Annotated in this window: 100 protein-coding genes and 1 pseudogene (1 of these 101 running past the window's edge); 52 read left to right on the top strand and 49 right to left on the bottom strand. The window is 67.9% G+C overall.

Annotated features, from left to right (window positions below; translation table 11 throughout):
• The 4 genes from radC to nadB all read left to right on the top strand — a co-directional run.
• Positions 1–650 carry the 3' portion of a DNA repair protein RadC gene (gene radC / locus QZM72_RS17135; protein WP_301738710.1) on the top strand. Its footprint begins 124 nt before the window's first position, so only the last 650 of its 774 coding nucleotides appear in the window; its start codon lies beyond the left edge, outside the window; its stop codon occupies positions 648–650.
• A 238-nt stretch (positions 651–888) separates the two neighbouring features.
• Positions 889–1122 carry a 50S ribosomal protein L28 gene (gene rpmB, locus QZM72_RS17140; protein WP_004186391.1) on the top strand — a complete coding sequence of 78 codons (234 nt, stop codon included), beginning with the start codon at positions 889–891 and terminating at the stop codon, positions 1120–1122.
• A gap of 17 nt (positions 1123–1139) precedes the next feature.
• A complete protein-coding gene (gene rpmG, locus QZM72_RS17145) occupies positions 1140–1307 on the top strand; it encodes a 50S ribosomal protein L33 (protein ID WP_006478046.1) in 168 nt (55 codons plus the stop codon).
• Positions 1308–1466: 159 nt separating this feature from the next.
• Positions 1467–3053 carry an L-aspartate oxidase gene (gene nadB / locus QZM72_RS17150; protein ID WP_089468241.1) on the top strand — a complete coding sequence of 529 codons (1587 nt, stop codon included), beginning with the start codon at positions 1467–1469 and terminating at the stop codon, positions 3051–3053.
• Positions 3054–3128: 75 nt separating this feature from the next.
• Here nadB and nadC read toward each other — a convergent pair whose 3' ends face one another.
• The 6 genes from nadC to purN all read right to left on the bottom strand — a co-directional run bounded on the left by nadC (position 3129) and on the right by purN (position 10160).
• The gene (gene nadC, locus QZM72_RS17155; RefSeq protein ID WP_089468242.1) at positions 3129–4010 is read right to left on the bottom strand and encodes a carboxylating nicotinate-nucleotide diphosphorylase; all 882 of its coding nucleotides are present in this window, start codon (positions 4008–4010) and stop codon (positions 3129–3131) included.
• On the bottom strand, positions 4007–5143 hold the full coding sequence (gene nadA / locus QZM72_RS17160) for a quinolinate synthase NadA (protein ID WP_301738711.1): 1137 nt from the start codon (positions 5141–5143) through the stop codon (positions 4007–4009). The genes nadC and nadA overlap by 4 nt, the downstream gene beginning before the upstream one ends.
• Positions 5144–5404: 261 nt before the next feature.
• A complete protein-coding gene (locus QZM72_RS17165; protein ID WP_089468243.1) occupies positions 5405–6601 on the bottom strand; it encodes an acyl-CoA desaturase in 1197 nt (398 codons plus the stop codon).
• A gap of 215 nt (positions 6602–6816) precedes the next feature.
• The gene (locus QZM72_RS17170; RefSeq protein ID WP_301738712.1) at positions 6817–8217 is read right to left on the bottom strand and encodes a mechanosensitive ion channel family protein; all 1401 of its coding nucleotides are present in this window, start codon (positions 8215–8217) and stop codon (positions 6817–6819) included.
• Positions 8218–8235: 18 nt separating this feature from the next.
• Positions 8236–9501 carry an RsmB/NOP family class I SAM-dependent RNA methyltransferase gene (locus tag QZM72_RS17175; protein ID WP_301738713.1) on the bottom strand — a complete coding sequence of 422 codons (1266 nt, stop codon included), beginning with the start codon at positions 9499–9501 and terminating at the stop codon, positions 8236–8238.
• Positions 9498–10160 (bottom strand): phosphoribosylglycinamide formyltransferase, encoded by a 663-nt coding sequence (gene purN / locus QZM72_RS17180; protein ID WP_301738714.1) that lies wholly within the window; start codon positions 10158–10160, stop codon positions 9498–9500. Before purN ends, QZM72_RS17175 begins: the two co-directional genes overlap by 4 nt.
• 122 nt (positions 10161–10282) lie before the next feature.
• On the opposite strand from purN, the gene QZM72_RS17185 reads away from it, so the two are divergent.
• The 5 genes from QZM72_RS17185 to dut all read left to right on the top strand — a co-directional run bounded on the left by QZM72_RS17185 (position 10283) and on the right by dut (position 16495).
• Positions 10283–11275 (top strand): bifunctional riboflavin kinase/FAD synthetase, encoded by a 993-nt coding sequence (locus tag QZM72_RS17185; protein ID WP_050017542.1) that lies wholly within the window; start codon positions 10283–10285, stop codon positions 11273–11275.
• A gap of 99 nt (positions 11276–11374) precedes the next feature.
• Positions 11375–14212, top strand: a complete 2838-nt coding sequence (gene ileS, locus QZM72_RS17190; RefSeq protein WP_301738715.1) for an isoleucine--tRNA ligase — start codon at positions 11375–11377, stop codon at positions 14210–14212.
• A gap of 2 nt (positions 14213–14214) precedes the next feature.
• Positions 14215–14715 carry a signal peptidase II gene (gene lspA, locus QZM72_RS17195; protein ID WP_089468247.1) on the top strand — a complete coding sequence of 167 codons (501 nt, stop codon included), beginning with the start codon at positions 14215–14217 and terminating at the stop codon, positions 14713–14715.
• A gap of 67 nt (positions 14716–14782) precedes the next feature.
• Entirely contained in the window at positions 14783–15994 is a 1212-nt protein-coding gene (coaBC, locus tag QZM72_RS17200; protein ID WP_301738716.1) for a bifunctional phosphopantothenoylcysteine decarboxylase/phosphopantothenate--cysteine ligase CoaBC, read from the top strand.
• 54 nt (positions 15995–16048) lie between these two features.
• Positions 16049–16495 (top strand): dUTP diphosphatase, encoded by a 447-nt coding sequence (dut, locus tag QZM72_RS17205; RefSeq protein WP_089468249.1) that lies wholly within the window; start codon positions 16049–16051, stop codon positions 16493–16495.
• Between the two features lie 301 nt (positions 16496–16796).
• Here the strand turns inward: dut and QZM72_RS17210 are convergent, their stop codons facing one another.
• The 3 genes from QZM72_RS17210 to clpS all read right to left on the bottom strand — a co-directional run bounded on the left by QZM72_RS17210 (position 16797) and on the right by clpS (position 20891).
• The gene (locus tag QZM72_RS17210) at positions 16797–18176 is read right to left on the bottom strand and encodes an amino acid permease (protein ID WP_301738717.1); all 1380 of its coding nucleotides are present in this window, start codon (positions 18174–18176) and stop codon (positions 16797–16799) included.
• Between the two features lie 103 nt (positions 18177–18279).
• On the bottom strand, positions 18280–20580 hold the full coding sequence (clpA, locus tag QZM72_RS17215; RefSeq protein WP_069620437.1) for an ATP-dependent Clp protease ATP-binding subunit ClpA: 2301 nt from the start codon (positions 20578–20580) through the stop codon (positions 18280–18282).
• Positions 20577–20891: an ATP-dependent Clp protease adapter ClpS gene (clpS, locus tag QZM72_RS17220; protein WP_006398529.1), complete on the bottom strand. Its 315-nt coding sequence runs from the start codon at positions 20889–20891 to the stop codon at positions 20577–20579. Before clpS ends, clpA begins: the two co-directional genes overlap by 4 nt.
• 544 nt (positions 20892–21435) lie before the next feature.
• On the opposite strand from clpS, the gene QZM72_RS17225 reads away from it, so the two are divergent.
• On the top strand, positions 21436–21639 hold the full coding sequence (locus tag QZM72_RS17225) for a cold-shock protein (protein WP_006478030.1): 204 nt from the start codon (positions 21436–21438) through the stop codon (positions 21637–21639).
• Positions 21640–21819: 180 nt separating this feature from the next.
• On the opposite strand, the gene QZM72_RS17230 is transcribed toward QZM72_RS17225, so the two are convergent.
• The gene (locus QZM72_RS17230; RefSeq protein WP_301738718.1) at positions 21820–23418 is read right to left on the bottom strand and encodes a multicopper oxidase family protein; all 1599 of its coding nucleotides are present in this window, start codon (positions 23416–23418) and stop codon (positions 21820–21822) included.
• A 587-nt stretch (positions 23419–24005) separates the two neighbouring features.
• Between QZM72_RS17230 and QZM72_RS17235 the strand changes: the two genes are divergently transcribed.
• Positions 24006–24230, top strand: coding sequence for a hypothetical protein (locus QZM72_RS17235; protein ID WP_089468251.1), 225 nt, complete (start codon positions 24006–24008; stop codon positions 24228–24230).
• 123 nt (positions 24231–24353) lie between these two features.
• Here QZM72_RS17235 and QZM72_RS17240 read toward each other — a convergent pair whose 3' ends face one another.
• Entirely contained in the window at positions 24354–26582 is a 2229-nt protein-coding gene (locus QZM72_RS17240) for an NADP-dependent isocitrate dehydrogenase (RefSeq protein WP_301738719.1), read from the bottom strand.
• 281 nt (positions 26583–26863) lie between these two features.
• Positions 26864–28120 carry an NADP-dependent isocitrate dehydrogenase gene (gene icd, locus QZM72_RS17245; protein WP_039368210.1) on the bottom strand — a complete coding sequence of 419 codons (1257 nt, stop codon included), beginning with the start codon at positions 28118–28120 and terminating at the stop codon, positions 26864–26866.
• 274 nt (positions 28121–28394) lie between these two features.
• Between icd and QZM72_RS17250 the strand changes: the two genes are divergently transcribed.
• The 6 genes and pseudogenes from QZM72_RS17250 to QZM72_RS35665 all read left to right on the top strand — a co-directional run.
• The gene (locus QZM72_RS17250) at positions 28395–28973 is read left to right on the top strand and encodes a pseudouridine synthase (protein WP_006490892.1); all 579 of its coding nucleotides are present in this window, start codon (positions 28395–28397) and stop codon (positions 28971–28973) included.
• A gap of 281 nt (positions 28974–29254) precedes the next feature.
• The gene (locus QZM72_RS17255) at positions 29255–29470 is read left to right on the top strand and encodes a hypothetical protein (RefSeq protein WP_011352970.1); all 216 of its coding nucleotides are present in this window, start codon (positions 29255–29257) and stop codon (positions 29468–29470) included.
• Between the two features lie 160 nt (positions 29471–29630).
• The gene (locus QZM72_RS17260; protein WP_089468253.1) at positions 29631–30131 is read left to right on the top strand and encodes a DUF192 domain-containing protein; all 501 of its coding nucleotides are present in this window, start codon (positions 29631–29633) and stop codon (positions 30129–30131) included.
• Between the two features lie 255 nt (positions 30132–30386).
• The gene (fusA, locus tag QZM72_RS17265; protein WP_301738720.1) at positions 30387–32498 is read left to right on the top strand and encodes an elongation factor G; all 2112 of its coding nucleotides are present in this window, start codon (positions 30387–30389) and stop codon (positions 32496–32498) included.
• Positions 32499–32665: 167 nt separating this feature from the next.
• On the top strand, positions 32666–33676 hold the full coding sequence (locus QZM72_RS17270) for a HoxN/HupN/NixA family nickel/cobalt transporter (RefSeq protein ID WP_179233425.1): 1011 nt from the start codon (positions 32666–32668) through the stop codon (positions 33674–33676).
• 690 nt (positions 33677–34366) lie between these two features.
• Positions 34367–34702 (top strand): annotated as a pseudogene (locus QZM72_RS35665) (hypothetical protein); the annotation flags it as partial.
• Here the strand turns inward: QZM72_RS35665 and QZM72_RS35670 are convergent.
• Positions 34672–35508, bottom strand: a complete 837-nt coding sequence (locus tag QZM72_RS35670; RefSeq protein WP_367620037.1) for a hypothetical protein — start codon at positions 35506–35508, stop codon at positions 34672–34674. The pseudogene QZM72_RS35665 and the gene QZM72_RS35670 overlap by 31 nt on opposite strands.
• Before the next feature lie 60 nt (positions 35509–35568).
• The gene (locus tag QZM72_RS17280) at positions 35569–36414 is read right to left on the bottom strand and encodes an aldo/keto reductase (RefSeq protein WP_301738721.1); all 846 of its coding nucleotides are present in this window, start codon (positions 36412–36414) and stop codon (positions 35569–35571) included.
• Positions 36415–36581: 167 nt separating this feature from the next.
• Here QZM72_RS17280 and QZM72_RS17285 point away from each other — a divergent pair, with 167 nt between their 5' ends.
• Positions 36582–37328, top strand: coding sequence for a GntR family transcriptional regulator (locus QZM72_RS17285; protein ID WP_006489667.1), 747 nt, complete (start codon positions 36582–36584; stop codon positions 37326–37328).
• Positions 37329–37349: 21 nt separating this feature from the next.
• Here the strand turns inward: QZM72_RS17285 and QZM72_RS17290 are convergent, their stop codons facing one another.
• A complete protein-coding gene (locus QZM72_RS17290; protein WP_301738722.1) occupies positions 37350–38741 on the bottom strand; it encodes a CoA transferase in 1392 nt (463 codons plus the stop codon).
• A 140-nt stretch (positions 38742–38881) separates the two neighbouring features.
• Here QZM72_RS17290 and QZM72_RS17295 point away from each other — a divergent pair, with 140 nt between their 5' ends.
• A complete protein-coding gene (locus QZM72_RS17295; protein WP_301738723.1) occupies positions 38882–40114 on the top strand; it encodes a citrate/2-methylcitrate synthase in 1233 nt (410 codons plus the stop codon).
• Here the strand turns inward: QZM72_RS17295 and QZM72_RS17300 are convergent.
• On the bottom strand, positions 40087–40410 hold the full coding sequence (locus tag QZM72_RS17300; RefSeq protein ID WP_089468281.1) for a DUF2917 domain-containing protein: 324 nt from the start codon (positions 40408–40410) through the stop codon (positions 40087–40089). The two genes, QZM72_RS17295 and QZM72_RS17300, sit on opposite strands and share 28 nt — an antisense overlap.
• Positions 40411–40652: 242 nt before the next feature.
• Between QZM72_RS17300 and mdtD the strand changes: the two genes are divergently transcribed.
• Together mdtD and QZM72_RS17310 are read left to right on the top strand one after the other, a co-directional pair.
• Entirely contained in the window at positions 40653–42089 is a 1437-nt protein-coding gene (gene mdtD, locus QZM72_RS17305) for a multidrug transporter subunit MdtD (protein ID WP_301738724.1), read from the top strand.
• Positions 42090–42257: 168 nt separating this feature from the next.
• Positions 42258–43532 (top strand): EAL domain-containing protein, encoded by a 1275-nt coding sequence (locus QZM72_RS17310; RefSeq protein WP_089468283.1) that lies wholly within the window; start codon positions 42258–42260, stop codon positions 43530–43532.
• 17 nt (positions 43533–43549) lie between these two features.
• On the opposite strand, the gene QZM72_RS17315 is transcribed toward QZM72_RS17310, so the two are convergent.
• Both QZM72_RS17315 and QZM72_RS17320 read right to left on the bottom strand, forming a co-directional pair.
• Positions 43550–44155, bottom strand: coding sequence for a bifunctional 2-polyprenyl-6-hydroxyphenol methylase/3-demethylubiquinol 3-O-methyltransferase UbiG (locus QZM72_RS17315; RefSeq protein WP_301738725.1), 606 nt, complete (start codon positions 44153–44155; stop codon positions 43550–43552).
• A gap of 95 nt (positions 44156–44250) precedes the next feature.
• Positions 44251–44775 carry a DUF962 domain-containing protein gene (locus QZM72_RS17320; RefSeq protein WP_301738726.1) on the bottom strand — a complete coding sequence of 175 codons (525 nt, stop codon included), beginning with the start codon at positions 44773–44775 and terminating at the stop codon, positions 44251–44253.
• Between the two features lie 81 nt (positions 44776–44856).
• Here QZM72_RS17320 and QZM72_RS17325 point away from each other — a divergent pair, with 81 nt between their 5' ends.
• The gene (locus QZM72_RS17325) at positions 44857–45564 is read left to right on the top strand and encodes a Crp/Fnr family transcriptional regulator (protein WP_301738727.1); all 708 of its coding nucleotides are present in this window, start codon (positions 44857–44859) and stop codon (positions 45562–45564) included.
• 106 nt (positions 45565–45670) lie between these two features.
• Complete coding sequence (gene chrA / locus QZM72_RS17330; protein ID WP_301738729.1) at positions 45671–46882, top strand: chromate efflux transporter; 1212 nt, start codon at positions 45671–45673, stop codon at positions 46880–46882.
• 102 nt (positions 46883–46984) lie between these two features.
• Here the strand turns inward: chrA and sodB are convergent, their stop codons facing one another.
• A complete protein-coding gene (gene sodB, locus QZM72_RS17335; protein WP_006489396.1) occupies positions 46985–47563 on the bottom strand; it encodes a superoxide dismutase [Fe] in 579 nt (192 codons plus the stop codon).
• A 227-nt stretch (positions 47564–47790) separates the two neighbouring features.
• Positions 47791–49173, bottom strand: coding sequence for an exodeoxyribonuclease VII large subunit (gene xseA / locus QZM72_RS17340; protein WP_089468288.1), 1383 nt, complete (start codon positions 49171–49173; stop codon positions 47791–47793).
• A gap of 449 nt (positions 49174–49622) precedes the next feature.
• Here xseA and lpxK point away from each other — a divergent pair, with 449 nt between their 5' ends.
• The 4 genes from lpxK to adk all read left to right on the top strand — a co-directional run bounded on the left by lpxK (position 49623) and on the right by adk (position 52621).
• Positions 49623–50651, top strand: a complete 1029-nt coding sequence (lpxK, locus tag QZM72_RS17345; protein WP_301738731.1) for a tetraacyldisaccharide 4'-kinase — start codon at positions 49623–49625, stop codon at positions 50649–50651.
• Positions 50632–50826: a Trm112 family protein gene (locus QZM72_RS17350; protein WP_006482216.1), complete on the top strand. Its 195-nt coding sequence runs from the start codon at positions 50632–50634 to the stop codon at positions 50824–50826. The genes lpxK and QZM72_RS17350 overlap by 20 nt, the downstream gene beginning before the upstream one ends.
• Before the next feature lie 132 nt (positions 50827–50958).
• Positions 50959–51750, top strand: coding sequence for a 3-deoxy-manno-octulosonate cytidylyltransferase (gene kdsB, locus QZM72_RS17355; protein WP_301738732.1), 792 nt, complete (start codon positions 50959–50961; stop codon positions 51748–51750).
• 208 nt (positions 51751–51958) lie between these two features.
• A complete protein-coding gene (gene adk / locus QZM72_RS17360) occupies positions 51959–52621 on the top strand; it encodes an adenylate kinase (RefSeq protein ID WP_006482212.1) in 663 nt (220 codons plus the stop codon).
• Positions 52622–52762: 141 nt separating this feature from the next.
• Here the strand turns inward: adk and QZM72_RS17365 are convergent, their stop codons facing one another.
• Both QZM72_RS17365 and murJ read right to left on the bottom strand, forming a co-directional pair.
• Positions 52763–53605 carry a SirB1 family protein gene (locus QZM72_RS17365; RefSeq protein WP_011546044.1) on the bottom strand — a complete coding sequence of 281 codons (843 nt, stop codon included), beginning with the start codon at positions 53603–53605 and terminating at the stop codon, positions 52763–52765.
• An 8-nt stretch (positions 53606–53613) separates the two neighbouring features.
• Positions 53614–55164, bottom strand: a complete 1551-nt coding sequence (gene murJ, locus QZM72_RS17370) for a murein biosynthesis integral membrane protein MurJ (RefSeq protein ID WP_089468292.1) — start codon at positions 55162–55164, stop codon at positions 53614–53616.
• A 305-nt stretch (positions 55165–55469) separates the two neighbouring features.
• On the opposite strand from murJ, the gene rpsT reads away from it, so the two are divergent.
• A complete protein-coding gene (gene rpsT / locus QZM72_RS17375; protein ID WP_006482211.1) occupies positions 55470–55742 on the top strand; it encodes a 30S ribosomal protein S20 in 273 nt (90 codons plus the stop codon).
• A 169-nt stretch (positions 55743–55911) separates the two neighbouring features.
• Here the strand turns inward: rpsT and QZM72_RS17380 are convergent, their stop codons facing one another.
• On the bottom strand, positions 55912–56232 hold the full coding sequence (locus tag QZM72_RS17380) for a DUF3579 domain-containing protein (protein WP_301738761.1): 321 nt from the start codon (positions 56230–56232) through the stop codon (positions 55912–55914).
• Between the two features lie 412 nt (positions 56233–56644).
• On the opposite strand from QZM72_RS17380, the gene argF reads away from it, so the two are divergent.
• Positions 56645–57574: an ornithine carbamoyltransferase gene (argF, locus tag QZM72_RS17385; RefSeq protein ID WP_006482207.1), complete on the top strand. Its 930-nt coding sequence runs from the start codon at positions 56645–56647 to the stop codon at positions 57572–57574.
• A gap of 85 nt (positions 57575–57659) precedes the next feature.
• Here the strand turns inward: argF and murB are convergent, their stop codons facing one another.
• Positions 57660–58709, bottom strand: coding sequence for a UDP-N-acetylmuramate dehydrogenase (gene murB, locus QZM72_RS17390; protein WP_301738733.1), 1050 nt, complete (start codon positions 58707–58709; stop codon positions 57660–57662).
• A 135-nt stretch (positions 58710–58844) separates the two neighbouring features.
• On the opposite strand from murB, the gene QZM72_RS17395 reads away from it, so the two are divergent.
• The gene (locus QZM72_RS17395) at positions 58845–59330 is read left to right on the top strand and encodes a YajQ family cyclic di-GMP-binding protein (RefSeq protein ID WP_006482217.1); all 486 of its coding nucleotides are present in this window, start codon (positions 58845–58847) and stop codon (positions 59328–59330) included.
• A gap of 79 nt (positions 59331–59409) precedes the next feature.
• Here the strand turns inward: QZM72_RS17395 and plsY are convergent, their stop codons facing one another.
• Entirely contained in the window at positions 59410–60051 is a 642-nt protein-coding gene (gene plsY, locus QZM72_RS17400; protein ID WP_089468294.1) for a glycerol-3-phosphate 1-O-acyltransferase PlsY, read from the bottom strand.
• A 115-nt stretch (positions 60052–60166) separates the two neighbouring features.
• On the bottom strand, positions 60167–60658 hold the full coding sequence (ybaK, locus tag QZM72_RS17405; RefSeq protein WP_301738734.1) for a Cys-tRNA(Pro) deacylase: 492 nt from the start codon (positions 60656–60658) through the stop codon (positions 60167–60169).
• 235 nt (positions 60659–60893) lie between these two features.
• Between ybaK and QZM72_RS17410 the strand changes: the two genes are divergently transcribed.
• Positions 60894–62456, top strand: coding sequence for a class I adenylate-forming enzyme family protein (locus QZM72_RS17410; protein WP_301738735.1), 1563 nt, complete (start codon positions 60894–60896; stop codon positions 62454–62456).
• Between the two features lie 75 nt (positions 62457–62531).
• Here QZM72_RS17410 and xerD read toward each other — a convergent pair whose 3' ends face one another.
• The 3 genes from xerD to queG all read right to left on the bottom strand — a co-directional run bounded on the left by xerD (position 62532) and on the right by queG (position 65256).
• Entirely contained in the window at positions 62532–63488 is a 957-nt protein-coding gene (gene xerD / locus QZM72_RS17415; protein WP_301738736.1) for a site-specific tyrosine recombinase XerD, read from the bottom strand.
• The gene (locus QZM72_RS17420) at positions 63485–63955 is read right to left on the bottom strand and encodes a methylated-DNA--[protein]-cysteine S-methyltransferase (RefSeq protein WP_089468298.1); all 471 of its coding nucleotides are present in this window, start codon (positions 63953–63955) and stop codon (positions 63485–63487) included. Before QZM72_RS17420 ends, xerD begins: the two co-directional genes overlap by 4 nt.
• A 65-nt stretch (positions 63956–64020) precedes the next feature.
• Positions 64021–65256: a tRNA epoxyqueuosine(34) reductase QueG gene (queG, locus tag QZM72_RS17425; protein WP_301738737.1), complete on the bottom strand. Its 1236-nt coding sequence runs from the start codon at positions 65254–65256 to the stop codon at positions 64021–64023.
• Between the two features lie 17 nt (positions 65257–65273).
• Here queG and tsaE point away from each other — a divergent pair, with 17 nt between their 5' ends.
• Both tsaE and QZM72_RS17435 read left to right on the top strand, forming a co-directional pair.
• Positions 65274–65825: a tRNA (adenosine(37)-N6)-threonylcarbamoyltransferase complex ATPase subunit type 1 TsaE gene (gene tsaE, locus QZM72_RS17430; protein ID WP_301738738.1), complete on the top strand. Its 552-nt coding sequence runs from the start codon at positions 65274–65276 to the stop codon at positions 65823–65825.
• A complete protein-coding gene (locus QZM72_RS17435) occupies positions 65807–67333 on the top strand; it encodes an N-acetylmuramoyl-L-alanine amidase (protein ID WP_089468301.1) in 1527 nt (508 codons plus the stop codon). Before tsaE ends, QZM72_RS17435 begins: the two co-directional genes overlap by 19 nt.
• 44 nt (positions 67334–67377) lie before the next feature.
• Here QZM72_RS17435 and QZM72_RS17440 read toward each other — a convergent pair whose 3' ends face one another.
• Positions 67378–68256 carry an EamA family transporter gene (locus QZM72_RS17440; RefSeq protein ID WP_301738763.1) on the bottom strand — a complete coding sequence of 293 codons (879 nt, stop codon included), beginning with the start codon at positions 68254–68256 and terminating at the stop codon, positions 67378–67380.
• Positions 68257–68522: 266 nt separating this feature from the next.
• Between QZM72_RS17440 and QZM72_RS17445 the strand changes: the two genes are divergently transcribed.
• Together QZM72_RS17445 and trxA are read left to right on the top strand one after the other, a co-directional pair.
• Positions 68523–69404 (top strand): pirin family protein, encoded by an 882-nt coding sequence (locus QZM72_RS17445; protein ID WP_089468303.1) that lies wholly within the window; start codon positions 68523–68525, stop codon positions 69402–69404.
• A 52-nt stretch (positions 69405–69456) separates the two neighbouring features.
• Positions 69457–70305, top strand: coding sequence for a thioredoxin (gene trxA / locus QZM72_RS17450; protein ID WP_011694383.1), 849 nt, complete (start codon positions 69457–69459; stop codon positions 70303–70305).
• Between the two features lie 233 nt (positions 70306–70538).
• On the opposite strand, the gene QZM72_RS17455 is transcribed toward trxA, so the two are convergent.
• On the bottom strand, positions 70539–71396 hold the full coding sequence (locus QZM72_RS17455; RefSeq protein ID WP_050017033.1) for a ThiF family adenylyltransferase: 858 nt from the start codon (positions 71394–71396) through the stop codon (positions 70539–70541).
• A gap of 129 nt (positions 71397–71525) precedes the next feature.
• Here QZM72_RS17455 and pdxH point away from each other — a divergent pair, with 129 nt between their 5' ends.
• The 3 genes from pdxH (at position 71526) to QZM72_RS17470 (ending at position 74844) form a co-directional block, all read left to right on the top strand.
• Positions 71526–72170 carry a pyridoxamine 5'-phosphate oxidase gene (gene pdxH, locus QZM72_RS17460; protein ID WP_301738739.1) on the top strand — a complete coding sequence of 215 codons (645 nt, stop codon included), beginning with the start codon at positions 71526–71528 and terminating at the stop codon, positions 72168–72170.
• A gap of 122 nt (positions 72171–72292) precedes the next feature.
• Complete coding sequence (locus QZM72_RS17465; RefSeq protein WP_089468306.1) at positions 72293–73513, top strand: cyclopropane-fatty-acyl-phospholipid synthase family protein; 1221 nt, start codon at positions 72293–72295, stop codon at positions 73511–73513.
• Between the two features lie 23 nt (positions 73514–73536).
• The gene (locus QZM72_RS17470) at positions 73537–74844 is read left to right on the top strand and encodes a DUF72 domain-containing protein (protein WP_301738740.1); all 1308 of its coding nucleotides are present in this window, start codon (positions 73537–73539) and stop codon (positions 74842–74844) included.
• Between the two features lie 22 nt (positions 74845–74866).
• Here the strand turns inward: QZM72_RS17470 and msrA are convergent, their stop codons facing one another.
• Positions 74867–75427, bottom strand: a complete 561-nt coding sequence (gene msrA, locus QZM72_RS17475) for a peptide-methionine (S)-S-oxide reductase MsrA (RefSeq protein ID WP_050017027.1) — start codon at positions 75425–75427, stop codon at positions 74867–74869.
• A 590-nt stretch (positions 75428–76017) separates the two neighbouring features.
• Here msrA and QZM72_RS17480 point away from each other — a divergent pair.
• The 3 genes from QZM72_RS17480 to QZM72_RS17490 all read left to right on the top strand — a co-directional run bounded on the left by QZM72_RS17480 (position 76018) and on the right by QZM72_RS17490 (position 78874).
• Positions 76018–77424, top strand: a complete 1407-nt coding sequence (locus QZM72_RS17480; protein WP_089468309.1) for a selenium-binding protein SBP56-related protein — start codon at positions 76018–76020, stop codon at positions 77422–77424.
• Entirely contained in the window at positions 77421–78086 is a 666-nt protein-coding gene (locus QZM72_RS17485; protein ID WP_301738741.1) for a hypothetical protein, read from the top strand. Before QZM72_RS17480 ends, QZM72_RS17485 begins: the two co-directional genes overlap by 4 nt.
• A gap of 275 nt (positions 78087–78361) precedes the next feature.
• On the top strand, positions 78362–78874 hold the full coding sequence (locus QZM72_RS17490) for a flavin reductase family protein (protein WP_089468311.1): 513 nt from the start codon (positions 78362–78364) through the stop codon (positions 78872–78874).
• Here the strand turns inward: QZM72_RS17490 and QZM72_RS17495 are convergent.
• The gene (locus QZM72_RS17495; RefSeq protein ID WP_006477992.1) at positions 78861–79361 is read right to left on the bottom strand and encodes an Lrp/AsnC family transcriptional regulator; all 501 of its coding nucleotides are present in this window, start codon (positions 79359–79361) and stop codon (positions 78861–78863) included. The two genes, QZM72_RS17490 and QZM72_RS17495, sit on opposite strands and share 14 nt — an antisense overlap.
• Before the next feature lie 130 nt (positions 79362–79491).
• On the opposite strand from QZM72_RS17495, the gene kynB reads away from it, so the two are divergent.
• From kynB to QZM72_RS17525, 6 genes are all read left to right on the top strand, one after another.
• Entirely contained in the window at positions 79492–80133 is a 642-nt protein-coding gene (gene kynB, locus QZM72_RS17500; RefSeq protein ID WP_301738742.1) for an arylformamidase, read from the top strand.
• Between the two features lie 31 nt (positions 80134–80164).
• Complete coding sequence (kynU, locus tag QZM72_RS17505) at positions 80165–81415, top strand: kynureninase (protein ID WP_089468785.1); 1251 nt, start codon at positions 80165–80167, stop codon at positions 81413–81415.
• Positions 81416–81505: 90 nt separating this feature from the next.
• Positions 81506–82441, top strand: coding sequence for a tryptophan 2,3-dioxygenase (gene kynA, locus QZM72_RS17510; RefSeq protein ID WP_089468313.1), 936 nt, complete (start codon positions 81506–81508; stop codon positions 82439–82441).
• A gap of 426 nt (positions 82442–82867) precedes the next feature.
• Positions 82868–84262, top strand: a complete 1395-nt coding sequence (gene dalD, locus QZM72_RS17515) for a D-arabinitol 4-dehydrogenase (protein WP_301738743.1) — start codon at positions 82868–82870, stop codon at positions 84260–84262.
• Between the two features lie 105 nt (positions 84263–84367).
• Positions 84368–85849, top strand: coding sequence for a xylulokinase (gene xylB / locus QZM72_RS17520; protein WP_301738744.1), 1482 nt, complete (start codon positions 84368–84370; stop codon positions 85847–85849).
• A gap of 121 nt (positions 85850–85970) precedes the next feature.
• Entirely contained in the window at positions 85971–86927 is a 957-nt protein-coding gene (locus tag QZM72_RS17525) for a sugar-binding transcriptional regulator (RefSeq protein ID WP_034174431.1), read from the top strand.
• A gap of 51 nt (positions 86928–86978) precedes the next feature.
• Here QZM72_RS17525 and QZM72_RS17530 read toward each other — a convergent pair whose 3' ends face one another.
• The 8 genes from QZM72_RS17530 to QZM72_RS17565 form a co-directional block, all read right to left on the bottom strand.
• Complete coding sequence (locus QZM72_RS17530) at positions 86979–88088, bottom strand: ABC transporter ATP-binding protein (RefSeq protein WP_301738745.1); 1110 nt, start codon at positions 88086–88088, stop codon at positions 86979–86981.
• 55 nt (positions 88089–88143) lie between these two features.
• Positions 88144–88872, bottom strand: coding sequence for an HAD family phosphatase (locus QZM72_RS17535; protein WP_301738746.1), 729 nt, complete (start codon positions 88870–88872; stop codon positions 88144–88146).
• Entirely contained in the window at positions 88869–89720 is an 852-nt protein-coding gene (locus QZM72_RS17540; RefSeq protein WP_089468318.1) for a carbohydrate ABC transporter permease, read from the bottom strand. Before QZM72_RS17540 ends, QZM72_RS17535 begins: the two co-directional genes overlap by 4 nt.
• Positions 89717–90670 (bottom strand): carbohydrate ABC transporter permease, encoded by a 954-nt coding sequence (locus tag QZM72_RS17545; RefSeq protein WP_089468319.1) that lies wholly within the window; start codon positions 90668–90670, stop codon positions 89717–89719. The genes QZM72_RS17540 and QZM72_RS17545 overlap by 4 nt, the downstream gene beginning before the upstream one ends.
• Before the next feature lie 119 nt (positions 90671–90789).
• Positions 90790–92115: a sugar ABC transporter substrate-binding protein gene (locus QZM72_RS17550; RefSeq protein WP_301738747.1), complete on the bottom strand. Its 1326-nt coding sequence runs from the start codon at positions 92113–92115 to the stop codon at positions 90790–90792.
• 71 nt (positions 92116–92186) lie between these two features.
• A complete protein-coding gene (locus QZM72_RS17555) occupies positions 92187–93551 on the bottom strand; it encodes a D-tagatose-bisphosphate aldolase, class II, non-catalytic subunit (protein WP_301738749.1) in 1365 nt (454 codons plus the stop codon).
• Entirely contained in the window at positions 93539–94495 is a 957-nt protein-coding gene (locus QZM72_RS17560; protein WP_301738750.1) for a sugar kinase, read from the bottom strand. The genes QZM72_RS17555 and QZM72_RS17560 overlap by 13 nt, the downstream gene beginning before the upstream one ends.
• A 78-nt stretch (positions 94496–94573) precedes the next feature.
• Positions 94574–95350, bottom strand: a complete 777-nt coding sequence (locus QZM72_RS17565; protein ID WP_301738751.1) for an L-iditol 2-dehydrogenase — start codon at positions 95348–95350, stop codon at positions 94574–94576.
• A gap of 330 nt (positions 95351–95680) precedes the next feature.
• On the opposite strand from QZM72_RS17565, the gene QZM72_RS17570 reads away from it, so the two are divergent.
• The 4 genes from QZM72_RS17570 to QZM72_RS17585 are packed head-to-tail and all read left to right on the top strand — an operon-like array spanning position 95681 to position 98783.
• Positions 95681–96142: a Fur family transcriptional regulator gene (locus QZM72_RS17570; protein WP_124456414.1), complete on the top strand. Its 462-nt coding sequence runs from the start codon at positions 95681–95683 to the stop codon at positions 96140–96142.
• A gap of 46 nt (positions 96143–96188) precedes the next feature.
• Positions 96189–97100, top strand: coding sequence for a metal ABC transporter solute-binding protein (locus QZM72_RS17575; RefSeq protein ID WP_089468324.1), 912 nt, complete (start codon positions 96189–96191; stop codon positions 97098–97100).
• A 17-nt stretch (positions 97101–97117) separates the two neighbouring features.
• Positions 97118–98008, top strand: a complete 891-nt coding sequence (locus QZM72_RS17580) for an ABC transporter ATP-binding protein (RefSeq protein ID WP_089468325.1) — start codon at positions 97118–97120, stop codon at positions 98006–98008.
• The gene (locus tag QZM72_RS17585; RefSeq protein ID WP_089468786.1) at positions 98001–98783 is read left to right on the top strand and encodes a metal ABC transporter permease; all 783 of its coding nucleotides are present in this window, start codon (positions 98001–98003) and stop codon (positions 98781–98783) included. The genes QZM72_RS17580 and QZM72_RS17585 overlap by 8 nt, the downstream gene beginning before the upstream one ends.
• 24 nt (positions 98784–98807) lie before the next feature.
• Here the strand turns inward: QZM72_RS17585 and QZM72_RS17590 are convergent, their stop codons facing one another.
• The 4 genes from QZM72_RS17590 to QZM72_RS17605 all read right to left on the bottom strand — a co-directional run bounded on the left by QZM72_RS17590 (position 98808) and on the right by QZM72_RS17605 (position 103411).
• Positions 98808–99494, bottom strand: a complete 687-nt coding sequence (locus tag QZM72_RS17590) for a hypothetical protein (protein WP_179233430.1) — start codon at positions 99492–99494, stop codon at positions 98808–98810.
• A 250-nt stretch (positions 99495–99744) separates the two neighbouring features.
• A complete protein-coding gene (gene fghA / locus QZM72_RS17595; protein ID WP_089468326.1) occupies positions 99745–100593 on the bottom strand; it encodes an S-formylglutathione hydrolase in 849 nt (282 codons plus the stop codon).
• A gap of 16 nt (positions 100594–100609) precedes the next feature.
• Positions 100610–101716, bottom strand: coding sequence for an S-(hydroxymethyl)glutathione dehydrogenase/class III alcohol dehydrogenase (locus QZM72_RS17600; protein WP_089468327.1), 1107 nt, complete (start codon positions 101714–101716; stop codon positions 100610–100612).
• Positions 101717–101929: 213 nt separating this feature from the next.
• Entirely contained in the window at positions 101930–103411 is a 1482-nt protein-coding gene (locus QZM72_RS17605; RefSeq protein WP_301738753.1) for a xylulokinase, read from the bottom strand.
• Positions 103412–103850: 439 nt separating this feature from the next.
• On the opposite strand from QZM72_RS17605, the gene QZM72_RS17610 reads away from it, so the two are divergent.
• On the top strand, positions 103851–105224 hold the full coding sequence (locus QZM72_RS17610; RefSeq protein WP_179233431.1) for a nucleobase:cation symporter-2 family protein: 1374 nt from the start codon (positions 103851–103853) through the stop codon (positions 105222–105224).
• A gap of 115 nt (positions 105225–105339) precedes the next feature.
• Here QZM72_RS17610 and QZM72_RS17615 read toward each other — a convergent pair whose 3' ends face one another.
• From QZM72_RS17615 to QZM72_RS17630, 4 genes are all read right to left on the bottom strand, one after another.
• On the bottom strand, positions 105340–105759 hold the full coding sequence (locus tag QZM72_RS17615) for a hypothetical protein (protein WP_144030100.1): 420 nt from the start codon (positions 105757–105759) through the stop codon (positions 105340–105342).
• Between the two features lie 57 nt (positions 105760–105816).
• Positions 105817–106341 (bottom strand): M35 family metallo-endopeptidase, encoded by a 525-nt coding sequence (locus QZM72_RS17620; protein WP_306427125.1) that lies wholly within the window; start codon positions 106339–106341, stop codon positions 105817–105819.
• Complete coding sequence (locus tag QZM72_RS17625; RefSeq protein ID WP_256979670.1) at positions 106223–106660, bottom strand: PAAR domain-containing protein; 438 nt, start codon at positions 106658–106660, stop codon at positions 106223–106225. The genes QZM72_RS17620 and QZM72_RS17625 overlap by 119 nt, the downstream gene beginning before the upstream one ends.
• A 465-nt stretch (positions 106661–107125) precedes the next feature.
• The coding region (locus tag QZM72_RS17630; protein WP_201320108.1) for a TolC family protein at positions 107126–107391 on the bottom strand (266 nt) is incomplete at its 5' end.

A 107391-nucleotide genomic window follows, 5' to 3' on the forward strand; every position in this document is an offset into this window, starting at 1 on the left:
CCGAGCGGCCGCGCGAACGGCTACTGGAGCGCGGGCCGGCCGCGCTGACCGACGACGAGCTGATCGCGCTGCTGCTCGGCACCGGCAAGCCCGGTCACGATGTGTTCGTCATCGCCCGCGAACTGATCGGTCAATACAAGTCGCTGCGCGGATTGCTCGAATCAGGCGCCGACGATTTCGAGGCGCACCCCGGCATCGGCCCCGCGCGCTCCGCGCGGCTGGTCGCGGTCACCGAGATCGCGCGGCGCATGCTGGAGGAGAAGGCCCGGGACGGCATGCAGATCGATTCGCCCGGCGCCGTCGAGGATTGCCTGCGAATGAAGATCGGCACGCTTCCGCACGAAGTGTTCGTCGCGGTCTACCTCGACGCTCGCAACCGCATGATCGACATGGAGGAAATCGCGCGCGGCTCGCTCACGCGCATGGCCGTCTACCCGCGCGAGATCGTGCGCCAGGCGATGAAACAGAACGCCGCGGCGCTGATCGTCGCGCACAATCATCCGTCGGGCGCGGTGCGGCCGAGCGCGGAAGACCGCCGCCTGACCCGCGTGCTGAAGGACGCGCTCGAGCTCGTCGACGTGCGGCTGCTCGATCACGTCGTGGTCGGCGTCAGCGATACTTTTTCGTTCGCACGGGCCGGTTGGCTGTAGACTGTGGCGCGGTGGCCCTTCCCCAGGGCGCCGCAACGGCGAAGCGAAATTAGGTTTGATTTTTCTGAACTTTTTCTGCTAGAATCGCCGTCTGTCTTTTTTCCAACCAGTTCTAGCCATCGAAGGGCCTTGTCTGTAAGGGCTACGGCGTTCTGAGTGCAGCCATGGATCACGTGGCGGTGCGATGGAACCTTCACCGGCGATCGAACCCCGAATTTAGCGTATTAGGAGTGCTCTCATGGCACGCGTATGCCAAGTAACTGGGAAAGCGCCGATGAGCGGCAACAACGTTTCCCACGCCAACAACAAGACGAAGCGCCGCTTCCTCCCGAACCTGCAAAACCGCCGGTTCTGGGTTGAGAGCGAAAACCGCTGGGTGCGTCTGCGCGTCTCGAACGCCGGTCTGCGCCTGATCGACAAGAACGGCATCGATTCCGTGCTCGCTGACCTGCGCGCACGCGGCGAAGCCTAAGCCCAAGGAGCAGAATCATGGCAAAAGGCGCCCGCGACAAGATCAAGCTTGAGTCGACCGCTGGTACGGGTCACTTCTACACGACCACGAAGAACAAGCGCAACATGCCGGAAAAGATGGCGATCAAGAAGTTCGATCCCGTCGTCCGCAAGCATGTGGAATACAAAGAAACCAAGATCAAGTAATCTCCGGTTTCTTCCAGCCTGACGGCGACCGAAAAGCCCCGCACTGCGGGGCTTTTTGTTTTGCCGCGCGCGCTCGCGCCCGACGCGGTATGCTCTCCCCTTTCCGCGGCGACGACCGACGGAACGCAAGATCAAAAAGCGTAACGATGGAGATGCAGCATGAAATTCGACGTGGCGATCGTCGGCAGCGGCCTGGCAGGGCTGTCGGTCGCACTCAACCTGGCCAGCACGCGACGTGTCGCGCTGATCGCGAAACGTTCGCTGATGGAGGGGGCGAGCGATCACGCGCAGGGCGGCATCGCGGCGGTCCTCGACTCGGCGGACAGCATCGAGAACCACGTCGACGACACGCTGGTCGCCGGTGGCGGCCTGTGCGATGAAGGCGCGACGCGCTACATCGTCGAGCACGGCCGCGAAGCCATCGAATGGCTGATCTCGCAAGGCGTGCCGTTCACGAAGGACGACGCGGCCGAACTCGGCTTTCACCTGACGCGCGAAGGCGGCCACAGCCACCGCCGGATCATCCATGCGGCCGATGCGACCGGCCATGCGGTGCTCGCGACGCTGTCGGCGCGCGCGCGCCAGCATCCGAACATCACGTTCTTCGAAAACCACCATGCGATCGACCTGATCACGTCGGACCGGCTCGGCCTGCCCGGCCGCCGCTGTCACGGCCTGTATGCGCTCGACGTCGACAACGACCGCACGATCACGATCGAGGCGCCGCATACGGTGCTCGCCACCGGCGGCGCCGGCAAGGTCTACCTGTACACGACGAACCCCGACACCGCGACCGGCGACGGCATCGCGATGGCATGGCGGGCCGGCTGCCGCGTGTCGAACATGGAATTCATCCAGTTCCACCCGACCTGCCTGTTCCATCCGTACGCGAAATCGTTCCTGATTTCGGAAGCCGTGCGCGGCGAAGGCGGCCTGCTGAAGCTGCCCGACGGCACGCGCTTCATGCCCGCGCACGATCCGCGCGCCGAGCTCGCGCCGCGCGACATCGTCGCGCGCGCGATCGACTTCGAGATCAAGAAGCGCGGGATCGACTGCGTGTATCTCGACATCAGCCATCAGCCGGAAGCGTTCCTGCGCGAACATTTCCCGACGATTCATGCGCGCTGCCTCGAATTCGGCATCGACATCGCGAAACAGCCGATCCCCGTCGTGCCGGCCGCGCACTATACGTGCGGCGGCGTCGTCACCGATCTCGCGGGGCGCACCGATCTCGCCGGCCTGTATGCGGTCGGCGAAACGTCGTACACGGGGCTGCACGGCGCGAACCGGCTCGCGAGCAACTCGCTGCTCGAATGCCTCGTGATCGGCCGCGCGGCGGCCGAAGCGATCGAAGCGGCCGGCTTCGACGCCCAAACGCCCACCGCACTGCCCGCATGGGACGAAAGCCGCGTGTCGGATGCGGACGAGGAAGTCGTCGTGGCCCACAACTGGGACGAACTCCGCCGCCTGATGTGGAACTACGTCGGCATCGTGCGCACCGACAAGCGTCTCGAGCGCGCGAAGCACCGGCTGTCGCTGCTGCGCGACGAGATCCACGAGTACTACGCGAATTTCCGCGTGACGCGGGATCTGCTCGAACTGCGCAACCTCGTCGACGTGGCCACGCTGATCGTGAAGAGCGCGCACTCGCGCCGCGAAAGCCGCGGGCTGCACTACAGCCGCGACTGGCCGCATACGCTGCCGAAGGCATTGCCGAGCGTGCTCACGCCGCGCGTGCGCCGCTGAGCGGCGCGCCTCCCAAGAAAAAAGCCGTTGGCGTGTGCGCGCCAACGGCTTTTTGTCTGATTAGACGACGTTCGGTCAGTCGACGATCCGCATCGAATAGTCGGTCGCCCGCACGTCCTTCGTCAGCGCGCCGATCGAGATGCGATCGACGCCCGTCTCCGCGAACGCGCGCACCGTATCGAAATTGACGCCGCCCGAGACCTCGAGCACGGCCTTGCCCGCCGTCACGCGCACCGCTTCGCGCATCATGTCGAGCGTGAAGTTGTCGAGCAGCACCGACTGCGCGCGATGCGCGAGCGCCGTGTCGAGCTGCGCGAGCGTCTCGACTTCGATCTGCACCGGCACGCCCGACTCCAGCGCGAACGCCGCGTCGAGCGCCTCGCCCACGCCGCCTGCCGCCGCGATGTGGTTCTCCTTGATCAGGATGCCGTCGTACAGTGCGAGACGCTGGTTCTCGCCGCCGCCCACGCGCACCGCGTACTTCTGCGCGAGCCGCAGTCCCGGCAGCGTCTTGCGCGTGTCGAGGATCTTCGCGCGCGTGCCCTCGACGCGATCGACGTAACGGCGCGTCGCGGTCGCGACCCCCGACAGCAACTGCAGGAAGTTCAGCCCGTTGCGCTCGGCCGTCAGCAGCGCGCGCGCCGGCCCTTCGAGTTCGCACACGGTCGAATCGGGCGCCATCCGGTCGCCTTCGCGATAGCGCCATTGCACGGCGATCGACGGATCGATCCGCGCGATCACGCCGTCGAACCACGGCACGCCGCACAGCACGGCCTCCTCGCGCACGATGATCCGCGCGCGGCGGTGCTCGCCGGCCGGCACGAGCCGCCCGGTCTGGTCGCCGGGGCCGACGTCTTCGGCGATCGCATCGGCCACGTTGCGCGCGATCGCTTCGTCGAAGGCCGCACCGTATTGGGCGCGGAGGGCTTCGAACAGCGGGGATACGGCGTTGCTCATGCCGCCCCCACGTTCGCGAACAGGGGCTGGTCGCGCTGCAGATCGCCGCTCGCCTGCACGCGCTTCTTGTGTGCAGCCGCGAATTCGAGCATCCGGTCGATCGGCAACCGCGCGCGCGCGCCGATCGCCGGGTCGACGAAGATCTCGTTGTGCCCGCGTTCGAGCGCGTCGGCGAGGTTCGCGAGGCCGTTCATCGCCATCCACGGGCAGTGCGCGCAGCTCTTGCAGGTCGCGCTGTTGCCGGCCGTCGGCGCGGCGATGAAGGTCTTGCCGGGTGCGGCAAGCTGCATCTTGTGCAGGATGCCGAGATCGGTCGCGACGATGAAGCGTTGCGCGTCGAACTTGACGGCCGCGTCGATCAGTTGCGTGGTCGAACCGACGACATCGGCCTGCGCCACGACGTTTTCCGGCGATTCGGGATGCACGAGCACCTTCGCGTCCGGATATTCGGCGCGCAGCAGGTCGAGCTCGATGCCCTTGAACTCATCGTGGACGAGGCACGAGCCCTGCCACAGCAGCATGTCCGCGCCGGTCTTTTTCTGGATATAGCTGCCCAGATGGCGGTCCGGCGCCCAGATGATCTTTTCGCCGCGTGCATGCAGGTCGGCGACGATCTCGAGGCCGATCGACGACGTGACCATCCAGTCCGCGCGCGCCTTCACGGCCGCGCTGGTGTTCGCGTAGACGACGACGGTACGGTCCGGATGCGCATCGCAGAACGCCGAGAATTCGTCGACCGGGCAGCCGAGGTCGAGCGAACAGGTCGCGTCGAGGTCGGGCATCAGGATCCGCTTGTTCGGGCTCAGGATCTTCGCGGTTTCGCCCATGAAGCGCACGCCGGCGACGACCAGCGTCTGCGCGTCGTGGTCGCGGCCGAAGCGGGCCATTTCGAGCGAATCGGCCACGCAGCCGCCCGTTTCGTCGGCCAGTTCCTGCAGTTCGGCATCCACGTAGTAGTGGGCGACCAGCACGGCCTTTTCACGGGCGAGCAACGCCTTGATGCGTGCCTTCAGCGCAGCGCGCTCGTCGGCGGACGGCGCGTCGGGCACCTTGGCCCATGCCTGTCCGACGCCGCACACGGTCCCTGCTGCGACGGGCCGGTCGTACTCGACGGGTTTGATCGTCGATTGCATCTCCATATCTCCTGTCGGCATGAGTAAGCGCTTCAGCGCTTACTCATGCCCCATGCTACGCGGTCGACCCAAGTTAGCGCTTCAGCGCTTACTTGGGTCCCATGCTTCGCGGTCGGCCGGAGTGAGCGCTTTAGCACTTACTCCGGCCCCAAGCCTCATACCAATCGCGGCGGCGCCGATCCGTCAAAAACCGGCGACCCAAATGAAAAAACCCCGCCAACGCGGGGTTTGTGACGTCCTGAGATTCTAATCGATTTCGAATCAGGCGTAGCGACGCAGGCGTGTCGCGAATTCCTGCAGCGCCTTGATGCCGCTTTGTTCTGCGCGATGGCACCAATCCTGCAATTGCGCGAGAAGCTGTTCGCGCGACGCGGTCGAACGATCCCAGATCGCGGCCAGATCCTGGCGCAGCTGGAAGTACGTATGCAGCTTCTGGCTGTTCGCGAAGATTTCCGGCAGCAACTTCTTCTGCGGCTCGTCGAGGCCGTCGGCGTCCTTGTGGAACCACTTGCGCGCGCCGCGCATCAGCTGGTACTTCTCGCTCGAACCGAGTTCCTTCAGGTGCGCGAGCTCCTGGCGGTACGCACGCTTCACGGCCTTGCCGTAGCGCGCCATCACTTCGTAGCGGTTCGACAGCACGGCCTGCAGCGTTTCCTGGTCGAGCACCGTCTTCGGCTTGTTCAGGCGCGGCGTGGGCGCGACCTTCTTCACCTTCGCGAGACCGAATGCCGACATGATGCGGATGTACATCCAGCCGATGTCGAATTCGTACCACTTGTTCGACAGCTTCGCCGACGTCGCGAACGTGTGGTGGTTGTTGTGCAGTTCCTCGCCGCCGATCACGATGCCCCACGGGAACAGGTTCGTGCTCGCGTCGGCCGAATTGAAGTTGCGATAGCCCCAGAAGTGACCGAAGCCGTTCACGACGCCCGCGGCCCAGAACGGAATCCAGACCATCTGCACGGCCCACACGGTGAGGCCGAGCACGCCGAACAGCGCGACGTCGATCACCATCATCATGCTGATGCCGAGAATCGGGTACTTCGAGTAGACGTTGCGCTCGAGCCAGTCGTTCGGCGTGCCGTGGCTGAACTTGCGCATCGTCTCTTCGTTCTTCGCTTCCGCGCGATACAGCTCGGCGCCCTCGAGGAACACCTTCCAGATACCGCGCGTCTGCGGGCTGTGCGGATCTTCCTCGGTCTCGCATTTCGCGTGGTGCTTGCGGTGAATCGCGGCCCACTGGCCGGTCAGCATGCCGGTGGTCATCCACAGCCAGAAGCGGAAGAAGTGGCTCGCGATCGGATGCAGCTCCAGCGCGCGGTGCGCCTGGCAGCGGTGCAGGTAGACGGTCACGCCGATGATCGTGACGTGCGTGACGGCGAGCGCGAACAACGCGACTTGCCACCACGAAAAACGCAGGAGCCCGTGGGAAAGAAAATCGAGCACAGAATTCAACAAGGCAGTTACCCGTGATGAGAGCGACGCCACGCTGGCGTCAGAAGAATGAAAGCATACCGCGTGTAGACCGGAATTTTACTTCAACCGTTCCAAGTCTTTGTAAAAAATGAATATTTTCTTGCCCTGACGCAATCCGCGCGGTCCATGTGCGGACTGGGTAGGGCTCGCGATCCGGTTTCGACCGCGGGATCGGTACGATTGACCGCCCGTGCCCGCTACGCCGTCGGCGCGTGCCCGTCCAACGCGTGCCCGTCCAGCGCACCGTTGGCTGCCGCCGGCTCGAGCCCGGCCGCCACGCCCGCCGCCGCGGGAAAGCCGTCCGGCAGCCCGACCACGCGCACTTCGCGCTGCGGGAACGGAATCGAAATCCCGTGCTCGCTGAACAGCCGCCAGATGTTGCGGTTCACGCTCGAGCGCACGCCCGACGTGCCTTTCGCCGCATCCTCGATCCAGAAGCCGAGCTCCAGATCGATCCCGTCGGCGCCGAAACTCACGAGGTACGCGGTCGGCGCCGGCTCGGCCAGCACGCGCGGCACGTCCTTCGCGGCGTCGGCGAGCAACGCGAGTGCCTGCTCGACGTCGCTCGTGTAAGCGACCTGCACCGCAACCTTCGCATAGCCGCGCGTCAGGTACGACGACTGGTTCTGCACGACGTCGGTGATCAGCTTCTCGTTCGGGATCAGCGTCTCGTTGCCGTCGAGGCCGCGCACGACCGTGTAGCGCGTGCGGATCTGCGTGACGACGCCCTGCAGCCCGCCGACGCTGATCGCATCGCCGAGCCGCAACGAGCGGTCGAGCAGGATGATGAAGCCCGACACGTAGTTGCTGGCGATCTTCTGCAGCCCGAAACCGAGGCCGACGCCCACCGCGCCGCCGAACACGCCGAGCACCGTCACGTCGATGCCGACGAGCGACAAGCCGATCAGGATCGCCGCGAACACGAGCAGCGCGCGCCCGACCCGCGACAGCACGACCTTCAGGTTCGCATCGAGCGTGCTCACGCGCGACAGGCGATCCTCGAGCACCGAGCCGAGCCACATCGCGACCATCAGCGTCACGCACACCCACAGCGCGCCGGAAATCACCGACAGCAGCGTGAGGTGCGCGGTCGCGACCCGGAACTGCACGCTGTCGAGCCAGCCGAGCACGTCGCGCTGGATGCCCAGCACCGTCATCACCATCGCGGCCCACACGACGGTCGACACGATCTTCTCGACGATCGACAGCCACGCGTGCGTATGGCCGTCGCGCGCGAACACGCGCCGCGCGAAGAAGAACAGCACGTAGATCAGCCCGATGCCGAACAGCGGCACGAGCGCGAGCGACAGCAGCGACGTCGACATGAACGGGTCGAACGCGAGCTGCGCGCCGCCGACGAACACGCTGCCGAACAGCGGAAACAGCGCACGTTTCAGGCTCTGCGCGCCCGCGCCCGGCGCGCGTCCGGCCGCCCGCCGGTGCGCATCGATCCGACCGTGCACGACGCGCGCGGCCACCCAGGCGAAGCACAGCGCCCCGACGAGGATCGCCGCCTGCCAGACCATCACAGGCTGGTGGAAATCGCGAATCACCGATGCCAGCCGGTGCGACAGCAGGCGGCTCTGCAGACTCTCCATCGTCCGTCCGGGCAGTCGTTACTGCGCGGCGCGGCGCTCGAGCACCGCGGCGAAGAAGCCGTCGGTCGCGTGGCGGTGCGGCCACAGCGACAGGTAATCGCCCGTCTCGAGTTCGATGCGCTGGTCGGCCAGCACCTGCTGCGCCGGCACCAGCACGAAGTCGGGATGATCGGCCAGGAACTGTTCGACGATGCGCTCGTTCTCGGCGTCGAGCACGCTGCAGGTCGCGTAGACGAGCCGGCCCCCCTTCTTCACGAGCCGCGCGGCGCTCGCGAGAATCGACGCCTGTTTCGGCGTCAGCTCGTCGATCGCCGTGCGCGTCTGGCGCCACTTCAGGTCCGGATTGCGGCGCAGCGTGCCGAGGCCGCTGCACGGCGCGTCGACCAGCACGCGGTCGATCTTGCCAGCGAGCCGCTTGATCTTCGCGTCGTGCTCGCTGTCGATCAGCACCGGGTTCACGTTCGACAGCCCGCTGCGCGCGAGGCGCGGCTTCAGCTTCGCGAGGCGCTTCTCGGAGATGTCGAACGCATAGAGACGCCCGGTCGAGCGCATCATCGCGCCGAGCGCGAGCGTCTTGCCGCCCGCGCCCGCGCAAAAATCGACGACCATCTCGCCGCGCCGCGGCGCGACCAGCGAGCACAGCAGCTGGCTGCCTTCGTCCTGCACCTCGATCGCGCCCTCCTCGAACAGCTTCAGGCGCGTCAGCGCCGGCTTGCCGACCACGCGCACGCCGAACGGCGCGAACGGCGTCGCGCCCGCGTCGATGCCGCTCACGCGCAGCGCCTCGATCACCTGGTCGCGGCTCGCCTTCTGCGCGTTGGCGCGCAGGTCGAGCGGCGCCGGGTAGTTCAGCGCGGCGGCGAGCTGCGCAAGCTCGTCGGCGTCGAAACGGGCCGACAGCGCCTGGTGAATCCAGTCGGGCAGGTTCGTGCGAATGCGCACCGGCAGGCTCGCCGGGTCGATCTTCGACACGTGCTCGAGCCACGCGGACTCGGTGTCGGACAGGAACGGCTTCAGCGCATTGCGCCCCATCGTCTGCATCAGGCCAAGCAGCGTGAGGCGCCGCGCGGGCGTGCCCGTGCCGCTCTCGGCCAGATGCGAAAACTCCATCTTCCGGCGCAGCACCGCGAACACGGCCTCGGCGATCACGCCGCGCTCGGCATGCCCGAGCTTCGGGTGCGCGCGGAAGAACCGGCTCGTCGTCGCGTCGGCGGGGCCGGCGAACTTCAGCACCTCGGCCAGCAAAGTCTCGGTCTGGCCGATCAGGAATCCGTGCAGCTTCATACGCCCTCACTCGTTTCGGTATGCGGTTGATCCGCGAAAATCCAGCGCGCCTCTTCGGGCGCCACCACTGCACGGCCGTGCTCGAGGCGCAGGCGCCCGTCGACGAACCAGCGCACCGCGCGCGGATACAACACGTGCTCGACCGTCAGCACGCGCCGCGCGAGCGCGGCCGCGTCGTCGCCGGCGCGCACCGGCACCGCGCCCTGCGCGACGATCGCGCCGCTGTCGAGCTCGGGAATGACGAAATGCACGCTCGCGCCATGCAGCGCGACGCCCGCATCCAGCGCCTGCTGATGCGTGTGGATGCCCTTGAAGCTCGGCAGCAGCGACGGATGGATGTTCAGCAGCCGGCCTTCGTATCGTCTGACGAATGCGGGCGTGAGGATGCGCATGAAGCCGGCAAGGATGACGAGATCGGGCGCGAAACGGTCGATCTCCGCGGCGAGCGCCGCGTCGAAGCTGTCGCGGCCGTCGAACGACCGGTGGTCGACCACCGCCGTCGCCACCCCGTGCGACGCGGCAAAAGCCAGCCCGGCCGCATCGGGCCGGTTGGCGATCACGGCGGCAATCTCGGCCGGCCAGCGTTCCTGCGCGCACGCGCGGACGATGGCCTCCATGTTGCTGCCGCGACCGGAAATCAGGATCACGAGTTTTTTCATCCGCGAATTTTACCATTCGCCCTCGCGATTCCCGCCTTCTCGGCCGTCGGGCCGCCCGAACGTTTATAATCTTCTGCTTTGCGGCATCCCACCGCCCATCCCCCGACGCTGCATCCGCTATCGTGAAAGTCTTCCGCGGCCTGCCCAACGCCGAGAGCCGCGCCCCGTGCGCGCTGACGATCGGCAACTTCGACGGTGTCCATCGCGGCCACCAGGCCCTGCTCGCGCGCGTGCGCGCGGCAGCGGACGCACGCGGCCTGCCCGTGTGCGTGATGACGTTCGAGCCGCACCCGCGCGAATTCTTCAACCCGGCCGGCGCGCCGCCGCGCATCGCGATGCTGCGCGACAAGCTGGAAGCGCTGCGCGACCACGGGGTCGACCGCGTCGTCGTCGAGCACTTCAACCACACCTTCGCGAGCCAGTCGCCGCAGGCGTTCGTCGAACGCACGCTGGTGAACGGGTTGCACGCGCGCTGGATGATGGTCGGCGACGATTTCTGCTACGGCGCGAAGCGCGCGGGCACCTTCGACACGCTGAAGGCGGCCGGCGAGCTGCACGGCTTCGAGGTCGAGCAGATGGGCACGGTGTCCGGCAGCGACGGCACGCGCATTTCCAGCTCCGGCGTGCGCGCGGCGCTCGCCGCGGGCGATCTCGACGCGGCCGCGCAGGCGCTCGGCCACGGCTACGCGATCAGCGGCCACGTCGCGCACGGGCTCAAGCTCGGCCGCGACCTCGGCTTCCCGACGCTGAACCTGCCGATCGCGCACAAGCGGCCGGCGCTCGCGGGCATCTTCGTCGTGCAGGTGCACGGCCTCGGCCCCGAGCCGCTGCCGGGCGTCGCGAGCCTCGGGCTGCGCCCGACCGTCGACGATTCGGGCCGCGTGCTGCTCGAAGTCCACCTGCTCGACTGGCACGGCGACGCGTACGGCAAGCTGATCCGCGTCGAATTCCTGAAGAAGCTGCGCGACGAGGCGAAGTTCGACGATCTCGAGGCGCTGTCGCGCGCGATCGCGCTGGACGTCGCGAATGCGCGCGCGTACTTCGTCGAACGCGACCGTGCGCCGGGTAGCCGCGCGACGGGCTTCGCGACGTCGGCCACCGACCGAATTAGCTGATCCGGACGGCGGCGCCTCGCCGCCCCCTCGCGCCGCCCTGTCGCGCGCCTACCCGATTCACGACGCCCGAGCGTCCCCGATTTAGATAGCGATCCCATCATGAGCAACAAGAAAGCCGATTCGAAACCGCAGGCCAAGTATCCGGTCAACCTGCTCGACACGCCGTTCCCGATGCGCGGCGACCTGCCCAAGCGCGAGCCGCAGTGGGTCAAGGAGTGGGAAGAGCGCGGCATCTACGAGAAGATCCGCGCGGCCAGCAAGGGCCGGCCGAAGTTCATCCTGCACGACGGCCCGCCGTATGCGAACGGCGACATCCACCTCGGCCACGCGGTCAACAAGATCCTGAAGGACATCGTCGTCAAGTCGCGCAACATGGCCGGCTTCGACGCGCCGTACGTGCCGGGCTGGGATTGCCACGGGATGCCGATCGAGATCCAGATCGAGAAGCAGTTCGGCAAGTCGCTGCCGGCGGCCGAAGTGATGAGCAAGGCGCGCGCGTACGCGACCGAGCAGATCGAGAAGCAGAAGGTCGGCTTCAAGCGCCTGGGCGTGCTCGGCGACTGGGCCAACCCGTACAAGACGATGAACTTCGTGAACGAGGCGGAAGAAATCCGCGCGCTCGGCAAGATCATCGAGAAGGGCTACGTGTATCGCGGGCTGAAGCCGGTCAACTGGTGCTTCGACTGCGGCTCGGCGCTCGCGGAAGCGGAAGTCGAGTACAAGGACCGCACCGACCCGACGATCGACGTGATGTTCGCATTCGCGGAACCGGAAAAGACCGCGCACGCGTTCGGCCTGCCGGCGCTGCCGCGCGCCGAGGGCGGCATCGTGATCTGGACCACCACGCCGTGGACGATTCCCGCCAACCAGGCGCTGAACCTCCATCCGGAGATCGTCTACGCGCTGGTCGACACCGAGCGCGGGCTGCTGATCATCGCGCAAGAGCGCGTCGAAGCGTGCATGGCCGACTTCAAGCTGACCGGCCGCGTCGTCGCGACCGCGCCCGGCGTGAAGCTCGCGAACCTGCGCTTCCACCACCCGCTCGCGTCGGCCCACCCCGGCTACCAGCGCACCGCGCCCGTCTACCTCGGCGACTACGTGACGACCGACACGGGTACCGGCGTCGTGCACTCGTCGCCTGCGTACGGTATCGAGGACTTCCAGTCGTGCAAGGCGCACGGGATGACCGATTCGGACATCATCAACCCGGTGATGGGCGACGGCCGCTATATCGAATCGCTGCCGCTGTTCGGCGGCCTGTCGATCTGGGACGCGAACCCGAAGGTCGTCGACGCGCTGAACGCAGCCGGCTCGCTGCTGCGCAGCGAGCACTACAAGCACAGCTACATGCACTGCTGGCGCCACAAGACGCCGATCATCTACCGCGCGACGTCGCAGTGGTTCGCCGGCATGGACGTGACGCCGCAAGACGGCGGCAAGACGCTGCGCGAAACCGCGCTCGAAGGCATCGACGCGACCGCGTTCTACCCGTCGTGGGGCAAGCAGCGCCTGTTCAGCATGATCGCGAACCGTCCCGACTGGACGCTGTCGCGCCAGCGCCAGTGGGGCGTGCCGATGGCGTTCTTCGTGCACAAGGAAACCGGCGAGCTGCACCCGCGCACGCTCGAGCTGCTCGAGGAAGTCGCGAAGCGCGTCGAGCAGTCGGGCATCGAGGCGTGGCAATCGCTCGACCCGCGCGAGCTGATCGGCGACGACGCGAACCTGTACGAGAAGAACCGCGACACGCTCGACGTGTGGTTCGACTCGGGCACGACGCACTGGCACGTGCTGCGCGGCTCGCACAAGGATCAGCTGCAGTTCCCGGCCGACCTGTACCTCGAGGGCTCGGACCAGCACCGCGGCTGGTTCCACTCGTCGCTGCTGACCGCATCGATGATCGACGGCCGCGCGCCGTACAAGGGCCTGCTCACGCACGGCTTCACGGTCGACGGCGAAGGCCGCAAGATGAGCAAGTCGCTCGGCAACGGCATCGACCCGCATGAAGTCGCGAACCGTCTCGGCGCGGAAATCATCCGCCTGTGGATCGCCTCGACCGACTACTCGGGCGAGCTCGCGATCTCCGAGGAAATCCTGAAGCGCGTGACCGAAGGCTATCGCCGCATCCGCAACACGCTGCGCTTCCTGCTCGCGAACCTGTCGGATTTCGATTTCGCGCAGCACGCGGTGCCGGTCGACGAATGGCTCGAGATCGACCGCTATGCGGTCGCGTTCTCGCAGCAACTGCAAACCGAACTGCTCGGCCACTACGAGAAGTACGAATTCCACCCGGTCGTCGCGAAGCTGCAGACGTACTGCTCGGAAGACCTCGGCGGCTTCTACCTCGACGTGCTGAAGGATCGCCTGTACACGAGCGCCGCCGATTCGCGCGCGCGCCGCTCCGCGCAAACCGCGCTGTATCACCTCACGCACGGCCTGCTGCGCGTGCTCGCGCCGTTCCTGTCGTTCACGGCGGAAGAAGCGTGGAAGGTGTTCCAGCCGGCGAGCGACACGATCTTCACGGAAACCTACTACGCGTATCCGGAAGTCGCCGGCTCGGCCGCGCTGATCGAGAAGTGGGCGCTGCTGCGCGACGTGCGCGGCAACGTGACGAAGGCGCTCGAGGAAGCGCGTACCGCGAACCGCATCGGTTCGTCGCTGCAGGCCGAAGTGGCCGTGCATGCGAGCGGCGCGCGCTACGACGCGCTCACGAGCCTCGGCGACGACCTGAAGTTCGTGCTGATCACGTCGGCGGCGACCGTCGTGAAGGTCGACGACGAAGCTCAGGAAAGCGTCGACGTGGCCGCGTCGAAGTACCAGAAGTGCGAACGCTGCTGGCACTACCGCGAAGATGTCGGCGCGCACGCCGATCATCCGACGCTGTGCGGCCGCTGCTTCTCGAACCTGTTTGAAAACGGCGAAATCCGGAGCGCTGCTTAAATATGGCGAAGACCCTGTCGAAACCGGCCAGCGGCGCGCTCGCGCCCTGGCTCGGCATTTCGCTGATCGTGATCCTGTTCGATCAGCTGTCGAAGATCGCGATCCTCAAGACGTTCGCGTATGGCGCGCAGCATGCGCTGACGTCGTTCTTCAACCTCGTGCTGGTGTACAACCGCGGCGCCGCGTTCGGCTTCCTGTCGACCGCGAGCGGCTGGCAGCGCTGGGCGTTCACCGCGCTCGGCATCGGCGCGACGCTCGTGATCTGCTTCCTGCTGAAGCGCCACGGCCATCAGCGGCTGTTCAGCGTGTCGCTCGCGCTGATCCTGGGCGGCGCGCTCGGCAACGTGATCGACCGGCTCGTCTACGGCCACGTGATCGACTTCCTCGATTTCCACGTCGGCGCGTGGCACTTCCCGGCGTTCAACCTCGCCGATTCCGCGATCACGGTCGGCGCGGTGCTGCTGATCTACGACGAGCTGCGGCGCGTGCGCGGCGCGCGCTGAGCGCGCATACTCCGTGTCGACGGCCGGCTTCGCGCCGGCCGTTCCGTTCGACCCCAGGAGGCCTGAGTTGGCACACGCAGAACTCGCAGGAAAACACCTCGTTCTCGGCCTGACGGGCGGCATCGCCTGCTACAAGATCGCCGAACTCACGCGGCTGCTCGTGAAGGCCGGCGCGACCGTGCAGGTCGCGATGACCGACGCCGCCACCCAGTTCATCACGCCCGTCACGATGCAGGCGCTGTCGGGCCGGCCCGTCTATACGAGCCAGTGGGACGCGCGCATCGACAACAACATGGCGCACATCGACCTGTCGCGCGAAGCCGACGCGATCGTGATCGCGCCCGCGTCGACGGATTTCCTCGCGAAGCTCGCGCACGGGTTCGCCGACGATCTGCTGTCGACGCTGTGTATCGCACGCGACTGCCCACTGCTCGTCGTCCCCGCGATGAACCGCCAGATGTGGCAGAACCCAGCCACGCAGCGCAATGCCGCGCAACTGCGCGCGGACGGCGTGTCGGTGCTCGGCCCCGATTCGGGCGCGCAGGCCTGCGGCGAAGTCGGCGACGGCCGCATGCTCGAGCCCGAGGCGATCTACGAAGCGATCGTCGCGCACTTCGCGCCGAAGGTGCTCGCGCACCGCCGCGTGCTGATCACGGCCGGGCCGACGTTCGAACCGCTCGACCCGGTGCGCGGCCTGACGAACCGCTCCAGCGGCAAGATGGGTTTCGCGCTCGCGCGCGCCGCGCAGCAGGCCGGCGCCGACGTGCACCTCGTCGCCGGGCCGGTCGCGCTCGACACGCCGTGGGGCGTGTACCGCCAGGACGTGCAGACCGCGCAGCAGATGTACGATGCGGTGATGCATGCGGTCGCCGATGCCGACATCTTCATCGCGGTGGCCGCGGTCGCCGACTGGCGCGTCGACCAGCCGGCCGAGCACAAGATGAAGAAGACGGCCGACCGCAAGATGCCGGCGCTCGCGTTCGTCGAGAACCCCGACATCCTCGCGTCGGTCGCGGCGCTGCCCGATGCGCCGTTCTGCGTCGGCTTCGCGGCCGAAAGCGGCGACCTCGACGTGCACGGCGACGAAAAGCGCAAGCGCAAGAACGTCCCGCTGCTCGTCGGCAACCTCGGCCCGCTGACGTTCGGCCGCGACGACAACGAAGTCGTGCTGTTCGAGGCCGCCGGCCTCACGCGCCTGCCGCGCGCGCCCAAGGAAGAACTCGCGCACACGCTCGTGGCCGAAATCGCGAAGCGCCTGCCCGACAACCGCCTGATCTGATCTCCGCGCGGCGGCGCTTGCCGCCGCGCCCTTCCCGACCGATTCGACGACCGCATGAAACTCGACCTGAAGATTCTCGACGCGCGCATGCGCGACTACCTGCCCGCCTACGCGACGACCGGTAGCGCCGGCCTCGACCTGCGCGCATGCCTCGACGCACCGGTTACGCTGCAGCCCGGCGCAACGACGCTGGTGCCGACGGGCCTCGCGATCCACCTCGCCGATCCCGGCTATGCGGCGCTGATCCTGCCGCGCTCGGGCCTCGGCCACAAGCACGGGATCGTGCTCGGCAACCTCGTCGGCCTGATCGACTCCGACTACCAGGGCCAGTTGATGGTCTCGACGTGGAACCGCGGCCAGACAGAGTTCGTGCTGAATCCGTTCGAACGCCTCGCGCAGCTCGTGATCGTGCCGGTCGTGCAGGCGCAGTTCAACATCGTCGACGAATTCACCGAGAGCGATCGCGGCGAAGGCGGGTTCGGCAGCACCGGCCGCCACTGAGCCGCGCAGAGCAAAAAAAAGCCCTTTTCCTTTTCACGCGCCGTCGCTTGCCGGCCGGTTGGACGGTCCTCGCATAGACGGCCATCGCGACCAGCACGCCGAACAACACGGCCCCGTCGCGCCGATCTTCATGATCCAGAACGCGAGCGTGATTTCGGGAAGTTTGTTCATTCGAAGCCTTTTTGCAGGAAACGGCGCGACGGTGCGGACCGGCGCGCGTTGCAGACAGGATCGAATGTGGTCGCCGCCCGCTTAACGGAACCTTAGCGACCGAAGAACGGCGCGGGCAGCGGCGCCGGCGTCAGCGCGCGTGCTGGTGCCGGTAATGCAGCGCGTAGGCGAGCGTCAGCAGCACGACGAACACGACGCCGACCACCATCGTCATCCGGAATTCGCGCGTGAAAGCGGTCGTCAGCAGGATCGCCGCGACGAGCCCCGCGCCGAGCAGGCTGCCGAACGGGTGCCCCCACATCCGGAACGCGAGCGCGGGGCCGCGATACCGCGAACGGAACCGCAGGTGCGTGACGAAGATCATCAGCCACGTGAACAGCGCGCCGAACATCGCGATCGCCATCATCACCGTGAACGCGGTATCGGGCGCGAGCGCGACCAGTACGGCCGCGACGGCAACGCCGCTCGTCGAGATCCACAGCGCCGCGCGCGGCACGCCGTTCGCGCCGAGCCGGCCGAACACCGCAGGCGCGAGGCGCGCGCGCGACAGGCTGAACATCATCCGCGTCGTCACGTAGAGCTGGCTGTTCATCGCCGACAGCGCCGCGATCAACAGCACGAAGTTGATCACGCCCGCCGCGTACGGCACGTGCGTCGCGGCCATCACCTTCACGAACGGGCTTTCGTCGGTGCCGGCCTGCGTCCACGGCACGATCGCGAGCATCAGCGCGAGCGTCAGCAGGTAGAACAGCACGAGCCGGAACACGGTCGAGCGGAATGCGCGCGTGACCGCGTGCTGCGGATCGCGCGCCTCGCCGGCCGCGATCGCGACCGCTTCGATGCTCATGTAGCTGAAGATCGCGACGATCACCGCGACCCAGGTGCCCCACGGGCCCTTCGGCATGAAGCCGCCGTGCGCGGTGTAGTTCGCAAAGCCGATGCCCGATGCGGCCGGCGCGGACCACACGAGCAACGCGCCGAGCACGATGAACACGACGATCGCCGCGATCTTCAGCAGCGAGAACGCGTATTCGACGGTGCCGTACAGCGTGACGCTCGCGAGGTTCACCGCGATCAGCAGCGCGGAGAAGCCGATCACCCAGTACCAGCCGGGCACGACCGGAAACCAGTACTTCATGAACACGGCGATCGCGCTGATTTCGGTGCCGATCGCGAATACAACGGCGAACCAGTACGCATAGCGCACGAGAAAACCCGCGAGCGGGCCGACGTAGTGCTCGGCATAGGCGCCGAACGAGCCGGCCGTGGGGTGCGCGACGGTCATTTCCGCGAGCACGCCCATCAGCAGCAGCGCGATCAGCGCACCGATCGCATACGAAACCAGCACGCTCGGGCCGGCGAGCCCGATCGCGAAACCGCTGCCGAGGAACAGCCCCGTGCCGATCGCGCCGCCGATCGCGATCATCGCCATCTGCCCCGACGTCAGCGCGTGGCGCAACCCTTGTTCGCGCGCGACGATATCGTCGAACGACCGTTGTTGTTCTGTCACTGCGTTACCACTCCCCTGCACCACCATCGCGCCGCCGGCGCCGAATAAAACGAAACGGCGCGGAGAACTTCCCGCGCCGTTCGCATGAACAACGAATTATCGCTTACTCGACTTCGACCGTCTCTTCGTTCGGCTTGTGCGGCGGATTCGCCAGCTTGTCGAACGACAACTGCACCTTGTCGCTTTCGTCGACGTCGACCGTCACGTGGCCGCCGTTCAGCAGCTTGCCGAACAGCAGCTCGTCGGCCAGCGCACGGCGGATCGTGTCCTGGATCAGCCGCTGCATCGGGCGCGCGCCCATCAGCGGGTCGAAGCCGTGCTTCGCGAGATGCTTGCGCAACGCGTCGGTGAAGAGCGCGTCGACCTTCTTCTCGTGCAGCTGTTCCTCGAGCTGGATCAGGAACTTGTCGACCACGCGCATGATGATTTCCTCATCGAGCGAGCGGAAGCTGATGATCGCATCCAGCCGATTGCGGAACTCCGGCGTGAACAGGCGCTTGATGTCGGTCATCTCGTCGCCGGTTTCGCGGCGCGTCGTGAAGCCGATCGTCGCCTTTTGCATCGACTCGGCGCCCGCGTTCGTCGTCATGATGATGATGACGTTGCGGAAGTCCGCCTTGCGGCCGTTGTTGTCCGTCAGCGTGCCGTGGTCCATCACCTGAAGCAGCACGTTGAAGATGTCCGGATGCGCCTTCTCGATTTCGTCGAGCAGCAGCACGCAATGCGGCTTCTTCGTGACGGCTTCGGTCAACAGGCCACCCTGGTCGAACCCGACGTAGCCCGGCGGCGCGCCGATCAGCCGGCTCACCGCGTGACGCTCCATGTATTCCGACATGTCGAAGCGGATCAGCTCGATGCCGAGCGTGAACGCGAGCTGGCGCGCCACTTCGGTCTTGCCGACGCCCGTCGGGCCGGAGAACAGGAACGCACCGATCGGCTTGTCCATCTTGCCGAGGCCCGCGCGCGCCATCTTGATCGAGGCCGCGAGCGCGTCGATCGCCGGATCCTGGCCGAACACGACGCTCTTGAGGTCTCGGTCCAGCGTCTGCAGCTTGCTGCGATCGTCCTGCGACACGCTTTGCGCCGGCACGCGCGCGATCTTCGAGATGATTTCCTCGATCTCGCCCTTGCCGATCGTCTTCTTCTGCTTCGACTTCGGCAGGATGCGCTGCGCGGCGCCCGCCTCGTCGATCACGTCGATCGCCTTGTCCGGCAGGTGGCGGTCGGTGATGAAGCGCGCCGACAACTCGGCCGCGGCCGACAGCGCACCCGACGAATACTTCACGCCGTGGTGCTCCTCGAAGCGCGACTTCAGCCCGCGCAGGATCGCGACCGTCTGCTCGACGCTCGGCTCCGTCACGTCGACCTTCTGGAAGCGCCGCGACAACGCCGCGTCCTTCTCGAAGATGCCGCGATATTCGGTGAACGTGGTCGCGCCGATGCACTTGAGCGTGCCCGACGACAACGCCGGCTTCAGCAGGTTCGACGCGTCGAGCGTGCCGCCGGACGCGGCGCCCGCGCCGATCAGCGTATGGATTTCGTCGATGAACAGGATCGCGTGCGGGCGCTCCTTGAGCTCCTTCAGCACCGTCTTCAGACGTTGCTCGAAATCGCCGCGATACTTGGTGCCCGCCAGCAGCGCGCCCATGTCGAGCGAGTACACCTGCGCGTTCGCGAGGATGTCCGGCACCTCGCCGCGCGTGATGCGATACGCGAGCCCTTCGGCGATCGCGGTCTTGCCGACGCCGGCTTCGCCGACGAGCAGCGGATTGTTCTTGCGGCGACGGCACAGCACCTGCACGACGCGCTCGACCTCGGGCTCGCGACCGATCAACGGATCGATGCGGCCGTCCTTCGCCATCTGGTTCAGGTTCTGCGTGAACTGCGCGAGCGGGGTTTCCTTCTGCGCATTCGCGTCTTCGCTTTCCGCATTCGCGTCGGTCGACTTCGCGGCTTCGCCGCTGTTCGTCTTCGCGATGCCGTGCGAAATGAAGTTCACCACGTCGAGGCGCGTGACGCCCTGCTGCTGCAGGTAGTACACGGCGTGCGAATCCTTCTCGCCGAAGATCGCGACCAGCACGTTCGCGCCGGTCACTTCCTTCTTGCCGTTCGACGTCGACTGGACGTGCATGATCGCGCGCTGGATCACGCGCTGGAAACCGAGCGTCGGCTGGGTATCGACATCGTCGGTGCCCGGGACGGTAGGTGTGTTGTCGTGGATGAAATTGCGCAGGTTCTGACGCAGATCCTCGATGTTTGCCGCGCACGCGCGCAACACCTCGGCCGCCGTCGGATTATCCAGCAGGGCCAGCAGCAGATGCTCGACCGTAATGAACTCATGGCGCGCCTGGCGTGCTTCCATGAACGCCATGTGCAGGCTGACTTCCAATTCCTGGGCAATCATGCTTCCTCCATCACGCACTGCAGCGGATGCCCTGCCTGCCGCGCATGGGTAACGACTTGCTCAACCTTGGTCGACGCGATGTCCCGCGTATAGACCCCACATACCCCTCGCCCTTCGCGATGGACCTTCAGCATGATCTGCGTGGCCGTCTCGCGATCCTTCTTGAAATACTCCTGGACCACCATCACGACGAACTCCATCGGCGTGAAGTCGTCGTTCAGCAGCACCACCTTGTACATCGAAGGCGGCTTGAGCTTCTGCTGCTTGCGTTCCAGGACGGTACTGTCCTGCTTGTCCGGGATAATCGCCATACACCCATTCTAAACAACTCGGACAGGCCCGCAATCCTGCCATTACCCGACCGACCGGCCGGCGCCCTCCCCGGTATCCCGGAACACACGACCGCCTTCGCGCCATATGAAAGCCGGCTGCGGTGCCGGCTTTCACGCATGGCGCGGAACACGAACCGTCTGGGGGATTCGCACCGGAACGTCGTGTCCGCATCCAGTATCCCACAAGCCGGGACGACTCGAACGCGTGTCACTCGAGCCTGGTATATGAGCCGATTATGCGGCTTTTCAAGCCCGCGCGCTTGGCCGCATGTTGCGAAGCAAAGCCGGAAAAACCCTGAAAATGGGTTCTTTACAACGACCCTCTAAACGTCTAAAAATTCCACTTGACACTCCAATAAAGAGCGCCAACAATCAAGCTGGCACTTTTTTCAATTTGCCGACTGGCGAAACGAAAGAGGCCGAGGTGAGCTTGTGAGGGGGGAACGACCGGATTTTGGTCGTTTAGCTTTTCGAGCGTGCTCGTGGTAAGTAGCAGCGACTGTGTGACAGGGGAAGTAGGAAAATGGCAACTGGTATCGTTAAGTGGTTCAACGACGCGAAGGGCTTCGGTTTCATCACTCCCGACGAGGGCGGTGAGGATCTGTTTGCGCACTTCTCGGCTATCACCATGAATGGCTTCAAGACGCTGAAGGAAGGCCAGAAGGTGAGCTTTGACGTCGTTCAAGGACCGAAGGGCAAGCAAGCGTCGAACATCCAGGCCGCATAAGGCATCGGATATCGGACGAAGAAACCCGGCGCACGGCGCCGGGTTTCTTTTTTTGAGGCCGGCCCATCGATAATCGATTGGCCGGCCTTTTCGTTCAATCCCGATAACTGAACACGCATTGTCTCGTCACGCATGCAGGTCGGATATCGAATCTGCACGTGAAACACATTCGCCGCTTCGTTACACGACCTTCAGCGTGCCCATCATGCCGAGATCCTCGTGTTCGAGAATGTGGCAGTGAAACATGCGCTCGCCGGGCATGTCTTGCGTGACCAGGATCGACACCGTTTCGCCGCTGCGCACGTTCACCGTATCCCGCCATGCGCGGAAAGGTTCGCTCGTGCGTGACCCACCCGACGCCCGCTCGATCACCTGGAACTGCGTGCCGTGCACGTGGAACGGGTGATCCATGTCCGTCGTATTGCGGATCTCCCAGCGCTCGACGTCGCCGCGGCGGCTCGTCAGGGTCGCGCGGTGCGGCGCGTAAGTGTCGCCGTTGATCGTGAAGCGCATGCCCGCCGGGCGGCCGTGCGCGCCGCCCTTCATCATCGCGTCCATGTCCATTTCCTCGCCGAACGCGACCGTCTTGTGCGCGACCGGTTCGCCCAGCGGCGGCACCGCGCGCAGCGTGGCAGGCAGCGCGCGGGCCTCGGCGGGCGCGAATGCCACATCGGCCAGCGCCAGCGCCGGATCGGGCGGCAGGCTGCCGTGGCCGTCGTCGTGCGACATCGCCATCTTGCGACGGTCGTACTCGGCTGCCTGCAGCACCGCGTGTGACGCACGGTCGCCGGCGCGCACCAGCAGTTCCGCGCGCTCGCCCGGCGCAATCAGCAGCGACGTCACGCGCCGCGGCGTGTCGAACAAGCCGCCGTCGGTGCCTGCATGCTCGAACACGCGACCGTCGTCGAACGCGATGCGCAGATAGCGTGCGCTGCACGCGTTCCACACCCGCCAGCGCTCGTCGCCGGCGATGTCGATACGCGGCCGGCGCGCGCCGTTGACGAGCACGAATTGACCTTCCCGACCGTTCATCCAGTCCATCATGTCGTTCGGCGCGATCGTGCCGTCGCGGGCAAGCTTCAGGTCCGACACGAACAGGTGGCGCTCGGGCCAGCCGGCAAGCGGATCGTCCGCGGCGCGCACGACGAACGGGCCGGCCAGCCCGCGGAACACCTGCTCGGCCGTCATCATGTGCGGATGCGGGTGGTACCAGTACGTGCCGGCGCTCCCCTTCGGCAGCGTGAAGCGATACACGCGCGACGCGCCGGGCGCGACCGGATCCGACGGGTTGCCGTCCTGGTCGGGCGGTACGGGCAGGCCGTGCCAGTGGATCGTCGACGGCTGCGGCAGCTTGTTCACGAACCGGATCTCGACCGTATCGCCCTCGCGCACGTCGATCAGCGGGCCGACGACCGGGCCTTGCGTGCCCGCGCCGAACTGCCAGAACGTCGTCGGCCGCGCGCCGCGCAGCAGCGGTCGCGCCACCGGTTGAGCGACCAGCGTCGCCCGGAACGTGCCGGGCTCGCGGCTTTCGTTCGCCAGCGTGCGCAACGTGGCGAGCGGCGCGCCGGCCGGCAGCGCGTCCGCGGCCGCGAGCGCGGCCGGCGCGGGCTTGCCGTGCTGCGCGTGCGCCGACATCCCCGACATGCTCGGCATGTCGTCCATCGAATCCATGCCGGCCATGCCGGCATGACCGGCATGCTGCGCCCACGCAGTGCGCGCGAACAGCGACGCGCTCGCGACGCCGATGGCGCGCGACAGGAAGGTTCTCCGTCTCATCAATCGATCCTCGTTATTCATGCAGTGCGCGCGACAGGCGCGGCGGTCGCGTCATCATAACCGCAGGGCCGGATCGAAAAACGCCATCGCCAAGCGGGCGGCGATACGCCGCAGCAAGCACGGCTACCGCGCCGGATACGGCGCCACGACGGCGATCGTCGCCCGGCGCTTCGGCGGCCACGGCCCCTCGGCTGCCGCCCCTTTCGCGCCTTCCGCTCGCGCACCGCGCTCGCCCCGCCGCATCGACGATCCGGAAATTCGCCGATTTTTCACGATGCGGAACAAGTCACTGCTTTATAAAAATTCGTGGTGCAGGGCACCAATTTCCCGTTTCGCGATGCCGAAAAACGTTCCGCCATACAAAACGATGAAAATAACTCATTGTTTTTAGTGGTTATTTTTTGTTTTGAGAAGCCGTTCTACATGCACCATCCGACCGGGTCGCGGACGTAGACTTTGTTCCATGCACTGACGCTTCGCCGCGACGCTCGATACGGAATCCGGCGCAAGCAATCAGTCGGGCCACAGCCGGCCAAGCCGGCAGGCGGCACAACAGAATCGCTGGTAATCAGAAAGGGAGAACGGAAATGAAGGGATTTCGCTTTGGTTCAGCGCTCGGGTCGTTCTACATCCTGCCGACAAACGGCGGCTGGGAAGCGACGTTCGGCAACGCTTCGCTCGGCGCGTTCTCGTGCCCGGAAGTCGCGGCCGATCGCATCTCCCGCGGCGACTGCGCGCAGCCTTCCGAACTGGACACGGCCACGCTCGAAGTGCCGGACGAAATCGCCGAATGGGAAATCGTTCACGTCTGAATGGCACATCTGCAACGACAAACGCCCCGGGCGACCGGGGCGTTTTTCTTGTGTGCCGGGCGGCGAATGGTTCGCTCCGCCGCGCCGGCCCGTGCACGGGCTCGCGCGATCGCGCGGCCGGCGTCAGGCGACCGCGTCGACGATGCCGTTCAGCGTCGCGCTCGGGCGCATCGCCTGGCTCGTCAGGTCGACGTTCGGACGGTAGTAGCCGCCGATCGCCTGCGGCTTGCCTTGCGCGGCCGCCAGTTCTTCCAGGATGCGCGCTTCGTTCTCGGACAGCGCCTTCGCCACGCCTTCGAACTGCGCCTTCAGCGCGGCGTCCTCGGTCTGCTCGGCGAGCGCCTGCGCCCAGTACAGGCACAGGTAGAAGTGGCTGCCGCGGTTGTCGAGGCCGCCGACCTTGCGCGCCGGCGACTTGTTCTCGTCCAGGAACTTGCCGGTCGCCTGGTCGAGCGTCTTCGCGAGCACGAGCGCCTTCGGGTTCTGGTACGCGTTGCCCAGATGTTCGAGCGACGCGGCCAGTGCGAGGAATTCGCCGAGCGAATCCCAGCGCAGGAAGCCTTCCTCGACGAACTGCTGCACGTGCTTCGGCGCGGAGCCGCCCGCACCCGTTTCGAACATCCCGCCGCCGGCCATCAGCGGCACGATCGACAGCATCTTCGCGCTGGTGCCCAGTTCCATGATCGGGAACAGGTCGGTCAGGTAGTCGCGCAGCACGTTGCCCGTGACCGAGATCGTGTCCTTGCCCGCGCGGATGCGCTCGAGCGAGAAGCGGGTCGCATCTTGCGGCGTCATGATGCGGATGTCGAGGCCGTTCGTGTCGTGATCCTTCAGGTAGCGCTCGACCTTCGCGATGATCTGCGCATCGTGCGCGCGCGCCGGATCGAGCCAGAACACGGCCGGCGCGCCGGTCGCGCGGGCGCGGTTGACCGCGAGCTTGACCCAGTCCTGCACCGGTGCGTCCTTCGTCTGGCACATGCGCCAGATGTCGCCTGCCTCGACCGCGTGCTCGAGCAGCACGTTGCCGGCTTCGTCGGTGACGCGCACGACGCCGTCCGCCGGAATCTGGAACGTCTTGTCATGCGAACCGTATTCCTCGGCCGCCTGCGCCATCAGGCCGACGTTCGGCACGCTGCCCATCGTGACCGGATCGAACGCGCCGTGCTGCTTGCAGTCCTCGATCACGGCCTGGTACACGCCCGCGTAGCAGCGGTCCGGAATCACGGCCTTCGCGTCGTACAGCTGGCCGTCCGGGCCCCACATGCCGCCCGAATCGCGGATCATCGCCGGCATCGATGCGTCGACGATCACGTCGCTCGGCACGTGCAGGTTCGTGATGCCCTTGTCCGAGTTGACCATCGCGAGACGCGGGCGCACCGCGTACTCGGCCTTGACGTCGGCTTCGATCGCTTCACGCGTGTCGGCCGGCAGATCCTTCAGGCGCGCGTACAGGTCGCCGATCCCGTTGTTCGGGTTGAAGCCGACCTTCGCCAGCACGTCCGCGTGCTTCGCGAGCGCGTCGCGATAGAACACCGACACGAAGTGACCGAACAGGATCGGGTCCGAGACCTTCATCATGGTCGCCTTCAGGTGCACCGAGAACAGCACGTCCTGCGCCTTCGCGTCGGCGATCTGCGCCTCGATGAAGCTGCGCAGCGCGTTGCGGCTCATCACCGACGCGTCGATCACTTCACCGGCCTTCACGGCCGTCTTTTCCTTCAGCACCTTCTTCGCGCCGTCGGTGGTCGTCAGTTCGATCTTCACGCTGCCGGCATCGGCGATCAGCGCCGACTTCTCGCTGCCGTAGAAGTCGCCTTCGGTCATGTGCGCGACGTGCGCCTTCGACGTGGCCTTCCACGCGCCCATCTTGTGCGGATGCTTGCGTGCGTAGTTCTTGACCGACAGCGGCGCGCGGCGGTCGGAGTTGCCTTCGCGCAGCACCGGGTTCACCGCGCTGCCCTTGATCTTGTCGTAGCGCGCCTTGACGGCCTTCTCTTCGTCCGTCGACGGATCTTCCGGATAGGCCGGCAGCGCGTAGCCCTGCGCCTGCAGTTCGGCGATCGCGGCCTTCAGCTGCGGCACCGATGCGCTGATGTTCGGCAGCTTGATGATGTTCGCTTCCGGCTTCAGCGTGAGCTGGCCCAGCTCGGCCAGATCGTCGGAACCCTTCTGCTCCGACGGCAGGACGTCTGCGAATGCCGCGATGATGCGGCCGGCGAGCGAGATGTCGCGCGTTTCGACGGCGACGCCGGACGAACGCGTGAAGGCCTTGACGATCGGCAGCAGCGAATAGGTCGCGAGCGCCGGCGCTTCGTCGGTGAGGGTGTAGATGATCTTGGGCGAAGTGGACATGGTGGTCAAAGCATTGCTACGTGATGATGGGACTGAGGAGCGCCGGCGGTAACCGGCGGGGAGCGACCGGGTCGATCGCGAAAGGGGTGCGCCGGCTCAGCCGGGCGGTGGTGTTGCGAGGGCCGTCATGTTCTACCTTGCAGGGCATGCGGCCGCCTCGCGGCGCCGCGGCCCGCATGCCGGGCCACCCTGCCAACAAACCTGCCATCCATGAAACGCTCCGGCGCCGGCAGTCAGCGCCGGGGCGGCCGGCAACCTGCCGGCCCACCCCGGAAGGGGTCTTACATGTTCTCGATCAGCACTTCGCCGAAGCCGGAGCACGACACCTGCGTCGCACCTTCCATCAGCCGCGCGAAATCGTACGTGACGCGCTTCTGCAGGATCGACTTCTCCATCGCGGCGATGATCGTGTCGGCTGCTTCCGTCCAGCCGAGGTGGCGCAGCATCATTTCCGCCGACAGGATCTCGGAACCCGGGTTCACGTAATCCTTGCCCGCGTACTTCGGCGCCGTGCCGTGCGTCGCCTCGAACATCGCGACCGAATCCGACAGGTTCGCGCCCGGCGCGATCCCGATGCCGCCGACCTGCGCGGCCAGCGCGTCGGAGATGTAGTCGCCGTTCAGGTTCAGCGTCGCGATCACGTCGTATTCGGCCGGGCGCAGCAGGATCTGCTGCAGGAAAGCATCGGCGATCGAATCCTTGATCACGATCTCGTTGCCCGTCTTCGGGTTCTTCACGCGCATCCACGGGCCGCCGTCGATCAGCTCGCCGCCGAATTCCTTCTGCGCGAGCGCGTAGCCGGCGTCACGGAACAGGCCTTCCGTGAACTTCATGATGTTGCCCTTGTGCACCAGCGTGACCGACTTGCGATCGTTGTCGATCGCATACTGGATCGCCTTGCGCACGAGGCGCTCGGTGCCTTCGGTCGACACGGGCTTCACGCCGATCCCCGAGGTTTCCGGGAAGCGGATCTTCTTCACGCCCATCTCGTCCTGCAGGAACTTGATCACCTTCTTCGCCTGCTCGGAGCCCGCGGCCCATTCGATGCCCGCGTAGATGTCTTCCGAGTTCTCGCGGAAGATCACCATGTCGATCTTCTGCGGCTCGCGCACCGGCGACGGCACGCCCTTGAAGTACTGGACCGGGCGCAGGCACACGTAGAGATCAAGCTCCTGACGCAGCGCGACGTTCAGCGAACGGATGCCGCCGCCGACCGGGGTCGTGAGCGGCCCCTTGATCGACACCACGTATTCCTTCAGCACCTGCAGCGTTTCGTCCGGCAGCCACACGTCCGGACCGTACACCTTGGTCGCCTTCTCGCCCGCGAAGATCTCCATCCAGTGGATCTTGCGCTGGCCCTTGTACGCATGCGCGACCGCCGCGTCGACGACCTTGATCATGACCGGCGTGATATCGAAGCCCGTACCGTCGCCTTCGATATAGGGAATGATCGGCTGATCGGAAACGTTGAGCGAGAAGTCCTTGTTGACGGTGATCTTGTCACCGCCCTCCGGAACCTTGATGTGCTGATACGGCATGATCGACTCCAGTGACGTGGCTGAGCAGGTGATGCTGGTCGAAGCTGCGCGCGCGGCGGGGCGCGGCATGGCCACCCCGTGACGACAACAGCGAGCCGCTATTCTAGCGCCCCAACCGGGCACTTCGGCGCGAACCGCGGCACTGCGTATCAAGACCTCACTTATGTCTTATATAAGACAGAGGACTTGCCGTTCCGTATTATGCATTAAGATTCCGCCATTTGCCATAGACCGCCCGCCCCGCTTCGTGCGGGGCGCCGGCGGGCGCCCCGCCATGAACCTGATCGCCCTCAACAAGCCGTTCGGCACGATTTGCCAGTTTTCCGCGCACGAGACGCGGCCGTCGCTCGGCGACTGGGTAAAAACGCCCGGCGTGTACGCGGCCGGCCGGCTCGACGCGGACAGCGAGGGGCTGCTGCTGCTCACCGACGACGGCGCGCTGCAGGCCCGCATCGCGGAGCCGCGCCACAAGCTGGTGAAGCGCTACTGGGCGCAGGTCGACGGCGCGCCGGGGCCGGCCGACCTGAAGGCGCTCGCACGCGGCGTCGACCTCGGCGACTACGTGACGCGCCCGTGCCGCGCCGAATTCATCGAGCCGCCCGACACGCTGTGGCCGCGCAATCCGCCGATCCGCTACCGCGCCGCGATCCCGACCACGTGGATCGAGCTGGCGATCACCGAGGGCAAGAACCGGCAGGTACGCCGGATGACGGCGGCCGTCGGCTTCCCGACGTTGCGTCTGGTGCGCGTGGGCATCGGCGCGCTCGACATATTCGCGCTCGGCATTGCACCGGGCGAAACGATCGCGCTGCCGCCGCGCGCGCCGTGGGACGGTTTCGCGCCGGCCGGATGACGCATCCGGGACACGCGAATTTTTCGTCATCTTTTTCGTCAACCGGCCGTGAAGATCGCGCGTTAAACCACGCAGATGCCAACCTTAGCTATCCGGCATTGGCAGCCGAACCCGTGTTTGCGTCACGAAAGCGACGTTTTATTCGAATACGATTCGGCGCCCGCAGCGCAAAGAGAAATTTCTCGAAGCGTCTGTCAACCGAAAGGTGGATGGCACCGTTAGACGACATGACTCCTATTGCCGGGTCATTTGGTTAATTAACTAAAGCTGAGGAACACAACATGAACAAACTGATCGCCGCTCTGGTCGCTGGCCTCTTCGCAACGGCTGCTTTCGCACAAGCTTCGGCTCCGGAAGCTGCTCCGGCAGCAGCAGAAGCTGCTTCGGCACCGGCCAAGCACGCTGCCAAGAAGCACCACGCTGCCAAGAAGCACCACAAGGCATCGAAGAAGGCTGCAGCAAGCGACGCAGCAGCACCGGCAGCTGCTTCGAACTAAGCAAGCTGGCTGTAATAACGCAGTCAAGAACACGCAGTCCTGCCGTTCTTACGGCGTTGAAAGGCAGATCACCGCAAGGCGATCTGCCTTTTTCTTTTTTGTGCCCGCCGGCGCGCATCGCGTACCATGCGGGTCTCGTTTTCCAGACAGGAGCCATGCCGTGTCATTCTCCCTGCGCTCGTCGCTCGGCCGCCTTGCGCGCGCCGCCGTGTTTCCCGCCGCCCTCGCCGTCCTCGCGCTCGGCATGCAGGCCGCCAGCGCGCAAGTGCCGCCCGGCGCCAAGCAGCCGAGCGAGTTCCCGCGCGTGAAGCTGCGCGCCGGCATGTACGTGATCGACGCGGCCGTCGCCGCGAACGACGCCGACCGCGAACAGGGGCTGATGTACCGTTCGCAGCTCGCGCCGAACGAAGGCATGCTGTTCGTCTTCAACGAGAACGCCGTGCACTGCTTCTGGATGAAGAACACGCTGATTCCGCTGTCGATCGCGTTCATCCGCGCGGACGGCACGATCACCGACATCGACGAGATGCGCGCGGAGACGACCGACAACCACTGCCCGCGCAACAACGGCGTCTATGCGCTCGAAATGAGCAAGGGCTGGTTCGCCGCGAAGGGCATCAAGCCCGGCATGAAGCTCGACGGCCTGCCGCGGGCCCAGTAACCGGTAACCGCGGCGGCCCGCGCGGCGCGCATCGTGCCGCGCCCCGCGCACCGACCGAAAAGCCGGCCACCGATGGTTTCCTGTCGGGCGCCGGCTTTTTTTTCGCCCGCCGGCGCCCCCCGCCTTGATTCGGCACACGCTGCCCGCATCTGCAAAAGCCACGGACAAGCGCTATCCTTTAAATCTCGCTAGTTCCAGCCCGGGCCGGCACCTATCGGCCGGCCCGCTTACGATCCGAACCACCAGGAGGTTCACGTGCCCCGCAAAACCCCCATCGAGCGCTATCGAAATATCGGGATCAGCGCTCACATCGATGCCGGCAAGACCACGACGACCGAGCGCATCCTGTTTTACACCGGCGTGAGCCACAAGATCGGTGAAGTGCACGACGGCGCGGCCACGATGGACTGGATGGAGCAGGAGCAGGAACGCGGCATCACGATCACGTCGGCGGCGACCACGGCCTTCTGGAAGGGCATGGCCGGCAACTATCCGGAACACCGGATCAACATCATCGACACGCCCGGGCACGTCGACTTCACGATCGAAGTCGAGCGCTCGATGCGCGTGCTCGACGGCGCGTGCATGGTCTACGACTCGGTCGGCGGCGTGCAGCCGCAATCGGAAACCGTGTGGCGCCAGGCGAACAAGTACAAGGTGCCGCGCATCGCGTTCGTCAACAAGATGGACCGGATCGGCGCCGACTTCTTCCGCGTGCAGAAGCAGATCGGCGAGCGCCTGAAAGGCGTCGCCGTGCCGATCCAGATTCCGATCGGCGCGGAAGATCATTTCCAGGGCGTCGTCGATCTGGTGAAGATGAAGGCGATCGTGTGGGACGACGAAAGCCAGGGCGTGAAGTTCACGTACGAGGACATCCCCGCGAACCTCGTCGAGCTCGCGCACGAATGGCGCGAGAAGATGGTCGAGGCCGCCGCGGAAGCGAGCGAGGAACTGCTCGAGAAGTATCTGCACGACCATGAATCGCTGACCGAGGACGAGATCAAGGCCGCGCTGCGCCAGCGCACGATCGCCAACGAGATCGTGCCGATGCTGTGCGGCAGCGCGTTCAAGAACAAGGGCGTGCAGGCGATGCTCGACGCGGTGATCGACTACCTGCCGTCGCCGGTCGACGTGCCGGCGATCCTCGGCCACGACTTCGCCGATCCGGACAAGCCGGCGGAACGTCATCCGAGCGACTACGAGCCGTTCTCGTCGCTCGCGTTCAAGATCATGACCGACCCGTTCGTCGGCCAGCTGATCTTCTTCCGCGTGTATTCGGGCGTCGTCGAGTCGGGCGACACGGTGCTCAACGCGACGAAGGACAAGAAGGAGCGGCTCGGCCGGATCCTGCAGATGCACGCGAACGAGCGCAAGGAAATCAAGGAAGTGCGCGCGGGCGACATCGCGGCGGCGGTCGGCCTGAAGGAAGCGACGACCGGCGACACGCTGTGCGACCCGGCCAAGCCGATCATCCTCGAGAAGATGGAATTCCCGGAGCCGGTGATCTCGCAGGCCGTCGAGCCGAAGACGAAGGCCGACCAGGAAAAGATGGGCCTCGCGCTGAACCGTCTCGCGCAGGAGGATCCGTCGTTCCGCGTGCAGACCGACGAGGAGTCCGGCCAGACGATCATCTCGGGGATGGGCGAGCTGCACCTCGAAATCCTGGTCGACCGGATGAAGCGCGAGTTCGGCGTCGAGGCGACGGTCGGCAAGCCGCAGGTCGCGTATCGCGAAACGGTGCGCACGACGGCGGCCGACGTCGAAGGCAAGTTCGTCAAGCAGTCGGGCGGGCGTGGCCAGTACGGCCATGCGGTGATCACGCTGGAGCCGAACCCGGGCAAGGGCTACGAGTTCCTCGACGAGATCAAGGGCGGCGTGATTCCGCGCGAGTTCATCCCGGCCGTCGACAAGGGCATCACCGAGACGCTGAAGAGCGGCGTGCTCGCGGGCTACCCGGTCGTCGACGTGAAGGTGCATCTGACGTTCGGTTCGTACCACGACGTCGACTCGAACGAAAACGCGTTCCGGATGGCCGGCTCGATGGCGTTCAAGGAAGCGATGCGCAAGGCGAAGCCGGTGCTGCTCGAGCCGATGATGGCCGTCGAGGTCGAGACGCCCGAGGACTTCATGGGCAACGTGATGGGCGACCTGTCGAGCCGGCGCGGCATCGTGCAGGGGATGGAGGACATCGCGGGCGGCGGCGGCAAGCTGGTGCGTGCCGAGGTGCCGCTCGCGGAGATGTTCGGCTATTCGACGTCGCTGCGTTCGGCCACGCAGGGCCGCGCGACGTACACGATGGAGTTCAAGCATTACGCGGAAACGCCCGCGAACGTGTCGGAAGCCGTGATCAACGCGAAAGTGAAGTAAGCGCCGCTCGCTCGCGCTCCGGCGCATGCGCGCAAAGCCCGTCCGGTTCATCCCGGACGGGCTTTTTTTCGTCCGGCGCGCGTCGCGCGCGCGGCTCGTCGATCGGCGCGCCGCGCTTTTTTTCGCGTGCCACAATGGATGGCGATTCGTCAGATGGAACCCGCCCGATGCCGCCCACTCCTGCCCTGCGCCGCCTGCTGACTCTCTATGCCGGCCTGATCGCCGCGAACGTCGCCGTCTGGCTGTGGGCGCTCGCGGTGCTGCGCGACCATCCGCTGCTGCTCGGCACCGCCGCGATCGCATACGGGCTCGGGCTGCGTCATGCGGTCGACGCGGATCACATCGCCGCGATCGACGTCGCGACGCGCAAGCTCATGCAGGATGGCCAGCGTCCGGTGAGCGTCGGCCTGTTCTTCTCGCTCGGTCATTCGACGATCGTGATCGCGGCGACACTCGGCATCGCGCTGACCGCGTTCGCGCTGCGCGACCGGTTCGATGCGTTCCGCGAGGTTGGCGGCACGATCGGCACGGCGGTATCGGCCACCTTCCTGCTGGTGCTCGCGTGCGTGAACCTGATGATCCTGCGCGACGTGTGGCGACGCTATCGCGGCGCGTCCGGGCACACGCACGACGGCGCGCACGACCATCGTCCCGCCGGGCTCGTCTCGCGGTTGCTGCGCCCGCTGTTCCGGTTCGTGTCGAAGAGCTGGCACATGTATCCGGTCGGCGTGCTGTTCGGGCTCGGTTTCGATACTGCAACAGAAATCGGCCTGCTCGCGATCGCCGCCGCGCAGGCGAGCCAGGGGCTGCCGGTCTATACGGTCATGCTGTTTCCCGCGCTTTTCACCGCCGGCATGACGCTGATCGACTCGACCGACAACGTGCTGATGATTCAGGCGTACGGCTGGGCGATGGACGATCCGCAGCGCAAGCTGCTCTACAACGCGAGCATCACGTTCGTGTCGGCGGCCGTCGCGCTGGCGATCGGCGGGATCGAGGCGGCCGGGCTGCTGGCCGACAAGCTGTCGCTGACGGGCCCCGTGCGCGATACGCTCGATGCGCTCGGCGAACGCTTCGGCTCGATCGGCTACGGGATCGTCGCGCTGTTCCTGGTCTGCTGGATCGCATCGATCCTGTTCCACCGCTGGCAACGCGCGGCCGACGCGCCGGCACGCTGAACGACGCCCCCGACGTTTCATTCCGGAAACAAAACGCTCCCCCACGGCGTTGCACGCGCGGTCACGCGACTGCGCCCGCCTTTCACGACGGGCCCGAACGGCCGATGGCACGAATCTCGCAGAGTGAGATTCGCACGGCGGGCCCGCGTGCCGATCCGCGTTCACGGCTGACGTCCAGCGTCGGCCCGAAGGCGATCGGCCGACGATAGGACAACGAATCTTTTAGCCCCCCTGCACCACACGTAAATCGTCGCGCGGCTACGAGGCATCGCGCGCATGGGGAGGCCATGATGCATAAAACGAAACAACCGTTCCGCGCGGCGGGACGGCGCCCTCGTGCAACCTTGCTGGCCGTGGCCGCGTTCGCGTGCTGCTGCTCGTATGCCGTCGCACAGAACACGACGCCTGACGCCGCGCCCGGCGCGAATGCCAGCGCGGACACCATCATGACGCTGGTCGAGAACGCATCGCCGTGCGCCGCCAATCCGGCCGCGTGCGCGGTACACGTTTACGCCGGCGGGGGCGTCGGTAATGGCGGCGCCGGTGCGGGCGGCAGCGGGAACGGCGGCGGCACCGGGAATGGGAGCGGGAGCGGCGGCAACAACGGGAACGGCGCCGTCGGACCTGCCGGTGTCGGCGGAACGACAGGCGGAACAACAGGCAGTACGAACGGCACCGGCCGCGGAGGCAATGCATCCGGCAACGGTGGCTCTGGGGGTGGTACTTCAGGGGGTGGTACTTCGGGTGGCGGTACTTCGGGTGGCGGTACTTCGGGTGGCGGTACTTCCGGTGGCGGTACTTCGGGTGGCGGCACTTCCGGTGGCGGTACTTCAGGTGGCGGCACTTCCGGTGGCGGTACTTCAGGTGGCGGTACTTCAGGTGGCGGCACTTCGGGCGGCGGCACTTCGGGCGGCGGCACTTCGGGCGGCGGTACTTCTGGTGGCGGTACTTCGGGTGGCGGCACTTCGGGTGGCGGCACTTCGGGGGGCGGTACTTCAGGCGGCGGCACTTCCGGTGGCGGTACTTCGGGGGGCGGTACTTCGGGGGGCGGTACTTCGGGGGGCGGTGGCCACGGTGGCGGCCATGGCGACGGCGGCGGCCATGGCGACGGCGGCGGTCACGGTGACGGCGGCGGTCACGGTGACGGCGGTGGTCACGGTGACGGCGGTGGTCACGGTGACGGCGGTGGTCACGGTAACGGCGGTGGTCACGGCAACGGCGGCGGTCACGGCAATGGTGGCGGTCACGGCAACGGCGGCGGTCACGGCAACGGCGGTGGCCAAGGTGGCGGTGGCGGTGGTGGCGGTGGCGGTGGTGGCGGTGGTGGCGGTGGTGGCGGTGGTGGCGGTGGTGGCGGTGGCGGTGGTGGCGGTGGTGGTGGTGGTGGTGGCGGTGGTGGCGGTGGTGGTGGCGGCGGTGGCGGTGGCGGTGGCGGTGGCGGTGGCGGCGGTGGCGGCGGCGGCGGTGGCGGTGGCGGTGGCGGTGGCGGTGGCGGTGGCGGTGGCGGTGGCGGTGGCGGCGGCGGCGGCGGCAACGGCAACGGCAACGGCAACGGCGGCGGCGGCGGCGGCGGCGGCCACGGCAACGGCGGCGGCGGCGGCGGCGGCGGCAACGGCGGCGGCGGCCACGGCAACGGCGGCGGTAACGGCAACGGTGCCGGTGGCAATGGCGGTGGAAACGGTAACGGCGGCAGCGGCGGCGCCAACGGCACCGGCGGCCACGGCAATGGCGGCGGCAACGGTAACGGCAATGGCAGTGGCGGCGCCGGCAACGGCGGAGCCAACGGCGTCGGCAATGGCCACGGCACGGGCAACGGCAATGGCGGCGGTCACGGCAACGGCGGCTCGTCCGGCGGCCGCCACTGACCCGAAGCGTTGCCCTGCCGATGTCGGTCAGAGCATCTCGAGCGCGTGCTTGCTACGCGGCGGACGGAAATACGCGTCAAGCTGCGCGCGCTCGTCATCGCTCAACACGACATCGAGCGCGGCGCGGTTGTCGCGCACGTGCTCGATCCGCGACGCCTTCGGAATCGCGAATACACCCGGCTGCGCGAGCACCCATGCCAGTGCGACGCGCATCACCGACACGCCGCGCAGCCGCGCGATTTCGTCGAGCGGCGAGCGCTTCGGCAGCCGCCCGTGATCGACCGGGCTGTACGCCATCGCCGGGATCCGACGATCGGCCAGCCACGGCAGCAAGTCGAACTCCGGGCCGCGTCGCGCGAGGTTGTAGAGAATCTGGTTGGTGGCGCACGCGCCGCCGCCAGCCTCGTCGACGAGTTCGGCCATGTCGGCCGTATCGAAATTGCTCACGCCCCAGTGCCGGATCTTGCCCGCACGCTGCAACGCATCGAAACCCTCGACCGTTTCCGCGAGCGGCACCGAACCGCGCCAGTGCAGCAGGTACAGGTCGAGGCGATCGGTACGCAGGCGCTTGAGGCTCGCGTCGCACGCGGCGACGACACCGCGCCGGCTCGCATGGTGCGGATAGACCTTGCTGACGAGGAACACGTCGTCGCGCAGGCCCGCAAGCGCATCGCCGACCAGTTCCTCGGTCGCGCCGTCGCCGTACATCTCGGCGGTATCGACCAGCGTCATCCCGAGTTCGATGCCCTCGCGCAGCGCGGCGATCTCGTCGGCGCGCCGCGCCGGCCGCTCGCCCATTTCCCAGGTGCCCAGGCCCAGCTTCGGAATCGTCTCGCCGTTCGGCAAAACGACCGTGGCGATCGTGTCTGTCATGCGTTTCCTCGTTGCGGATTCGTGGCCGCACGCCGCGGCCGAAGCATCGGATACGACGCATCAGTGTAGTCAATCGGTGCGCCCCCGGCCTATGACGCGGCAAAAACCGGCTATAACGGCGCGGCATGATGACTTAGAATGGCCGCAACCTGATCGATACCCATTGTATGAAGGCACCCACGGACGACCGCTGGCAGGACCTGCGCCCCGACCCCGACAACGATACGCCGCTCTACCTGCAGCTCGCCCGCAAGCTCGGCGATGCGATCCACGACAACCGCTGGACGGCCGGCGAAGCGCTGCCGTCCGAGCGTGTGTTGTCCGAAGCGCTCGGCGTGTCGCGCATCACCGCGCGCAAGGCGATCGCGCTGCTCGTCGAGCAAGGACTGATCCGCCGCACGCAGGGCGCCGGCAACTTCATCCAGCCGCGCTACGAGGATCCGCTGTCGCGGCTGTCGAGCTTCAGTGAAATGCTCGAGCGCCGCGGCTTCAAGCCGAGCTCGCAGTGGCTCGCGCGCGAAATTCAGCCCGCGAACCGCGACGAAGTGATCCAGCTCGGGCTGTCGCCGGCCGCCTCGGTTACACGCCTGAAACGCCTGCGCCTCGCCGACGGCATCGTGATGGCCGTCGAGAACTCGACGTTCCCCGCGACGCTGATTCCCGATCCGCAGGCCATCGTCGGCTCGCTGTACAGCTATCTCGAAGCGCGCGGCACGCCTATCGTGCGGGCGCTGCAGCATTTCCGCGCGGTCAACGCGACCGACGAGATCGCCGAGCAGATGGGCATCGCCCCGCACGACGCGCTGCTGCTGATCACGCGGATCGGCTATACGTCCGACCAGCGCGCGATCGAACTGACCGATACCTACTGCCGCAACGACTACTACGATTTCGTCGTCGAACTGCGCAAGTAACGCGACGCGCGTCGCCGGCGCTCAAAGCCAGCGCGCGTCGTCGCTGCCGAGCGGCACGGGCGGCCGCGCGAACGACGGCGGCGTCGCCGACAACCGCTCGGCCGGCCGCACGGTGTCGAGCACGCCGAACGGCGATTCGACGCGGTCGATCCGGTCGCGCACGTCGGCCAACGCGAGATCGGGCGCATGCAACCCGTCCGGCACGGCGCCGAACGACTGCAGCCAGCGCCCCGTCTGCGCGAGCGACATCCGCACGTGCCAGCTTCCCCCTTCGCGTGCCCGCCGGGCGAGCGCGATCATCGCGCCGAACGCCGCGAGATACCCCGTTGCATGATCGAGCGCCTGGCACGGCAGATGGCGCGGCCCGCTCGCCTGCGCGGCCTGCTGCTCCTGCCATGCGATCCCGCTCGCCGACTGCACGAGGCTGTCGAACCCGCGCCGCTTCGCCCACGGCCCGGCGTGCCCGTACGCCGACACCGACACGCAGACGATGCCGGGCCGCCGTTCGGCCAATGCCTGCGGCGCGAAACCGCGCGCCGCGAGCGCGCCCGGCCGGTACGACTGCAGAAACACGTCCGCCTCGCGCGCCAGTGCGTGCAGCGTATCGACGCCTGCCGCGTCGCGCAGGTCGATCCACGTCGAGCGCTTGCCGCGCCCGTTGTCGATCACGAGCGGCGCGATGTTCGGCAGGTGCGGGCCGTTGACGAGCAGCGTCTGCGCGCCGTGCGACGCCAGCGTGCGGCCCGCGACCGGCCCCGCGATGATGCGCGTCAGATCGAGCACGCGCACGCCGGCCAGCGGCTGGCCGGCTTCGCCGCGGCCGATCGGCTCGGCCGGCGCGTCGCCGATCCGCTCGATCTCGAACAGCGGCAGCGACGCGATCGCGCGCGCCTGCTCGTGCGCCGCCCATTCGTCAGGGGTTCTGATCAATGCCGCGCACAGGCCGGCGTCGGCCAGCGCGGTATCGAGCGCCGCGCCGTCCCAGGTGCGGATTGCCGCGGCGACGTCGGCGGGCTGCGGGCCGCAGCCGAGCACGTCGAGAATGCCGTGCAGGTGATGCGGGAAATTCGCGTGCAGTTGAATCCAGCGACCGTCGCGCGTCTCGAAGAAGCCGGTCACCGGATGGCGCAACTCTGGCGGCGGGCCGTCGTCCACGCGCAGGTAGCGTTCGCTGCGGAACGCCACGAGCGCGTCGCGCACCGACACGTCGACCGATTGCGCGACGCCCGTTCGCAGCCGATGGCATTCGGCAGCCGCGAGCCCGGCCGCGGCGATCGTCGCGGCGGCGAGCGTGCCGACATGGAACGTCGATGGCAGCGTCGGGTCCTGCCCGGTCAGGGTCGTGCGGGCCAGCGCGTCGCGCTCGCCGTGCGCGAGCTGCCAAAGGTGGGTCAATGCGGATTCGGGTGTCATGGTGAGGAAGATGCCGTGGAGGAGACGGAATCGAGTCTAGAATTCGCGACAGGCACGATCAATCTTGATTGCGCGAATCAATACATAACGAATAGTTGTAGCGAGGCCGCGCTTCATGCGCGGCGACAGGAGCCATCGGCATGACATCCGTCAGTGCGCAGGAAGCCGCCGGCATGCTCGGCGTCAGCGTGAGCACTCTCTACGCGTACGTGAGCCGCGGCCTGCTGCGCTCGCTGCCCGACGGCGCGACCAAGCGCCGCCGCTACGACGCCAACGAGGTGCGCCTGCTCGCGCGCCGCCGTGCCGATGCGAAGCGCGCGGGCGGCGTCGCCGAACGTTCGCTCGACTGGGGCGTGCCGGTCCTGGAATCGCGGATCACGCAGATCGCCGACGGCCGCCTGCGCTACCGCGGCGTCGATGCGCTCGCGCTGGCCGACGCAGCGACGCTCGAAGAAACGGCCGCGCGGCTGTGGGACTGTCCGCCCGCGCGGCTGGCCGCCGCGTCGCTCGCTGCGAGCGGTTTCGACGCGGCGCAGTGGGACGACTGGGCGCGTCGCTGGGCGCATCTCGCGCCGCTCGAACGCACGCTGGTCCTGCTGCCGGCTGCGGCCGCATCCCTGCCGCGCCTGTGGGCGCAAGGGCGCGATGCGCAGCTCGATTCCGCGGCGCTGCTGTTGCGCGTCGCAGCGGCCGCGCTCGCCGGCATCGCGCCGGGCGACGCGCCCGTGCACCGCCAGCTCGCGGCCGCGTGGCGCGTGCGACGGCGCGACGAAGCCGACCTGCTGCGGCGTGCGCTCGTGTTGTGCGCCGATCACGAACTGAATCCGTCGACGTTCGCGGTGCGCTGCATCGCATCGACCGGTACCCATCTGTTCGGCGCGATCTCGGGCGGGCTCGCGGCGCTGTCGGGGCCGCGCCACGGCGGCGAGACGTTCCGCGCGGGCGCGCTGCTCGACGAAGCGGCCCGCGCCGCCGATCTCGATCGCTACCTCGCGCTGCGGCTGGCGCACGACGAACGCGCGGACGGCGGCCGCACGACCCTGTCCGGCTTCGCGCATCCGCTGTACCCCGACGGCGACCCGCGCGCACGGGCGCTGCTCGATGCGCTGCATGCGACGGCGCCCGACCGGCCGGCGCTGCGCACGGCGCGCGCGCTCGCCGCACGCGTCGAAGCGGCGACGAGCCTGCGGCCCGCGATCGACTTCGCGCTCGCCGCGCTGGAGCGCACGCTCGCGCTGCCCGACGGCGCGGCGTTCACGCTGTTCGCGGCCGGCCGCACGGCCGGCTGGATCGCGCATGCGCTCGAGCAGTATGCGGACGGGAAGCTGATCCGGCCGCGGGCACGCTACGTCGGCAGCGACGCGGCCGCGTGACGCCGGCCGTCGCGCCGCGCGGCGATTAGGCGCCACCACGCGGGCGCGGTGCGCACGGCCGACACCGCCAGCGGCCCGAACGCGAACGTCGCGCCGCGCGGCCCGGCGCTGACCCACGCGCGCATGCCGGGCAGCAAGGTCAGCGACGCACCGGCACCCAGCCAGTGATCGTCGGGCCGGCCCTCGACGGTCACCCACACGTCGCCTTGCGCCACTTCGAGCAACGTGTGATCGACGATCCGCCACCGTCCGGCCGGCTCGTCGCCGTCCATGACGTAAAGTCGCAGTTCGCGCATCGCAGCCTCCTGGTCGCACCGGTTCGATGACACCAGTATTTCGGAGAGCGGCGGCACCCGGACAGATACGGCCGCGAACAGTTCCGGCTGAACTGTACTGGCCGTCCGACGGGGACGGGCACCCGGCCGCGGTTCGCGCCGGGCCGGATCCCGCCGGGCCGCACGACATACCGCCCCGAACCTGCACGGCGCGGCGGCTTTCCCTACAATGTCGGCTGTCCCGCGCCACCGCCCCTGCCCTCATGTTCCAACGCCCGCCCGCCGCCGCTCCCGGCGAAAAGAACCTCACCGTGATGCTCTGGCTCGTTGCGACGGGCTTCTTCATGCAGACGCTCGACGCGACGATCGTCAACACGGCGCTGCCGTCGATGGCCGCGAGCCTCGGCGAATCGCCGCTGCGGATGCAATCGGTCGTGATCGCGTACTCGCTGACGATGGCGGTGATGATCCCCGTGTCGGGCTGGCTCGCCGATACGTTCGGCACGCGGCGCGTGTTCTTCAGCGCGATCCTGGTGTTCTCGCTCGGCTCGCTGCTGTGCGCGAACGCGCATACGCTGACGCAGCTCGTCGCGTTCCGCGTCGTGCAGGGCGTCGGCGGCGCGATGCTGCTGCCGGTCGGACGGCTCGCGGTGCTGCGCACGTTCCCGGCCGAGCGCTACCTCGCCGCGCTGTCGTTCGTCGCGATTCCCGGCCTGATCGGCCCGCTGATCGGGCCGACGCTCGGCGGCTGGCTCGTGAAGATCGCGTCGTGGCACTGGATCTTCCTGATCAACGTGCCGGTCGGCGTGGCGGGCTGCGTCGCGACCTTCTATTCGATGCCCGATTCGCGCAACCCGGCCGCCGGCCGCTTCGACCTGAAAGGCTATCTGCTGCTGACGATCGGCATGGTCGCGATCTCGCTGTCGCTCGACGGGCTCGCCGATCTCGGCATGCAGCACGCGGCCGTGCTGGTGCTGCTGATCCTGAGCCTCGCGTGCTTCGTCGCATACGGGCTGTACGCGGTGCGCGCGCCGCAGCCGATCTTCTCGCTCGAGCTGTTCAAGATCCACACGTTCAGCGTCGGGCTGCTCGGCAACCTGTTCGCGCGGATCGGCAGCGGCGCGATGCCGTACCTGATCCCGCTGCTGCTGCAGGTGAGCCTCGGCTACTCGGCGTTCGAGGCCGGGCTGATGATGCTGCCGGTCGCGGCGGCCGGCATGTTCTCGAAGCGGATCATCACGCACCTGATCACGCAGCACGGCTACCGCAAGGTGCTGCTCGCGAATACGATCATGGTCGGCGTGATGATGGCGAGCTTCGCGCTGATGCGCGACACGGTGCCGGTGTGGGTGAAGGTCGTGCATCTCGCGCTGTTCGGCGGCTTCAACTCGATGCAGTTCACCGCGATGAACACGCTGACGCTGAAGGATCTCGGCACCGGCGGCGCGAGCAGCGGCAACAGCCTGTTCTCGCTCGTGCAGATGCTGTCGATGAGCCTCGGCGTCACGGTCGCCGGCGCGCTGCTCGCGACGTTCACCGGCATGCTGCGCACCGTGACGCCGAGCAACACGCTGCCTGCATTCCACGCGACGTTCGTCTGCGTGGGCATCATCACCGCCGCGTCCGCGTGGATCTTCGCGCAGCTCGCGCCCGAGATCCGCAGCACCGCGCGCAAGACCGACCCGTCCGAGCGCGCGTGACGCGTGGCGCGCGCCGAATCGGGCCGGAACGCACCATCGTGGTGCAACGCGGCCCGGCACGCGTGCGCGTATCGGCCGCGACGGGCGGCCGCACACGGCGCCCTGCCGTGCATGCTTCTTGCTCGCCTATTCTGTAGGTAAACTGGCAGTCTTCCTTCGGCCGACATCATGAGCATGATCGAAATCGATCCCCCCGGCTTTCAGCCGCCCCGCCCGGTCGCCGGCGACGACGGCAACCGGCGCACCGTGCTGTACGGCGGCTACACCGTGTTCAGCGTGTTCCAGCCCGTGTTCTCGGTGTCGCACCGGCGCGCGATCGGCTATCACGCGTCGCTGCGCGCGCACGACGAGGAAAGCCGCCAGGTGGCGTCGCACGAGGTGTTCACGCAGGCGGCGCGGCGCGGCGACCTGCTCGAGCTCGGCCGGCTCGCCGAATCGTTGCATCTCGGTAACTTCCACGCGTTCGACAGCCACGACGAATGGCTCTTCCTGAGCCTGCATCCGGCCGCGCTGATGGACACCATCTACGGCGACGCGCTGCTCGCGAACCTGAAGGCGCTCGGGCTGCCGCCGCACCGCGTGGTGCTCGAGGTGCCCGAACAGGCCGGCGGCGAAACGCCGCGCTATGCGGCGATCATCGACGGGCTGCGCAAGGCCGGCTTCCTGATCGCGCTCGTCGGGTTCGGCGCGAAGCATTCGAACATCGATCGGGTGTGGCATCTGCATCCCGACATCGTCACGCTCGACCGCGGCATCCTCGCGCAGGCGAGCGAGCACTCGCATCTCGAACGCGTGCTGCCGGGGCTCGTGTCGCTGCTGCACGAATCCGGCCAGCTCGTGCTGATGGGCGGCCTCTCGACCGAACGCGACGCGCTGATCGCGCTCGAATGCGACGTCGATTTCGTGCAGGGCCAGTACTTCGCGGGGCCGAGCGTCGATCCCGTGCAGCCGCAGGCCGCCGCGGGCTGCATGGATACGCTGTCGGCCGCGCTGCGGCTGCGCGTCGCGCAGCGCGAGCGCACGCAGGCGGAACGGCTCGCGCCGTACGTCGCCGCGCTCGAGGAAGCGAGCCGTCGGCTCGGCGCGGGCGAATCGCTCACCGATGCGGCCACCGCCGTGCTGGGGCTGCCCGAAACCGCACGCTGCTTCCTGCTCGACGCGTCGGGCCGCCAGATCGGGGACAACGTGCTCGCGCGCGGCAGCGTGTCGCAACGCGCGAAGCGCTTCCGGCCGCTGCTGCATTCCGAAGGCGCGAGCTGGGAGCGCCGCCCGTACTTCATCGACGCGATGCGCGCGCCGGGCCGCGTGCATCTGACGCCGCCCTACCTGTCGATCAACGAGGCGCACCTGTGCGTGACCGCGTCGATCGCCGCGCCGGCCGCGACCGGCATGCAGGTACTCTGCGTCGACATCAACTGGGAAGCGGCGCTCAGCCGCGAATAAGCGCCGGCGCGCCGCGTTCAGGCGTCGCCGCCCGCCTTGCGCACGATCAGCCGGTGCACGCGCTTGCCGGACGACGCGCTGACGACCTCGTGTTCGTCGATCACCTGCATGCCGGCGCCCAGCGCCGCATGCATCCGCGCCGAGTCGAGCGGCGTATAGAGGCGGCCGCGCTCGTCGCGCAACACGCCGTTTCCGGCCACCCGCCAGCTCAGGTACAACGTGCCGCCCGGCATCAGCAGATCGGCCAGCCGCGCGGCGGCGGCCGCTGCGTCCGCCTGTTCGAGATGCATGACGACCGTTTCGCACAAGACGTTGCGGAACGCGCCCGACGGTACGCCGGCCAGCGCCGGCAGCGCGGCCAGCTCGAAAGTCAGCCCGCGATGGCGCCGCCGCGCCTCGTCGAGCAGCGCGGCGCTCGCGTCGTAGCCGCGCACGTCGAAGCCGCGCGACGCGAGCCACGCGGTGTCGCGCCCCGCGCCGCAGCCGACGTCGGCGGTCAGGCCCGGCGAGAAATGCTGTTCGAGCAGCGCGTACATGTCGTCGGGCGCGGCCTGGTCGAGCCAGTCCTGCGCGTATTGCGCGGCGTGGGTGTCGTAGGCATCGAGAGTCGGGCGATCCGCCATGGCGAGTGCTCCGCGAAGACGTCGGATGACGCACTCCGCATCTTAGCCGTTGCGCGCGGCCCGCGCCGAACACGCGGACCGGCGCGGCCAGCCCCTCAGACATGCGAATGCGCGCCGCCATGCACGGGACCCGCGCGCCGCTCGACTTCGCGGCGCACGTCGCCGCGCAGCCCCGCGAAGAACGCGACCTCGGCGACGACGAACAACGGCCCGACGATCAGGCCGACCAGATCGTCGACGAATGCCGGCTTGCGGCCTTCGAACCAGTGTCCGACGAACTGCACGATCCAGCCGACGACGAACGCGCCGACGCCGATCGCGAGCCATTGCGCGGTCGGCCGCAGCGCCAGCGACTGCGCGGCCCACAGGCCGAGCGCGAGCAGCACGGTCATCACGATCCCGAACCGCAGGTCCAGACGCAGGTAGAACACCGCGGACACCACGGCGAGCAGCAGCGCCGGCGACAGCGCGACGCCGGCCAGCGCCCCGAGCGCCGGCCTCGACAGCAGCACCTCGACCGCGAACACGATCATCGGAATGCCGACCAGATGCGTCGCGATGTTGCGCGCATCGCGGTGGTAGGCCGCATACTGGGAAAGATGGTCTTCGAGGGTTTTCATGGCGTCTCCCGATCGGTTATTGAGCGCTATGATGCGCGTCACGCCCGAGAACCTCTGTCAGCTACCCGACATCGCGCGCCCATGCCTGCCTCGCTCGCCCCGTACCTGCCGCAGATCGAAGCGAACCCGTGGTTCGCCGCGCTGCCGCCTGCGCTGCGCGCGGCGTTGATCGCCCGCGCGACGCTGCGCCGTCTGCCGTCCGGCCACGCGCTGTTCCGGCGCGGCGACCCGCCGTGCGGGCTGTACGCGGTCCTGGCCGGTTCACTCACGATAGGTGCGGTCGATCCGCAGGGCAAGGAAGCGCTGCTGACGGTGGCCGAGCCCGTCACGTGGTTCGGCGAGATCGCGTTGTTCGACGGCCAGCCGCGCACGCACGACGCCATCGCGCTCGACGACGCGCTGCTGCTGCACGTGCCGCAGGCCGCGCTGCTCGCGATCCTCGAGACGACGCCGCAATACTGGCGGCAGTTCGCGCTGCTGATGGCGCAAAAGCTGCGCCTGAGCTTCCTGACGGTCGAATCGATGAGCGTGATGCCGGCCGCGCAGCGGCTCGCCGCGCGGCTGCTGATGATCGCCGAAGGCTACGGCGGCATCAGCGCCGGGCGCACGCACATCCGGCTGTCGCAGGAAACGCTCGCGTCGATGCTGTCGCTGACGCGGCAGACCACCAACCAGTTGCTGAAGGCGCTGCAGACGGATGGCGTCGTGCGGCTGCACGTCGGCGAGATCGAACTCGTCGACATCGACGCGTTGCGCCGCGCGAGCGGGCTCGGCGACGGCGCGTACTGAACGCCGCGCAACGACGTCCATCGGCCGGTACTGGCCGCCATGCGCTGCCCGCGGCCACCGAGTTGCGCTATCGTGGCGGCTCCTTCCGTCCGCCGCGCGCACCGCCTTGAACACGTCGACCGTCCCCGCCCCCGCCCGCCATCCGTGGCCCGTCTTCATCGCGTTCCTGCGGCTCGGCCTCACGTCGTTCGGCGGCCCGGTCGCGCATCTCGGCTACTTTCGCGCGGAATTCGTCACGCGGCGCGGCTGGCTCAGCGAGCGCACCTATGCCGATCTCGTCGGGCTGTGCCAGTTCCTGCCGGGCCCGGCGAGCAGCCAGGTCGGGATGGCGATCGGTCTCGTGCGCGCCGGCTATGCCGGCATGTTCGCCGCGTGGCTCGGGTTCACGCTGCCGTCGGCGCTGCTGATGATGCTGTTCGCGCTCGGTGTTCACGCTACGGGCGTGCCGATCGAAGCCGGCGCGCTGCACGGGCTGCGCATCGTGTCGGTCGCGGTGATCGCGCAAGCCGTGTGGGGCATGGCGCGCACGCTGTGCCCGGATGCGCGGCGCGTCACGCTGATGGCCGCGGCAGCGTGCGTCGCGCTGCTCGCGCCGGCCGCGTGGACGCAAGTCGCGGTGATCGTCGTGGCCGGCGCGGCCGGTCTCGTGCTACTGCCGCAACCGGCGCGCGATGCGCATGAACCGTTGCCGCTGCACGTGTCGCCCCGGGCAGGCGTGCTGTGGCTTCTGCTATTCGCCGCGCTGCTCGTCGCGCTGCCGTTCGCGGCCCGCGCGCTGCGCTCGGATACGCTCGCCGTCGTCGATGCGTTCTTCCGCACGGGCGCGCTCGTGTTCGGCGGCGGCCACGTGGTGCTCCCGCTGCTGCAGGCGGCCGTGGTCGCACCCGGCTGGGTCGGCGATTCGGCGTTTCTCGCCGGGTATGGCGTCGCGCAGGCGGTGCCGGGGCCGCTGTTCACGTTCGCGGCGTTCCTCGGTGCGTCGCTGCGCGATGCGCCGACCGGCTGGCTTGGCGGCACGCTCGCACTCGTGTCGATCTTCGCGCCGTCGTTCCTGCTCGTTGCCGGCACCGCGCCGTTCTGGGAGCGCCTGCGCCGCAGCGCGCACATGCAGGCCGCGCTCGCCGGCGTGAACGCGGCCGTCGTCGGGCTGCTGCTCGCCGCGCTCTATCATCCGGTCTGGACCGACACGATCGTCGCGCCGCGCGACCTGGCCGCCGCGCTGGTCGCGTTCGTCGCGCTGGTGTTCTGGCGCATGCCGCCATGGGCCGTGGTGATCGCGAGCGCGGCGCTCGGCTGGCTGCTCGGCATGGCCGGCTGAGCCGGCCATCTCCGCACGTTCGGCCACGCAAAAAACAAAAAGCCCTCGAAACGAGGGCTTTTCTTCGATGCCGCGCGCCGTGACGGCGCGCAGGCGCCGGACTTACGCGAAATTCTTCGCGGCGAAGTCCCAGTTCACGATGTTCCAGAACGCTTCGACGAACTTCGGACGCGCGTTGCGGTAGTCGATGTAGTACGCGTGTTCCCACACGTCGATCGTCAGCAGCGCCTTGTCGGCGGTCGTCAGCGGCGTGGCGGCGTTGCTCGTCGACACGATGTCGAGCGAACCGTCGGCCTTCTTCACGAGCCATGCCCAGCCCGAACCGAACGTGCCGACCGCGGCCTTCGTGAACGCTTCCTTGAATGCGTCGTACGAACCCCACTTCGCGTTGATCGCGTCGCCCAGCGCGCCCGTCGGTGCGCCGCCGCCGTTCGGCGACAGGCTGTTCCAGAAGAACGTGTGGTTCCAGATTTGCGCGGCGTTGTTGAAGATGCCGCCCGACGACTTCTTCACGATCTCTTCCAGCGGCAGGTTTTCGAATTCCGTGCCCGGGATCAGATTGTTCAGGTTCGTCACATAAGCCTGATGGTGCTTGCCGTAGTGGTACTCGATCGTCTCTTTCGAGATGGTCGGCGCGAGTGCGTCTTCAGCGTACGGGAGCGGCGGGAGCGTATGAGCCATGGCGATTCCTTCGTTGAGTATGTAGGGAGGCTGTGTTGGATGCTGCCGAGCGTCCGATTGTAGGCGAGGACGAATAACCCCGCAAACTCACGGGCCATTTATCCGCGGTATGCGGAAAAGCGATGCTGGCGCGACGTCCGGCAGGACGAACCCGACGATGCGCAGCATCCGTTCCCGCCGCGAGGCGCGTGTTGCGACGACGCGCGTTTCGCTCGGCACCCGTTAAGTCATATCGTATCGGTCAGGCGCGGCTGCACGTCGGCGAGCGACACGTCCGCCGAGCCTTCGGCGAGATGCACGGTCAGGCGCCGCTGCGGCTTCAGCGCGTTCGGCGCGCGCACCGCACGGCCCGTCTGCGCATCGATCAGCGCCGCATAACCGCGCTCGAGCGTGCGCTGCGGGCTCAGCACCTCGAGCCGTGCCGCACAGGCCGACACACGCGCCGTGTCGCGTTCGTGACGGCGCTGCAACGCGCTCGCGAGACGTTGCGACAGCCCCGCGAGCGCGTGGCGCGCCTGGGACGGATCGGGCCGCGCGCGCTGCCAGCGCAGTTGCGCGAGCGCGAAACGCGCACGCGCATCGCGCACCGGCCGCGACGCCGCCGACGCGAGCCGCACCGCGAGCTGCTCGACGTGCGTGCGCTGGCGCTGCAGCCGCTCGGCCGGGCTCACGAGCCGGCGCGCGAGCCAGTCGAGCTGCTGCGCACGCTGTTCGAGCCGGCGCGCCATGCCGCGCGCGAGCGCGCGCTGGCGCTCGTCGACCTCGCGCAGCAGCAGCGCCCGCTGCGGGCTCGCGAGCTCGGCCGCGCCGGTGGGCGTCGGCGCGCGCAGGTCGGCCGCGAAGTCCGCGATCGTGAAATCGGTTTCGTGCCCGACGCCGCTGACGACCGGCAGCTCGCTCGCCGCGATCGCACGCGCCAGCGCTTCGTCGTTGAACGACCACAGATCCTCGATCGAACCGCCGCCGCGACACACCAGCAGCACGTCGACCTCGCGCCGCGCGTTCGCGGTCGCCACCGCCGCGACGAGCTTTTCGGCGGAACCGGCGCCCTGCACGGGGGCCGGATAGACGATCACCGGAATGTGCGGCGCCCGGCGGGCGAGCGTGGTCACCACGTCGCGCAACGCGGCGGCCTGCAGCGACGTGACGATGCCGATCGCGCGCGGATGAGCCGGCAACGGACGCTTGCGCTCGGGGGCGAAGAGGCCCTCGCCTTCGAGTTGCGCCTTCAGCCGCAGGAACGCCTCGTACAGACGCCCCTGGCCGGTGCGCCGCACGGCTTCGACGTTGAGCTGCACCTCGCCGCGCGGCTCGTACATCGTGACGACCGCGCGCACCTCGATGCGGTCGCCTTCGCGGGGCGTGAATTCCGCGTACTGCGCGCGGCCGCGGAACATCACGCAGCGCATCTGCGCCTGCTGGTCCTTGATCGAGAAATACCAGTGGCCGCTCGCGGCGCGCGTGAAATTCGACACTTCGCCGGAAATCCACAGCAGCGGAAACGAACGCTCGAGCATCGTCGAAATCGCACGATTGAGCGCCGAAACGGGAATCACTTCGTCGCCGCCGCGCGTGGCGCCGGGTGCGGAAAAAGGAGAATCGGAAAGCATGGGCGGTCGGATGAATGCTGGCGGCGTCACGATAGTCCGACACGCGCGCGGCGTCCAGCGCCGCCGCATTCGCCGCCGTGCGCGGAAGGTGTCCACACTCTGGCATTCGTCCGCGCAAAACGCTCGGAAACCGCCAAAAAAACCAGACGATTCTTCGCAACACGTTGATTTTTATAATCTTTTAAACCTTTCGAAATGATTCTCATCCGATTCGATGCCCGCCGGGCGGGCGTTTGAGGCGATCGAGCAGGGAGTTTTTCACAGAGTTATCCACAGGCCGACTCGATCCGGCCCCGTGGGCCGCGGCGGCCGGTCGCGCTTGCCGCGCCGGCGTGCGGCGCGCTAGAGTGCCGCCTTCCACGGACCTTGCGGCATGCGCCGCCCAACGGAGAATCCGCCTTGACGAATCCGTCCCTCGCCGCGGCGCACGACGCGCCGCGCCCGGCCCGATGAGCGCGCCCGGCGGCCCGCTCGCGCGGCTCGAAGCGCGCCTGACACGCGAATGGCAGCGGCGCGGCGCGCTCGCGTGGGCGCTCACGCCGTTCGCCTGCGTGTTCGGCCTGTGCGCGGCGCTGCGGCGCGCCGCTTACGCGCAAGGCTGGAAGCAGCCGGTCGACGTCGGCGTGCCCGTCGTCGTGGTCGGCAACGTGACCGTCGGCGGCACCGGCAAGACGCCGACCGTGATCGCGCTCGTCGACGCGCTGCGCGCGGCCGGCTTCACGCCCGGCGTCGTGTCGCGCGGCTACGGCGCGAACGTGAAGGCGCCGACGGCCGTCACGCCGACGTCGCGCGCGGGCACGGCCGGCGACGAACCGCTGCTGATCGCGCGCCGCACCGGCGCGCCCGTGTGGGTGTGCCCCGACCGCGTCGCCGCCGCGCAGGCGCTGCGCGCCGCGCATCCGGACGTCGACGTGATCGTCAGCGACGACGGTCTGCAGCACTACCGCCTCGCGCGCGCCGTCGAGCTCGTCGTATTCGACCACCGGCTCGGCGGCAACGGCTTCCTGCTGCCCGCCGGGCCGCTGCGCGAGCCGCTGTCGCGGCGCCGCGACGCGACGCTCGTCAACGATCCGTACAGCGGCGCGCTGCCGCCGTGGCCCGACACCTACGCGCTCGCGCTGACGCCGGGCGCCGCATGGCACCTCGACCAGCCCGCGCTGCGCCGCCCGCTGTCGCAATTCACGAACGAGCGCGTGCTCGCCGCGGCCGGCATCGGCGCGCCGGAACGCTTTTTCGCGACGCTGCGCGCGGCCGGCCTCGCGCCAGCGACCCGCGCGCTGCCCGACCATTACGCGTTCGCCGACAATCCGTTCGTCGACGATGCCGTCGATGCGATCCTGATCACCGAGAAGGATGCAGTAAAATTGGGCGCTTCCTGGCGCGACGCCCGACTGTGGGTGGTCCCCGTCGAAGCCGCGCTCGACCCTCGCCTCATTGCCCTCGTTGTGGAGAAACTCCGTGGACGCTCGCCTGCTTGAAATCATTGTGTGCCCTATCTGCAAAGGCCCGCTCCACTACGACCGTGCCGCGCAGGAACTGATCTGCAACGCGGACAAGCTCGCGTACCCGATCCGCGACGGCATCCCGGTGATGCTCGTCGACGAAGCGCGCCAGACCGTCGAAGGCACGCCGGTCGATCCGGCTGGCCGCTGAACCGCTGAACCACGGCGCCGCTCGCCCGGCGCACCGATTCGACACCGACGGCCCGGCTCCGGCCGGGTCGCCGCACTCCGCCGGGCGACCGGCTTCCGGCGTCGCCCGCCCCGTTCTTCCCAGCGCTCTTCGATGACTCACCCGCAACCCTTCATCGCCGTCATTCCCGCCCGGCTCGCGTCGACGCGGCTCCCGAACAAGCCGCTCGCCGATCTCGGCGGCAAGCCGATGGTCGTGCGCGTCGCCGAGCGCGCGCGCGAAGCGGGCGCGCAGCAGGTGCTCGTCGCCTCCGATGCGCAGAGCGTGCTCGACGCGGCGCGCGATCACGGCTTCGAAGCGGTGCTCACCCGCGCCGATCATCCGTCCGGCACCGACCGGCTCGCGGAAGTCGCGGCGGCCTTCGGCTGGCGCGACGACACCGTGGTCGTCAACGTGCAGGGCGACGAGCCGCTGATCGACCCCGTGCTCGTCCGCGACGTAGCGTCGCACCTGGCCGCGCATCCGGCGTGCGCGATCGCGACCGCGGCCCACCCGATCCACGACGCGGCCGACGTGTTCAACCCGAACGTCGTGAAGGTCGCGCTCGACGCGCAGAGCGTCGCGCTGTACTTCTCGCGCGCGCCGATTCCGTGGAGCCGCGACGCATACCAACCGCACTGGCCCGACGTCGCGGCCATGCCGGCACCGGCTTTCCCGGTCTACCGGCACATCGGCCTCTATGCGTATCGCGCGCGTTTCCTGCGCACCTATCCGTCGCTCGCGCAGGCGCCGATCGAACAGGCCGAGCAGCTCGAACAGCTGCGCGCGCTCTGGCACGGCGAGCGCATCGCGGTGCTGATCACCGAATCCGCGCCCGAAGCCGGCATCGATACGCCGGCCGATCTCGCACGCGTGCAGGCCCTTTTTCGGCCGGGTTCAAAATAACCCATGGCATAATCAGGCGATTGTGCGAGCCGTCCGCGACCAGCGCGTCCTCGCTTGACCCCGCCCGTGGCTCCGCCGGCAGCCGCGCGTCGCTCGAACCGACGCGCCGCATCAGACCGGTCCGCCACGCGCCAGGCAAGCCCCGCGCCCGCCGTCGCCGACGCCTTTGAGGCTCGCCACACGAATCTACATACTTGGAGATATCACCATGCGTTTGATCCTGTTGGGCGCGCCCGGCGCGGGAAAGGGCACCCAGGCAAACTTCATCAAGGAAAAATTCGGGATTCCGCAAATCTCGACGGGCGACATGCTGCGTGCGGCCGTCAAGGCCGGCACGCCGCTCGGCGTCGAGGCGAAGGGCTACATGGATGCCGGCAAGCTCGTCCCGGACGCGCTCATCATCGGCCTCGTCAAGGAGCGCCTGAAGGAATCCGACTGCGCGAACGGCTATCTGTTCGACGGCTTCCCGCGCACGATCGCGCAAGCCGACGCGATGAAGGAAGCCGGCGTCGCGATCGACTACGTGCTCGAGATCGACGTCCCGTTTTCGGAAATCATCGAGCGCATGAGCGGCCGCCGCACGCACCCGGCATCGGGCCGCACGTACCACGTCAAGTTCAACCCGCCGAAGGTCGAAGGGCACGACGACGTGACGGGCGAACCGCTGATCCAGCGCGACGACGACAAGGAAGAAACTGTCAAAAAGCGTCTCGAAGTGTACGAAGCGCAGACCAAGCCGTTGATCACGTACTACGGCGACTGGGCGCAGCGCGGCGAGGAAAACGGTTTGAAAGCGCCGCAGTATCGCAAGATCTCGGGCCTCGGCACCGTCGACGAAATTCGCGAGCGCGCGTTCGACGCACTGAAGTAAGCAGCGCGTCGCGCACCCGCAAGCCGCCCGTTCCGGGCGGTTTTTTTTCGCCTGCGCGATTGGCACGACAGGCACGCGCGCAAGAAAAACGCCCGCGATGCGGGCGTGCTTTCCGTGTGCGAGCAATGGCGTGCCGGCGGCTCAATCCTCGCCGTCGCGCTGCATCCGCTGCCGCAATTCGCTGACCTGCGACTCGACGACGGTCGCGTCTTCCGCCTCGGGCCGCTCGCCGAGATATTGCTCGAGATCCTCGAGCGCGGGACGCAGGTAGTCGAGCCGCGCATACGCGAAGCCGCGGTCGCGCACCTCGTCGAGCTGCTCGGGCAACAGGATCACGAGCCGCTGCTGCACCGCGAGCAGCCGCTGCCAGCGCTCCGTCTGCAGATAGATCGTCTTCAGGTTGCGCAGCATCCGCGCGATGATCTCGCGGCTCGTCGCGGGCTGCAGCAGTGCGCGCAACGCGCTGTCGACCGCTCCCGCCGCCCGCGCGACGTAGGGCTCGAGCATCTCGACCATCTCGGCTTCGGATAGCGAATGGCCGTTGGTCGGATCGATGATCAGGTCGCCGTCCGGCAGCGTCACGCGCAGCAGGAAATGGCCGGGGAACGATACGCCGCGCGCCGGCACGCCGATCTGCTCGGCGAGTTCTAGATACAGCACCGACAGCGAGATCGGGATCCCGCGCCGCCGTTTCAGCACGGCGTTCAGGTGGCTGTTATCGGGGTCGTAGTAATCGTTGTGATTGCACGCGAAGCCGAGCTCGCGAAAGAAGAAGTCGTTCAGCGCGGCGACGCGGCCTTTCAGGTCCGTGTCGTCGGCGAGCCGCCGGCGCAGCCGCGCCGCCAGCATGTCGAGTTCGGCCAGCGTGCCCTGCAGGTCGAGGTCGGGATACGCGTCCTGCGCCAGCGACAGCGCGGCTTCCGTGACGGGCAGACTGTCGTCGTCCGCCACGAGCGTGCTGAAGTAGTCGAGGACGCGGGTCATTGCGGTCGTCACTTGGCGCGCCTTCTGAAGTAAGCGTATTTGAAGCCCATCACCCACAACATACCGAAATATAGTGCAGCAAACAGCACGAGGCACGCCGCCATCAGCGCAATGCGATCGAGCGGCTGCGCGCGCATGCCGGTCCAGTCGAAACTGATCGCGCACCAGTGCATCAGGCCCGCGAGCACGAGCGCCGCGCCGACGAGCTGCACGAAGAAGCGCAGCCAGCCCGGCGACGGCTGGTAGATGCCGCGCTTGCGCAGCCCGAGGAACAGCAGCAGCGAATTCAGGCACGCGCCGACGCCGATGCTCAGCGTGAGGCCCGCGTGGCCGATCAGCGGCACGAACACGTAGTTCGACAGCTGCGTGACGATCAGCACGCCGACCGCGATCTTCACGGGCGTCTTGATGTCCTGCTTCGCATAGAAGCCCGGCGCGAGGATCTTGATCAGGATGATGCCGACGAGGCCGATCCCGTAGGTGGCCAGCGCGCGCGCGACCATCGTGACGGTATGCGCGTCGAACTTGCCGTAGTTGAAGAGGGTCGCGGTGAGCGGCGTCGCGAAGAAGAACAGCGCGAGCGCGCTCGGCGCCGCGAGCAGGAACGTGACGCGCAGCCCCCAGTCGAGCAGCGCCGAATATTCGTGCGAATCGGCATCGACGTGCGCCTTCGACAGGCTCGGCAGCAGGATCGTGCCGAGCGCGACGCCGAGCAGCGCGGTGGGGAATTCCATCAGGCGGTCGGCGTAATTGATCCACGACACGGCGCCCTGCCCGAGCCGCGACGCGATGTTGGTGTTGATGATCAGCGACAATTGCGCGACGGACACCGCGAACGTCGCCGGCACCATTTTCGCGAGCACGCGCTTCACGCCCGGATGACGCAGCGCGCGCAGCGGGTTGACGCCGATCAGCGGCACCATGTCGATCTTCTTCAGGCCCGGCAACTGCACGAGAAACTGCAGCACGCCGCCGACGATGACGGCCCACGCGAGCGCGTAGACGGGCACCTTCAGGTGCGGCGCGACGAATACGGCCGCGGCGATGAACGCGACGTTGAGCAGCACCGGCGCGAACGCGGGCAGCGAGAAGCTCTTGTACGTGTTCAGCACGCCCGACGCGAGCGTGGTCAACGAAATGAACACGATGTACGGGAACATGATCCGCGTCATCGTGACCGCGAGCGGGAACGCCTGGCCGTCGCTGTGCAGGCCGGACGCGACCGCGAACACGACCCACGACGCACCGGCGATGCCGACGACCGACAGCACGGCCAGCGCCCAGGCGAGCACGGTGGACATCGCGTCGACGAGCGCCTTCGTCGCATCGTGCCCCTGCTGGTTCTTGAACTCGGCGAGGATCGGCACGAACGCCTGCGAGAACGCGCCTTCGGCGGACAGGCGGCGCAGCAGGTTCGGGATACGGAAGGCGACGTAGAACGCGTCGGTGTATTGACTGGCGCCGAACGCACGGGCGATCAGCGTCTCGCGGGCCAGTCCGGTCACGCGCGACAGCAGCGTGAAGCCGCTGACCGTCAGCAGGGCTCGGAATAGATTCATGGGGCGCTCATTATACGGACGTTGTGCGACCCGGCCACCGGCCGATGCCGAAAAGCGCACCGGCCGCCGACGGCCCCATTCGGCCGGCATCACGTTGAACTTGCCACTCGCTTGATTTTGTTGCTATAATCGCCGGTTTCTGGGCTCGTACATGCACGGCAACTGCCGTTTTCATGTCCCGGCCTCGGTTAAAATCACCGTTTTTTTATGCGCCCCTGGGCAATCGTTCTCAGGGGACGGATCGAAAAGCAGCGCTTGGCCGTCAGGCTCCAAGCTCTGGAAACAGGACAGGATAAGGAACCGTCATGGCTAACTCCGCACAAGCACGCAAGCGCGCCCGCCAGGCCGCGAAGGCAAACTCGCACAACTCGGCGCTGCGCTCGAAATTCCGTACCGCGATCAAGTCGGTTCGCAAGGCTGTTGAAGCCGGCGACCAGGCAAAGGCTGCCGAGCTGTTCAAGGCTGCCGTGAAGACGATCGACACGATCGCCGACAAGAAGATCGTTCACAAGAACAAGGCCGCTCGCAGCAAGAGCCGCCTGGCCGCAGCCGTCAAGGGCCTGCAGGCAGCAGCGTAACTCCGGTGCGCCCGCTCAGGCGGGCGTTCCTGTTTCCTGCGATCACGAAAAAGCCCGCCTAGGCGGGCTTTTTTGTTGGCTGTCGCCGGCACATCGTGCACGGCAGCGGCACTTGCCGGGAGGGCGCGCGCGAAATGCACCCTCGCGCACCCTCGCCCGCCGGCATCGCTCACCTCTTCGTGTTGTAGTCCGGCAATTCGCACGCCTCGGTCACGACGAGGTTGTTGTCCTTCGCGAAATTCAGCACGAAATCGAAAGCCATCGGCTCGATGTCGCGCAACCGCGAATCGAGGATCACGCATTTGAGGTCACCGAGCATCGTCGGGCGCACGTACAGCGAATACTTGAGACGCGCATTCGGCCCGCTCGCCCCCGGCCCGAAGCAGGCCATCACACCGGCCAGACGTTCCGACCAGTCGCTCGGGCGAAACTTTTTCCCGTCTTTCGTGATGCCCTGGATGAAAAATTCGGTCGGAGGGGTTTCAGCCATGTGGTTACCCAAGTGACGGCCCGGCGATGTCCAGGCAACGGCGCCTGGATACGCGAACACAAAGCTGGAGGGTCGGCCGCACGCGCCGATCGATATCCCGAAAACGGAGCGTCGATGCGCGCCGCCGATGGACTGCACAGGATTTGTGCAGCGCACGGCTTGTGTCCGGCAGAGCGCGAAAAGCCTTGCCTGCCGGGCTGGAGAAAACTTTTGAATTATACCGCAGCGCGCCATTGCGCGGCGTCCCGACGCCCGCCTCCCCGAGTGGCCGGTCGCGAGCGGCGATCCTGCCCCGCGTCGCTCCACGGCTCGTCAAAGCACAGAAAATCCTTTATGCTGCTTTGAGTTATCCACACCCGACGGCGGCGCCGTCCGGCCTCGCGGCCGGGTGAGACCCGCCGTATTTCGTTTCATGACCGCCAAAACCATTCGTCACTACCTGCAGTTCAAGGATTTCTCGCTGGAAGACTACGAGTACGTGCTCGAACGCACGGGTATCCTGAAGCGCAAGTTCAAGAACTACGAGACCTATCACCCGCTGCACGACCGCACGCTCGCGATGATCTTCGAGAAAAGCTCGACGCGCACGCGCCTGTCGTTCGAGGCCGGGATCTTCCAGCTCGGCGGCCACGCCGTCTTCATGAGCACGCGCGACACGCAGCTCGGCCGCGGCGAACCCGTCGAGGATTCCGCACAGGTCATCTCGCGGATGGTCGACATCATCATGATCCGCACGTTCGAGCAGGACGTGATCACGCGCTTCGCGCAGAATTCCCGCGTGCCGGTGATCAACGGCCTGACGAACGAATACCACCCGTGCCAGGTGCTCGCCGATATTTTCACGTACTACGAGCACCGCGGCCCGATCGCCGGCAAGACCGTCGCGTGGGTCGGCGACGCGAACAACATGCTGTACACGTGGATCGAAGCCGCGCAGATCCTCGGCTTCAAGCTGCGCCTGTCCACCCCGCCCGGCTATGCGCTCGACATGAAGCTCGTGTCGCCCGACAGCGCGCCGTTCTACGAGGTGTTCGACGATCCGAACGAAGCGTGCAAGGGCGCCGATCTCGTGACGACCGACGTATGGACGAGCATGGGTTTCGAGGCCGAGAACGAAGCGCGCAAGCAGGCGTTCGCCGACTGGTGCGTCGACGAGGAAATGATGGGCCATGCGAACCCGGATGCCCTCTTCATGCACTGCCTGCCCGCGCACCGCGGCGAGGAAGTGACGGCCGGCGTGATCGACGGCCCGCAGAGCGTCGTGTGGGACGAAGCGGAAAACCGCCTGCACGTGCAGAAGGCGCTGATGGAGTTCCTGCTGCTCGGCCGCCTCAAGCACTGACGCGCGGCAACGCACACGCGTAAAAAAGCGCCGGTCGACGATCGGCGCTTTTCGCTTGGGCGCGCCGAAACCGGCACGCGCGCCGTTACAGGTAGACCGGCTCCGCCTCCAGCTCGACGCCGAACCGCGCGCGCACGTCGGCCTGGATCGCCCGCGCCAGCGCCAGCACGTCGGCGCCGGTCGCGCCGCCGCGATTGACGAGCACGAGCGCCTGGCGGTCGTGCACGGCCGCCGCCCCGAGTGCGCGCCCCTTCCAGCCGCAGCGGTCGATCAGCCAGCCGGCCGCGAGCTTCACCTGCCCGTCCGGCTGTGGATACGACACGACCTCCGGCACGCGGGCGCGCAGCGCCTCGAACTGCGCGGCGTCGATCACCGGATTCTTGAAGAAACTGCCCGCATTGCCGAGCACCAGCGGATCGGGCAGCTTCGCGCGGCGGATCGCGACGACCGCGTCGAACACGTCGCGCGGCGTCGCCGCATCGGGCGCGATGCCGCGCGCGTCGAGCTCGCGCGTGACGTCCACGTAGCCAAGCCGCGGCGTCCATTGCTTCGGAAGCCGGAACGTCACCGAGACGATCGCGAACCGGCCGCGCCCTTCCCGCTTGAAGAAACTGTCTCGATAGCCGAACGCGCAGCGCGCGGCGTCGAAGCGCTCGCTGCGCCCCGTCGCCAGCTCGACCGCGACCAGCGAATCGAAATACGCCTTCATCTCGAGGCCGTACGCGCCGATGTTCTGGATCGGCGCGGCGCCGACGGTGCCCGGGATCAGCGCGAGATTCTCGAGGCCCGGCATCCCGTGCTCGAGCGTCCACGCGACGAACGCGTGCCAGTTCTCGCCGCCGCCGGCCTCGACGTACCACGCGTCTTCATCCTCGCGCACGACGCGGCGGCCCGCGATCTCGTCGAGCAGCACGACGCCGTCGAAATCGCGCGTGAACACGATATTGCTGCCGCCGCCGAGCACGAGCTGCGGCAGGGCCGCGACCCGCGGGTCGCGATGCAGCGCCTCGAACTGCGCCGCCTGCGTGATGCGCGCCGCGAAGCGCGCGCGCGCGGCGATGCCGAACGTGTTGTGCGCGGCGAGCGGATGGTCGGGAAGCAGCGACAGGGCGGAATCGTCAGGGGGCATCGGCATTCGCGGTCACGTCGGCCCGGGCGGCGCTGGCCGGCCTTGGGCAAACGGAGGGGCATCGGTAAAATGGCAAACAGTCCGCAATTATAGCGAGTGCCTGCGCGCGAGCCGGGTGCCCGCATCTCAAGGGAGAATGCCATGCCATCGTTCGACGTCGTTTCCGAAGCGAACATGATCGAAGTGAAGAACGCCATCGAGCAGTCGAACAAGGAAATTTCGACGCGCTTCGACTTCAAGGGCTCCGACGCGCGCGTCGAACAGAAGGAGCGCGAGCTGACGCTGTTCGCCGACGACGATTTCAAGCTCGGCCAGGTCAAGGACGTGCTGATCGGCAAGCTGGCCAAGCGCAACGTCGACGTGCGCTTTCTCGACTACGGCAAGGTCGAGAAGATCGGCGGCGACAAGGTCAAACAGATCGTCACCGTGAAGAAGGGCGTGACGGGCGACCTGGCAAAGAAGATCGTGCGCCTCGTGAAGGACAGCAAGATCAAGGTGCAGGCAAGCATCCAGGGCGACGCGGTGCGCATTTCGGGCACGAAGCGCGACGACCTGCAGAGCACGATCGCGATGCTGCGCAAGGACGTGACCGACACGCCGCTCGACTTCAACAACTTCCGCGACTGACCGGCAACCGCCGCGTCGCGTCATCCGGCCGGGCCCCGCACACGCGGCGCGCCCGGCGCGCGGCCAGCGCCGCGCTTTCTCAGGCCTTCCCGCCGTCCTGCGCGCCGCCGTTGGCGGCCGCCTTCTTCTTGTCGCCGATCCGGCTCTCCTGCCCCGCGAGCAGCTTCGAAATGTTGCCGCGGTGACGCCACACGAGCAGCACGCTCATCGCGAGCACGGCCCATGCGATCGGGTTGTGGCCCGGCATGCCGAACAGGAACACGTCGAACACCGGCGCGAATACGGCCGCCACCAGCGCCGCGAGCGACGAATAGCGGAAGAAGAACGCGACGATCAGCCAGGTGAGCGCGGTCGCGAGCCCGAGCACCGGATGCACGGCGAGCAGTACGCCGGCCGCGGTCGCGACGCCCTTGCCGCCCTGGAAGCGGAAGAACACCGGGTACAGGTGGCCGAGGAACACGGCGATCGCGACCCACGCGACCGCGACGTCGGGCAGGCCGAAGTGCCGGGCGAGCCAGACGGCGATCCAGCCCTTGAACGCGTCGCCGACGAGCGTCAGGATCGCGGCCTTCTTGTTGCCGCTGCGCAGCACGTTGGTCGCGCCGGGATTCTTCGATCCGTACGAACGCGGGTCGGCCAGGCCCATCACGGAACTGACGACGACGGCGAACGACACCGAACCGATCAGGTAGGCAACGAGGGCGGCGAGCAGGATCTGCATGCGGAGGACTCTTCTTTCAACGTATCGGGAAAGGACGGCCGGGCGCGGCAAGCCGGCAGGCCGAAACGGCGCCCATTCTACCGAACGGGCGCCGGGTGCCACGAAGGTGAAACCCTCAGTCGACGCTCGCGCACTGCACGGGCTGCGCGTCGAGCAGCGACGTGAGCACTGCCGGCGCGAGGCTGACGAGGTAGCCGCGCCGGCCGCCGTTCAGGTAGATCGTCGGCAATGCGAGGATCGTCGCCTCGACGTAGACGGGCATCGTCTTGCGCGTGCCGAACGGCGACGTGCCGCCGACCAGATAGCCCGAATGGCGGTTCGCGACCTCGGGCTTGCACGGCTCGACGCGCTTCGCGCCGATCTGACGCGCGAGATTCTTCGTCGACACGGTGCGATCGCCGTGCATCAGCACGATCAGCGGCTTCGCGTGCTCGTCTTCCATCACGAGCGTCTTCACGATGCTGTGCTCGTCGACGCCGAGCTGGCGCGCCGATTCGCCGGTGCCGCCGTGCTCGACGTAGTCGTACGGATGCTCGCCGAATGCGACGCCATGACGGCGCAGCAACTGGGTCGCGGGGGTTTCGGACACGTGTCTGGATTTGCTCATGGCGGCATTTTAATGGCGAACGATCGGCGCGCGCGCAATGGCGTGCCCGCGCCGACGGTATACTCGCGGCCCGTTTTCCGCCGGCCCGCCGCATCGCCGTCGCGCGTGTGCCCATCATCGTTGCGAACATCGTGAAGCGCTATTGTCCGATTGGCTGATTGTGGTGCGTGCATCGCCATGGCACGATCGTTCGCAAATATCGTCGGCCGCCGCCGGCCCTTCATCTGGAGACGCCATGTCCTCGCCCATCCGTTCATCCGAATCGCTCGACGTCGATGCGCTGCTCGCCGCGCTGCCGCGCCGCATCGCCGACGTGCCCGCGCACCGGGCCGCGCAGTCGCCCGCGCATCCGGCGCTGATCGAGGATGCGCGCCGGCTGTCGTACGGCGAGCTGGCGCAGGCCGTCGACGCGGCGGCCGCGCGGCTCGCGAGCCTCGGCGTGCAAGGCGGCGACCGCGTGATGATCGTCGCGGAAAACTGCGTCGCGCAGATCGTGCTGCTGTTCGCGGCCGCCCGCATCGACGCATGGGCGCTCGTGTCGAACGCGCGGCTGTCGGCCGCCGAGCTCGACGCGATCGCCGCGCACGCGCGTCCGAAGCTGATCGCGTTCACGATCGACGCATCGGCCGATGCGCGCGCCCACGCCGAGCGGCTCGGCGCGACGCCCGCCGGCGCGCTGCCGGTCGACGTCGGCGCGTGGTCGTATCGCGTCGATGCGGGCGCGCCCGCCGAACCGGTGGCCGCCGACGGCGCCGGGCAGTGCGCGGCGCTGATCTACACGACGGGCACGACCGGCACGCCGAAAGGCGTGATGCTGTCGCACCGCAACCTGCTGTTCATCGCGGCGATATCGAGCACGCTGCGCCGCGTGTCGCCGGACGACGTCGTCTACACGGTGCTGCCCGTGTCGCACGTGTACGGGCTCGCGTCCGTGTGCGTCGGCAGCCTGTACGCGGGCGCGACGCTGCGGCTCGCGCCGCGCTTCTCGCCGGAAGCCGTGCGTGTCGCCCTCGCCGATGAAGGCGTGACGATCTTCCAGGGCGTGCCCGCGATGCACGCGAAGCTGCTCGAACACCTGCACACGCATGGCCACGCATGGCGCGCGCCGCGGCTGCGCTTCGCGTATTCGGGCGGCTCGCCGCTCGATACGAACCTGAAGGCCCGCGTCGAGCGCCTGTACGGCGTGCCGCTGCACAACGGCTACGGGATGACCGAAAGCAGCCCGACGATCACCCAGACGCCGCTCGACGCGCCGCGCGCGGACAGTTCGGTCGGCGTGCCGATTCCCGGCATCGAGGTCCGGATCGTCGCGCCGGGGGGCACCGACGTGCGGCCGGGCGAAGTCGGCGAGATCCGCGTGCGCGGGCCGAACGTGATGCTCGGCTACTACCGCGACGCGGACGCGACGCGCGCGGCCGTGTCGCCGGACGGCTGGCTGAGCACCGGCGATCTCGCGCGGCAGGACGCGGACGGCGCGGTGACAATCGCGGGCCGCAGCAAGGAGCTGATCATCCGTTCGGGCTTCAACGTATATCCGGTCGAAGTCGAACAGGTGCTGAACGCGCATCCGGACGTCGTGCAGGCGGCCGTGATCGGCCGCGCGATCGAAGGCAACGAGGAAGTGCTCGCGTTCGTCGAGCTGGTGCCCGGTGCGACGGCGGACGAGGCGGCATTGCACGCGTGGTGCGCGGATCGGCTCACCGCTTACAAACGCCCTGCGCACATCCGCGTGCTCGATGCGCTGCCGGCCGCGTCGACCGGCAAGGTGCTCAAGCACCGGCTGCGCGAGCTGGTCTGACGCGGCCGCCCTACGCGGGGGAACCTGCACCGGCGCCCCACCACGCCGCACCGCACCGCATGCCCGCGTCGCGCGTCAGCCGCGCGGGTGATGCTGCGCGTGCAGCGTCCTGAGCCGCTCGCGCGCGACGTGCGTATAGATCTGCGTGGTCGAGATGTCGCTGTGGCCGAGCAGCAACTGCACGACGCGCAGGTCGGCGCCGTGGTTCAGCAGGTGCGTCGCGAACGCGTGCCGCAGCGTGTGCGGCGACAGGTGCGCGCGCACGTCGGCCTGCTGCGCGTGACGCTTGATGATGTTCCAGAACTGCTGGCGCGTCATCCCGTCGCCGCGCGCGGTCACGAACAGCGCATCGGCCGCGCGTGCGCCGAGCAGCGCCGGCCGCGCGTCGCGCAGGTAGCGTTCGATCCAGCCGTGCGCGACTTCGCCGAACGGCACGAGCCGCTCCTTCGACCCCTTGCCCATCACGCGCACGACGCCTTCGTTGAGGCCGACCTCCACCGTCTTCAGCGTCACGAGCTCGCTCACGCGCAGCCCGCTCGCGTACATCAGCTCGAGCATCGTGCGATCGCGCAGGCCGAGCGGCGTGCCGATGTCGGGCGCGCCGAGCAGCGCCTCGACCTGCGCCTCGGACAGCGTCGACGGGAACCGGGCCGCCTGTTTCGCGGACGTGATCCGCAGCGTCGGGTCGGCGCTCGCGCGATGCTCGCGCACGGCCCAGCCGTAATAGCGACGGAACACCGACAGCCGCCGGTTCGACGAGGTCGCCTTGCCGTCGCTGCGCGCGGCGATGTAGCCGGTCACCATCGCCTCGTCGGCCGAGTCGAGCGGCGCGTCGTGCGTCGCGGCCAGCCAGTGGGAAAACAGCGCCAGGTCGCGCCGGTACGCATCGAGCGTGTTGCGCGCGAGCCCGTGCTCGAGCCACAGCGCATCGCAGAACACGTCGATCGATGCGCGGCTCGCGAGCAGCGCGGGGGATGCCGCGACGGTGTCGGCGTCGTTGTCGGCGTCGGGGGACATCATCGGTTCGCTCATGGGTACGGCACGCCTTCGTGCGCCAGCAGCCAGCGCTTCACTTTCTGGTAATAGCCGTTGTCGTCGTGGTTCGCGAACCCGCCGAGGCCGCCCGCCGCGACGACGCGATGGCACGGGATCACGAGCGGGAAGTAGTTCCCGCCGCACGCCTGGCCGACCGCGCGCGGCGCGCTGCCGATCCGCTTCGCGACCTGGCCGTAGGTCAGCACCGTACCGGGCGGGATGTCACTGATCACGTCCCACACGCGGTGCTGGAATGCACTGCCGACGTCGGCGAGCGGCAGGTCGAAGCGCGCCGATGCGCGCTCGAAATAACGTTCGATCTGCTCGACCGCGCGCTTCGCGAGCGGTGAATCCGGATCGACCGACTTCATCGATTCAGGCAAATAGACGATCTCGCGCACCACCGCGGCATCCGTGCGGATGCCGACCTTGCCGAACGGCGCGTCGATGACTGCGTTGAACATTGCCTTCTCCTGACCAGGGGACGCGCGCGGTGCTGCCCGCGCGCCGACGACACTTTACGCCGCCTTCACGCCGCTCGCAGCGCCCATTCGACATGCTCGCGCACGACCGGCGACGGATCGTCGGCGCGGGCGCGCAGCGCGGCGACGATCGCGTCGCGCGCGGGCGGCGCGAGCCGGTCCGCGCCGGCGCGCAGCGCATTGCCGAGCCCGACCGCGAGATTGCGCAGCCAGCTTTCGTAGCCGATGCGCCGGATCGCGCTGCCCTGCATCCGCGTGTCGAACGTCTCCGCGTCCCACGCGAACAGCTCGACGAGCGTCGCGCGGTCGAGGCCGTGCCGCACGTCGAAATCGGCGACGGGCGCGGCCTGCGCGAACTTGTTCCACGGGCACACGAGCTGGCAGTCGTCGCAGCCGTACACGCGATTGCCGATCATCGGCCGCAGCGGCTCGGGGATGCTGCCTTTCAGTTCGATCGTCAGGTACGAGATGCAGCGGCGCGCATCGACGCGGTACGGCTCGACGATCGCGCCGGTCGGGCACGCGTCGATGCAGCGCGTGCAGCTGCCGCAGTGCGCGCCGGGCGTCTCGGGCGCGGTGTCGGGCGACGTATGCGCGTCGGTCGGCAGCGGCAGGTCGACGTAGATCTCGCCGAGAAAGAACAGCGAGCCGGCATCGCGCTGCAGCAGCAGCGTGTGCTTGCCGCGCCAGCCGACCCCGGCCTTCTGCGCGAGCTCGACCTCGAGCACGGGCGCCGAATCGGTGAACACGCGGTAGCCGAACCCGCCGATCTCGTGCTCGATGCGCTCCGCGAGCGTCTGCAGCCGGTTGCGCAATACCTTGTGATAGTCGCGGCCGCGCGCATAGATCGACACGACGGCCGCCTGCGGATCGTCGAGCCGCGCCCGTTCGCGCGCGCGCCAGTCGTGCGGCGCGAGCGCGCCGGGCTCGTCGCCGGGCGCGTCGCCGGCGAGCGTTTGGGCCGGCAAATAGGCGAGCCGCACGGAGATCACGCGTCGCGTACCGGCCACAAGTTCGGCCGGCCGCGCGCGTTTCATCCCATGTTTCGCCATATAATCCATTTCGCCGTGGTATCCGGCTTCCAGCCAGGCGGCGAGGCCCGCTTCGGCATCCGAGAGATCGGTGTCGCCGATGCCGATCGCCCCGAAACCCAATTCGCGCCCCCACGCCCTGATGCGAGCGGCGAGCGCAGTCAACGCCGCATCGTCGAGCGCGCACGGCGCCGCGCCTTCGGCACGAGTCGAAGGCCGGTCGGATGCGGCGCGTTCCGGTAGTCGGTTCATCGCACTATTTTACGAGAATGCCAGCCACGTCCAGCCAACCGCCTCAAGCCACGTTGCCCGCCCCGCTCGCGGAGCGCGTGATCGCGCTCGCCGACGAAGCGGCAACCGAGGCCTTCGGCACCCGCTTCGCGCACGCGCTCGACGCGGCGCGCATCGAGCTCGACCGCGCCCATGCGTTCGACGGGCTGCAGATCCAGCTGGTCGGCGATCTCGGCGCGGGCAAGACGACCCTCGTGCGCGCGATCCTGCGCGGCCTCGGCCACCCGGGCCGCGTGCGCAGCCCGACCTATACGCTCGTCGAGCCGTACGCGCTCGAACGCAGCGATGGGGAACTCGAGGTCTATCACTTCGATCTGTACCGATTCAACGATCCGGCCGAATGGTCCGATGCAGGCTTTCGCGAATATTTCAATTCCAGCGCGATCTGCCTCGTCGAATGGCCGCAACAGGCGGGCGCGCTGCTCGGCGTGCCCGATCTGGTTTTCTCGCTCGACGTGGACGGCGACGGCCGTGCCCTCACCGTCCGGGCGTACAGCGCTTCAGGAAAGGCATGTCTCGAAAGATGTTGATCAAACCGTTCCGCTCGATCGAATCGGCGGCCACCGCGACGCACAACTGGCGCCGCCGTCAGATCCTGCGCGCGGGGGCGTCGACGCTGGTGCTCGGTCTCGTCGCGCCGCGGCTCGCGCACGCGTCGTCGGTGCTCGGCGTGCGCGTGTGGCCCGCACGCGATTACACGCGCGTCACGATCGAATCCGACCAGCCGCTGCAGAATAGCCAACAACTGCTGCAGGGTCCCGACCGTCTGGTCGTCGATCTGAACGGCCTCGACCTCGACCAGTCGCTGCGCGATCTCGTATCGAAGATCGCGCCGAACGATCCGCAGATCCAGTCGGTGCGCGTCGGCCAGTATCAGCCGCACGTCGTGCGGATGGTGTTCGACCTGAAGGGCTCGGTGAAGCCGCAGGTGTTCACGCTGCCGCCCGTCGGCACCTACAAGTACCGGCTCGTGTTCGACCTGTATCCGGCCGTCGCGCCCGATCCGCTGTCCGACCTGATCGCGCAGACGGAACGCAAGGAACAGGCGCTCAACGACACCGCGCGCGCGCAGCAGATGCAGCCGCCGTCCACGCTGGCCGGCCCGGGCACCCCGCCGCCCGGCGCGGGCGCGGGCGACAACAGCGACGCGTTCTTCCAGCGTTTCGCGCAGAACACGCCGGCCGCGCCGCACACGCCGCCGGCCGCCGGCACGCCATCGACGCCCGCGAAGCCGGCCGTCAAGCCGCCGCCCGTCATCGCGCGCCGCGACGACAACGACGACGACACCTACAAGTTCACCGCGCCGAAATCGGGCAAGGGCGGCACCGTGCGCCTGCTGACGGTCGCGATCGATCCGGGCCACGGCGGCGAGGATCCGGGCGCGATCGGCGGCGGCGGCACGTACGAGAAGCACATCGCGCTCGACATCGCGAAGAAGCTGCGCGCGAAGATCGACGCCGCGCCGAACATGCGCGCGATGATGACGCGCGACGCCGATTTCTTCGTGCCGCTGAACGTGCGCGTGCAGAAAGCGCGCCGCGTCGGCGCGGATCTCTTCGTGTCGATCCACGCGGACGCGTTCACGACGCCGTCCGCGCGCGGCTCGTCGGTGTTCGCGCTGTCCGACCACGGCGCGACGAGCGCCGCGGCGCGCTGGATGGCGAACAAGGAAAATTCGTCGGACCTGATCGGCGGCATCAACATCAAGACGGCGGACGCGGCGGTGAACCGCGCGCTGTTCGACATGTCGACGACCGCGCAGATCCGCGACTCGCTGCGCTACGGCAACTACGTGCTGAAGGAGGTGGGCGGGATCAACAAGCTGCACAAGGGCTCGGTGGAGCAGGCCGGGTTCGCGGTGCTGAAGGCGCCCGACATTCCGTCGATCCTCGTCGAGACCGCGTTCATCAGCAACCCGGACGAAGAGCGCCGCCTCAACGACGACAGCTATCGCGACGAGATGGCCGACGCGATCTTCCGCGGCATCAAGCGCTATTTCGCCGCGAATCCGCCGCTCGCGAAGAGCCGGATGGCCTGAGCGCCATCCTTCCCTGCCGCCGGCACGCAGCGCGTGCCGGCGCGTCACGACGCCGCGAAGCGGCTCAGCAGTTTCCCGCCGAACACGTTCACCGCGAGCCCGCCCATCACGAGCGCGGCGCCGATCAGCTGCGATTGCGTCAGATGCTCGTCCAGCAGCAGCGACGACGACGCGAGCCCGACGATCGGCACCAGCAGCGAGAATTGCGCGACCTGCGCGGCCGGATAGCGCGACAGCAGGCGGCTCCACAGCCCGTAGCCGAGCAGCGTCGCGACGAACGCGAGATAGACGACCGCGAAGATCGACGCGCCGTCGAGCCCCGCGAGCGCGGTCGCGATCCGTTTCGGCCCTTCGAACCACAGCGACAGCAGGAAGAACGGCACGGGCGGCACGAGGCTCGCCCACACGACGAGCGACACGAGGTTCGCCTTCCCGACCTTCTTCGTGACGATATTGCCGATGGCCCACATCGCGGCCGAGCAGATCGTCAGCAGGAAGCCCGCGAGCGTCATCGCGCGGCCGCCTTGCGCGGCGATCACGACGAGCCCGCCCGCGGCGATCGCGAGCCCGACCAGGTTCTGCACGCGCAGCCGCTCGCCGAGGAACAGCATCGCGAACACCAGCGTGAAGAACGCCTGCGACTGCAGCACGAGCGACGCGAGGCCGGCCGGCATCCCGACGTACATGCCGGTGAACAGGAACACGAACTGGCCGAGCTGGATCGTCGCGCCGTACAGCACCAGCAGCCGCCACGAAATCTGCGGCCGGCGCACGAAGAACACCGCGGGCACGGCCGCGAGCGTGAAGCGCAGCGCGCCGAGCAGCATCGGCGGCATGCCGTGCAGGCCGACCTTGATCACGACGAAGTTCACGCCCCATGCGAGGATCACGACCAGCGCGAGCAGCAAGTCCTTCGGGGCCATCATCGGCGTCTCCTCGATTGTCGAATGGTCGTGGTGAAGCCGGTCAGTCTACCGGGTTTCGCCGCCGCGCCCGATACCCGCGCGGCGTGCATCGAATCGGCGACGGGCGGCGGGTGGTGCAACGCAGCGACTTGCGCGACACGATGAAGGCCGCACGACACGTGCCTGCCGCGGCCGCCTCGCGCCTTTCGCGCGCCCCGTCACGCGCGCCACCGGGCCGCCAGTACAATGACCGTCAATCCAGCCGTTCCCCACGAAGGCCCGCCATGACCGACTCGATCAAAGCCCTGCTGAAGCCGCACGTACGCGACATCGGCAACCTGCAGGTGCGCCGCACGCTGCCCGCGCTCGCCGCCCGCCTCGTCGGCCCGTTCATCTTCTTCGATCACATGGGGCCCGCCGCGCTGCCGGCCGGCGCGGGGCTAGACGTGCGCCCGCATCCGCACATCGGGCTCGCGACGGTCACCTACCTGTTCGACGGCGCGATCCTGCACCGCGACAGCCTCGGCTCGCTGCAGGAAATCGTGCCCGGTGACGTGAACTGGATGACGGCCGGCCGCGGGATCGTGCACTCCGAGCGTACGCCCGACGCGCAGCGCGCGAGCGGCCACACCGTGCACGGCATCCAGACCTGGGTCGCGCTGCCGAAAACGCACGAGACCACCGAGCCGTCGTTCGAGCACCACGCGGCCGACACGCTGCCCAAGCGCGATGAAAACGGCGTCGCGCTGACGGTGATCGCCGGCGACGCATTCGGGCTGCATTCGCCCGTGACGACGTTCTCGCGCACGCTGTACGTCGCGGCCGAATTCGCGGCCGGCGGCCGGCTCGAACTCGATGCGTCGCACGAGGAGCGCGCGGTCTACGTGGTCGACGGCGAGCTCGCGATCGACGGCACGCCGGTGCCGGCCGAACGGATGGCCCTGCTCGCGCCGGGCGCGACCGTCACGCTCGCGAGCGGCAGCGGCGCGCGCGCGATGCTGCTCGGCGGCGACCGGATCGACGGCGAACGCTTCATCGAATGGAATTTCGTCGCGAGCAGCCGCGACGCGATCGAGCGCGCGAAAGCGGCGTGGACGCGCCAGGAGATGGGCAAGGTGCCCGGCGAGACCGAGTGGATTCCGCTGCCCGAATCGAAGCCGCGTTGAAAAAGCGGCGCGCCGCCCCCATCCTGACGATATTCGAACGGAAGAGAACGACATGGACACCACGCTTGCCACATTCGAGAAAGACGTCATCGAGGCGTCGCTGGACACGCCCGTGCTGGTCGACTTCTGGGCGCCGTGGTGCGGCCCGTGCAAGACGCTCGGCCCGCTGCTGGAAAAGCTCGAAGCCGATTACGCCGGCCGCTGGAAGCTCGTGAAGGTCAACGTCGACGAGAACCAGGAACTCGCCGCGCACTTCCAGACGCGCAGCATCCCGCACGTGATCGCGTTCGCCGACGGGCGGCCGGTCGATCAGTTCGTCGGCGTGCTGCCCGAAGGGCAGTTGCGCGCGTTCCTCGACCGGCTGCTGCCGGCGGCCGAGGAAGCCGAGCGCCGCGCCGCGCAGTATGCGATGGCCGAACAGCGCTTCGACGATGCGCTCGCGCACCTCGAAGCGGCGCTCGCGCTGAACCCCGGCTACGACGACGCGCGCCTCGACCTCATCGAGCTGCTGCTCGCGCGCAACGAGGTCGACGCCGCGCGCGCGGAGACCGAGCGCCTGTCGCCGCAGACCGTGCAGAACGGCGACCCGCGCTACCAGGCGATCAAGACCCGTTTCGACGCGCTCGACGCCACGGCCGACCTGCCGCCGACCGACGCGCTCGAAGCGCGCATCGCGGCGAACCCGGCCGATCTCGACGCGCGCTTCGACCTCGCGCAGAGCCTGATCGCGCGACGCGCATACGAAGGGGCGCTGGAACAGTTGCTGGAAATCGTGACGCGCGATCGCGCATATGGCGACGACCTCGGCCGCCGCACGATGATCTCGGTGTTCGAACTGGCCGGCGATCGCCCCGACCTCGTCGCCGCATGGCGGCGCAAGCTGAGCATGGCGCTCAACTGACGCACGAGCGGCCGGGCCACGAAGGGCCAGGCCGCGAAGGGCCAGGCCGCGAAGGGCCAGGCCGCGAAGGGCCAGGCCGCGAAGGGCCAGGCCGCGAAGGGCCAGGCCGCGAACGGCCGGGCCGCGAAAGGCCGGGCCGCGACGGCCCGGCTGGCTCGCCGTCACCTGCCGACTCGTGCACGGCACGCCGGCCGCGCCGCGACATGCTCATTCGCGACCCGCGCGCCGCGCGCTCAGCCGGCCGCCTGTGCCGCGATCGCCCGCAACGCATGCGCGGCCGCCGCGAAACCGAAACTCGCGGTCACGCACACGCTCGAACCGAAGCCCGCACAGTTGAGCCCCGCGACATGCGCGGCCGCCGACGGCTCCGCGCCGTCCTCGATGTCGCAGGCCGCCGCTTCCGGATAGATCAGCGGCTCGTCCGAATACACGGCGCTGACCTTGAAGCGCGCCTTCGGCCCGCGCGGAAAACCGTGCTGCTTGCGCAACTGCGCACGCACCTTCGACAGCAGCGGATCCTGGATCGTCAGCGCGAGATCGTCGATGCGGATGCGCGTGGGGTCGAGCTGCCCGCCCGCGCCGCCGACGACGATCAACGGCTGCCGTTTCGCGACGCACCACGCGATCAGCGCGACCTTCGTGCGCACGCTGTCGATCGCGTCGATCACGTAGTCGAAGCCGCCGCCGAGCAGCGCGTCGAAATTGTCGGGCTCGACGAAATCCTCGATGCGGTTCACGCGGCACGCGGGATCGATCAGCGCGATCCGCTCGGCCATCGCGTCGACCTTCGGCTTGCCGTAATTGCCGTCGAGCGCATGAACCTGCCGGTTCGTGTTGCTTTCCGCGACGTTGTCGAGATCGATCAGCGTCAGCGTGCCGACCGCGTTGCGCGCGAGCGCCTCGGCCACCCACGACCCGACGCCGCCGATCCCGATCACCGCGACGTGCGCGCGCTCGAACGCGGCCGCCGCCGGCGCGCCGTACAGACGCGCGACGCCGCCGAAACGCCGCGCGCGATCCACGTCAAGCTGGATTTCCGGGGTCGGGGTAAGATCGGAAGAACGGGGCGGGGCAGCGTCGGCGGAGGACATGGCAGCAAGGAAAACGTAAGTCGTGCAGCCCTCTATTTTGCCTGAACTCCTCGCCCCCTCGCCCGACTGTGCACGCACGATTTTTGCGCGTTCGCTATACTGGCCCCCAGATTGAAGCGTTTGCATAACATGACGACTCTCGCCGATCTCCGCATCAACTATTCGCGTGCTTCGCTCGACGAAGCCGATGCCGCCCCCGATCCCTTCGCCCAGTTCGATCGCTGGTTCAAGGAGGCGCTCGCCGCCAAGCTGCCCGAGCCGAACACGATGACGCTCGCGACCGTCGGCGCCGACGGCCGGCCGTCGGCCCGGATCGTGCTCATCAAGGGCGTCGACGAACGCGGGTTCGTCTTCTTCACCAATTACGAAAGCCGCAAGGGCCACGATCTCGCCGTGCATCCGCAGGCCGCGTTGCTGTTCTACTGGATCGAGCTCGAGCGCCAGGTGCGCATCGAAGGCCGGATCGAGAAAACCAGCGCGGAAGAAAGCGACCGCTATTTCGCGTCGCGCCCGCTCGGCTCGCGCATCGGCGCATGGGCGTCGGACCAGAGCACCGTGATCGACGGCCGCGCGACGCTCGAAGCGCGCGAGAAAGCCGTCAGCGAACGCTACGGCGACAACCCGCCGCGCCCGCCGCACTGGGGCGGCTACCGCCTCGTGCCCGACACGATCGAGTTCTGGCAGGGGCGCCCGTCGCGGCTGCACGACCGCCTGCTCTATACGCGCGACGCCGCGGCGGCGCCGGGCTGGACGATCTCGCGCCTGTCGCCGTAAGCGCGGCGCCGGCGCACGCCGGTCGTGTCTCGTGTTGCATCCGGGTGCCTGCGCCGCAAGTGGTGGGGCGCCGGTCAAGATACTTGGCTGTATTCGATTCAACGAACAAACGGAGAATCCAAATGTTCTGGGAAAAGAAGCTGGCACAGTGGGCGGATGAAGTACGGGCAAAAGCGAACATACCGGCGCGACTCGTGCTGTGGAACGGCGATCAACTCGATTTCGGCACCTTCAGCGCGCCGCAGGTCACGCTGAAGGTGAACAGTGCATCGGCGTTGCCGCTGCTGCTCGAACCGAGCCTCGACAATCTCGGCGAGGCGTACGTGAAGGGCAAGATCGACATCGAGGGCAAGCTGTCGGACATCATCAACATCGGCTACTCGCTCGCGCGCAGCACCGTGACGAGCGCGAGCAAGCTCGCACGCGTGAAGCGCTACTTCAATCACACGAAGAGCACCGACAAGAAGGCGATCCAGTACCACTACGACGTGTCGAACGAGTTCTACCAGCTGTGGCTCGACGAGAACATGGTGTACTCGTGCGCGTACTTCGAGAACGGCGACGAGGATCTCGCCACCGCGCAGATCAAGAAGATCGACCACATCCTGACGAAGATCCAGCTGCAGCCCGGCCAGCGCCTGCTCGACATCGGCTGCGGCTGGGGCGCGCTCGTGCTGCGCGCCGCGCAGAAGTTCGGCGCGACGTGTCTCGGCGTGACGCTGTCGCAGAACCAGTTCGACCTCGCGACCGCGCGCGTGAAGGCGGCGGGGCTCGAAGACAAGATCGAGATTCGTCTGCAGGATTACCGCGAGATCGAAGGCCAGTTCGACCGGATCACGAGCGTCGGGATGTTCGAGCACGTCGGCCGCAAGAACCTGCCGCTCTACTTCTCGCGCGTGCGTGAACTGCTCGCCGACGACGGCATCGCGATGAACCACGGGATCACGTCGACCGACGCGGAAAGCGGCGAAACGGCGCTCGGCGGCGGCGAATTCATCGATCGCTACGTGTTCCCGGACGGCGAGCTGCCGCACATCAGCCTCGCGCTCGAAGCGGCGCAGCGCGGCGGACTCGAGGCGGTTGACGTCGAAAGCCTGCGCCGGCACTATGCGCGCACGCTCGATATCTGGACGGAAAACTTCGAAGCGAAAGCGGAAGAAGCGAGAAAGCTCGTCGACGACGAAAAATTCCGCATCTGGCGCGTGTATCTCGCCGGCTGCGCGTATGCGTTCGAGCACGACGACGTGTCGATCTTCCAGATCGTGTGCCGCAAGGCCGGACGCAGCGCGAAAACGCTGCCGTGGTCGCGGCGCTACATGTACGAACACGCGCTGCCGCGCTAGGCGGCGCATCACGCAGGGCATGCATGGGTGACGGCAGGACGCGGCGCAAGGCGCCGCCGCAACGACAGCCGCGCGACGACGCCGACGCGTCGCACGCCGACGGGCAATTCGACCTGTTCGGCGTGCCGACGGACGCCGCACGCGCGTCGCCGGCCGACGACGATCGCCCCGCCGGCCCCGATGAGCACGTGACGCCGCACGCACCGGAAGACGCGCGACCGGCGCGGCCCGCCCGGACGGCCTCCCGCCCCACCGCCGATGACGCTCACGACGAGCCCGCCCCGTCATCCGGCCTGCTGTGGGACGAACCGTCTCCACCGGCCGCCGCGCCGAAGCAAGGCCGCCGCAAGCGTGGCGTGCTCCCGGCACCGATCTCGGCAGACGTGGCTGAAGCCGCGGCCGGCCTGCCGCCGAACGTGCGGCTCGGCACGTCGTCGTGGTATTTCCCCGGCTGGAACGGCATCGTCTACGACGGCGATTTCGCGCAGACGAAGCTGTCGCGCGAAGGGCTCGAAGCGTACGGCGCGCATCCGCTGCTGAAGAGCGTGAGCCTCGACCGGTCGTTCTACGGGCCGCTGTCGGTGGCCGATTACCTGCGCTACGCGCAGCAGGTGCCGGACGATTTCCGTTTCGTCGTGAAGGCGCCGGCCGCGGTGACCGACGCGGTGATCCGCGGCCGGCGCGGCGAGCCGTCCGGGCCGAACCCGACCTTCCTCGATGCCCAGCTCGCGGCCCGCGAATTCGTTCAGCCGTGCCTCGACGGGCTCGGCCGGAAAGCCGGCGTGCTCGTGTTCCAGTTCTCGCCGCTGCCCGATCAGCTGCTCGCGGAACCGGCCGCGCTGATCGACCGGCTCGCCGCGTTCTTCGCGGCGCTGCCGCCGCTGCCGCCGGACGCCGACGGCACGCGCTACGCGATCGAGATCCGCGACGCGAGCCTGCTCACGCCGCGCTTCATCCGCGCATTGGCCGCGCTCGGCGTGCGCTACTGCGTCGGCCTGCATGCGCGGATGCCCGACCCGCTGCGCCAGGCCGCCGCGCTCGCGCTGCTCGACGGCGACGCGCCGGGCCCGCTGATCGTGCGCTGGAGCCTGCACGGCGGTTTCAAGTACGAGCAGGCGAAGGCGAAATACGAGCCGTTCGACAAGCTCGTCGACGAGGATCCGGCCACGCGCTCGGCGCTCGCCGAACTGGCCGCGCGCTATGCGCTCGCCGGGCAGCCGGTGATCATCACGATCAACAACAAGGCGGAAGGCTCCGCGCCGCTGTCGTGCATCGCGCTCGCACGCGAAATCGCCGCCGCGTGCGCGCAGTGGCGCAACGAGGCGGCGTGAGCGCGGCTTGCGCCGCCGTCGCTTACGCGCCGCGCAGCGACTTCAGCCGGTGCGAGAACTTCTGCCGGAATTTCGCGAGCTTCGGCCCGATCACGACCGAGCAGTAGCCCTGCCCCGGGTTCCGCGCGTAATAGTTCTGATGGTAGTCCTCGGCCGGCCAGTAGTTGCCGTCGAGCGGCACGACCTGCGTGACGATCGGCTGGCCGAACACCTGCTCGCGCTCGAGCTCGCGGATCACGTCGAGCGCCGTGTCGCGCTGCGCATCCGAATGCGTGAACACGACCGACCGGTACTGCGTGCCGACGTCGTTGCCCTGCCGGTTCAGCGTGGTCGGATCGTGCGTCGCGAAGAAGATCTCGAGGATCTCGCGATAGCCGATGCGCGCCGGATCGAACGTCACGTTGACGACTTCCGCGTGGCCGGTGTCGCCTTCGCAGATGTCGCGGTAGCCGGGGTTGCGCGTATGGCCGCCCGCATAACCCGACTGGACGGCCGTCACGCCGTCGACGTCGAGAAACACGGCCTCCGTGCACCAGAAACACCCGCCTCCCAAAGTCGCGGTTTCAAGCATCTCGTTCCCCATGAATTCAGACCCTCGTTGATGACGGCAGCGGCACGCCCGTGCCGGCTGCCACCGTTCCATCCCGCCGCTGCGCGCCCGTGATACGGGTCACCGCGGCACTCCGGCAAGTATCTCACTCGCGCGCGAACCTGGCAGATCCCGCAGGCGCCGCGCCCGACTCGCCTACCGATTCTCGTCTACACTTAGGCACGCGCCAGCGCGGCGGCAAACCCGCGGTCACGCGCGCAGCGTTCGATGCATGCCCGACCCTGATGCCAACATCATCTGCCGGAACATCGCTATGCATGCCTTAACAGCATTCACCCGCGTCACCCGCCCGGCCGCTGCCGCGCCGCGGGGCGCCGCTTCGACGGCTTCATCACGTCGCCGCCCGTCCGCCCCGCCCGCGGCGCGGCGATCCGGCCGGTCGCCGTTACCCGCTTTCCCTGCTTTCACGATCTGATGCACGGCGCCGCGCGTGGCACCGACACGTGCGTCCGTGCGTCGATCGCCCCCGCCGGCACGATGCACGCCGCGCGGCCATCCCGACCCGCACGCCCGCAACGAACGGCCGTGCGCTCGCGATCCAGACCCATCGAGGAGGCATCACCATGAGCATGCGGCCCGACCCGACGTTTCACGCTTCGCCCGAGCTTGCGATGCAGGCGCCGGCGGAGGAGTTTGCCTATACGTTGTTGCTGAGCCCCGATTTTTCCAGACCCGACGCGCTTGCCGTGATCGACGTGAAGCCCGGTTCGTCGACGTACGGCAAGATCGTGCATACGGTGACGATGCCGAACACCGGCGACGAGTTTCACCACTTCGGCTGGAATGCATGCTCGTCGGCGCTGTCGCCGCTCACCGGGCATGCATTCCTCGAGCGCCGCTTCCTGATCATCCCGGGCCTGCGCTCGTCGCGCATCTACGTGATCGACACGAAGCCGCACCCGACGCAGGCGCGCATCCACAAGATCGTCGAGCCCGACGAGATCTTCGCGAAGACCGGCTATTCGCGGCCGCACACCGTGCATTGCGGGCCCGAGGGCATCTATGTGAGCACGCTCGGCGGCGCGGGCAAGGACGGCACCGACGGCGCGCCCGGCATCTTCATCATGGATTGCGAGACCTTCGACGTGCTCGGCCGCTGGGAGATCGACCGCGGCCCGCAGGACAAGCATTACGACTTCTGGTGGAACCTGCCGCGCGACTACATGGTGTCGAGCGAATGGGCGCTGCCGCCGCAATTCGAGAACGGGATCGTCCCCGAGGATCTGCTCGCGAACAAGTACGGGCACCGGCTGCATTTCTGGGACCTGCGCGCGCGGCGCAACGTGCAGACGATCGATCTCGGCGCGCAGCACCAGATGGCGCTCGAGGTGCGGCCCGCGCACGACCCGGTGCGCGAATACGGATTCGTCGGCGTCGTGGTCGACACGACCAATCTCGAAGGCTCGATCTGGACCTGGTGGCGCGAAGGCGGCAAGTTCCATGTGAAGAAGACCGCGACGATCCCGGCCGAGCCGGCCACGGCCGATGAGCTGCCGCCGCTGCTGCAAGGATTCGGCGCGGTGCCGCCGCTCGTGACCGACATCGACCTGTCGCTCGACGACCGATTCCTGTACGTGTCGTGCTGGGGCACCGGCGAGATGCGCCAGTACGACGTGTCGGACCCGCACCACCCGGTGCTCGCCGGGTCGGTGCGCATCGGCGGCATCGCGCGCCGTGCGCCGCACTCGAATGGCCGAGCGTTCGCGGGCGGCCCGCAGATGGTCGAGATCAGCCGCGACGGCCGGCGCGTGTACTGGACCAATTCGCTCTATTCGACGTGGGACGACCAGTTCTATCCGGACGGCGTGCCGGCCGCGCAGGTGCTCGCGCATGCGGGGCCGGACGGCGGGCTGACGCTCGCCGACGATTACTGGGTCGAATTCCCCGACGGCTATCGCGCGCATCAGATCCGGCTCGAAGGCGGCGACTGCTCGACCGACTCGTTCTGCTATCCGTCGGTCAAGCGTTGAGCGCCGGCCTTCACGCGCCGTTCGCGCTGTGGGCGGCCGTGCTCGCGAGCGGCGTCTATCACGGGCTCAACCCGGCGATGGGCTGGCCGCTCGCGGTGTCGAACGCGCTGATGACGCGCCGCGGCCGCGCACTCGTCGCGGCGCTCGGCTATCTCGCGCTCGGTCATGCGCTGGCCGTGTTCGCGGTGATGCTGCCGTTCGGGCTGCTCGCGGCGCTGCTCGCGTGGCAGACGGCGATCCGGATCGGCGCGAGCGCACTCGTGATCGGCTTCGGCGCGGTGCTGCTGATCCGGCGCCGGCATCCGCGGGCGCTCGCGCGGATTGCGCCGGCGCGGCTCGGCCTGTGGTCGTTCGCGGTCGCGCTCGCGCACGGCGCGGGGTTGATGCTGGTGCCGATCTACCTCGGCCTGTGCGGACTCGACCGGGATGCCGGTCACCGCGCGGCGGCAATACTCGTCGATGCGCATCTCGGGATGGCGCTCGTCGTCGCGGCCGTGCATGCGGCCGCGATGATCGCCGCCGGCGGCGGGCTCGCGTGGCTCGTGTACCGCTATCTCGGGCTGAAGTTCGTGTCGCGGAGCTGGTTCAATCTCGATACGGTGTGGGCGTCGAGCCTGATCGTGACGGGGGCGTTGTCGCTCGGGCTGGCGGCGGCGCAATAGCGCGGTCGCGCTGCCGGCCGGGCAACACGGTGTCGGTCTGAACGCCGCACCGTCAAAAAAGCGACGGAATGGCGACGCCGGCCACGCGCCGCAGTGTTCGCTACGTCACCCTGCCGTCGCGATGCACCGCCCGACCGGGCCCGGCGACCGCGATTCCGCTAAAATCGGGCCATGCACACCCCTTCCCACTCGACCGCCTCGTCGTCTTTCGTCCGCCGCGCGCGTCACGCCCGTGTCGTGTCGCGCCCGCCCGCCCCGTTCCGGATGGCTGCCCGATGACGAGCCGCGCCAATCCGCCCGATTTCGACGCGGCCGCGTTCCGGCAGGCGCTCGGCCAGTTCGCGACGGGCGTGACGGTGATCACGACGCGTGCGCCGTCCGGCCAGTTGATCGGCATCACCGCCAGCTCGTTCAATTCGGTGTCGCTCGATCCGCCGCTCGTGCTGTGGAGCCTCGCGCACAAATCGGCGTCCACACCGGTGTTCCGCGGCAACAGCCATTACGTGGTGAACGTGCTCGCGGCGTCGCAGCTCGACCTGTGCAAGCGCTTCTCGACCTACAAGGGCGACCGCTTCGAAGGGATCGCGCACGCGGCCGGCAACTCGGGAATGCCCGTGCTCGACGGCGCGCTCGCATGGTTCGAATGCCACAACCGCAGCCGCTACGACGAAGGCGACCATGTGATCTTCGTCGGCGAAGTGGAACGCTGCGGCGTGCGCGCCGTATCGGACACCGCGCCGCCGCTCGTGTTCCACGGCGGCGGCTTCCACGGCCTCACACCGCTTTGATCGCCCCCGTGCGCGCCAGCCCCACCGGCGCGCCGGCTTCGTCCTTCAGCGTCTGCAGCACGATGTTCGAACGGATGTCCATCACGCCCGGCGCCTTGTACAGGCGGTTCAGCACGAAATCCGAGTAGTGCTTGAGGTTGTGCGCGAGCACGCGCAGCAGATAGTGGCTCTCGCCGGTCACGACGAACGCGCCGACCACCTCCGGCCATTCGCGCAGCGCTTCCGCGAAGCGCTCGTGCCATTGATTCTCTTCGTTGCGCATCGACACCTGCACGAACGCCTCGAGCTCGAAGCCAAGCTTCTCGCGGCTCAGGCACGCGCGATAGTGCTCGATCACGCCCTGCTCCTCGAGCAGGCGCATGCGGCGCAGACAGGCGGACGGCGAAAGCGAGATGCGTTCGGCCAGGTCGAGATTGCTGATTCTGCCCTCCTCCTGCAATACCGCCAGAATCCGGCAGTCGGTGGCATCGAGCGTGATCGCGTGCATTTTTGGTCCCCGTTTTCCCTCTGAGTCGAATTATCTGCCAATCTGGCGGATTGTCCATGTTTATTTCGCAAGCACTTTCTGCGAGCGTCCACCTATCATTCGAAGGATCGACTCATCGAAACGTCATGCCATGCACACACTCTGGGACATCTCGCCGCCGGTCAGCCCCGCCACCCCCGTGTGGCCGGGCGATACGCCGGTTTCGGTCGAACGCGTGTGGCGAATGGAAGCCGGTTCGCCGGTCAACGTCGCGCGCCTGACGCTGTCGCCGCACACGGGCGCGCACTGCGACGCGCCGCTGCACTACGACGCCGACGGCGCGCCGATCGGCGCGGTGCCGCTCGACACCTATCTCGGCCCGTGCCGCGTGATCCACTGCATCGGCGCGTCGCCGGTCGTGCGGCCGGCCGACGTGGAAGCCGCGCTCGACGGCGCGCCGCCGCGCGTGCTGCTGCGCACGTATGCGCGTGCCGCGGTCGAGCAATGGGACAGCGATTTCTGCGCGGTCGCGCCCGACACCATCGACCTGCTCGCCGCGCACGGCGTGAAGCTGATCGGCATCGATACGCCGTCGCTCGATCCGCAGGAATCGAAGACGATGGATGCGCATCACCGCGTGCGGGCGCACCGGATGGCGATCCTCGAAGGGATCGTGCTCGACGACGTGCCGCCCGGCGACTACGAACTGATCGCGCTGCCGCTGAAATTCGCGACGCTCGACGCGAGCCCCGTGCGCGCGGTACTGCGCGCACTGCCCGCACGCGCCGCCTGATTACCCCGACCTACGACCTCACACAATGATGATCAAGACCCGTGAAGACGCGCTCGCGCTCGACCGCGACGACCCGCTGGCCGCGCTGCGCGACCAGTTCTCGCTGCCCGACGGCGTGATCTATCTCGACGGCAACTCGCTCGGCGCGCAGCCGCGCGCGTCGGCCGCCCGCGCGCAGCAGGTGATCGGCGCCGAATGGGGCGACGGCCTGATCCGCAGCTGGAACACGGCCGGCTGGTTCGCGCTGCCGCGCCGGCTCGGCGACAAGCTCGCGACGCTGATCGGCGGCGCGCCCGGCGAAACGGTCGTGACCGACACCATCTCGATCAACCTGTTCAAGCTGCTGTCCGCGATGCTGCGCCACCAGGCCGAGCGCGCGCCCGAACGCCGCGTGATCGTGTCGGAACGCTCGAACTTCCCGACCGACCTGTACATCGCGCAGGGGCTGATCGAGCAGCTCGGCGGCGGCTACGAACTGCGCCTGATCGACGATCCGGCCGACCTGCCCGGCGCGCTCGGCGCGGACACGGCCGTCGCGATGATCACGCACGTGAACTACCGCACCGGCTACATGCACGACATGCCGGCCGTCACGCAGCTCGTGCACGACGCGGGCGCGCTGATGCTGTGGGATCTCGCGCACTCGGCCGGCGCGGTGCCGGTCGACCTGAACGGCGCGCGCGCGGACGGCGCGGTCGGCTGCACGTACAAGTACCTGAACGGCGGCCCCGGCTCGCCCGCGTTCGTGTGGGTGCCGCAGCGCCATCTCGCGCATTTCTCGCAGCCGCTGTCGGGCTGGTGGGGCCACCGCGCGCCGTTCGCGATGCAGCCGGACTTCGCGCCCGACCCGGGCATCGCGCGCTTCCTGTGCGGCACGCAGCCGATCGTGTCGATGTCGATGGTCGAATGCGGGCTCGACGTGTTCCTGCAGACCGACATGCAGACGATCCGCCGCAAGTCGCTCGCGCTGACCGACGCGTTCATCGCGCTCGTCGAGGAACGCTGCGCGGGCCTGTCGCTGAAGCTCGTCACGCCGCGCGCGCATCACCAGCGCGGCTCGCAGGCGAGCTTCGAGCATCCGCACGGCTACGAAGTGATGCAGGCGCTGATCGCGCGCGGCGTGATCGGCGACTACCGCGAGCCGTACGTGCTGCGCTTCGGCTTCACGCCGCTCTATACGCGCTTCGCCGACGTATGGGATGCGGTCGAGACGCTGCGCGACATCCTCGCCACCGACGCGTGGAAGGCGCCCGAGTTCGCCGAACGCGGCGCGGTGACCTGACCGGTTTTGCGTGGCGCGCCTCGGCTGCATGCGCGGCACGCGCCACGCGTTCGTCATTCAAATCTGGAGATAGTCGTGAATTCTGGTCATATGCAGCCGCCCGGCGGCGACGCGCCGGCAGGCTGCCCGTTCTCGGGCGCACGCGCCGCCCAACCGGCGCAAGCCGCGCACGACGCGCCGCACGTGCCGGGCGAGGCCGACACGCAAGCCGGCTGGCACGACGCGCAGCTCGATTTCTCGAAGTCGATGAGCTACGGCGACTACCTGTCGCTGAATTCGATCCTCGATGCGCAGCATCCGCTGTCGCCCGATCACAACGAGATGCTGTTCATCATCCAGCATCAGACGAGCGAGCTGTGGATGAAGCTCGCGCTGTTCGAGCTGCGCGGCGCGCTCGACGCGGTGCGCACCGACGCGCTGCCGCCCGCGTTCAAGATGCTCGCGCGCGTGTCGCGCATCCTCGAGCAACTGGTGCAGGCGTGGAACGTGCTGTCGACGATGACGCCGTCCGAGTATTCGGCGATGCGGCCGTATCTCGGCCAGTCGTCGGGCTTCCAGTCGTACCAGTATCGCCAGCTCGAATTCCTGCTCGGCAACAAGAACGCGCAGATGCTGCAGCCGCATGCGCACCGGGCCGACATCCTCGAACAGGTGCGCGCGACGCTCGAGGCGCCGTCGTTCTACGACGAGGTCGTGCGCCTGCTCGCGCGGCGCGGGTTCCCGATCGCGCCCGAGCGGCTCGAGCGCGACTGGACCCAGCCGATGCGGCACGACGAGACGGTCGAAGCCGCGTGGCTCGAGGTCTATCGTCATCCGCAGCAGCACTGGGAACTGTACGAGATGGCCGAGGAACTCGTCGATCTCGAGGATGCGTTCCGCCAGTGGCGCTTCCGTCACGTGACGACGGTCGAACGCATCATCGGCTTCAAGCAGGGCACCGGTGGCACGAGCGGCGCGCCGTACCTGCGCAAGATGCTCGACGTCGTGCTGTTCCCCGAGCTCTGGCACGTGCGCACCACGCTGTAACGCACCGTCACGCGCCCGCCGTCACGACGACGGGCGGGCGCGTGCCTCTCCTTCGCGCGGGACTGCGCGTTCGAACACGGATCCGACACCAACGAGATCGCCGCGTTTGCAGCGTGCCGCCGGAACGGTTCGCCGCGTCCTGCCGTTGCGGCGCCGCACCATCCGCTGCGCACGCCCACCGCGTCCCGGCGCCGCCACGGGATTCTGCCGGGGCCGCCCGGCAAGCTGCTCGAACAACGCGTCGCGCTGACGCCCTTTTCCAATCAGGTCTCCCTCGCCGGCCGTGCCTCGCACGCCGCCGCAGCGCACCATCGAAATGCGGTCTCGCCGCCTTGACTTTCGCGCGCCCGAATACGATCATTCGCTCACACAAAGAGCAAATGATCGTATTCCACAGGATAGACAGGCACGAACAGGAGACACCGGATGAGCGAATCGTCCTCCGCCCGCGCGCCCGTGCTGCTGCACATCGGCGCGGGCTCGTTTCACCGCGCGCACCAGGCGTGGTATCTGCATCGCGTGAACGCGGCCGTGCCGGCCGACGAACGCTGGTCGCTGACCGTCGGCAACATCCGCGACGACATGCGCGCGACGATGGACGCGCTCGCCGCGCAGCACGGCGCGTACACGCTCGAAACCGTCACGCCGCAAGGCGAGCGCGCGTACGAGACGATCCGCGCGATCGCCCGCGTGCTGCCGTGGTCGATCGACCTCGCCGCACTGATCGACGCGGGCGCCGATCCGGCCTGCCGGATCGTGTCGTTCACCGTCACCGAAGGCGGCTACTACCTCGACGAACACAACCGGCTCGACGTCGCGAACGCCGATCTCGCCGCCGATCTGCAGGGCGCGCGCACGACGCTGTACGGCGCGCTCGCGGCGCTGCTCGCCGAACGCGTGAAGCGCGGCGCGGGCCCGCTCACGCTGCAAAGCTGCGACAACCTGCGCAACAACGGCGCGCGCTTTCGCGCGGGAATGCGCGAATTCCTCGAACGGCGCGGCGAAGCGGATCTCCTCGCGTGGTTCGATGCGCACGTCGCGACGCCCAGCGCGATGGTCGACCGCATCACGCCGCGCCCGACCGCCGACGTGCGCGAGCGCGTGCTCGCGGCCACCGGCGTCGACGACGCATGCCCGGTGATGGGCGAATCGTTCATCCAGTGGGTGATCGAGGACCGCTTCGCGGCCGGCCGGCCGCGCTGGGAATTGGCCGGCGCGGAACTCGTCGACGACGTGCATCCGTACGAGGAAGCGAAGATCCGCATCCTCAACGCGACGCACAGCTGCATCGCGTGGGCCGGCACGCTCGCGGGCTACACCTACATCCACGAAGGCACGCACGACGCGGCGATCCGCCGCTTCGCGCACGACTACGTGACGCAGGACGTGATCCCGTGCCTGAGCCCCAGCCCGCTCGATCTCGCGCGCTACCGCGACGTCGTGCTGGAGCGCTTCGGCAATCCGTACGTGCTCGACACGAACCAGCGCGTCGCGGCCGACGGCTTCTCGAAGATTCCCGGCTTCATCGCGCCGACGCTCGTCGAATCGTTCGCGCGCGGCGCCGCACCGGGCGCCACCGCCGTGCTGCCCGCGCTGTTCCTGCGCTTTCTCGAACGCTGGGCGCGAGGCACGCTGCCGTATGCGTACCAGGACGGCGTGATGGATGAAAGCAGCGCACGCGCGATCGTCGACGCCGACGATCCGGTCGTCGCACTGTGCGCGAGCCGCGCGCTGTGGGGCTCGCTCGCCGGCAACGCGGCGCTGTTCGAGGCGCTGCGCGCCGGGCTCGCGCGCGTCGACGCGTGGCTCGCCGCGCGTTGACGACGCGCGCGCCGGCGCCCGGCCGCGCTGCCGGGCGAACCCGCTTGGCACAGGCCGTGCGGCACGGCTAAAGTAGCGGCTCCTCACCGACCGAACGGATTGCTCATGTATCTCGGCATCGACCTCGGCACCTCGGAAGTGAAGGTGCTGCTGCTGGCCCCGGACGGCACGGTGGTCGGCACCGCGGGCTCGCCGTTTACCGTATCGCGCCCGCACCCGCGCTGGGCGGAGCAGCATCCGGACGACTGGTGGCGAGGCACGCTCGCCGCGCTCGCGGCATTGCGCGAACGGCATCCCCACGCGTTCGCACAGGTGCGCGGCATCGGCCTGTCGGGCCAGATGCACGGCGCGGTGCTGCTCGGCCGCGACGACCGCGTGCTGCGCCCCGCGATCCTGTGGAACGACATGCGCAGCGCCGACGAATGCGCGCTGCTGACCGAACGCGCGCCCGATCTCCACGCGCTGGCCGGCAACCTCGCGATGCCCGGCTTCACCGCGCCGAAACTGCTGTGGGTCGCGAAGCACGAACCCGACGTGTTCGCGGCCACCGCGTGCGTGCTGATGCCGAAGGACTACCTGCGGTTCCGGCTGACCGGCGCGAAAGTGTCCGACCCGTCGGACGCGGCCGGCACGCTGTGGCTCGACGTCGCGCGCCGCGACTGGTCCGATGCGCTGCTCGCCGCGTGCGGGATGACGCGGGAGCAGATGCCGCGCATCGTCGAAGGCAACGCGCCGTCCGGCACGCTGCGCGCGGACGTCGCCCGCGAGCTGGGGCTGTCGGAGGCCGTGCCGGTGGCAGGCGGCGGCGGCGACAACGCGACGAGCGCGCTCGGCATCGGCGCGATCCACGCGGGCGACGGCTTCGTGTCGCTCGGCACGTCGGGCGTGCTGAGCGTGGTCGGCGACCGCTTCATGCCGAATCCCGCGTCGGCCGTGCACGCGTTCTGCCATGCGATTCCCGATCGCTGGCAACTGATGAGCGTCGTGCTGTCGGCCGCGAGCTGCCTGCGCTGGGTCTGCAAGCTGACCGGCACCGACGAGCCCGCGCTGCTCGCCGAAGTCGAGGCGCTCGACCCCGACGCGCTCGCGGCGGCCCCGCTGTTCCTGCCCTATCTGTCCGGCGAACGCACGCCGCACAACGATCCGTACGCGCAGGGCGCGTTCTTCGGGATGACGCACGCGACCGAGCGCGCGCACCTCGGCTACGCGGTGCTCGAAGGCGTGACGCTCGGCCTCGCCGACGGCCTCGATGCGCTGCACGCGGCCGGCGTGGAAACCGACCAGTTGTCGCTGATCGGCGGCGGTGCGCGCAGCGCGTTCTGGGCGCAATTGATCGCGGACGCGCTGAACGTGCGCACGCAGCAGATCGGCGGCGGCGAAACGGGCGCGGCGCTCGGCGCGGCACGGCTCGGCTGGCTCGCCGTCGGCGGCGATCCGCATACGGTGCTGACCAAGCCGCCGGTGCGCGCCGAATACGCGCCGGACGCCGCCCGCCATGCGCGGCTGCGCGAACGCCTCGATGCGTTCCGCACGCTGTACCGTCACGTGCGGCCGCTGTACGAACCGTCGCGCGCACGGCTCGCGTAGGCACGCCCCGTCGCGCGGCCGGGCCGCCGGCCGGCCGCGCGACATGCGGTACAGTGGATGCCGTCATGCGGCCCGCCGGCCGGCCCGCGAAGCGGCCCCCCATCCGAACCGAATCGCTATCGTGTCCAAGTCCTCAGAAAAACTCGATCTCGCCACGCGCGCCGCGTGGCTCTATTACGTCGCGGGCGACACGCAGAACGAAATCGCCGAAAAGCTGCAGGTGTCGCGCCCCGTCGCGCAGCGCCTCGTCGCGTTCGCGGTCGAGAAGAACCTGATCCGCGTGCGCGTCGACCATCGGCTCGCCGACTGTCTCGACCTCGGCGCGCAACTGTCGAAACGCTACGGCCTCGCGATGTGCGAAGTGGTGCCGGTCGACGCCGATGCGCCCGACGCGATCGACCGCAAGCTCGCGGTCGCCGGCGCGCAGGTGATGGAGCGCTACCTGAACGAAACGCGGCCGATGGTGATCGCGGTCAGCAGCGGCCGGACGCTGAAGGCCGCGGTCGCGCAGATCGCGCAGATCGACCGGCCGCAGCACCGGCTCGTGTCGATGGTCGGCGCGATCGCGGCCGACGGTTCGTCGAACCGCTACGACGTCGCGCAGTACATTTCCGAGAAAACCGGCAGCAAGCACTTCCTGCTGCCCGCGCCGCTGTTCGCCGACAGCGACGCCGAGCGCGCGCAGTGGTGCAATCATCGGCTGTACCGGATCGTCGAGGCGCTGTCGGGCGAGGCCGACGTCGCGTTCGTCGGGATCGGCAACATCGGCCCGCACTGCCCGCTCTACGAAGACGGCTTCATCACCGAACAGGAGCGCGACGAGATGACCGCGCTCGGCGCGGTGGCCGAATTGCTCGGCGTGCCGATCGATGCGCAAGGTACGCAGATCACCGTGTCGACGAGCGCGCGCGTGACCAGCGTCGCGCTCGCCACGCCGCCGAAACTGCCGACGATCGCGTTCGCAGGCGGCCCGAAGAAACACGACGCGGTGATTGCCGCGCTGCGCGGCGGCTGGCTGTCGGGGCTCGTCACCGACGAAGCGTGCGCGCGTGCCGCGCTGGCCGCGAAGGCGGCCTGACGGCACCGTCGCACGGGCCGGCTCGAGCCGCGCACGCGCACGTGCCGTGCGTCACGCCGCCTTCGCGTGCACGCTCAGCCGCCGAAACGCCTGCCCGTTTTCGTCGAACAGATGACAGTGCTCGGCCTGCGCATGCACGCGCAGCGTGTCGCCGGTGCGGTACGTGTCGAGCGGCGGAATCCGCGCGATCAACCCGTCCGGCGCGACGGCCGACTCAGCATACAGATATGCGGCGTCACCCAGCGACTCGACGGCCATCGTGCGCGCGACGACGCCCGGCGCCGCCGCATCGACCAGCAGATGCTCGGGCCGCACGCCGACGGTCACCGCCGCGCCGCGCTGCAGCCCGGCCGCATCGACCGCGACACGTTGCGTCTCGCCGCTGTCGAAGCGCACGAGCACGCCGCCCGCATCGGCCGATTCGACCGTGCCCTTCAGGAAGTTCATCTTCGGCGAGCCGATGAAGCCCGCGACGAACTGGTTCGCCGGCGCGTGATACAGCGCGTTCGGCGTGCCGACCTGCTGCACCGCGCCGCCCGACAGCACGACGATCTTGTCGGCGAGCGTCATCGCCTCGACCTGGTCGTGCGTCACGTAGATCATCGTCGTCTTCAGCTCGTCGTGCAGCCGCGCGAATTCCAGCCGCATCTTCACGCGCAGCGCGGCGTCGAGGTTCGACAGCGGTTCGTCGAACAGAAACACCTTCGGCTTGCGCGTGATCGCGCGGCCGATCGCGACGCGCTGCCGCTGGCCGCCCGACAGCTGCTTCGGCTTGCGGTCGAGCAGGTGATCGATGTGCAGAATCTTCGCGGCCTGCTTCACGGCCTGGTCGATCTCGGGCTTCTTCGCGCCGGCGAGCTTCAGGCCGAACGCCATGTTGTCGTACAGCGTCATGTGCGGGTACAGCGCATACGACTGGAACACCATCGCGATGCCGCGCTTCGCGCTCGGCACGTCGTTGACCTTCGCGCCGTCGATCAGCAGGTCGCCGTTCGAAATATCTTCCAGGCCGGCGATCATCCGCATCAGCGTGGATTTGCCGCAGCCGCTCGGGCCGACGAACACGACGAATTCGCCGTCGGCGATGTCGAGGTTCACGTTGTGCAGCACTTCGGTGTCGTCGTAGCGCTTCGCGATGTTGCGCAGGAGCACGCTTGCCATGATCTGTCTCCGTTCGTTCGTGATGCGCCGCCAAGCCGGCAGCGCTGGATCGTTGCTAGTTCGGCAGCACCTCGCCCGTCGCCTGCCAGCGCGCGACGTAGCCGGGCAGCTCGTGCATGTCGTCGAATACGTGACGCGCGCCGATGCCGCGCAGCGCGTCGATCTGGGCGGCCGACGCATGCCCGCCGCCGATGAAGCCGAGCACGGTCATGCCGGCCGCGGCCGCGGCGGTGATGCCCGTCACGCTGTCCTCGACCACGAGGCATTGCGCGGGCACCGCGCCGAGCGCGCGGGCGGCTGCCAGATACACGTCCGGCGCCGGCTTCGGCCGCGCGACCGAATCCGCGCAAAACAGCCGGTCGCCGAAGAAGCGCGCGAGGCCGGTGCGCGCGAGCGCCGCTTCGACGTACGCGCGATAGCTGTTGCTCGCGCAGGCCGTCGTCAAGTCGATCGCGGCCAGCGCCGCGTCGATGCCTTCGACCATCGGCGCCTTCACGGCCGCCGCCTCGACCGCGCGGCGGATCGCGTCGACGTCGTCGTTCGTCAGCGCCCGACCCACCGCCTCGGACGCGCCGGCCAGCACGCGCTCGATGCGCAGCCCGAGCAACGGCATCACGGCCGGCCGCGCATCGACGCCCGGCCAGCGCGCGTCGAGTTCGCGCACGATCACGTCGGCGGCGACGGCCTCGCTGTCGATCAGCACGCCGTCGCAATCGCAGATCAGCACGTTCACGCCGTGACCGGCCACAGCCTTGCTCGCCGCGCCTTTGCCTGCGCCGCTCATTTAACCGCCCCGAACGTGAGCCCGCGCACCAACTGCTTCTGCGACAGCCAGCCGACGATCAGGATCGGCGCGACCGCGAGCAGCGACGCCGCGGACAGCTTCGCCCAGAACAGCCCTTCGGGGCTCGAGTACGACGCGATGAACACGGTCAGCGGCGCGGCGTTCGAACTCGACAGGTTGATGCTCCAGAATGCCTCGTTCCACGACAGGATCACGAGCAGCAGCGCGGTGGACGCGAGCCCCGGCAGCGCCATCGGCATCAGCAGGTAGACGATCTCCTGCCACGTCGACGCGCCGTCGATCCGCCCGGCCTCCAGGATGTCCTTCGGGATCTCGTTGAAATACGTGAAGGTCATCCACACCGCGATCGGCAGGTTGATCAGCGTGTACACGATCACGAGCCCCGACACCGTGTCGAGCAGCCCCGCGTTCTTCCACAGCAGGTAGATCGGCACGAGCACGCCGACCGACGGCATCATCTTCGTCGACAGCATCCACAGCAGCACCTTCTGCGTGCGATGGTTCGGGAAGAACGCCATCGCGTACGCGGCCGGCACCGCGAACAGCAGCGAGATCACGGTGACGCCGGCCGAGATCAGCACCGAATTCCACGCGAACGCGAAGTAGTTGCTGCGTGCGAACACCTCGCGGAAGCTGTCGAGCGTCGGCATGAAGAACAGCGACGACGCGTACGCCTGCTGCTCGGTCTTGAACGCGGTGATCGCCATCCAGAAGATCGGGAAGAACAGCAACAGCGCGATCAGCCACGCGAGCGTGCCGGGCAGCGCACGCCGCACGAGGTCGAATACGGCCGGTATGCGCCGGTTTTCCAAAGTGAGGTCGCTCATTTCTCGTACTCCCCCTTCAGGTTGCGCGCGAGCATCCGCACGAGGAAGAACGACACGACGTTCGCGACCACGACGGCGATGATCCCGCCCGCGGACGCAAGGCCGACGTCGAACTGCTGCAGGCCGAGCGCGTAGATCAGGTACGACAGGTTGGTCGTCGCGTCGCCGGGGCCGCCGCCGGTCGTCGTGTAGATTTCCGCGAAGATCGACAGCAGGAAGATCGTCTCCATCATCACGACCACGGCGATCGCACGCTTCAGGTGCGGCAGCGTGATGTAGAAGAACATCGCGATCGGGCCGGCGCCGTCGATGCGCGCGGCTTCCTTCTGTTCCTGATCGAGCGACTGGATCGCGGTGAACAGGATCAGGAACGCGAACGGCAGCCACTGCCACGCGACGATGATGATCACCGCGGTCAACGGGTAATCGGCGAACCAGTCGATCGGCGTCATCCCGAGCGCGCGCATCGCGTTCGCGACGAGCCCGTACACCGGATGCAGGATCATGTTCTTCCAGATCAGCGCGGAGACCGTCGGCATCACGAAAAACGGCGCGATCGCGAGCAGGCGCGCGACGCCCTGCCCGTAGAACTTGCGGTCGAACAGCACGGCCATCAGCACGCCGCCGATCACGGTGATCGCGAGCACCGCGCCGATCAGCACGAGCGTGTGCCAGATCGCGGGCAGGAACGACGGATCGGTCGCGAGGAAGCGGTAGTTGTCGAGCCCGGCGAAGCCCTTCACGTCCGGGTTCAGCAGGTTGTAGCGCGAGAACGAATACCAGATCGTCATCGCGAGCGGAATCGACATCCACAGCAGCAGCACCGCGACGGACGGCGACACGAGCCAGCTCGCGCCGCCGCGCGCCCGGCGCGGCGCACCGGGCGGCGACGACGCGTCGCCGACCGACGGCGCGTGAGCGTGACTCAGGGGAAGACGCAGGTGACGCATGACGGAGTCCCTCCGGTTGATGCGCGGGCGCGAACGCGAACGGCCTGCCCGCCTGTCGGCCTCGCCGGCCCGCGCCGTGTGCCACGGCGCACGACGCGGGCCGCGCGACGGCTTGCGCGTTACTTCTTGTAGCCGGCCTGCCGCACCGCGCGGTCGGCCGCGGCCTGGCCCGCGGCGAGCGCCTGGTCGACCGTCATCTGGCCCGCGACCGCGCCCGCGATCGACTGGCCGACCACCGTGCCGAACGACTGGAACTCGGGAATCCCGACGTACTGCACGCCCGTGTACGGCACCTTCTTCAGCGACGGATCGTTCGGGTCGGCCGTCTCGATCGCCTTCAGCACGAAGTCCGAGAACGGCGCGGCGGCCTTGTACTCGGCGCGCTGATACGTCGACGTGCGCGTGCCCGGCGGCACCGACGCCCAGCCTTCGTCCTTGCCGACCATCTCGATGTACTGCTTCGACGTCGCCCACGCGATGAACTTGCGCGCGGCGTCCTGCTGCTTCGACGTCTTCGGCACGGCCAGCGCCCACGCCCACAGCCAGTGCGAGCCCTTCGGCGTCACGGCGACCGGCGCGGCCGCGAAGCCGATCTTGTCGGCCACCTGCGACTGCTGCTTGTTGTAGAGCATCCCGGCCGCGACCGTCGCGTCGATCCACATCGCGCACTTGCCGGATGCGGTCAGCGTCAGGTTCTCGTTGAAGCCGTTCGAGCTCGCTCCCGGCGGGCCGTCTTTCCTCAGCAGATTCACGTAGAACGTGATCGCCTTCTTCCATTCGGGCGACGTGAGCTGCGCGTTCCACTTCTCGTCGAACCAGCGCCCACCGAACGTGTTCACGACGGTCGACACGTACGCCATGTTCTCGCCCCAGCCGGCCTTGCCGCGCAGGCAGATCCCGTAGGTGCCCTTCGACTTGTCGGTGAGCTTGTCCGCGAATTCGGCGATCTGGTCGTAGGTCGGCTGGTCGGGCATCTTCAGCCCCTTCGCCGCGAACAGGTCCTTGCGGTAGAACGTCATCGAGCTTTCCACGTAGAACGGCAGCGCGTACAGCTGGCCGTTGTACGACAGGCTGTCGCGCGCGGTCTTCACGATGTCGTTCAGGTCGTAATCGGCCGGCAGCCCGGTGATCGGCGCGAGCCAGCCGCGCTTGCCCCACTGCGGCGTTTCATAGGTGCCGATCGCCATCACGTCGAACTGGCCGCTGCCGGTCGTGATGTCGGTCGTCGCGCGCTGGCGCAGCACGTTCTCCTCGAGGATCACCCAGTTCAGCTTGATGTCGGGGTTCGCCTTCTCGAACGCCGGCGACAGCTTCTTCAACTCGATCATGTCGGGGTTGTTCAGCGTCGCGATCGTCAGCGTGCCGGCGGACGCCGCGCAGGCCGCCGTCGCGAGCGCGGCTCCGGCGAAACAGCGTGCGGCGGCGTCGAGCATCTTTCGTTGCATGGCATGTCTCCTGTGATTGTTCGAAATGTCGTCGGTCCTGCGTGGTGTTGCGTCGCTTCCTTCGCGGCCCGTCATGCCGGCCGCTGCATCCCGCACGCGCGCGCATAGTGCGCGATCACGTCGCGTATCCGGTGGCGCACCCATGCGCGCGGTTCCTTCGCGAGGCCGCCCGCGCGGCACGCCGCGTAGACGTCCGGCAGCCACTGCGCGACGAGCGTTTCCGGCACCGGCTGCCGCGCGAGGTTGTCGAACAGCTGCTCGACCGCGGCCGCGACGGCCGGTTGCAGCCAGTAGTAGCGGATGCGGTCGCTGTAGCTGAACTGGCGCGCGAGCCGCTGCGCGGTCTCGTCGCCGCGGTAGTACGGCGCCCAGTGTTCGGGCTGCTCGCGCATCGCCGCATCGACGACGTCGCGCAACCGCGAGCGCTGCGCGCCGTCGTCGATCAGTGCGTCCTCGATGTACGTCAGCGCGAACAGCGCCTCGCGCAGCGCGAACGTCAGCGCGGGGCCGACCTTCAACACCGCGAAATGGTCGCGCACGAGCGCGGCAAGCGCGGCTTCGGTCTGGTAGTCGGTCGAATGCGCTTCGAACACGAGGCGCGGTGTCTGCAGGATACTCGCGCCGAGTGACGCCGCCTTGGCGCTGTCGTAATCGAGCACGTGGCGATCGTCGAAGTCGACGCCCGGCTGCGCGACGATTGCGACCACGCGCGTCCACGCATCGTCGAGCCCGGCCGCCGCGAACGCGCGGCGGTGCGCGTCGAGCGTCGCCGCGATGCTCTCGCTGCGCGTGACCGCGATCTGCGCGATCGCGTCGCCGCTCGCTTCGTTACCGGCCTCGCCGCTCACTTCGCCGCCCGGCGTCGGCACCTCGGTGCCGATCACGTAGACGGGCGCGATCCCGGCGCGCGCCGCCGCGTCTTCCGCGACGCGGCACAGCTCGGCCGCGCGCGCGGCGATCGTACGATCGTCGAGCCGCGCCGGATCGCCCGCGCACGCCATGCTCGCATCGAGATGAATCTTTTCGAAACCGGCTTCGACGTAGGCCGCGACCATCGCGGCCGCTTCGCGCATCGCGTCGGCCGCGCGGCGGTGCCGCCACGGGTTCGGGCCGAGATGGTCGCCGCCGAGCACGAGCGCCGACGGCGCGAGCCCGCAGCGCGCGGCGATCGCATCGACGTCGCGCCGGAAATCGGCGGGCGTCATGCCCGTATAGCCGCCGAGATGGTTCACCTGGTTGCAGGTCGCCTCGATCAACAGCGGCGAGCCGTCCGCGCGCGCGGCTTCGCACGCGGCCTCCAGCACGAGCCGGTGCGCACTGCAGATCGAATAGATGCCGCGCTGCGCGTCCGCGCGGTTCGCGTCGAAGATCATCCGCAGCACGGTGTCCGCGTGCGCGGTGCGCGTGCGCTCGGCAACGGTCGTCAGGCCGGACATGCGATACCTCGTTCGGTCAGGAAGCGGTCGATCTCGGCCGCGCTGCTGTTGCCTTCCATCGGGCCGCGCCGCGTGACCGCGATCGCGCCGGCCGCGTTCGCGCGGCGCAGCGCGACGTCGATCAGCACGCCGGCGACGAGGCTCGCGACCAGCGTGCCGCCGAAGCAGTCGCCGGCGCCGGTCGGATCGACTTCGTCCACCGGAAATGCCGGCGCTTCGACCCGGTTCGCGCGGTCGAACGCGACGCTGCCTTGCGCGCCGCGTTTGAGCACGACGCGCTCGAGCAGCGGATGCGTCGCGAGCAGGCCCGCGATCGCGCGCTCGGCCGGCTGCGGCCCGCAAAAGAACGGCAGGTCGGCTTCGCTCGGCAGGAACAGGTGACACGCGGCGAGCATCTCGTCGAGCGCCGCGCGCATCGGGCGAAAGCTCAGCATTTCGGGCCGCACGTTCGGATCGAACGACACCTTGGCGCCCGCGCGCGCGGCCTCGATCACGCCGCGCTGCACGGCCGCGATCGCCGATTCGCTCGTCAGCGACGAACCCATCACGTGGAAGTAGCGGCAGCCGTCGAACATCGCGGTGTCGACGTCGGACGCATCGACGCACGCGGCCGCACTGGTGGACAGCGTGAAGACGAAGCTGCGCGAGCCGTCGTCGCGATACGCGACGAACGCGGTGCCGGTCGGGCGCGCGACGCGGCGGATGCGCGCCACGTCCACGCCGTCGCGTTCGAGCCGCGCGACGATCGCATCGCCGAACGCGTCGCGGCCGACGCAGCCCGCATACGCGACGCGTGCGCCGAGCCGCGCGGCCTGATCGGCGAAGATCGCCGGCGCGCCGCTCGGGAACGGCCCTTCGAACAGGCCGGGCGTATCGAAACCCTGGCCGCGCGCGGCGGCGACGAATTCGGCCAGCAGTTCGCCGGCGACGACGATCTCGGCCATCAGGCGAGCCCTCCTCGTTCGACGGCGGCCGCCGCTTCGCGGGCCGGCCAGCGCGTGGCGCGTGCGAGCGGCGGCATTTCAGCTCATCCAGTTGCCGCCGTCGACGTTCAGCGTCTGGGCGGTGATGTAGTCGGCGTCCGCCGACGCGAGGAACAGCGCGGCGCCCGTCAGGTCGCCCGGCACGCCCATGCGCCCGAGCGGCACGGCTTCGCCGACGAGCCGCTTCTTCTCGCCGAGCGGCCGGTTCTCGTAGCGCGCGAACAGCGCATCGACCTGCTCCCACATCGGCGTGTCGACGACGCCCGGCGCGATGCCGTTCACGTTGATCCGGTGCGGCGCGAGCGCGAGCGCGGCCGACTGCGTATAGCTGATCACCGCGGCCTTGGTCGCGCAGTAGTGCGACACGAGCGCCTCGCCGCGACGGCCGGCCTGCGACGACATGTTGACGATCTTGCCGCCGCGCCCCTGCTCGACCATCCGCTGCGCGACGGCCTGCATCAGGAAGAACAACCCTTTCACGTTGACCGAGAACAGCCGGTCGAACACGTCCCACGATTCGTCGAGGAGCGGGCGCATGTCGAACAGCGCCGCGTTGTTGAACAGGATGTCGACGCCGCCGAAGCGCTCGACCGCCGTCGCGACGATCCGCTCGATGTCGTCGCGGCGCGTGACGTCGGCCGTGACGGCCACCGCGCGGCCGGGATGGGCCTCGATCAGCCGCGCGAGCGAGCCGCCTGCCGGCTTCACGTCGACGAGCACGCAGCGCGCGCCCTCGTCCAGATAGCGTTGCGCGACCGCCTCGCCGATGCCGCTTGCGGCGCCCGTCAGGATCGCGACCTTGTCTTCCAGTCTCACTGGCTGTCTCCGGTTCGTTCTTGCTGCACGACGGTCGAGAGGTGAGCGAACGCTCTCTGACCGATCAATTGCTCTGTTAGTGATCGAATGATCGGATACGCGATACGCGCTGTCAAGACGACGCGACGGCTTTCTATGACGCGCTGCGGCACGGCGGCGCGCGACGACGCCCCGCCGCGCCCGCACTGCAAGGCGAGACGCGCACGGTGCGGCGCAGTGGCATCGGCGATGAAGGGGACGGACGGAGGACGAAAAACGGATTTCGCGCTGCACGGCGCGACGATACGTTATATCATCGCGATACTGTGTTTCATCGCCCTGCTTCACGCCATGGCTACCTCATCGTCCATTGACGCCCGGCTGTCCCGGGCCGACGCATTCGCCGCCGAGCACGGGCTCGCGTGGACGCCGCTGCGCCGCCAGGTCTACGAACGCGTGCTGGCCGCGCAGCGCCCGATCGGCGCGTACGACCTGCTCGCCGAGCTCGAACCGCAACGCGGCCGCGTGCCGCCGACGACCGTCTACCGCGCGCTGGATTTCCTCGTCGAGCACGGCTTCATCCACCGGATCGAATCGAAGAACGCGTTCCTCGCGTGCTGCGAGATCGGTGTGCCGCACGAAGGCCAGTTCCTGATCTGCGATTCGTGCGGCGATACCGTCGAGATTCCCGGCGGCGACCTCGCGAAGCAGTTGTCCGCGAGCGAGCCCGCGCATGGTTTCGAAGTCCACCACCAGGTCGTCGAGCTGAGCGGCCTGTGCGGGCACTGCAAGCGCAAGCCCGCGCAGCGCTGACGCCGCATCGTGCGGTGCACGCACCGCCCTTCCAACGAGGAGTTCCATGTCCATTGCCCTGAAGCGCGCGCCGCGGCGCGCCCTGTCGCCTGTCCGCTGGCTCGCCGCCGCCGTCGCCGCGCTATCGCTCGCCGCGCCCGCGTTCGCGCAGGCCGCCACCGTCAACGTCGTCGCCGCCGAGAATTTCTACGGCGACGTCGCGTCGCAGATCGGCGGCCGCCACGTCGCGGTCACGAGCATCCTCAGCAATCCGGACCAGGATCCGCACCTGTTCGAAGCGAGCCCGAAGACGGCCCGCGCGCTGCAGCACGCGCAGGTCGTGATCTACAACGGCGCCGACTACGATCCGTGGATGGGCAAGCTGCTCGGCGCATCGAAGCAGGCGAAGCGCGCGACGATCGTCGTCGCCGAGCTCGTCGGCAAGAAGGCCGGCGACAACCCGCACCTGTGGTACGACCCGGCGACGATGCCGGCGGCCGCCCGCGCGATCGCGGCCGAGTTCGGCCGCGCCGACCCGGCGAACAAGGCCGAGTACGATGCGAACCTGCAGAAGTTCGTCGCGTCGCTGAAGCCCGTCGACGACAAGATCGCCGCGCTGCGCGCGAAGTACAAGGGCGTGCCCGTGACGGCCACCGAGCCCGTGTTCGGCTATATGTCGGACGCGATCGGCCTCGACATGCGCAACCAGCGCTTCCAGCTCGCGACGATGAACGACACGGAGGCAAGTGCGCAGGACGTCGCCGCGTTCGAGAACGACCTGCGCAAGAAGCAGGTGCGCGTGCTGATCTACAACAGCCAGGCCGAAGAACCGATGACCAGGCGCATGCTGAAGATCGCGCACGACGGCGGCGTGCCGACCGTCAGCGTCACCGAGACGCAGCCGGCCGGCAAGACCTTCCAGCAATGGATGATCGGCCAGCTGGACGCGCTCGGCAGCGCGCTGTCGGCCGGCAAGTAATAGATAACCGTCACGACATGACCGCCACTCCCCACGCCCTCGCCGTCGATCGCGTCACGCTCGAACTGGGTGGCCGCACGATCCTGCGCGACGTCAGTTTCTCGATCGAGCCCGGCGAATTCGTCGGCGTGCTCGGGCCGAACGGCGCGGGCAAGACGACGCTGATGCGCGCGGTGCTCGGCCTCGTCCCCGTGTCGGCCGGCACGCTGTCGGTCGGCGGCGTGCCGGTCGCGCGCGGCAACGCGTCGATCGGCTACATGCCGCAGATTAGGAGCGGCCTCGCGAACCGCCGGATGCGCGGCTACGATTTCGTCGCGATGGCCGCCGACGGCCATCGCTGGGGCTTGCCGCACACGAACGCGGCCACGCGCCGCGACGTCGATCGCGTGCTCGACCTCGTCGGCGGCCCGTCGCTCGCGCGCCGGCCTCTGTCCGAACTGTCGGGCGGCGAACGGCAGCGGCTGCTGCTCGCGCAATGCCTGCTCGGCACCCCGAAGCTGCTGCTGCTCGACGAGCCGCTGATCAGCCTCGACCCGAACCACCAGCGCGGCGTCGTCGAACTCGTGCGCAACGTGCAGCGCGAGCTCGGCATCACCGTGCTGTTCTCCGCGCACGAACTGAATCCGCTGCTGAACGCGCTCGACCGCGTGCTGTATCTCGGCAACGGCGTGGCCGCGCTCGGCACCGTCGACGAGGTGATCACGAAGCCCGTGCTGTCGCGGCTCTACGGATCGCCGATCGACGTGATGCGCGTGAACGGCAAGATCTTCGTGATGTCCGGCGACGTCGAGATCGAGAAGCACGATCACGAACACGAGGACGACGACGGCCATTCGCACGGCGGTGGCGGCGGCCACGGCCATCACCACCACGGACACGCTCATCCCGGGCATTCGCACGATGTTTGAATACGACTTCATGATCAACGCGTTCGCCGCGTCGGGGATCGTCGCGGTGCTCGCGGGCATCGTCGGCTATTTCCTGGTGCTGCGCGGGCAGACCTTCGCCGGCCACGCGCTGTCGCACGTCGGTTTCACCGGCGCGACGGGCGCGGTGCTGCTCGGCCTCTCGCCGATCTGGGGGATGGTCGGCTTCACGCTCGCGGCCGGAATCGGCATGGGCGCGCTCGGCGAAAAGCTCGCGGGCCGCGACGTCGCGATCGGCGTGATCCTGTCCGGCGCGCTCGGCTTCGGCCTGCTGTTCCTGCACTTCTACACGTCGTTCGCGACACAGGTCACCGCGCTGCTGTTCGGCAACGTGCTTGCGGTCAGCCACGACACGCTCGCGGTGCTCGCGGGCATTGGCGCGGTGAGCCTCGCCGCGCTCGCGCTGATCGCGCGGCCGTTGTTGTTCGCATCGCTGCAGCCCGAACTCGCCGAAGCCAAGGGCGTGTCGCTGCGCACGGTGTCGATGCTGTTCCTCGCGGTGTGCGCGCTCGCGGTGGCCGCGGCGACGCAGATCGTCGGCGTGTTGCTCGTGTTCACGCTGCTGGTGGGGCCGGCCGCGGCCGCGCAGAACGTGTCGACGCGACTGTCGACGGGTGTGCTGCTCGCCGCGCTGTTCGCGCTGTTCGAGGCGTGGGCCGGCATCGTGCTCGCGTATCACACCGACTGGCCGACGAGTTTCTGGATTACGGCGCTGTCGGCGCTGGTGTATGGCGCGAGCTTGTTGCGGCGGGCATGATGTGTTGCATGCGTGCGGATGGCGTTACGAGATCGCCCTCCATGCGCACACAACCGTTGCCGCGAGGATCAGGAACCCGATCCAGGGTTTGGCACCTGCGGCACCGGCTCTCTTGAGCAACACGACCTGTGTGATCGCAACGACCATGAGCAACGCATAGCTGACAAGTATATGGTCGCCAGCTTCGTCCTTGATCGCGTCGACCGCGACGGATGGATCGATTTCATGCATCCACGCATACTTGCTTCCGGTGATCGTGATAACGACGAGCAATCCGATGACGCATGCAACATGAATGACGAAGCGAAGGAGACGAGCCATGTTTGCATCCCGATGCATTATTGGATGAGTCGAGCGAAGCGCGGCCAATATTCCGAGTGTTTGCGCTGCCGTGCGAAGCTGCATGCTCACCGGGCCGAACGATGTCATCGCTGGATGACGTGTCAGTGTCGGATGCCTGTCGACGAACGGCGGACCGCTCCAGTCGAATGTGCGCACTTCAAATGCAACGCGATCGATGAATTCAGGGTCGCCGCCGACCTCGATCCAACATATACCCGCGAGCATTTCCCGGGGTAGGCGGTTTCGCCCCGCTGCGGCCCGGATATGCGACTTGTTGTGCATGATCCAGGCATCCTTGAACGCCTGGATGTATTTGATGCCGCCATTCCACCGCTCGGGCGCAAGTTTCCACGCAAACAGATTGATCAACCCCCGCTTCGGGGAGTTTTTTGATACCTCGCATACCCTGTCGCCCATTCAGGTCAAAGGCTCACTCGAACAAATTTCACCACGATTAAATCGTCGATCATTATTCGGCGAATCGATTCGACTTCCTATAGAACGAGTAAGAATTTGCGACGGCAGGTGTTTTTTTCGGGCGGATGCCCCGGTGGAATGCGTAACGGAGGATGACGGCCACGTCGCCCGTTGAAGCGCAACGACGTGGCGTCAGGGACGGCTACCGCGCCAGCACACGCGCATGATGCGCGAGGTGATCGGCGATGAACGTCGAGATGAAGTAGTACCCGTGGTCGTAGCCCGGATGACGGCGCAGCGTCAGCGGCTGGCCGGCCTTCGCGCACGCGGCTTCGAACACGTCGGGGTTCAACTGGTTCGCGAGGAACTGATCGGCGAGCCCCTGATCGACGAGGATGCCGTCCGCGAACTTCGGCGCATCGGCGCGCGCGACGAGCTCGCTCGCGTCATGTGCCTTCCATGCATCGCGATCGGCGCCCAGATAGCCCGAGAATGCTTTCTCGCCCCACGGGCAGCGCGTCGGCGCGGCGATCGGCGCGAACGCCGACACCGACCGGTACAGGCCCGGATGACGCAGCGCGAGCGTCAGCGCGCCGTGCCCGCCCATCGAGTGGCCGAAGATGCCGAGCCGCGCGCCGTCGATCGGCAGCTCGGCCACGACGAGCTCGCGCAGCTCGCCCGTCACGTACGACTCCATCCGGTAATGCGTCGACCACGGCGCTTCGGTCGCATCGACGTAGAAACCCGCGCCGACGCCGAAGTCCCACGCATCGGTCTCGCCCGGCACGCCCGCGCCGCGCGGGCTCGTGTCGGGCATCACGAGCGCGATGCCGTGCTGCGCCGCGTATTGCTGCGCGCCGGCCTTGATCGCGAACGTCTCGTCGGTGCATGTGAGCCCCGCGAGATAGAACAGCGCCGGCACGCGATCCTGCGCGGCCTGCGGCGGCAGGTACACCGAAAACTTCATCGGCAGGCCGATGGCCGCCGAATCGTGACGGTAGAAACGCTGCTCGCCGCCGTGGCACGCATGCGAGGAAACGAGTTCGAGCATGGCGATGTGCTCCCGGTCAGTACAGCACGACCGAGCGGATCGACTCGCCGGCCTTCATCAGGTCGAAGCCTTCGTTGATCCGCTCGAGCGGCAGCGTGTGCGTGATCAGGTCGTCGATGTTGATCTTGCCTTCCATGTACCAGTCGACGATTTTCGGCACGTCGGTGCGACCGCGTGCGCCGCCGAACGCCGAGCCCTTCCACTCGCGGCCCGTCACCAGCTGGAACGGACGCGTGCTGATTTCCTCGCCCGCCGCCGCCACGCCGATGATGAACGACTGGCCCCAGCCCTTGTGCGTGCATTCGAGCGCCTGGCGCATCAGCTTCACGTTGCCGACGCATTCGAACGAGTAGTCGGCGCCGCCGTCGGTCAGCTGCACGATGTGGTCGACGACGTTCTCGACTTCGTTCGGGTTGATGAAGTGCGTCATCCCGAACTTCCTCGCGAGCTCGACGCGCTTCGGGTTGATGTCGACGCCGATGATCTTGTCCGCGCCGACCATCTTCGCGCCCTGGATCACGTTCAGGCCGATCCCGCCGAGGCCGAACACGACCACGTTCGCACCGGCCTCGACCTTCGCCGAATACACGACCGCGCCGACGCCCGTCGTCACGCCGCAGCCGATGTAGCAGATCTTGTCGAACGGCGCGTCCTCGCGCACCTTCGCGACCGCGATCTCCGGCACGACGATGTAGTTCGAGAACGTCGACGTGCCCATGTAGTGGAACAGCGGCTTGCCGTCGAGCGAGAAGCGCGACGTCGCGTCCGGCATCAGGCCCTTGCCCTGCGTCGCGCGGATCTTCTGGCACAGGTTGGTCTTGCGCGACAGGCAGAACTTGCACTCGCGGCATTCGGGCGTGTAGAGCGGAATCACGTGATCGCCCTTCCTCACGGTGCCGACGCCGGGGCCGACGTCGACCACCACGCCCGCGCCCTCGTGGCCAAGGATCGCCGGGAAGATCCCTTCCGGATCGGCGCCCGACAGCGTGTAGTAGTCGGTATGGCAGATGCCCGTCGCCTTCACTTCGATCAGCACTTCGCCGGCGCGCGGCCCTTCGAGATCGACTTCCTCGATCGTCAGCGGCGCACCGGCCTTCCATGCAATCGCGGCTTTCGTTTTCATCGTGTCACTCCTGTGTGTCTGTGAGATCGGCCCGGGCCGGCGCGTCGACGCCGGCCGGGGTGTCATGCAAAGCGTCGAATCCGTGCCGCGTGGCACGGCGCAAGAATATCGTGCTCGCCATGATGGCGGCTCCCGCCGCGCATCGCGTGCGCGAAACGGTCGCCGGCTTGCCAGGATGCGTCATCGCTGACGCAAAAGAACAAGTGCCCGAGTTTAAACGCCCGTCGTGAACCATGCATCCGTGCGGGCGTACAGATCGACGAAGCGCGCGTGGCGCGCGGCCAGCAGGCAGTCATCGCGCGGCGCGGCGACCGGCGACGCGCTCGGCGCCAGCGCGCGCAACGCATCCTCGCGCCAATGCCCGATCGCGACGCCCGCGAGCAGCGCGGCGCCGCGCGTCGCGGCGTTCGGGCAATCGATCGCGTGCAGCGACGCGCCGAGCGCGTCGGCGAGTAACTGGCGCCAACGCGGATCGACCGAGCCGCCGCCCGCGAGACGCAGCGTCGTCACCGCGTCGCGGCGATCGGCGTCGCGGATCGCATCGAGCCCCGCGCGCAACGCGAACGCGACGCCTTCGAACGCGGCGCGCATCATCGCGCCGCGCGTGTCGCCGAGCCCGAGGCCGAGCCAGCCGCCGCGCGCATCGGGGTTCATCCACGGCGACCGCTCGCCGGTCAGGTACGGCAGAAAACACAGCCGTTCGGACGCCGGCTGCGCGAACGCATCGTCGTACGCGTCGGCCCATCGCGCGTAGCCGAGCCAGCCGCGCACGGCTTCGAGCGCGAGCCCGACGTTCTGCATCGCCGCCATCGTGTAGTAGCCGCCGCCCGTCGCCGCACGATAGCGATGCAAGCCGCGCCGCGCGGGCGGCAACGCATCCGCGAGCACGACGATCTGCCCGCCGCTTCCCGTCGTCAGCAGGGCATCGCCTGCCGCGACCAGCCCGCTGCCGAGCGCCGCGCACGCGGTATCGGCCGCGCCCGTCGCGAGCGGCACGCCGGCCGGCAGGCCAAGCGCGGCGGCGGCCTGCGCGCCGAGCACGTCGCAGCGCGCGGTGGACGCACGAACCGGCGCAAAGCGGTCGGCAGGCAGGCCGAGCGTGTCGATCAATGGGCTGTCCCACGCGCCGTCGGGCGTCGCGAGCGCCGTTGCGCACGCGTCGCTCGGATCGGCGGCGACGTCGCCGCCGAGCGCGATGCGCAGCCAGTCCTTCGGCTGCACGGCCCAGCGCGCGGCACGCAGTGCGTCGGGTTCATGCGTCGCCAGCCAGCGCAACAGCGGGCCCGCCATGCCGGGCGCGACGGGGTTCGGGGCGACGGGGTTCGGGGCGACGGGAAATCCGGCGGCGGACGATCCGGGGGCTGGCCAGCCGGCCGCGTCCGCTTCGCGCACCGCGCGCGTGTCGGGCCACAGCAGCGCGGGCCGCACCGGCTGGCCGGCCGCGTCGATCAGCACGACGCCATGCATCTGGCCCGAAAAGCCGATCGCCGCGACCTGCGCGCGTTCGTCGGCCGGCAGCCGCGCGGCCGCGCGCACGAGCGCCTGCCACCACGCGTCGGGCGCGATTTCCGCCCAGCCGGGCCGCGGCGACGACAACCCATAAGGTTCGCTCGCGACGGCCCGCTCGACGCCGTCGGCATCGAGCGTGACGAGTTTGACGGAGCCGGTGCCGAGGTCGATTCCGAGCAGGCGCATGACGTGAAGAGGATTCGTATGAACGGATGCCGATGATAACGGGATCGCGATGTGCGCCCCGCTTTTTGCCACCGCTTCGACGCATCGAATGTGCGGTCGGGCCGCCGCGTTCCATCGGGCGGCACCTTGCACGCAAAAGCGACCGTTCGCGGGTTAACCCGGCACGATTTGCACACACCGCTTTTTGCCACTATGCGGCCCACCCGATACACACCATAAAGCACCCCATATTTGACAGGGGGGCCGGCGCTATTTTGAAGCGCTATAAAACCGGTACACCTCACTCCCGCGGCAGTTTCCCGATGATCGCCCTCCTCTTCCATATCGAAATGGCATATCGAACCAGCAAAGAGCGGAATAGAACCCAGTGCTCTTGTTGCATGGATTCATTCCGAATAACTTCGTATCACCCCGAAAACAAGATCATGGAGTGAGACAGATGCAATCGAACACGGTCCATCCGTGCGATGAGGTGCTGCCGACCGGCAAGCTGGTAACGCTTGGTCTGCAACACGTCCTCGTCATGTACGCCGGCGCCGTCGCCGTGCCGCTTATCGTCGGCGCGGCGCTCAAGCTGCCGAAAGACCAGATCGCGTTCCTGATCAGCGCCGATCTGTTTTCCTGCGGCATCGCCACGCTGATCCAGACGCTGGGCCTGTGGATCTTCGGGATCCGCCTGCCCGTCATCATGGGCTGCACGTTCGCGGCCGTCGGCCCGATGATCGCGATCGGCACGAACCCCGGCCTCGGCATTCTCGACATCTTCGGTTCGACCATCGCGGCCGGCATCATCGGCATCGTGCTCGCGCCGATGATCGGCAAGCTGCTGCGGTTCTTCCCGCCCGTGGTCGTCGGCACGGTGATCGCCGTGATCGGGCTGTCGCTGATGGAAGTGGGCATCAACTGGGCGGCCGGCGGCGTCGGCAACCCCGAGTACGGCAGCCCCGTCTATCTCGGCCTGTCGCTGCTCGTGCTCACGCTGATCCTGCTGATCAACAAGTTCGGCCGCGGCTTCGTCGCGAACATCTCGGTGCTGCTCGGCATCGTCGCGGGCTTCGCGATCGCGTTCGCGATCGGCCGCGTGAACACCGACGGCGTGGCGCATGCGCCGTGGGTCGGCTTCGTGATGCCGTTCCACTTCGGCCTGCCGCACTTCGACCCGCTGTCGATCGTGACGATGGTCACGGTGATGTTCGTCACGTTCATCGAATCGACCGGCATGTTCCTCGCGGTCGGCGACATGGTCGATCGCCCGGTCAACCAGGAGCGCCTCGTGCGCGGCCTGCGCGTCGACGGCCTCGGCACGCTGATCGGCGGCATCTTCAACTCGTTCCCGCATACGTCGTTCTCGCAGAACGTCGGCCTGATCGGCGTGACGGGCGTGAAGAGCCGCTTCGTGTGCGCGACGGGCGGCGTGATCCTCGTGCTGCTCGGGCTGTTCCCGAAGATGGCGCAAGTCGTCGCGTCGGTGCCGCCGTTCGTGCTCGGCGGCGCAGGCATCGTGATGTTCGGGATGGTTGCCGCGAACGGCATCAAGGTGCTGTCGAAGGTCGACTTCGTGAACAATTCGCACAACCTGTTCATCGTCGCCGTGAGCGTCGGCATGGGCCTCGTGCCGGTCGTGTCGCCGCACTTCTTCTCGAAGCTGCCGCCCGCGCTCGCGCCGATCCTGCACAGCGGCATCCTGCTCGCATCGGCGTCCGCCGTGATCCTGAACATCGTGTTCAACGGCGTGAAAGGCGAAAAGGATGCGCGCTGCGAGATTCGGCGCGCGGGACACGACTTCGACGGGCGGGCCGCCGATTCGCACTGACGGACACCAGGCATGCGTCGGCTCGTGACGGGCCGGCGCTTGCTGCATGGTGCGTAAAAGGCCGCTTCACACCATCGAAATGTGCAGCACTGCGCGGCAGATCGCAGCCAGGACCTCATTTCCCTTGGCAGGGGCATTCATGCGGGCAACCGGGAAGGAAGTCGATTTCTACTCGTTGGCCATTATCCGGCACACCGTTCAGATGATGCGACTTATAAAGCCTGGCATCGACGTCGATAGGGGCTCGACCAAGCCTCAATGTGACTAGCAGCCCCTTGACACTTTCCGCGCGTTGCTGCGCCAGCACGCTCGGCTGTCTTTCGTCAGCTTCGGCAAGGCCACCGACAGACGTACGATCAAGATTGGGATATTTGAGTTGAAGGTCTATCGCCCAATTGGCCAGCTTGATGAGCTCATCGCCGCGCACTTTGGCAGAATCTCTTTCAAACGAAACATCAAGTGTATGAACCGGGGAGCAGGCGAATGTCCCGGTCGAGAAAAACGCCAGCGCAATGCAGGCCAGTCCTTTTACCATATCGATTTTCCGTTGGACCCGATCAGATTCAACAAGGAACACCCCGCCACGTCACCTCTAATCCTCATAGACAATATACCCGGCAATGCTATCCGCATTATTGATTGCGAGATCGGGGCGCGCCCGAGCCAATACCAAGCACTCGCGCATGAAATATTGATGATCCTGAGCGCCAAAAGTGTCGGCAAAATGAGTGCACTCATGAATCAGTGTCGATAACATCGAGTCCTTCGCGCTGGATATGGGACGCATCCCGCAAAAATTCTCATGGATACAAATAGTATGTGTAGCAGTGTCGGGGCCGCAAACATGAGCGACGGCACCATCAGGGTCCTTGTTATTCGGCGTACAACCAAGATATCGATCAAGCTCCTCTGATTGACGAACAAAGTTTCCAGGCTTGAGATCGCGCATCACCCGACTTACTCGTGCGAGGCCGCCTGTCAGACGTTGCCGAATCGTTTCATCGCTTGAGCCAAACCACGTTGCGACGCGTTGACGTTCGACCGCCCCCCACTTGCGCAAATCTACGAGCCGCACGTCGATCATTTGTACGGCTCTGTCGCGTAACGTTAGAACCATACGGCAATCCCTCGGCCGTTTCGCCGGCTTGTATGTGAATTCCCCACAACCGCTGAAGCGTTTCGACGATACGATCACCGTTGCTCAACCGGCTACCCACCAGCGCAAACGGCTTGTCGCTGCAAATCGCATATTCGCCTGCGCCATCCATAATGACGGCCTCGCTGCCATCCTCGTAAGTGACGACATCGCCAACACGGGCAACGACAAGCCCGGCGACTGTCAGGCCGCTGGTAGCATTGGTTACCCGCCCACCGCGCTCAGTGAGCGCCCCGATGGTGGCAAAAAGATGGGTCGGTGCAGTCTGCTCGCTCTTCATCCGGATTTCCTTTCTCGACAATGGGTGAGGAATGCTCCATGCGAAATTTGCGCGGACGAGAAAGAAGAATCAATCAGACAAATTCGAATTTTGTACAGCTAATTGTTATAAGCACCGTTCAACAGCAAATGGGCCTACAGCCGCTCGCTTCCATCGAGCCGTGATCCTGAACATCGTGTTCAACGGCGTGAAAGGCGAAAAGGATGCGCGCTGCGAGATTCGGCGCGCGGGACACGATTTCGACGGGCGGGCCGCCGACGTGCACCACTGATCGCCCCGCGCCGGACGACGGCGCGAAGCGGTAACGACGAACGCCACGGCATGCCGTGGCGTTTTGCTTGATTCCCCGCGCGATTCGACAGCGCAAATGAAAACGCCACGAACTTTCGTCCGTGGCGTTTTCGTTTCCGCGTACAGCCGGTTCGAAGCGCAAGCGCGATAAGCCGCGCCTGCCCTTCGCCGTGCCTACCCGTTCGTCGCCGTTGCCGACGCAGGCGCCGGAGCCGCCGCCTTGTCGTAATCGACCGGCGCATCCGGCGCGCGCGGCGCTTCGCCTGCATGCTGGATCCACCCGCCGCCCAGTGCACGGTAAAGGTCGACCAGATTCGTCCAGCGCGCCAGGCGCGCGCTGATCAGCGACTGCTGCGCCGAGTACAGATCCGTCTGCGCGGTCAGCACCGACAGATAGCTGTCCACACCGTTCTTGTAACGCAGGTCCGACAGGTCGAAGC

Source organism: Burkholderia sp. AU45388, assembly GCF_030481585.1.
In the GTDB taxonomy this organism is placed as follows: domain Bacteria; phylum Pseudomonadota; class Gammaproteobacteria; order Burkholderiales; family Burkholderiaceae; genus Burkholderia; species Burkholderia sola.

Bases quoted from the DNA above. Each gene is read 5' to 3' on its own strand.
- rpmB (WP_004186391.1), top strand. From the start codon at position 889: ATGGCACGCGTATGCCAAGTAACTGGGAAAGCGCCGATGAGCGGCAAC.
- rpmG (WP_006478046.1), top strand. From the start codon at position 1,140: ATGGCAAAAGGCGCCCGCGACAAGATCAAGCTTGAGTCGACCGCTGGT.
- nadB (WP_089468241.1), top strand. From the start codon at position 1,467: ATGAAATTCGACGTGGCGATCGTCGGCAGCGGCCTGGCAGGGCTGTCG.
- nadC (WP_089468242.1), bottom strand. From the start codon at position 4,010: ATGAGCAACGCCGTATCCCCGCTGTTCGAAGCCCTCCGCGCCCAATAC.
- nadA (WP_301738711.1), bottom strand. From the start codon at position 5,143: ATGCAATCGACGATCAAACCCGTCGAGTACGACCGGCCCGTCGCAGCA.
- QZM72_RS17170 (WP_301738712.1), bottom strand. From the start codon at position 8,217: ATGGAGAGTCTGCAGAGCCGCCTGCTGTCGCACCGGCTGGCATCGGTG.
- QZM72_RS17175 (WP_301738713.1), bottom strand. From the start codon at position 9,501: ATGAAGCTGCACGGATTCCTGATCGGCCAGACCGAGACTTTGCTGGCC.
- purN (WP_301738714.1), bottom strand. From the start codon at position 10,160: ATGAAAAAACTCGTGATCCTGATTTCCGGTCGCGGCAGCAACATGGAG.
- ileS (WP_301738715.1), top strand. From the start codon at position 11,375: ATGAGCAACAAGAAAGCCGATTCGAAACCGCAGGCCAAGTATCCGGTC.
- lspA (WP_089468247.1), top strand. From the start codon at position 14,215: ATGGCGAAGACCCTGTCGAAACCGGCCAGCGGCGCGCTCGCGCCCTGG.
- dut (WP_089468249.1), top strand. From the start codon at position 16,049: ATGAAACTCGACCTGAAGATTCTCGACGCGCGCATGCGCGACTACCTG.
- clpA (WP_069620437.1), bottom strand. From the start codon at position 20,580: ATGATTGCCCAGGAATTGGAAGTCAGCCTGCACATGGCGTTCATGGAA.
- clpS (WP_006398529.1), bottom strand. From the start codon at position 20,891: ATGGCGATTATCCCGGACAAGCAGGACAGTACCGTCCTGGAACGCAAG.
- QZM72_RS17225 (WP_006478030.1), top strand. From the start codon at position 21,436: ATGGCAACTGGTATCGTTAAGTGGTTCAACGACGCGAAGGGCTTCGGT.
- QZM72_RS17230 (WP_301738718.1), bottom strand. From the start codon at position 23,418: ATGAGACGGAGAACCTTCCTGTCGCGCGCCATCGGCGTCGCGAGCGCG.
- QZM72_RS17235 (WP_089468251.1), top strand. From the start codon at position 24,006: ATGAAGGGATTTCGCTTTGGTTCAGCGCTCGGGTCGTTCTACATCCTG.
- QZM72_RS17240 (WP_301738719.1), bottom strand. From the start codon at position 26,582: ATGTCCACTTCGCCCAAGATCATCTACACCCTCACCGACGAAGCGCCG.
- icd (WP_039368210.1), bottom strand. From the start codon at position 28,120: ATGCCGTATCAGCACATCAAGGTTCCGGAGGGCGGTGACAAGATCACC.
- QZM72_RS17250 (WP_006490892.1), top strand. From the start codon at position 28,395: ATGAACCTGATCGCCCTCAACAAGCCGTTCGGCACGATTTGCCAGTTT.
- QZM72_RS17255 (WP_011352970.1), top strand. From the start codon at position 29,255: ATGAACAAACTGATCGCCGCTCTGGTCGCTGGCCTCTTCGCAACGGCT.
- QZM72_RS17270 (WP_179233425.1), top strand. From the start codon at position 32,666: ATGCCGCCCACTCCTGCCCTGCGCCGCCTGCTGACTCTCTATGCCGGC.
- QZM72_RS17280 (WP_301738721.1), bottom strand. From the start codon at position 36,414: ATGACAGACACGATCGCCACGGTCGTTTTGCCGAACGGCGAGACGATT.
- QZM72_RS17285 (WP_006489667.1), top strand. From the start codon at position 36,582: ATGAAGGCACCCACGGACGACCGCTGGCAGGACCTGCGCCCCGACCCC.
- QZM72_RS17290 (WP_301738722.1), bottom strand. From the start codon at position 38,741: ATGACACCCGAATCCGCATTGACCCACCTTTGGCAGCTCGCGCACGGC.
- QZM72_RS17295 (WP_301738723.1), top strand. From the start codon at position 38,882: ATGACATCCGTCAGTGCGCAGGAAGCCGCCGGCATGCTCGGCGTCAGC.
- QZM72_RS17300 (WP_089468281.1), bottom strand. From the start codon at position 40,410: ATGCGCGAACTGCGACTTTACGTCATGGACGGCGACGAGCCGGCCGGA.
- mdtD (WP_301738724.1), top strand. From the start codon at position 40,653: ATGTTCCAACGCCCGCCCGCCGCCGCTCCCGGCGAAAAGAACCTCACC.
- QZM72_RS17310 (WP_089468283.1), top strand. From the start codon at position 42,258: ATGAGCATGATCGAAATCGATCCCCCCGGCTTTCAGCCGCCCCGCCCG.
- QZM72_RS17315 (WP_301738725.1), bottom strand. From the start codon at position 44,155: ATGGCGGATCGCCCGACTCTCGATGCCTACGACACCCACGCCGCGCAA.
- QZM72_RS17320 (WP_301738726.1), bottom strand. From the start codon at position 44,775: ATGAAAACCCTCGAAGACCATCTTTCCCAGTATGCGGCCTACCACCGC.
- QZM72_RS17325 (WP_301738727.1), top strand. From the start codon at position 44,857: ATGCCTGCCTCGCTCGCCCCGTACCTGCCGCAGATCGAAGCGAACCCG.
- sodB (WP_006489396.1), bottom strand. From the start codon at position 47,563: ATGGCTCATACGCTCCCGCCGCTCCCGTACGCTGAAGACGCACTCGCG.
- xseA (WP_089468288.1), bottom strand. From the start codon at position 49,173: ATGCTTTCCGATTCTCCTTTTTCCGCACCCGGCGCCACGCGCGGCGGC.
- lpxK (WP_301738731.1), top strand. From the start codon at position 49,623: ATGAGCGCGCCCGGCGGCCCGCTCGCGCGGCTCGAAGCGCGCCTGACA.
- kdsB (WP_301738732.1), top strand. From the start codon at position 50,959: ATGACTCACCCGCAACCCTTCATCGCCGTCATTCCCGCCCGGCTCGCG.
- adk (WP_006482212.1), top strand. From the start codon at position 51,959: ATGCGTTTGATCCTGTTGGGCGCGCCCGGCGCGGGAAAGGGCACCCAG.
- QZM72_RS17365 (WP_011546044.1), bottom strand. From the start codon at position 53,605: ATGACCCGCGTCCTCGACTACTTCAGCACGCTCGTGGCGGACGACGAC.
- murJ (WP_089468292.1), bottom strand. From the start codon at position 55,164: ATGAATCTATTCCGAGCCCTGCTGACGGTCAGCGGCTTCACGCTGCTG.
- rpsT (WP_006482211.1), top strand. From the start codon at position 55,470: ATGGCTAACTCCGCACAAGCACGCAAGCGCGCCCGCCAGGCCGCGAAG.
- QZM72_RS17380 (WP_301738761.1), bottom strand. From the start codon at position 56,232: ATGGCTGAAACCCCTCCGACCGAATTTTTCATCCAGGGCATCACGAAA.
- argF (WP_006482207.1), top strand. From the start codon at position 56,645: ATGACCGCCAAAACCATTCGTCACTACCTGCAGTTCAAGGATTTCTCG.
- murB (WP_301738733.1), bottom strand. From the start codon at position 58,709: ATGCCGATGCCCCCTGACGATTCCGCCCTGTCGCTGCTTCCCGACCAT.
- QZM72_RS17395 (WP_006482217.1), top strand. From the start codon at position 58,845: ATGCCATCGTTCGACGTCGTTTCCGAAGCGAACATGATCGAAGTGAAG.
- plsY (WP_089468294.1), bottom strand. From the start codon at position 60,051: ATGCAGATCCTGCTCGCCGCCCTCGTTGCCTACCTGATCGGTTCGGTG.
- ybaK (WP_301738734.1), bottom strand. From the start codon at position 60,658: ATGAGCAAATCCAGACACGTGTCCGAAACCCCCGCGACCCAGTTGCTG.
- QZM72_RS17410 (WP_301738735.1), top strand. From the start codon at position 60,894: ATGTCCTCGCCCATCCGTTCATCCGAATCGCTCGACGTCGATGCGCTG.
- xerD (WP_301738736.1), bottom strand. From the start codon at position 63,488: ATGAGCGAACCGATGATGTCCCCCGACGCCGACAACGACGCCGACACC.
- QZM72_RS17420 (WP_089468298.1), bottom strand. From the start codon at position 63,955: ATGTTCAACGCAGTCATCGACGCGCCGTTCGGCAAGGTCGGCATCCGC.
- queG (WP_301738737.1), bottom strand. From the start codon at position 65,256: ATGAACCGACTACCGGAACGCGCCGCATCCGACCGGCCTTCGACTCGT.
- tsaE (WP_301738738.1), top strand. From the start codon at position 65,274: ATGCCAGCCACGTCCAGCCAACCGCCTCAAGCCACGTTGCCCGCCCCG.
- QZM72_RS17435 (WP_089468301.1), top strand. From the start codon at position 65,807: ATGTCTCGAAAGATGTTGATCAAACCGTTCCGCTCGATCGAATCGGCG.
- QZM72_RS17440 (WP_301738763.1), bottom strand. From the start codon at position 68,256: ATGGCCCCGAAGGACTTGCTGCTCGCGCTGGTCGTGATCCTCGCATGG.
- QZM72_RS17445 (WP_089468303.1), top strand. From the start codon at position 68,523: ATGACCGACTCGATCAAAGCCCTGCTGAAGCCGCACGTACGCGACATC.
- trxA (WP_011694383.1), top strand. From the start codon at position 69,457: ATGGACACCACGCTTGCCACATTCGAGAAAGACGTCATCGAGGCGTCG.
- QZM72_RS17455 (WP_050017033.1), bottom strand. From the start codon at position 71,396: ATGTCCTCCGCCGACGCTGCCCCGCCCCGTTCTTCCGATCTTACCCCG.
- pdxH (WP_301738739.1), top strand. From the start codon at position 71,526: ATGACGACTCTCGCCGATCTCCGCATCAACTATTCGCGTGCTTCGCTC.
- QZM72_RS17465 (WP_089468306.1), top strand. From the start codon at position 72,293: ATGTTCTGGGAAAAGAAGCTGGCACAGTGGGCGGATGAAGTACGGGCA.
- QZM72_RS17470 (WP_301738740.1), top strand. From the start codon at position 73,537: ATGGGTGACGGCAGGACGCGGCGCAAGGCGCCGCCGCAACGACAGCCG.
- msrA (WP_050017027.1), bottom strand. From the start codon at position 75,427: ATGGGGAACGAGATGCTTGAAACCGCGACTTTGGGAGGCGGGTGTTTC.
- QZM72_RS17480 (WP_089468309.1), top strand. From the start codon at position 76,018: ATGAGCATGCGGCCCGACCCGACGTTTCACGCTTCGCCCGAGCTTGCG.
- QZM72_RS17490 (WP_089468311.1), top strand. From the start codon at position 78,362: ATGACGAGCCGCGCCAATCCGCCCGATTTCGACGCGGCCGCGTTCCGG.
- QZM72_RS17495 (WP_006477992.1), bottom strand. From the start codon at position 79,361: ATGCACGCGATCACGCTCGATGCCACCGACTGCCGGATTCTGGCGGTA.
- kynB (WP_301738742.1), top strand. From the start codon at position 79,492: ATGCACACACTCTGGGACATCTCGCCGCCGGTCAGCCCCGCCACCCCC.
- kynA (WP_089468313.1), top strand. From the start codon at position 81,506: ATGCAGCCGCCCGGCGGCGACGCGCCGGCAGGCTGCCCGTTCTCGGGC.
- dalD (WP_301738743.1), top strand. From the start codon at position 82,868: ATGAGCGAATCGTCCTCCGCCCGCGCGCCCGTGCTGCTGCACATCGGC.
- xylB (WP_301738744.1), top strand. From the start codon at position 84,368: ATGTATCTCGGCATCGACCTCGGCACCTCGGAAGTGAAGGTGCTGCTG.
- QZM72_RS17530 (WP_301738745.1), bottom strand. From the start codon at position 88,088: ATGGCAAGCGTGCTCCTGCGCAACATCGCGAAGCGCTACGACGACACC.
- QZM72_RS17535 (WP_301738746.1), bottom strand. From the start codon at position 88,872: ATGAGCGGCGCAGGCAAAGGCGCGGCGAGCAAGGCTGTGGCCGGTCAC.
- QZM72_RS17540 (WP_089468318.1), bottom strand. From the start codon at position 89,720: ATGAGCGACCTCACTTTGGAAAACCGGCGCATACCGGCCGTATTCGAC.
- QZM72_RS17545 (WP_089468319.1), bottom strand. From the start codon at position 90,670: ATGCGTCACCTGCGTCTTCCCCTGAGTCACGCTCACGCGCCGTCGGTC.
- QZM72_RS17550 (WP_301738747.1), bottom strand. From the start codon at position 92,115: ATGCAACGAAAGATGCTCGACGCCGCCGCACGCTGTTTCGCCGGAGCC.
- QZM72_RS17555 (WP_301738749.1), bottom strand. From the start codon at position 93,551: ATGTCCGGCCTGACGACCGTTGCCGAGCGCACGCGCACCGCGCACGCG.
- QZM72_RS17560 (WP_301738750.1), bottom strand. From the start codon at position 94,495: ATGGCCGAGATCGTCGTCGCCGGCGAACTGCTGGCCGAATTCGTCGCC.
- QZM72_RS17570 (WP_124456414.1), top strand. From the start codon at position 95,681: ATGGCTACCTCATCGTCCATTGACGCCCGGCTGTCCCGGGCCGACGCA.
- QZM72_RS17575 (WP_089468324.1), top strand. From the start codon at position 96,189: ATGTCCATTGCCCTGAAGCGCGCGCCGCGGCGCGCCCTGTCGCCTGTC.
- QZM72_RS17580 (WP_089468325.1), top strand. From the start codon at position 97,118: ATGACCGCCACTCCCCACGCCCTCGCCGTCGATCGCGTCACGCTCGAA.
- QZM72_RS17585 (WP_089468786.1), top strand. From the start codon at position 98,001: ATGTTTGAATACGACTTCATGATCAACGCGTTCGCCGCGTCGGGGATC.
- fghA (WP_089468326.1), bottom strand. From the start codon at position 100,593: ATGCTCGAACTCGTTTCCTCGCATGCGTGCCACGGCGGCGAGCAGCGT.
- QZM72_RS17600 (WP_089468327.1), bottom strand. From the start codon at position 101,716: ATGAAAACGAAAGCCGCGATTGCATGGAAGGCCGGTGCGCCGCTGACG.
- QZM72_RS17605 (WP_301738753.1), bottom strand. From the start codon at position 103,411: ATGCGCCTGCTCGGAATCGACCTCGGCACCGGCTCCGTCAAACTCGTC.
- QZM72_RS17610 (WP_179233431.1), top strand. From the start codon at position 103,851: ATGCAATCGAACACGGTCCATCCGTGCGATGAGGTGCTGCCGACCGGC.
- QZM72_RS17615 (WP_144030100.1), bottom strand. From the start codon at position 105,759: ATGGTAAAAGGACTGGCCTGCATTGCGCTGGCGTTTTTCTCGACCGGG.
- QZM72_RS17620 (WP_306427125.1), bottom strand. From the start codon at position 106,341: ATGGTTCTAACGTTACGCGACAGAGCCGTACAAATGATCGACGTGCGG.
- QZM72_RS17625 (WP_256979670.1), bottom strand. From the start codon at position 106,660: ATGAAGAGCGAGCAGACTGCACCGACCCATCTTTTTGCCACCATCGGG.